Raw genomic sequence first — 110,930 nt, forward strand, 5'->3', positions numbered from 1 at the left:
GCGATGCGACCGCCAGCGCGATGTTCTGCTCGACCGTATGCTCGACGAATAGCTGCGGGAGCTGGAAGGACCGCGCGATGCCGAGCTTGACGATGGCGCGCGGGGACATGCCCGTGATGCGCCGGCCCTCATAGGCGATGTCCCCGGAATTCGGCCGCAGGTAGCCGGTGGACATGTTGATGAAGGTGGTCTTGCCCGCGCCGTTCGGCCCGATGATGGCGAGGAATTCCCCCTTCATCACGCCGAGGTTGATGCCATCCGCCGCCTTCACGCCGCCGAAGGCGAGGCGCAGGTCGGTGGCCTGGAGGAGGACCTCGCTCATCGTGCGGCCCCCTTGTCGAAGACGCGTTTGGCCATGCCCCACAGCCCGCCGGGGGCGAACAAGATGACCAGCAGCAGCACCGCGCCGAGGATCATCTGCCAGGCATCCGCGAAGGACGCCGCGGCATAGATGCGCACCAACTCATAGGCCGCCGCCCCCAGGAACGGCCCGAGCACGCCGCCCGCACCGCCGAGGATGGCGATGAAGACCAGTTCGCCCGAGGAGGTCCAGTAGGCGAGCAGCGGCGTGACGTGGCGCGAGGTCATGGCGATCAGTGCGCCGCCGATCCCGCCAACCATCGCCGAGAGCACATAGGCTGACAGCAGCACGCCGCGCGCCGGCACGCCCATGAATTCCAACCGCGTCTCCCGCGTCTTGATCCCCGCCAGCGCCTCGCCCATCGGGGAGGCGAGATACAGCCGTAGCAGCAGCGCGAGGATGAAGGCGAGGCCGAGTGCTATGCCGAAGATCGCCCATTCGTAGTTGACGCGGTCGAGCGCCTGGCCGGCCACCGGCATGATCTCGACGCGGATGCCATCGCTGCCCTTGGTGATGGCGTAGAGCTTTTCGAGCAGCGAGTAGAACACCATCGACATCGCGAGGTTCAGCATGCCGAAGAAGATCTGCCGGTAGCGCGTGACGAACAGCCCGATCAGCAGGCCGAGCACGCCGGCACCCACCGCGGCGCAGGCCAGCAGCAGCAGCGCATCGTTGAAGCGTGGCGCGAGGAAGGCGACGGTATAGGCGCCGAAGGCGATATACAGCGCATGGCCGAAGGAGACCTGCCCCGCGCGCAGCAGCAGCAGGATGCCGAGCACCGCGATGCCCTTGGCGAGCGCGATCGTCAGCACGAAGCGCAGCCAGGGAGCCATCACCGCAGCGGTGATCATCGCAGCCGCCAGCAGGAGCCCGAGGAAAGGTTCGATCTTCTTCATACGCGCCGCGTCTCGATCACGCCGAACAGCCCCTGCGGGCGGACCAGCAGCACCAGCACCATGATGATGTAGGGCACCACGACTTCCAGCTCCGGCTCGAAATACACGGCGATGGACCGGCCCAGGCCCATCATCAGGGAGGTCAGCGCCGCCCCTTCGATCTGCCCGAGCCCGGCGGTCGCCACCACGGCGAAGGACAGCACGATGGTCTGCGCGCCGATCCCCGGCACCAACGCGGCGGTCGGCGATGACAGCGCACCGCCCAGCGCCGCGAGCATCGAGCCGAAGGTGAAGGTCAGCAGGTAGATCTTCGACGCATCGATGCCCATCGCCGTCGCCGCTTCACGGTCGGTCGTCACCGCGACGATCACGCGCCCGGTCAGCGTCCGGCGCAGGAACCAGGCGAGCCCCACCAGCGTGACGATGGCAATGCCCGGCAGCAGGAACAGCTGGTAGTTGGTGAAGGGGATGAAGTCAGACCCGAAGGGCACGTCGATCGTGCCCAACAGCTTCATCGCCGTGTCGTGGTGGATCGGCTGCACGCCCCAGATCAGCTTCTGAACATCCTCGAGGATCATGAACAGCGCGAAGGTCACCAGCAGCTGGACCACTTCCTCCTGCGCATAGATGCGGCGCAGCAGGAAGCGTTCGATCAGCGGCCCGACGATCGCGCCGACCAGCGCGGCGGAGATGAACAGCGTCGGGATCGAAGCCCAGGCCGGCAGCCCGAGCCCGGCCACGAAGATGCCGATCGAGGCCGCCGAATACGCCCCGATCGCATAGAGCGAGCCATGCGCAACATTGACGATGCGCAGCACGCCGAAAACAAGGTTGAGCCCCACCGCGACGAGGAAGATCAACCCGGCGGAAGACAGCCCATCCAGCAAGGCCAGGCCGAGCAGAAGGCCATTATCCTGGAACCACTCGGCCATGGCGTGCCTCTCAGCCGATCGGCCGGCCGGAGGAGGCGATGAAGGCCGGCTGCAGCGTCTTCAGCCAGTCGGTCGACTTCTGCCCGACCGGGGCGGAGACCTCCGCACCGGGGAACTGGATCATCTCCTTCGGCACCGAGAAGGGGAACCGGTCATTGAAGGACGACATGCCGACGATCTGGTCCTCCAGCCCCTGGCCATCCTCGCGCAGCGTGATGGTCGAGGTCGGCGTCGGGAAGGTCAGGCCGCGGAAGGCATTGGCCATCTCCAGGTCCGACGGCCAGCCGCCATTCTTCGCCGCCACCGCCTTCTCGACACCCGCCTTCAGCGCCCAGACCGCCTGCGCCATGTGGTGGCACGGATAGATCGGGTATTCGTTGAAGCGGGTGCGGTAGGCGTTGACGAATTCGTTGAACAGCTGCGGGTTCGCCGGCGCCGGATGGTTGTTCCAATGGTCGCCGCGGGTGCCGATGACATGGCCTTCCGGCATGGTGCGGCCGAGGATCTGTAGCGACGCTTCCGCCACCGGCAGCACGAAGGTGGTGCGTTCATGCAGGCGGCGCTCGGTCGCCTGCCGGATGAAGGTCACCAGTTCGCCGCCCCAGGAGGTGGAGAGGATGACATCCGGACGCAGCGCCAGCAGGCGGGTGATCTCGGTCGAGAAATCGGTCGAGCCGAGGCGGGGGAACATCTCGGCCACCACGCGCACGCCGGGCTTCAGCGCGTCCATGCCGGCCTTCCACAGCTCCCACGAATCGCGGCCCCAGGCGTAGTCCTGGTTGATCACGGCCACGGTGCGGAAGTCGGGCTTCTTCTTCAGCAGATACAGCAGCGGGGCGAGCACCTCCGGCGTGCCATAGCCCTGGGTGCGGAAGGCGTAGTCCCAGCGGTTTTCCTCGAAGATGCGCTGGGTGCCGCAATCCCACAGCAGCATCACCTTCGACAATTCGCGCGACAGCGGCGTGCAGGCGAGGCAGGAGCCCGACGAGATCGACTGGAACAGGACGTGCACGCCTTCGGACTGCACGAGGCGGCGGATTTCGCCGACCAGGTGGTCGGTGCCCGGCGCTTCATCGACGAAGCTCGCGCGCAACGGCACGCCGGCGATCCCGCCGGCGGCGTTGATCTGGTCGACCAGCATCTCGCAGGCCTTGCGCGACGGCACGCCGAAGACGGATGCCGGACCGGAGAGGAATGTCGTGACGCCGATCTTGAATTCGGCAGGCTTGGCGACCGGCTGGGCGGACAGCGTCGCCGGCAGCAGCACGGTGCCGAAGCCGGCGGTCAGCGCCTCGCGACGCGTCAAGGATGCGGTCATCCGGGTTCCTCCCTCGGGGTTTCGGACCGGGGTTGGCCCCCGGGCTTGATGCGCGAGAATGGGCATGCGGCGCGCCGCCGCGCAAGCGGCCCCGGATGGGCCCCGCCAGGCGCGGTTCCGGCCAGGATGGCGGCGAACCGTGGCACCTGGCGGGCGCTTCACCGGCCCGGGTGATTCCACCGGGACGGGAACTGCTCTAGCGTCCGCGCCGCTGAATACCGTGGATGCTCTGATGACCTCGATCCTCTCGATCCAGTCCTGGGTCGCCTATGGCCATGTCGGCAATGCGAGCGCGATCTTCCCGCTGCAGCGCCTGGGCGCCGAGGTCTGGGGCATCCACACCGTCCAGTTCTCGAACCACACCGGCTATGGCGCCTGGCGCGGCCAGGTCTTCGGCGCCGAGCTGATCCAGGACTGCGTGACGGGCATCGAGGAGCGCGGCGCCCTGCCGCGCTGCGATGCGGTGCTGTCGGGCTACATGGGCTCGGCCGAGATCGGCGCGGCCATCCGTGACGCCGCGCGCCGGGTGAAGATGGCAAATCCGGCCGCACTCTGGTGCTGTGATCCGGTGATCGGCGATGTCGGCCGCGGCGTCTTTGTCCGACCCGGCATCCCCGAATTCCTGCGCGACGAGGCGCTGCCCGAAGCCGACATCATCACCCCCAACCAGTTCGAGCTGGAGTGGCTGACGGGGCGCGAGGTCACGACGCTGGATGACGCGAAGCAGGCGGTGACAGCCCTTCAGTCACGCGGGCCGCGCTGCGTGCTGGTGACGTCCCTGCGCCTGGCCGATACGCCGGAGGGCGAAATCGGCATGCTGGCCGGGGAGGGCGGCCGTTTCTGGCGGCTGTCCACGCCGATGCTGCCGCTGTCGGTGAATGGGGCAGGGGATGCGATCGCCGCGCTGTTCCTGTTCCACCGGCTCCGCAGCGGCAATGCCGAGACCGCGCTGGCCGCCGCTGCGTCTTCCATCTTCGGGCTGCTGCGTCGCACGGCCGAAGCCGGGTCGCGCGAGATCCTGACGGTCGCAGCGCAGGACGAATTCGTCAGCCCGTCACGCGTCTTCCCCACGGCCGCCTGCTGACGCGCAAGGCCTTGCCCGACGGCCAGGCCAGGACGACGCGGCGGATCGCGCCGTGCTACGGCACCTCGTAGTTCGCGGCGTAGAGTGACGGCCCGTAGTGGTCGCCCGTCTCACCTTCGCCTCGTGGGCGGAGATAGAAGGCCCGGTATTCCGGATCCATGTCGGTGCGCGCGATCATCGCATCGGCATTGCCGCGCATGCGCATTTCGTCGATGAGCTGCCGCAGCACGAAGGTTGCGTAGGCCTCGAAGCTGGGGCGGCGGCAGAGATACCCCTTGTCGTTCGTCACCAGAAAGAACGTCAGATCCGTGCCCGTCGTGAAGAGATACTTGAACATCGCCGGCAGGATCTGCGCGTAGTTGAGGTTCGTGAAATCATCGAAGCAGGCGACGCCGTCCGGTGCCAGGATCTCGTCGACCAGGGCCATCTCCGCCAACGTGTCCCGGTACGCGTGGCTGCTGTCGACATGGGCGAAGCGGACCGACCCGCGAAGCGGCGCGACGTCGACATAGGTCGTGAATTCGCTGGAGCCGGCCTGCACGAATTCGGGCCGGGCGTAGAATTTGGCGAGCACCTGTTCCGTCAGGTACTGGCCCACGTCGCAAAGGATGAAGCGTTCCCCATCACGTATATGGGCGCTGAGGATCGATGCCGACCGGCCCTTCCAGACCCCGAATTCCAGAACATGTCCGGTCAGGCCGCGTGCCGCCTGGTGTGTGAGGACGGCATCCATGACCTGCATGGAGAAGTCGGACATCATGCCGTCGATGCTCAGCGCATTGGCCTGGCGTTCGGCATAGCCGGCCGGCAAGGCCGCCGGCCGAATCGCCGGCAATGCGACGAAGCGGCTTTCTCTTGGCGCTTCGGGGCGCAGCGCGGCAACGATCTTCCCCGCTAGTCGTCGGACTGGAACGCCCAGCATCGTCGCCGCGACCTTCATGGTGGCGCCACCATGCATAGCCGGCGAGGCGCATGATTGCACTTGTCATCTATGCGCAGGCGGTCGCGGCGGGGTTCCTTGGGCGCGCGTCACACCTTGTTGCGCGTCACCAGCCGCCCCGGCTTCTCCCCCGTCGCCCCCTTGCCGGCGACGAAGGTCGGCACGCCATTCGCCCAGACTTCCTCGATACCCGCGCTCTCCTGCTTCGGATCCTCGAAGGTCGCGCGGTCGATCACCGTGTCCGCGTCGAACAGCACCAGGTCGGCATAGGCCCCGTCGCGGATCTCGCCGCGGTCGATCATGCCGAACAGCGATGCGGTGCGGCCCGTCATCTTGTGGATCGCCGTCTCCAGGCTGAACAGCCGCAACTGCCGCGCGTACAGACCCAGCACGCGGGGGAAGGTGCCCCACAGCCGCGGATGCGGATGCGCGTCATGCGGAATGCCATCCGACCCGATGACGGACGCGGGATGCGCCATGATCCGCCGCACATCCTCTTCATCCATCTGCCAGGTCACCTGGCCGGCGGGCAGCAGGCGCGCGGCCGCGAGCCGGATGTCGGTGTTCCAGCCCCGTGCGATGTCCCCCAGATACTTCCCCGCCATCTCCGGATGCGGGACCGACCAGGTGATCATCACCTTCACATCCTCCCGCAGCCGGTCCGGCATCAGCACGGTGGACCCGGCCGGGTAGGGATACATGTCGAAGAACACGTCCTGCGTCTGGTTGAACGCGTCGATCAACGCCAGCGTCTGGGGCGACCGCCCGTAATTCTCCGGCATCGAGCATTTGTGGTGGCTGATCCACACCGGCACGCCGACGCGCTTGCCGATCTTCGCCGTCTCCTCGATCGAGGCGCAGACGCGATCCGCCTCGTCGCGCATATGGGTGACGTAGATGCCGCCCATGGCGCGCAGCGGCTCGGCCACCGCGATCACCTCCTCGGTGCTCGCATGCATGTTCAGCGGGTAGTACAGGCCGGTGGAAAACCCCGACGCACCCTCGGCCAGCGAGTTCTTCACCCGCAGGCGCATCTGCTCGATCTCGGAATCCTTGGCGACGCGCATCACGTCGCCATCCATCGCCTCGACGCGCATGGTCTGGTGGCCGACCAGGGCGAAGGTGTTCACCTCGGAACCGCGCTTCTTCAGCTCATGCGCGTAGTCGCCGAAGCTGTCGAAGCGCCACCACCCTTCCTCGCCGATCAGGTCGAGCGGCGGCGGCGGCAGGCGCTTGAAGCGGGCAGGGGAGAGAGAGACGCCGCAATTGCCGACCACGACGGTGGTCACGCCCTGGCTGATCTTGCAGGTCATGCATTCCGGCCCGCACATCACCGCGCGGTCGTCATGGGTATGCGCGTCGATGAAGCCGGGGGCGAGGGCACGGCCATTGGCCAGCACCTCCCGATCGGCGGTCGCACCGCCGAGATCGCCCACGCCGACGATGCGGTCCCCCGTCACGCCGACATCGCCGCGCCGGCGCGGCGCGCCCGTGCCGTCGAAGATCGTCGCATCGCGGATGATGAGGTCGCAGCGCAGAGCCATGGTGCCAGTCCCGAGCAAGGTGAGCGCCCGGATCATGGCGCGGGCGGGCGGCGGGCGAAACCCCGGGCGGCGGCGGAAGCCGTTCAGCGCGGCGTGGTGCTGCTCTCGCCGTGTTCGAGCGGGCGCCTTCGCCCGGCCCGGACCTGACTCTACCCGCCCTCCGGCACTTCGCAGACGAAATCCTCGAACTTGCCGGCGGCGCTGCGTGGCAGTTCCGCCATCGCCTCGATCGTCACCCGGAAGCCGGCGCCGAACTTCCTGCGTGCCCAAGCGATGACGGCCGCCTCCTCCTCCGCTGTCGGCGGCCGGGCGACGGCCAGCGCGACATGCAGGTGGTCCAACGCCTTCTGCGCGATCCGGTACTGGCGCATCGGCGGTACTGCTTCCATCAGCCCCGCCAGGTCGCCGGAGGACAGTAACGGCCAGCGCCGCTCCCCGCCGGGCAGGCGCAGCATGTTCTGCCGTCGCCCCAGGATGCGCGTCAGCACCGGCAGCCCTCGCCCGCAGGGGCAAGGCGGCCCGACCTCCGCCGCATCGCCGATGTCGTAGCGGATCAGCGGCATGGCGAGATTGTGCAGCGGCGTGACCAGTACGCGCCCGGTCTCGCCCGGCACGCAGGCCTGGCCGTCCTCGCCGACCACCTCCACCCGCAGCCCTTCCGACTGCACGTGGTAATGCGGATGATCCGGGCATTGCAGCGCGAGGTAGCCCGCTTCCCGCGTGCTGTAGACATCGGCCACGGTGACGTTCCAGGCCGCTTCTATCGCTTGCCGTGCGTCCGGCCGCAGCGTTTCCGCGATGGTCATCGCCTGGCGCAGCCGGGGCAGGCGCAGCCCCGCGTCGCGTGATGCCGTGGCGAGCCGGGCGAGGATGCTCGGATGCGACAGGACGTAGTCCGGATCCTGCCGGACCAGCCATTCCAGCTGCTGCTCCACCGGCGTCGCCACGTTCAGGCTGGCGAGCCGCCCCGTCTCGAACACCCCCGCGCTGGAAAACCCCCAGCCCCGCTGCATGTCGCCCTGCGGATAGGCGGCCTTGCCCGCGCCGCTCTCGCGGATCACCGCGAGCGTCCCGGTCAGGTCGCGGCGATGCCAGAGATGGTCGCGAATCGTGAAGGCGCTCCAGACCAGTTCCCAGAGCTGGCTACGCACGCCGCGAATCGGCCGCCCGGTCGAGCCGGAGGTGAAGACCTCCCGATACTCGCCATGGCCCGGCGGCAACGCATCGGCGAGCATCGCCTCGCTGTCATCTGCCGCTTGGATCTCCTCCCGCCGCAGGACCGGCAGGCTGCGCCAGGCCGCTTCCCATGCCTTGGCATCGGCAGAGTCGGGCCAGCCACGCGGCAGGCGGTCACGGTAGAACGGCACCCGGTCGCGCGCGTGCGCCAGCAGCGCGGATAATTGGCGGCGCTGCGCCAGTTCCAGCCGTTCCGCCGGCCACCATTGCGATTGTTCGAGCTGGAACAGGATCGCGAGCAGTGCCGCGCCCGGCGCGTCTGGCAGCGCCGGCCAGACGACTCCCGGCGTGGCCGAGATGATGCCGAGCGGAGTGGTGCGGCGATCCATACGCTGTCATATCCGGATCTTGTGTCGTCGCCATGCCGATTGTGCCACGACTCTGCCACGACGCGATGACAAGCCAGCGTTGAACCAGAGCGACTGGCAGCCGGAGGGACCGATGCGACCTGTAACGATCAGCGCCATTCTGCTCGGCGTTGCCCATGTGACGCTGGCGGGCGGGGCGGAGGCCGCCATGCCGCGTGTCGCAGCGATGTCCGTGGCGGCCACTGACGGCGGCACCGGCACGACGCTGGTACGCGCCGGCGCCAGCCCCTTCCTGGCGGTGCCGGAGGCGCGCCCATCGGCGCTGCTGCCGGCCGGGGATGGTGGCGAAGGTGGCCGGGGTCGTGGCCGCCGCGGCGGCTATTATGGCCCACCGGGCCAATACTATGGCTGGGCACCGCCGCCGCCGGTCTACTATGCGCCACCGCCGCCCCGGTACTACCGGCCGCCACCGGTCTACTACGCGCCGCCGCCGCCGGTTTATTATGCGCCGCCGCCGCCGGTCTATTACGCGCCGCAGCCCGGGGTCAGCCTGAACTTCCGCTTCTGACCGGTCCGGCGGGATTGCGCCATCGGGCACGGTCCCGCGCTCTGCCGCGCCGGCGCGCAATGCCGTCGCGCTTGCGCAGGCGGGTGGCCCATGCAACGGGATGGATCGCAACCTCGAACCACAATCGGGAGCCGTCCAGACCATGACCATCGTGAACCGCCGCCAGATCCTGGCGGGGGGTGCCGTTGCCGGTGCCGCGACCCTGACCACCGGCCGTGCCTGGGCGCAGCCGCGCGACCAGGTGATCCGCATCGGCGTGCTGGCCGACTTCTCGGGTCCCTACCGGTCCACCTCCGGCCCCACCAGCCTCGCCGCCGCTCAGCAGGCGGTCGAGGACATGGGCATGGCCGGCCGGAACATCCGCGTCGAGGTCATCCAGGGCGACCACCAGAACCGGCCCGATGCCGCGCTCGCGCTCGCCCGCCGCTGGATCGACCAGGACGGCGTGGACATGATCTGCGAGGTGAACAACTCCGCCATCGCGCTCGCCGTCGCCAATCTGGTGAAGGAAAAAGACAAGGTCCAGCTGGCCTCTGGCGCGGCGTCCTCGGCGCTGACGGGGCCGCAATGCACGGCCAACACCATCCAATGGACCTACGACACCTGGATGTTCTCGAATGTGGTGGGTGGCGCCTCGGTACGCGCAGGCGGCGACACCTGGTACATGATCACCGCCGACTACGCCTTCGGCCATCAGCTGGAACGCGATGTCGGCGCCTTCGTGCAGAAGGCGGGTGGGCGCGTGCTGGGCTCGGCGCGCTATCCGTTCCCGGGCACGACCGATTTCTCGTCGTTCCTGCTGCAGGCGCAGGCGTCGCGCGCGAAGGTGGTCGGGTTGGCGATGGCGGCCGCCGACATGGTGAACTGCGTCAAGCAGGCGCATGAATTCGGCCTGACGCGGCGCGGCGCGCAACTCGCGGGCATGATCATGTTCGTGCAGGACATCAAGGCGATCGGCCTCGAGGCCGCCCAGGGCATGCTGCTATCCGAGGTCTATTACCACGACCTCAACGACCGCACGCGTGGCCTGGCGCAGCGCATCCTGCGCCGCACGCCGGACAACATGCCGGGGCAGGAACATGCCGGCACCTATTCCTGCGTCATCCACTACCTCAAGGCGGTGATGGAGGTCGGCGTGGCGCGTGCGAAGGCGTCCGGCCTCGAGGTCGTCAACGTCATGAAGCGCATGCCGACCGATGACGACGCCTTCGGCCCCGGCCGGGTGCGCGAGGATGGGCGCAAGATCCACCCGGCCTACCTGTTCCAGGTGAAGACGCCGGCGGAAAGCCGCGGCGAATGGGATTTCTACAATCTGAAGGCGACGGTGCCGGCCGAGGAAGCCTTCCGCCCGCTCAGCGAAGGCGGCTGCCCCCTGGTCCGCGGCTGATCTCCACGCGAGGCCGGCGCGAAGCCGGCCCCGCACCACGAGTCACCGGTTGCTGTCCAGTTTTAGTGGTTGATCTGCCTGAAGAACACCATATCTAGTGGTGAGCACTGCGAATCCCTGATAGGGTTTCGCAACACCGGGGCGGCGCGAGGGGGCGCCACCCCGACGGGGAAAGATCGCGATGGATGGAATGCAGGCCGGGGCCCTTCGGGCACCGAACGGGGTCGTGCGGCCACTGCCCGGCGGCGCTTTCGGCGAGGCGAAACTGACGCCACGCCCGCTCGATGCCGGCATGGGCGTCGCGGTCGCCCGCCGCACCGTGTTCCGTCCGGATGATTCGGAATGCTTTGGCCGCGTCGCCGATCGCGTGGCGGAAGGCAACATGTCGCTGCTCGGCCGTCCGCTTGGGGCGCGCGATGTCGCCGAGCGCGCCCGGCTGCGCAACGCCATCGCCACCGGCGCGCTGATCACCTCCGGCCGCCACCTGCAGCATGGCGATGCGCAGCAGGCGAGCCGCAACATGGAGGTCTTCACCAATTGCGCGACGGCCATCGCCTCCTTTGCCAAATTCTATCTGCTGCTGAACGGGTCGGGCGTCGGCCGCGCCTATGACGACGCGCTGGTCGCGGTGGACTGGGCGCGCGCGCCGGACCTGCTGCTGCACCTGTCGCCCGACCACGCGGATGTGCCGCACGACCGCGCGACGCTGCACCGCTTCGCCGTCGATTTCGGCCTGATCCCGTGGGGCACCAGCGAGGCCGCCTTCGATGCCGACGCCGTGCGCGCCTTCATCGCCACGGAATGGCTGGCCTCGCCCGCCGCCGCGCCGCAAGGGGCCATACACCACGCCGTCGCCGACAGCCGGGAAGGCTGGGCGAAGGCAATCGAACTGCTGGAAAGCCTCGCCTTCGAAGGTGCCGCTGACCGAACGCTGGTGCTGGATTTCTCCGCCATCCGCCCGCGCGGCGCGCCGATCGGCGGCATGCAGGGGCGCCCGGCCTCGGGCCCGCTGTCGCTGATGCGCGCCTTCATGGCGATCCGCCGCGACGTCATCGCCCCCGCGCGCGACGGCCGCCTGGCCGAGCCGTGGGAACAGGCGATGCTGGTCGACCACCACCTGTCGGTGGAAGTTCAGGTCGGCGGCGCCCGCCGTGCCGCGCGCATGGCGACGAAGAACTGGCGCGACCCCGGCATCATCCGCTTCATTCGCGCCAAGTCGGAAGGCGGGCTGTGGACCGCGAACAACTCGGTGATGGTCGATGCCGCCTTCTGGCGCGGCGTGCAGGCGGCGCGCGCCGGTTCCGCCCGCGCCGAGGATGTCCGCGCCCTGGCGGTCTTCGACGAGGTCACGCGCTGCGCCTTCGTCAATGGCGAGCCCGGCTTCATCAACGGCGACATGCTGGAGGACCATCGCACCGGCCGCGCGCGGGAGAAGCCTGTCTATCATGACGGCCGCGATGTCCGGTCCAAGCGGTATCAGGTGACCGATGCCTCGGCCCTGCTGGCCGACCTGTCGGCACGTGCCGCCGAGGCGCATTTCCCCTGCACCACCAATCCCTGCGGCGAGATCGTCCTGCACGTCACCGGCGGCTACTGCGTCATCGCCGATTTCGCGCCGCTGCTGGCCTGCCCGGTCGATCCGGCGAGCGTGTTGCCCGGCATCGTGCCCGATGCCATGGCCGCCGAATGGGATGCGCGGGTGGAGGATTCCGTCCGCCTCGGCGTGCGCTTCCTGATGCGCGCGAATTCCATGGACGCGCTCTATGCCGAGGAAGTCCGCCGCACCAACCGCATGGGCATCGGCCCGACCGGCCTGCACGAATGGGCCTGGGCGCGCTTCGGCCTCGGCTTCGACGATTTGCTGGACGAGGACCGATCCGCGCCGTTCTGGGAAGCACTGGCCCGCTTGTCCGACGCCGCGAAGGAGGAAGCCGACGCCTATGCCGACGAGCTCGGCCGCGTGCGCCCCTTCACCGTCACCACGGTGAAGCCGGCCGGCACCACCTCCAAGCTGTTCGGCCTCACCGAAGGCGCGCATCTGCCCGCGCGGCGCCAGTATCTCCGCTGGGTGCAGTTCAAGGGCACGCGCGACGAGGCCGGCCACTGGCATGCCGATGCCGACCCGCTGCTCGCGGACTACGAAGCGCGCGGCTATCCGGTGAAGGAACTGCGCTCCTTCCCCGGCATGAGCGTGGTCGGCTTCCCGACCCTGCCGCTGATCCAGCGCCTGGGCGCCGGCGACCGTCTGAAGACCGCGCCGGAAGCCAGCCCAGAAGACCAGTATCGTTGGCTGTCGCTGATGGAACGCCACTGGATCGGTGCCGAGCGCGGCAACCAGATCTCCTACACGCTCAAGGTCTATACCGATCGCCACGACCTCGACGCTTTCCGCGACATCCTTTTGACGCACCAGCCGCAGGTGCGCTGCTGCGCGGTGCTTCCCTCGGCTCCCGATGCGGCCCTCGGCTACGAATACCTGCCGGAGGAGGAGGTCACGGAAGCCGAGTTCCAGGCGATCGTCGCCGCCATCCGCGACCCGGCGCTGCATGAGGCGCTGGACATGGCGCATCTCGCCTGCGCCAGCGGCGCCTGCCCGATCTGACGCGCCGGGGGTCGGCCCCCACGGTTCAGTCGTCAAGCAGCTTCAGCGCGTCCTCAGGCCCCACCAGGATTTCGGCGAGCCTGGCGAGGTCGGCCGGGTTGGACCCCGGCGCCGCGCGCGTAGCCCCGAGAGCATCGGCGATCTGCCGCAGCGCCAAGTCATAGGCGGCGCCGCCGCCTAGCACGCGCCCCGCCCGTTCCAGGCGCTTCAGCGCCCGCGCCGTGCCTTCGAGGGCGGACATGGCGCCATCATCCGGCGGCGCCAAGGATGCCGCCATCGGTTCGAGGAGGCCTGCCCTGGCGCCATCGACGAAGGCGACACGGCAGGCTTCGCCGATATCGCGGCGCAACCCGGCGATACGCTGGCGTCTGTCCGGCCGGCGCCCGGCGGGGCAGGCGTCCAGATCGTCCATTGCCTCGGCGAATGCCTCGGCCAACCGGGCCGAACCTTGCGCATCATTCACCGTGATGTCCGGGCTGCAGCCATTGATCCATCGGTCGAGCACGCGGTCCGCCACCGGCGCGCCCATTCGCGCGGCCACCGCCGCCGCCACCACGCTGCCGGGCCTGGCGGCCTGCAGCAACAGGGTCGCGAGTATCGCCTCCGGCACCATCGGGTCCTCGGTAGCGGCGGCGACAAGCGCATCGCGCACCAGTTCGTCCGGCGGGCCATCGCGCGCCACCAGCAGCGCGGCCCAGAGCGGGTTGGCATGCCGCCAAACCCCACCGGCCACGATCATGGCGTGGCGGAAATCGGTCGCGGCGAGCCCGGCTGCCTCCCAGCCCGGCGGCTGCGCGAGTCCGGGCGCGATCGCGGCCGCGGCCTGCCACAGCCGGCGCCCCGCCGCATCGACGGTGCGCAGGTCGGCGAAATTGCGGCCTGCCAGCAGTGCCTCGATCGCCTGCGCCTCGGCTCCCATCGCCAGGCGCACCGCTTCGGCGATCGGCACCAGCGCGCTGCGCGGAAGGCCGCCATCCTGCCGGCGCCAGGACCGTGCCTCGGCGATGACGCCCTGCACGGGCAGGAACAGCAGGCGCGGCAGGGTGATGGGCCGGGGCGGCCGCAGCCGGCGCAGTCGCGGCCGCACCGCATCGAGCAGCCGGTCCGCCTCCTGCCGGTCGGTCATGCTGTCGAACAGCGCGACGATGCCTGCCAGCGCCTTGTCGGAGGCAGCGGCGACAGCGTGCACCAGTCGCCGCTGCTCGGCGGCGGGGGAGGTGATGTTCATGCGACCCTCGCCCGCAGCCTTTCGTTGCGCGCGACGATGTCGAGCATCCGCCCGCTGCGCCAATCCTCGTTGGCGCGCACCACGCGGCGCAATCGCGTGGGGCGTTCCCAATCCTCCTCGATGCCGAACCATTCCTCGACCTCGCGCGGCATGACGGGGGCCAGCATGGCCATTTCCCACAAGGCGCCGCCGCGCAGTCCCGGATCGGCGTCGCGCCACAATTCGCAGATCACCTGCCAGCCATCGAGCAGCCAGTCCGGCCGGGCGGCGCGCCTGCCGAGGTCGGTCGAATCCTCGCGCCACGCGCGCAGCAGCGTCGGCGTGTCCGACAGCAGCCCGTCCAGGTCCTTGAACGCCGCGCCGGCGCAGCCGAGCGTCAGCCGCGCTGCATCGACCACGAGCATGGCCGCATGCTGTTCCTTGGGATCGGCCGAATGCGCGATCCACAACTCGATCTCCTGCACCATGGCGATCAGGCGCTGGGCGAGCGCGCGCATGCGCGACGCGGCACCATCGCCGGGCACGCCGATGCCCGCGAAGGCGGCGGCGATCGATTCCAGCCAGGCGGCGATGATCTCGGCACTCACGCCCAGGCGCGGCGCGTAGCGCGCCACCGCGCGGCGAGCGCGGATCTCGATGTTCGCGGGCGTGTCGCGCTGCGGCGGTACCGCGGCCTCGTCGCGTGTCTCGCTGCGACGGATCAGGTCGAGCAGGAGCAGGAAGTTCGCCCGCATGCGCGCCGCCCCCTCCTCGCTGCGCGCCTGGGCGACGGCGGCCGCCGCGGCCCGCCCCGCCAGGCCCTCGGCGGCGACGGCTCGCGCCGTCTCCCGCACCAGGGAGGGTGCGACGGCGGTCTGGTCCGACAGGCGCTGCCACAGCCGCCGGTCGTGCAGGGTGGGGGAACAGACCTCGGGCAGCGCGCCCCATGGCACGATGTAGTAGCCGCGGCCGCCCGACGGGTTGGTGATCACCACCTCCAGCCCCGACCGCGTATCGGTGGGACGGATGCGCGCGCCGAGCAGGAAAGGGGTGGTGAAGGGAACCGTGACGCCGCGCGCCAGGAATGTCGCCGGCTGATAGGCGGCGGTCCCGAAACGCTCGAGGATGTCGGTGCTGATTTCGTGCATGGCGCGGCAGTCTGCCTGGACAGCCGTAAAAAAGCGGTATTCATGGACCTGGTCGTTGACGCTGACCGATGGGGGTTCGTCCGGCCGCGGCCGTTGGGCGCCGCCGTTCCCGGCGTTGGAGCATGATCGGTTCACATTCGTTCACCCATCACGCCCTAACCTATTGTTTGACGCGTGATTCAGACCTCCGGTGCATTCGCACCTGCGGCCTTCACGCTCTAACCCGGCACGCGGGCACCGCGGTTGGTGCGGGCCCGGTCGCGCCGCGCGCCGCCGGCCCCATGCGGGGTGACGGCAGTCGTGTCAGCAGTCTTCGAAGACCGGCCCCTGATTCGGGCCGCGTGGTTCAGCGCCAGGCGCTTGCCGCCCGCGACGGAACACCGGACCGGTGGCGTCAGCGCCCTTCGAAGACCGGCTTGCGCTTCTCGACGAAGGCCCGGGCCGCGTTGCGGAAATCCTCAGTATAGGCGAAGGATCCCTCCTCGATGCGGTCCTCGGCGCCGATCGGCAGGCCGCCCCGCAAACGCTGCATCGCCTTCTTGTGGAACCGCGCCGACAGCGGCGAGCCCTGGGCGATCCGCTGCGCGAGCGCCAGTGCCTCCGCATGCACGGCCCCATCCGCCACCAGTCGCGACAGCAGGCCCTTGTCCAGCGCCTCGCCGCCGGTGAAGACGCGCCCCTCGATCAGGATCTCGGCGGTCACGGCATAGCCGACCGACTGCATGATCGGGTCGATCTCCTCATAGGCGTAGAAGATGCCGAGGTTGCGCGCCGGGATGCCGATCCGTGTCGCCTCCGACCCCACCCTGAAATCGCACATGGTGGCGATGCCGCAGCCGCCACCCATGGTCCAGCCGGAACAGGCGGCGATGGTGGGGTGGATGCAGGTGCGGATGGCGTGGAAGGCGCCGTGCAATTCGCGTCCGTAGACCGCCTCGCGCTCCGGCGTGCCGCGTTCATGCGCGAAGGCGGCGATGTCCGCGCCGGCGCAGAAGGCGTCTTCCCCGGCGCCGCGGATGACGACCGCGCGCAGGGATTCGTCGGCGGACAGGGCGGACAGGGCCTCCCCCAGCGCGATCCACATGGGCAGGTCGAGGCAGTTGCGCTTTTCCGCCCGGTCGATGAGGACGGTGGCGATGACGCCGTCTCGGGACGTCTTGATCAGGTCGTGCGGCATGGCGGTGTTCTTGGAGTCCGTTTGAAAGCCCCGGCATCGCCGCGCATGCCCACGCCGCTCCATGCCGGATCGCGGGCCCGGTGGGCGCGCGCACCGGCGTCGGACGCGGGAAGGCACCGCACGGCGCATTCTCGCGCCATCTCTAGGCTCCGGCCTCCATCAGGTCCATCCGAGCCGAATGGCGTCGCTTGCGAATCCCGGTGGGCCTGGAGCCCGACGCCGGCGCACGGTCGCTTGCACCTGGTCCAGCGAGACAGGGCCCGCCACGATCCATCGCGTGCCGCGCGGCTGCACGGATCACCCGACCTGCGGGATCGGGCGCACCACTAGTCGTCCGCCAGGGCCTTGCGCAGCGCGGCTCGGGCATCGGCAAGCCCGCGCGGCGTGGGTGCGCCGATCACCGCCTGCAAGGCGTCATCCGAGGCCACGGCCAGCGCCGCGAAGGCCGCTGCGTCGGGCAGCGCAAGCTGTGTCAGCCGCTGGCGCAACAGGGTCCCGCTGATGCCGGTCCGCGTTCCAGCCGCGGCCTTCACCGCGCGGTCGATCAGCACCGGCAGGTCGGCGCCGGGGCCAAGCCTGACCGACACGGCACTTCCCGGTGCGACCGGCGTTCCCGCCGCTGGATCCTGAGCGAGCACTAAGCCTTCCTTCGCGGCTGCCCGATCCGTGATCGGAGCCAGCGCCAACCGCGCCGCGCCGAGCCGAGCCTCGGCCTCTGCCCTGGCCAGCCCGACGATATCGGGCACCACGACGCGCTCCGGCGCCGCCGTGGCCAGGGTGATGCCGACAGCGGCGCCGAGCGGAACCATGGTGCCGGCGGCCGGGTCCTGCGCGACGATCGTCCCGCGGGGTGCGGTCGTGGCGACGGCCTCGTCCTGCCGGCCCGGCAGCAGGCCGGCGGCCGCGAGCGCAGCCTCCGCCTCCATCGCGCTGAGGCCGGCAAGATCCGGCACCGCCGTCCGGCGCGGCAACGCCAGCAACAGGTCCACCCTGACCTCGGGCGCGGCCTCGACGCCAGGCTCGGGAGACTGGCCGATCACCGTGCCGGGCAGGGAGGCGCTTTCGGCCTCGGCGATGCTGCCGACGCCAAGGCCCGCCTGCCCGAGCCGCGACTCAGCCGATGCGCGCGACAGGCCAAGCAGGCTCGGCACCGGAAGCAGTTCGCCAACCCGGGTCGGCGCGGCCTCCGGCTGCGCGCGCAGGGTGAATCGGAGATCGGTGAGCGCGGCCGCCTCCGGGACTTCGCCCGGTGCCGGCAGGACGAAGCGGAGAGCGCCGTCATCGCCGATCGCCAGCAGCGCCTTCAGCCCGACCTGGAGGTCCACGATTCCGAAGGCGGCCGCATCGCCCGGCCGTGGTGCGAGTCCCGCCTGCAGGGCAATGGCGGCCTGGCGGAAGCCTTCGGCCAACGTGGCGGGGCTGGCCTGACGCGTCGTTTCCGACAGGCGGCGGACCTGCTCGGACAGCTTCACCCGTTCGCCGAGCAGGGCATCGATGGTCCTGCGGAGCGCCGCCGTGTCCTCGGAAGCCGTGCCGGCCTGCATGGCATCGACGCGCTTGCCGATGGCCGCAAGATCCTTCCGCAGATCCGCGAGTCCGCTCGCGGTGCCGCCCGACCCTGACTGGAGCGCCTTGACGGCGGCCTCCAGCGCCTCAGCCCTGCGTGCCTGGTCGTCCAGGCGTCGCGAAATGTCGTCCCCGGACATGCGCCGGCATCCTCCCCTCAATCCGTCGCGCGGATCACTCCCCGGTCCGGCCCGGTGGCGGGATGGAGACGATCCGCGCCTTCAGCAGGCTGGTCCCGGAGGCCTCCATGCCAAGCGTCGATTGCAGCCGCGCATTGTGCGGCGCCGCCAGGAGTTGCAGCCGGGACAGCAGGACCTTGCCGTTCTGCACGGTATTCTCGCGAGTCAGGCTGAGCGACATCCGCAGTTCGAGCGTCACCTCCGGCATATGGTACCAGGTTGCCTGCAGGCCGGTCGCGGCGAGCGCCGGGTCGTTGTCGATCAGCGTCTGCGCGGCGAGGCTGCCGGCATCCAGGGCCCGCTGCGCCTCGGCCACGCCTTCCCCGACCCGGGCCAGCACATCGGCCAGGGGACGGACCAGGACCTCCTCGATCTCCTTCGGCATGGCACGCCGCCTACGGGTTCGGCGCGGCCGGTTCCTGGACCGTGATCTTGGGCAGCACCCGTTCGGGCGGCGGCACCGGGCGCAGCGTCGTGCGCAGCAGGGAGGAGCCTTCCTCCTTGAAGTTGAACTTGCTGGAGTAGGAGGCGTTCATCGTGCTGCTGAGCGCCACGGTCGAGGTGTTCTCCACCCCGGCCTTGGCCGATCCTGCGAGGAAGGAAACCAGCCCGCCGGTCGCGAAGGAGGCATTGAACTTGGTCGTGTTGGTAAAGGAGGTCGTGGTGCCGAAGCTGAACTTCGTGGTGCGTTCGACCGCCATGGTGATCGCCATCTTCACCTCGATGATCGTCTCGCTGAAGGCATAGAAGGTCGGGTTGATGCCGAACACCAGCAGCGGCATCTCCTTGTCGTTGAACAACACCTCGGTGTTGGTCACCTGGCCGTCCGCGTTGACCGTCTCCTTGATGGCGATGGCGACGGTCCCTTCGGGGATATTCGTCGTCGCCAGCGCCTGGGCGGTGCGGATGGAATTCAGGTCGAGCGCCATCTGCGCCTGCGCGATGGCCGAGGCCAGCTTCTCGACCATCTCGGGAAACGGGACGTTCAAGAGCTCCTGGCCGACGCTGACGGGAATGTTCGCCATGATGTCCTCCCTTTTCGCTGTTGACCCGGCCTGGCACGGCGGCCTCGCGGCAACCGCTCCAGCCCATCGTCGTCACGCACGTCTGCGCCCGCTCGCGTGGCTTCCCCGAATGGGCGGCCTTATCCCGTCACCTCCCGGACATGACCGTCCGGCCCGGCACGCAGGCGCCGTATGGGTGGGGGTGTGAAGGTCACGCTGCCCGCATGCGCGACGCCGGGAATGGCGGCGAGGCGGCTGCAGGACTCCTCGGGACCGAACAGGATGAAGGCACGCGGCAACACGACGACCGGACGGGCGCCCAGGGCGGCCGCTTGGTCCAGGATTCGCCGCCGGGATGGCTCCGGCAGGTTGTCCCTCAGCGTCAGCATCAGGTGTCGTTCCACCATGACCGCCGTTCGCCACAAGATTGCGCTGGCGACATTATCCCCGCGGGCAAAGAATCCATAGCGAATTGCGCAACCCCAGCGAGCATTCACGAGCACGACATGCCTGCCCGGCGTGAAGCCGGTCGGGCGCGCCACCTTGGGTTGTCGTTCGCGACGCAAGACAGGCGAGACCGCTCCCTTGGAAGTGGCACCGCGATCGCTTTCCGTCACCGACCTGACAATCACACCCTGGTCGCCGTGCCGGGACGGCATGAAGGGCCGCGAATGAAGCGGCTCGCCGCTACCGCCACACCCCCGGCCGCACCGAGACCGCCATCAGCAGCCCGTAGGACACCAGCCCGCCGGCCACCGCCGCGAAGGCCCCCGGCAACCCGGCGGTGGTGAAGGCCGCGAGCAGCCACCCCCCACCGACCGCCACACCCATCCGCGATACCGACGCGGCGAACGGCCCGCGCATCCGCCCCGCACCCTGCGAGGCGAAATACAGCGCCATCCCCAGACCGAATGGACCGAAGGATGGGCCGACCCAGCGCAGATACAGCACGATCGCCTCCTGCACCGCGGGGTCGGAGGCGAAGAAACGCGCCAGCGGATGCGGAAAGAGAGCCGCGGTCAGCCCGATCACCCCGGCTGCCGCCCCGGCGATCAGCCCGCCACGCCAGGCCGTCATCCGCGCCGCCGTCCAATCCCCCGCGCCGACCCGTCGCCCGACCAGCGAGGTCAGCGCCACCCCGATGCCGAATCCGAGCGGGATGATCAGGAATTCCAGCCGCACCCCGACGCCATAGGCCGCGATCGCCGCCGTGCCGTGGCGGGCGACCAGCGCGGTCATCAGCACCACGGTCAGGTTGGCGATGGTCGCCATCACCGTCGCAACCACGCCGACCGACAGGATGCGGTGGAACAGGTCCCGCCGCAGCGGTGCCTTGAAGCGCGGCCGGAAGCCGGCGCCGCCGCGCGCGATCATTACCAACATTCCGACCGTCGCCAGCCCATAGACGATGAGGTAGGCGACCGCCGCCCCCGGCAGCCCCCAGCCCAGCACCAGCATCAGGAAGCCCGACAGCGGCGCCTCGATCACCCAGACGACGGTCATGATGATGGCCGGCAGGCGCATCCGTCCCGCGCCGCGCAAGGCGGCCCCCAGAATGTTCGCCAGCCAGATCAGCCCGGCGCCGCCGAACAGGATGGAGGAATAGGCGAGCGCATGATCCAGTGCCGGCCCGGTCCCGCCGACCCAGCGATACAGCATCGGCCCGAAGCTCAGCGCGAGCCCGGTGGTCAGCAACCCCATCGCCAGCGCGATCACCGCCGCATGGGTGATCAGCGAAGCCGCTTCGTCCATCCGTCCTGCGCCGATCGCACGCGCCAGCGCCGAGGCGACGCCGCCGCCCATCGCCCCGCCCGAGGTCATGTTCATCAGCATCAGCAGCGGCAGCACCAGCGCATAGCCGGCGAGCGCATCGGTGCCGAGCCGGCCGATCAGCGCGGCCTCGGTGGTCTGCGCGGCCGCCTGGACGAAGGTGACCAGGATGGTGGGGGCGGAGAGGCGGACGATCTCCGCGAGGGGGGCGGGGGACGGGGTCATGCGGGTGGCGCCTCGGAGAGGGGCTTTGCCCCTCTCCGGATCTCACCCCACCAAAGGCCGGTGGGCCTTTGGAGACCGTCACCTGGCGCTGGCCAAGCCTGGCGTCGCGCGTGGCAGTGGGCGCGCGGCCCCGGAATTCTGCCTGGCGCCGGGCGCGACGGCACGTCCACGCCTCGGGGTGACCGCCTGGCGCGGTGGCCGGAATCGAGCCTCACGCGCAGCCCGTCCTGACCATGACGCCATCGCCTGATGCACGGCACCAATTCAAGGTTCCCAAAGGCCTCAAGCCTTTGGTGGGGTGAGGTCCGGAGAAGGGCAAGGCCCTTCTCCGGTTCCGCCCACCGGGCCATGCCGCACCACGCTCATGCGACCCTGTGCAGCAGCGGCTCGCCGGCACCAAGGCGGCGGATATTGTCCGCAGCGATGGCGAAGGACCGGTCGAAGGTTCCCGTCGTCAGCCAGCCGACATGCGGCGTGACCACCACATTGGGCAGGGCGAACAGCGGGTCGGACGGGTCCGCCGGCTCATGCGCGAAAACGTCGAGCCCGGCGGCGCCGAGATGGCCCGAGCGCAACGCCTCGGCCAGCGCCACCTGGTCCACCAGGCCGCCGCGCGCGGTGTTCACCAGCACCGCGCCCTTCTTCATGCGCGCGATCGCGCCTGCGTCGATCAGCCCGCGTGTCTCGGGCGTCTCGGGAATGTGCAGGGAGACGATGTCGGCGTCCGAGAGCAGGCCGGCGAGGGTGCGGTAGGATCCCTCGGCGTCCGGCTTCGGCGTGCGCGCGGTATAGATCAGCCGGCAGCCCATGGCGGCGAGCACCGGGGCGAGTAGCGCGGGGATTGCCCCGTAGCCGATCAGGCCGACGGTGCGCCCGCCCAGTTCGAACAGGCTGTCCTGCAGCGCCGGCGGTTGCGCCCAGCCTCGGCCGGCGCGGGTCTCGGCGTCGAAATGCGCCACGCGGCGCAGCGCACCGAGCATGAGCAGCAGGGTCAACTCGGCCACTGCCCGCGCATTCGTCCCGGGCAGGTTGCACACCGCGATGCCCCGCGCGCGCGCGGCATCGACGTCGATGGTGTTCACGCCGACGCCGATCTTCTGGATCAGGCGGAGTTTCGGCGCGGCGGCGATATGCGCGGCGGTGAGCGGCCTCAGCACATGCCAGATGGCCTCGGTCGTCGGCAGCGCGGCGGCGAAACCCGCCTCATCCGCATCCGCGCAGATCGACAGGTCGAGCCCGGGCAGGGCGCGCAGGCGCGCGGCCAGGCCAGGGCCAGCGGCGTAGTGGAGGAGGACCTTCACCTGGAGGAACGGGAGGGCGCACCGAACAGGGCTTCCGCCCCTCCGGACCTCCCGCACCCATGGCCAACGGATCCTTGGACCGAGGTCTGCCGGCGCCGGGCGCGCAGGGCGTGACGATGGCCTGATACCGGGCCTGCACCCAGCGCGGGTGACGTGACGGCGTGCCGTGCCCCGGGCAACGGTTGCCAAAGCCCCCCTGGCCTTTGACGCTGTGGTGCGAAGGGGCAGGGCCCCGCCGTTCCGACGCCAGCCATCATCCCCGCGATCGCCCCAGCACCGCCCCGCCGGCGAAGCGCGCGCGGGCGCCGAGCCCTTCCTCGATCCGCAGCGCCTCGTTCCATTTGGCCATGCGTTCGGAGCGCGCGAAGGACCCGACCTTCAACTGGCCGACACCCCAGCCCAGGGCGAGATGGACGATGGTGACATCCTCGGTCTCGCCCGACCGGGCGGAGACGATGCCGGCATAACCGACCTCCTTGGCCGCGTCCCAGGCGGCCTTGGTCTCGGTCAGCGTGCCGCGCTGGTTGGGCTTGATCAGCACGGTGTTGGCTGCGCCATGGCGGGCGGCTTCACGCACCCGTGCGGCATCGGTCACCAGGAAGTCGTCGCCGACGACCTGGATGCGGGAACCGACCTCCTTGGTAAAGGCGGCGAAGCCTTCAGCGTCGTCCTCGGCGAGAGGGTCTTCGATGGAGGCGATCGGATAGGCGTCGATCCAGCCGAGCAGCATGCGGATCATGCCGTCGGTATCGAGTTCGCGCCCTTCGAGGCCGAGGCGATAGCGCCCGCCCTTGCCGAAATCGGTGGCCGCGATATCGAGCGCGATAGCGACCTGAGATCCTGGCTTGAAGCCGGCGCGCTCGATGGCGGCGACCAGGGTTTCGAGCGCCTGCTCGTTCGCGGTGAAGGCAGGCCACCAGCCGCCCTCATCGGCAACACCCTGCAGCAGGCCGCGATCCTTCATGATGCCACCAGCGGCGCGATAGACCTCGGCGGTCCAGTCGAGCGCCTCGGCGAAGGACGTCGCGGCGGGGCAGATCACCAGGAAGTCCTGGATGTCGACGCGGCGCCCGGCATGCGCACCGCCGCCCAGGATCTGGATCTGCGGCAGCGGCAGCAGCGTCGCGTCGTCGCCGCCGAGGTGCTTCCACAGCAGCCTGCCATTGGCATGTGCGGCGGCATGCGCGGCGGCCATCGACACCGCCAGCGTCGCATTCGCGCCGAGCCGCGACTTGTTCGGCGTACCGTCCAGCGCGATCAGCGCCGCATCCAGCGCGGCCTGGTCGGCGGCATCCATGCCGGCGACGCGCGGCGCGATCTCCCCGTTCACCGAGGCGACCGCACCCTTCACGTCATAGCCACCGAAGGCGGTCCCGCCATCGCGGCGATCGACCGCTTCACCGCTGCCGGTGCTGGCCCCGGCCGGGGCGATGGCGATGCCGCGTGCACCGCCGGCAAGCCGGACCTCGGCCTCCACCGTCGGACGGCCGCGGCTGTCCCACACGCGGCGGCCGCGCACGGATGCGATTGTCGTGGAACTCATGCGCCGATGTCTTCCCCCCAGGCGAGCCGCACCGTCCGCAGGCGGTCGGGCGGGCAGACCAGCAGCGCACGCGCCACGCGGCGCACGCGGTCCTTGTCCTTCTCCCTGGTCAGGTACTCGACCGGGCTCTTGCCGTCCACGCGGGCGAGGAACAGGCCGGGCAGCAGGGAGGCCGCGCGGGCTTCCAGCGTCGCCGGCGCTTCCCACGCCACGCCGGCGAGATAGGCCGTCGCCAATACTTCGAAGCAATGCAGGAAGCCGGCCGCCGCGGATGGCGTCCACAGGCATTTCAGCAGCAGGTGGTTCAGGCAGAAGGCGAGGTCGAAGGCCGGATCGCCCCACCAGGCGCATTCCGCATCCAGAAAGATCGGCCCTCCCGGCCCGACCAGGATGTTCTTCGGGCTGACATCGCCATGCACCAGGGTGAGCCTGGTCGCGGCGGTGCGCGCCGCCAGCCCGGCCAGCACAGGTTCAAGGTCGGGATGCGCCCGCGCCGTGGCGATCAGATAGGGATCGAGCCGGATGGCGTGGAACAGCGAGTCGGTCGGGAATTCCGCCGACAGTTCGGGCCGTTCGGCCGCGAAGGCGTGGATGCGCGCGATGCGGCGGCCGACCTCGGCGGCGAAGGAAGGGTCGGCGTCGCCCGCGTGCAGCCTGGCCTTCCAGACAGGGTGCTGTTCGGGCGGCAGCCATTCCATGACCAGTGTGCCGGACGCTTCGTCCTGGCCGAACAGGGCAGGGGCCGACCCTGGCACGGCCTGCGTCGCGCGGGCGAGCCAGCGGGCCTCATAGCGGTTGCGGATGACCGGGGCGCGCCAATCCGCCGCCACTTTCAGCTTCGCCAGCGCGCGTTTGACGCAGACCTGCCGTCCATCCGGCAGCACCACATGCCAGATATCGGAGGAGACGCCGCCCGCGAGCGGCGCACCTATCGCCACCGCGGCCGAGGCAAGCAGCCCCATCGCACGCAGTCCGGCCGTGATCTCGTCAGGAATGCGCTCCATGCCGGCTGATGCTAGCGCAGCCGGGCATGAAGGCGATACCGCCCACGGCGATGGCGCGCGGTCGCATTGTTGTGCGGCGTGGCATGGCCGCTGCTAGCCTGCCGTCACAGGGAGTATCGGCCATTCACCGCCCGCACAGGAGGTCGCATGTCTGTCAGCCGTCGTTCCGTTCTCGCACTCACAGCCGCTGGGTTCGCCGCGCCGCGTCTCGCCCTCGCGCAGGGCAGCAACGTCATGCGCTTCATTCCGCAGATCGATCTTGCCTTCCTCGATCCGCACTTCACCACCGCCTACGTGACGCGCGGCCACGGGCACATGGTGTTCGACACGCTGTATGGGTCGGATGCCAACTTCAATCCGCATCCGCAGATGGTCGCCGGCCACACCATCGAGAATGACGGCAAGCTGTGGAACCTGACGCTGCGGCCGGGCCTGAAATGGCATGATGGGGAGCCCGTGCTGGCGAAGGATTGCGTCGCCTCGATCCGCCGCTGGGCCCGGCGCGATGCGCTGGGCGGCGCGCTGATGGAACGCACCGACGAACTGAGCGCGCCGGACGACCGCACCATCCGCTTCGTGCTCAAGCGGCCGTTTCCGCTGCTGCCGGCGGCGCTGGGCAAGGTCACCTCGCCGATGCCGGCGATGATGCCCGAGCGGCTGGCCAACACCGATCCGTTCACGCAGATCACCGAGATGATCGGCTCCGGCCCGTTCCGCTTCGTCGCCAGCGAGCGCCTCGCCGGGTCGCGCAACGTCTATGCGAAATTCGACGGCTATGTCCCGCGCGAGGACGGGCCGATGGAATGGAACGCCGGCCCCAAGCGGGTGTTCTTCGACCGCGTCGAATGGACCACCATCCCCGACGCCGCAACGAAGGTCGCTGCCCTGTCGCAGGGCGAACAGGATTGGTGGGAGAACCCGACCCACGACCTGCTGCCGCTGCTGCGCCGCAACCGCCAGATCAAGATCGAGATCACCAACCCGACCGGGTCGGTCGACATGATGCGGCCGAACCATGTTCAGCCGCCCTTCAACAATCCGGCGATCCGGCGCGCCATGCTGCATGCCTTCAGCCAGACCGACTTCATGCAGTCGATCGTCGGCGACGACGCGGCGATGTTCCATGTCCCGCACGGCGTCTTCTGCCCCAACACGCCGATGGCGAGCGAGGCCGGGCTCGAACCGCTCAAGGGCACCCGCGACCTCGCCAAGGTGCGGGAGATGCTGAAGCAGGCGGGCTATGCCAATGAGAAGGTCGCGATCCTCGCCGCCGTGGACTACGCCCAGTTCAAGGCGATCGGCGAGGTGATGGCCGACGTCATGGGCCGCATCGGCATGAATGTGGACTATGTCGCGACCGACTGGGGCACCATGCTGTCAAGGCGCAACAACCGCGGCCCGGTCGAACAGGGCGGCTGGTCCTGCTTCAACACCGGCTGGGAAGGCGTGGACCACATGGATCCGTCCAACCACTACGCCATCCGCGGCAATGGCAACGACCGCGCGGGCTGGCCCGGCTGGGCCGTCAGCCAGAAGCTCGAGGACCTGCGCGAGGCCTGGTTCGAGGCGCCGACGCTCGCCGCGCAGCAGGAGATCTGCCGGCAGATCCAGGTGCAATGCATGGAGGACGTGCCTTCCATCCCACTCGGTCAGTACCTGCAGCCGGTCGCCTACCGGAGCAATGTGACGGGCGTCCAGAAGGGCTTCCCGACCTTCTGGAATGTGCGGAAAAGCTGATACCTAACGGATGGCTCGCACTGGACCTTGTCGCGGTCGCGGGACGGGCAGGCCAGGAAGGTTGGAGGGGCCTTGCCCCTCCAAGCCACCCCACCAGGGGCCTGCGGGCCCCTGGACCGCGGGCTTTTGGGGTTGGGCAGGCCGGCGTGCCGCCGATGGGCGGGCGCGTCATGCGCGGCGGCATCATGGTTTGCCGCTGTTGGACGTCACGATCGTGTCGGCATGAGGACGCACCGCCTCGCCCGCTGCGAGGTATCGGTTCCCAAAGGCCTTAAGCCTTTGGTGGAGAGAGGTTCGAAGAGGAGCAAGGCCCCTTTCCGCGTTACGCCCGCCGGTCGTGCCCCGCGCGGCCGTGGCGCCGCCATCCCCTGCCCAGCCGGCAGGATCATGCTAGGCTTGTCCGGTGATCGCAGCGGGGCGCCGGCGGACAAGGCATGAGCAAGGACGAGTTGGACATTCCCGAACATCTTCGACCCGACCCTTCGGAATGGTCCTTCGACATCGATGACGCGATGGCGCGCATCGTGACGCTGCGCAGCCATGTGCCGGCCGATGCCTTCACCTCCCGGGCCCTGGGCACCGAGCGGGAGGGCAGCGGCGTCGTCATCCGCGACGGGCTGGTGCTGACCATCGGCTACCTGGTGACCGAGGCCGAGGCGATCTGGATCACCACAGCCGATGGCCGCGTGGTGCCCGGCCACACCCTGGCGATCGACCAGGAGACCGGCTTCGGCTTGGTGCAGGCGCTGGGAAAGCTGGGCGTCGCACCCATCGAACTCGGTGACAGTGAGGCCCTGCGCATCGGCGCGCCGGTGTTTCTCGCGGCCGGTGGCGGGCGCGCCCATGCGGTCAGCGGCAAGCTGGTCGCGCGCCAGCCCTTCGCCGGCTACTGGGAATACCTGGTCGAGGACGCGCTGTTCACCGCGCCCGCGCATCCGAGTTGGGGCGGGGCCGGGCTGATCGGGCCGGACGGCAAGCTGATGGGCATCGGGTCGCTGGTATTGCAGCAGGGCGAGGAAGGGCGGCGGCTCGACCTCAACATGGTGGTGCCGGTGCACCGCCTGTCGCCGGTGCTGAACGACCTCGTCACGCTGGGGCGGGTGAACCGCCCGGCACGGCCCTGGCTCGGGCTGTATGCCACCGAGGATGACGAGGGGGTGGCGATCGCCTCGCTCGCCCCCGGGGGACCGGCCGAGAATTGCGGCGTGCGGACCGGTGACCGGGTGCTGTCCGTCGATGGCGCCGTGGTCACCGACCTTGCCGAGATGTGGCGCGCCGTCTGGGCCTGTGGCCAGGCCGGGGCGACGGTGAAGCTGAAGCTCGGCCGGCAGCGCGGGTCGCGGGAGGTGGCCGTGGTCTCGGCCGACCGGACGTCCTTCCTCAAGCATCCCCGGATGCATTAGATGGCCGGCGTGCTGGTCGTCCCGCCCGGACAGGGAGAGCAGCACTGGCAGCCGCAGCCGGCCAATGGCTGGGTGGAATTGCTGACCTCCCCGCGTTTCACCGGCGCGCCGGCGGGCTTCTCGGCGGGGCTTCAGGAACTGCCGCCGCTCGGCAAGATTCGCGAGCACGCCCATCCCGCGCAGACCGAGATCTTCTGGATCGTCGAGGGCCAGGCGTTGGCCCGGTTGGACGGCGTGGTGCGGCGCATCACCGCGGGCACCTTCATGGTTGCCCCGCCGCATGCGCGGCACGGCTTCATCAATGATGGCGGCGGGCCATACCGGATGCTGTGGATGCTGGTCCCGGCGGGGCTCGAGGATTTCTTCGTCGCCATCGGCAAGCCGAAACAGCCGGGCGCGCCCGATCCCACGCCCTATCCCCGCCCGGCCGATACCGGGACGATCGAACTGTCCACCGTGTTCGAGACGCTCGACCCACCGCCCGCGCCGCCCTGGGACACCGCGCCGATCACCGACCCGGCGGTGCTGGAGGCAATCCGCCGCGAGGCCATCTGACGCCCGTCTTCGGCGGGCTTGCGCGGGATACCGCTTCCGCACGAAACTCCGCCCACATCAAGGCGGGCATCGACCCGCCGCTTCGCGGAGGGAACGACATGAACCGTGGCATCACGCGCCGCACGGCACTCGCGGCCGGCGCCGGCCTGTTGGCGGCACCGCCAATCGTGCGGGAGGCCAATGCCCAATCCGCCTTCGACTGGAAGCGATTCTCCGGCGAGCGCATCGAAGTCAGCCTGACCTCCAATCCGCGCAGCCAGATCCTGATCCAGAACCAGCGCGAATTCGAGGACATGACCGGCATCCGGGTCGGCGCGGAGCAGATCCCCGAGCAGCAGCACCGGCAGAAATTCGCCATCGAATTCGCCTCGGGTCGGCCGTCGTTCGACGTGGTCGGCATCAGCCTGCACGTGAACAAGCGCCAGGTCGGCAAGGCGCGCTGGTGCACCGACATCCGCGCGCTGATGGCCGACCCGACGATCACCTCCCCGGATTTCGACTTCGCGGATTTCGGCGCGGGTGCCGTCGCCTATTCCACCCAGGCGGACGGGCGGATGGATACGCTGCCCGAATTCACCGACTACTTCATCCTGTACTACAACAAGGAATTGCTGGCCGCGAAGAACATCGCCCCGCCGGCCACCTTCGATGAGATGTATGAAAGCGCGCGGCGCCTGAACGACACGTCGCGCCAGATCTACGGCAATGTCGGACGCGGCCTGCGCAACGCCAATGTCGTGCTGTATTCCTCCTTCCTGCTGGGCACGCAGCAGCGCGACTTCATCGACGGCCAGCGGCGGCTGATCAGCGACACGCCGGATGCGATCTGGGCCGGCGAATTCTACAAGAAGCTGCTGCGGGACTGCTCGCCGCCCGGCGTATCCGGCTTCAACTGGAACGAGAGCCAGACGACGTTCATGCAGGGCCGTGCCGCGTTCTGGCTGGATGGCGTGGGATTCGCCGCGCCGCTCGAGGACCGAACCCGGTCGCGCGTGGCGGGCAAGGTCGGCTATGCCGTGGTGCCGCGGGGGCCGGCGCATCACCACTGCGCGATGTTCGGCACCGCCTTCGGCATCGCCGAGCAGTCCCGCAAGAAGGGCGCCGCCTGGATGTACCTGCAATGGGCGACGAACAAGACCAACCAGCTGCGCTTCCTGACCTCGGGTGCCGGTTCGCCGGCACGCACCTCGCCCTATCAGAACGAGGAGGCGATCTCGCGCAGCCCCTTCTCGCGTGAGTTCTTCACCACGCTGGTCGAGAGCGCGCGCATCAGCCGCCCCGGCCTGCCGGAAATCGTGCCGGTGACCGAGTTCCGCGACACCATCGGTGCGGCGCTGACGAGCACGATCGGCGGTGCCGATGTCGCGACCGAACTCAAGCGCGCGACGGACGCCTTCCGCCCCATCCTCGAACAGTCCGAACGCGAGAGCTGAGCCGATGGCAGGCAGCACGACCACGCTGGACGGCGCGGCGGCGGGGGCCACACCCCGTCGCCGGAACAATTATGCCCGCCGCTACTGGTGGTTTGTGGTGCCCTGCGGCGTGGTGGTGCTCGGCACCATCCTGTTTCCCTGGTTCTTCACGCTGTACATGTCGCTGCATGACTACAAGCTGGGTGGCGGGCAGGAATTCATCGGCTTCGCCAACTACGCGAAGCTGGTCTCCGACGATCGCTTCCTGCTGTCGATCATCCGCACGTTGTATTTCACCGCACTCGCAGTACTGATCCCGATGGTGCTGGGGCTGCTCGCGGCCCTGGCCTTCGCCCGCAAATTCCCGCTGCGCGGGCTGGCGCGGACGGTGTTCATCCTGCCGATGATGGCAACGCCCGTCGCCGTTGCGCTGGTATGGACCATGATGTTCCACCCGCAGCTCGGCGTACTGAACTGGCTACTGCAACAGGTCGGGCTGCCGCCGTCATTGTGGGTGTACTCGCCCGACACGGTGATCCCGACGCTGGTGATGGTCGAGGTGTGGCACTGGACGCCGCTGGTGATGCTGATCCTGCTGGGTGGGCTCGCCTCGCTGCCGATCGACCCCTATGAGGCTGCGAAGATCGATGGCGCGACGCCCTTCCAGTCCTTCTGGCACATCACGCTGCCCTTGCTTGCGCCCTTCCTGGTGGTGGCGCTGATCATCCGTACCATCGATGCGCTGAAGGCCTTCGACACCATCTACGTCATCACCCAGGGCGGGCCCGGCACGGCCAGCGAGACGATCAACATCTTCCTGTATCTGCAGGCCTTCGCCTACTACAACCTGGGTTATGCCTCGGCGGTGGTGGTGGTGTTCTTCGCCATCATCATCATGCTGGCGATGGTGCTGCTGTGGACCCGCGCGCGGGTGAAGGCATGATGATGCGGAAGGTCAAGCGCATCGCCGGGAATATCGGCTTCGGCTTCGGCGTGCTGATGCTGGTCGCTCCCGCCATCAGCGTGTTCCTGTGGATGCTGTCGCTGTCGCTCAAGACCGAGCTGGACAACACGGACTACCCGCCGATCTTCATCCCCAACCCGCCGGTGCTCACCAATTTCATCGCGGTGTTCGAGCGCAACGACTTCGTGAAGTATGCGATCAACTCGGTGATCGTGTCCTTCACCGCCACCGGACTCGCCATCCTGTTCGGGGTGCCGGCGGGCTACGGCATTGCCAAGATGAAGGCGACCAAGGCGGCGGTGGTGATCCTGATCGCCCGCATCACGCCGGGCCTGTCCTACCTGATCCCGCTGTTCCTGCTGTTCCAGTGGATCGGGCTGACGGGGACGCTCGCACCCATCATCATCACGCACCTGGTCATCACCGTGCCCATCGTGGTGTGGATCATGATGGGGTTCTTCGAAGGCCTGCCGGCTGAACTGGAGGAAGCCGCGCTGGTCGATGGCGCGACGATCTGGCAGGCCTTCCGCCATGTGGCGATGCCGCTCGCCAAGCCGGGCATCACGGTGGCGACCATCCTCGCCTTCATCTTTTCCTGGAACAATTTCATCTTCGCCATGGTCCTGGCGGGGCGCGAGAGCCGGACGTTGCCTGTCGCGGTCAACAATATGCTGACCTTCGAGCAGATCTCCTGGGGTCCGTTGTCGGCCGCTGCGCTTCTGGTCACCGCGCCGGTGCTGGCGCTGACGCTGCTGGCGCAGAAGCAGATCGTTGCCGGGCTGACGGCGGGGGGCGTGAAGGGCGGCTGACATCGGCCTGCCTGCGCTATGCCGGTGGCATGGTGACCCGCGCGGCATGGGATCGGGTTTGCAACGGCGGTCAACCTGCCTATCTTCGAATGCAGAAGGAGACCTCCCATGTCCCTGCGACGCATGCCCACCGCCGTTCGCTTCATGGTCCTGCACGGCCTGATCGGGTTCGGCCTGTCGGCGTTGTTCGTTGCCGCGGTGCTGTGGGCCGATCCGGGCGGGGTCGGGCAATTGATCCTGAAGCAGGGTGGCATCCCGGTGATCGCGATGCTGTGGTTCTTCAGTGGCCTGACCTTCGGGTCGGTGCAGATCGGCACCGCGGTGATGCTGCAGGACGGACGGGACGATGCGCCGCGCGGCGGGCGACGCCAGCGCCTGCAGGCGGTCCCGGTGCCGGTGCGCGTGCCAGCCCGGGCGCGGCGCTGATCGGGCGTCCCGCTGCCGGCGATTCCGGCGGCGACGCCAGTCTTGTAGCCTGCCGGATCGGCACGTTTGGGCCCCATTCAGGCAACGCGCCCCGGCCTTTTATCTGAGTGCGCATCGTCACCCGTCCGAGGCAGTCCGCTCGGGGGGCATGTGCTGCTGGGATCGGCATGCGCCGCCTCCTCGATGCCGAGTACCGAGGAGAAGCGGTTGAAGAATCCTGTCAGCGTGATGCGCAGCGTCAGTTCGACGATCTGCGCCTCGGAGAAATGCCTCCGCAGGGCGCGGAACAGGCGTTCAGGCACGCGGTGGCTGTCCTGCCAGGCGGCGACTGAAAACGCCACGACGTCGCGGTCGCATTCCGTCAGCGCTGAATGGTCGAGGCCCTGCGGCAGCCCGGCGACCACATCGGGCGGAATCCCTTCCACGGTCAGGAAAGGTTGGTGGTGGGCGATGCAGTAGTCGCATGCGTTCAGCTTCGAGACGACCACGATGGCCAGTTCCAGGGCCCGGCGCGGCAGTGTCCCCGCCGTGCGCAGTTCCATCAGCATCGGCATCAGGTGCCGCAGTGCCGCCGGCACATGGGCGAAGACCTCGAGCTGCCCCTCGAAGGGGCCATAGGTGCTGACGTAGCGGTCCCAGATGCCGGCGAGGTCCGGCGGCAGCTCCTCGGCACGGCGGGGCTTCACGCGGGGCATGGGCGGGTTCCTGGCGGCTGTCCCGATGCTGCTGCGCGGCCGCCCTGCCTGTCCAGCGCTGGACGGATCGGCGGGGTCGGGCGAGAATCCCCGCCGGATCAGCCTGTGAGGACAAACCCATGCGGAACTCGGAAGAAATCTGGCGCCTTGTCGATGCCAAGGCACCCGATGCCATCGGCCTCGCCGACCGCGTCTGGGGCATGCCGGAGCTGTGCTACGCCGAGGTGAAGTCCTGCGCCGAGCACACCGCGTTGCTGGAACAGCACGGCTTCCGCGTGACGCGCGACGTCGCGGGCATCCCGACCGCCGTGATGGGCGAAGCGGGCGAGGGCGGTCCTGTCATCGCCATCCTCGGCGAATACGATGCGCTGCCGGGTCTTTCCAACGAGGCCGGCGTCGCCGAACACAAGCCGCTGCCGGGTGATGGCTCGGGCCATGGCTGCGGCCACAACCTGCTTGGCGCGGCATCCCTGCTCGCTGCTTCCGCCGTGAAGGACTGGTTGGCGGCGAACGGCGTGAAGGCACGCGTGCGCTACTACGGCTGTCCGGCCGAAGAAGGTGGTGCGGCCAAGGGCTTCATGGTCCGCTCCGGCGCCTTCGACGACGTGGACATGGCGATCTGCTGGCACCCGGCGGCTTTCACCGGAGTGAACGAGGCGGTCTCGCTGGCCAATACCCGCATCGACTTCACCTTCACCGGGCGGTCGTCCCACGCCGCCGCGGCGCCGGAACTTGGGCGCTCGGCGCTCGATGCCGTCGAGTTGATGAATGTCGGCGTCAACTACATGCGTGAGCACATGCCGTCTGACGCGCGTATCCACTACGCCTATCTCGATGCCGGCGGCATCGCGCCGAATGTCGTCCAGGGCACGGCGACGGTGCGCTATCTGATCCGCGCGAAGGACCTGGTGGGCCTGAACCAGCTGGTCGCGCGCGTGCGCAAGATCGGCGACGGCGCGGCTCTGATGACCGAGACATCCGTGAAGACCAAGGTGGTCAGTGCGGTGTCGAACCTGCTGGCGAATACCCCGCTGGAGCAGGCGATGTTCGCGACCATGCAGCGCCTCGGCCCGCCGGAATTCGACGAGGCTGACCGCGCCTATGCGCGGGAGATCCAGAAGACGCTGTCCGACGAGGACATCGCCGTCGCCTTCCGCCGCCACGGGTTGAAGGTGGAGCGCGACAAGCCGCTGTGCGACCAGATCGTGCCGCTCGATGCGAAGGGCGGCGGCGGCGTCGGCTCGACCGATGTGGGCGATGTCTCCTGGGCGGTACCCACGGTGCAGGCGCGCGGGGCGACCTACGCGATCGGCACGCCGGGGCATTCATGGCAGCTGACCGCGCAGGGCAAGTCCGGCATCGCGCATAAGGGCCTGGTGCATGTGGCCAAGATCATGGCCGGCACCGCGGTCGATGCGATCCAGAACCCGGAGATCATCGCGGCGGCCAAAGCGGATCACAAGGCGCGCACCGATGTGCACCCTTATGTCTGCCCGCTGCCGGCGGATGTGAATCCGCCGATCCGCATGTCGGCGGACTGATCAGGATCGGCACCCGATGCGGGTGCCGGACAACGCAACGGGGGATGCCGGATCATGGCGACGGAGAAGGTTGCGCTCGTCACGGCGGGCGGCAGCGGCATGGGTGCGGCGGCGGCACGCCGGCTGGCGGCGGATGGGTTCGCGGTCGCGATCCTGTCCTCCTCCGGCAAGGGGGAGGCACTGGCCACTGAACTTGGCGGCATTGGCGTGACCGGGTCGAACCAGTCGAATGACGATCTCAAGCGCCTCGTGGACCAGGCGATGGCGCGCTGGGGTCGGATCGACGTGTTGGTGAACAGCGCGGGGCACGGGCCGCGCGGGCCGATCCTCGACCTGACGGATGAGGATTGGCATCGCGGGCTCGACGTCTATTTCATGAATGTGGTGCGGCCGACGCGCCTCGTCGCACCCATCATGGTCGCGAAGAAGGGCGGGGCGATCATCAACATCTCGACCTTCGCGGCCTTCGAACCCGATCCGGCGTTTCCGACGTCAGGCGTGTTCCGCGCGGGGCTCGCGGCCTATGCGAAGCTGTTCGCCGACAAATACGCGGCGGACAATGTGCGCATGAACAACGTGCTGCCGGGCTTCATCGACAGCCTGCCGGTGCGCGCCGAACGGCTGCCATCCATCCCGATGGGGCGCTATGGCCGGGTCGAGGAGATCGCCGCGACCGTCGCCTTCCTGGCTTCGGATGGCGGCGGCTACATCACCGGGCAGAATCTGCGCGTGGATGGCGGCATCACGCGGTCGGTCTGATCCGCGCCACCTGCCGGGACTGCGCCGCGCGGCGCAGTCCCGAAGGCATCGTCAGACGTTCGCACCCTCGATCACGTCGCCAAAGCGTTCCCAATGCTCGCCGCTCCACTTCTGCAACTGCATGTGGCGGATGGGGTGGAAATTGGTCGGGCTGGTGTTGACCTTGATGCCCGGCAGCAGCAGCGGCAGCTCGACGTTCCGCAGGTTGGCCACCTGCTGCATGATGTTCTCGCGGGAGAACTCACCCTCGCACTGCCGCAACACCTGGGTCATGATGAAGCTTGCATTGTAGGCGGTGCCATAGCCGCTGTCGGCCATATCTCCCTCGGGCAGGTACTTGCGCATCCAGTCGCGCCAGCCGCGCATCCCCGGATCGTCGTTCCAGGTCGCGTCGGTGATGTCCTTCTGATAGGCGGAGGTGATGATGCCGATACCGCGTTCCGGCCCGGCCGGGCGCATCACCGCCGCGATCGAGATCGAGACATTCGACATGAAATGCATCGGTTGCCAGCCGATGTCGTGCACCTTGCGGATGGTCTGGGCGGCGAATTTCGGCGTGGCCGCCGTGATCATCACCTCGGCCCCGCTGCCGCGCAGCGAAACCACCTGGGAATCGACGGTCGGATCCGTCACTTCATAGGATGCCGTCGTGACGACGCTGTCGAAGCGGCTGCCCAGCACGTCCTTCACGCCGGTGACGTAGTCCTTGCCGAAATCGTCGTTCTGGTACAGCAGCGCGACCTTGGCGTTCGGCTTCTGCTCCAGCATGTACTTGGCGTAGATCTGCGCCTCGGTGCGGTAGCTCGGCTGCAGGCCGATGGTCCAGGGCGTGTCCTGGTAGTTGCCCCATTTGTCCGCACCGGTCGCCAGGAACAGGTGTGGCACGCGGCGCTGGTTCGTGTAGCGCACGATCGCCGAATTCGACGGCGTGCCGAGCGTGTGGAACAGCAGGGCGACGCGGTCCTGCTCGACCAGGCGGCGCGTCTGCTCGACGGCGCGGGGCGGGCTGTAGCCATCGTCGTAGCTGATGAAGTTGATCTGCCGCCCGGCGACGCCGCCCTGGTCGTTGATCATCTTGAAATAGGCGGCATCGCCCCGCCCGATCACGCCATAGGCCGAGGCCGGGCCGCTATAGGGCATGAAGTTGCCGATCTTGATCTCGGTCGCGGTGACGCCGACCGTGACGGCGTGGCCGAGCCTCGGCGCCGCCAGCATGGCCGCCGAGGCGGCGAGGATTGAACGTCGTTGCAGCATGTCGCAGTCCCTCCCTTGGTCGTTCAGCCTTGCGGGCGCTGGCGCAGCAGCGCGGCGACCCGACGGGGGAAGCCGGCGAAGCCCTGCGGCAGCAGATAGAGGAAGAAGATCAGGATGACGCCGTAGATGACCCCCGGCGCGGCGCGCGAGACGGATTCCGCGAGGTTCGGCACGAACACCACGAACAGCCCGCCGAAGATCGGTCCGATGATGGAGCCCACGCCGCCCACCACCATGCCGACGAACAGGTTGATGGAGAGTTCGACGCTGAAGCTGTCGGGCGCGACGAATTCCACCGCGATGGCGCTGAGCGCGCCGGCCAGGCCGGTGATGCCGGCACTCAGCGCGAAGGTGCGCGTCTTGATGCGTGCGATGTCCATGCCCATCGCCTGGGCCGCGGTCGGGTGGTCGCGGATGGATCGCATGGCGCGCCCGATCCGGCTGTGCAGCAGGTTCGCGGCCATGATGAACAGCAGCGCGGCGATGACCAGCACGAAAAGGTACAGGTATTGGTCGTTGTCGAGCCCGGTGAAGCTCGGCGCATCCGGCTTGACCAGGAAGGCGCCCTGCACGCCGCCCGTCCATTCCTCCACACCCTTGTATTTCAGGATCTGCGGTACCGCGACGGCGAGCGAGAAGGTGGTGAGCGCGAGATACAGGCCGCCGAGCCGCAGGGCCGGGAAGCCGACGCCGAAGCCGATCGCACCGCAGACCAGGGCGGCGATCGGCAGCGTTGCCCAATAGGGCACGTCGAAATGCGTCATCAGGATCGCGGTGGTATAGGCACCGACCGCATAGAAGGCGCCGTGGCCGAGCGAGATCTGCCCGTTGAACCCGGTCACGATGTTCAGCCCAAGGATGGCGATGGCATAGGTCGCCGCGAGGGTCAGCTGGAACAGCTGGTAGCTGCTGGCGAAGGCGAGCGGGGCAGCGGCCACCACCGCGAAGGCAGCCAGGATCAGGGCGGCGCGTAGTGGCCGAACGCCGTGCGCCGCAGGCTCCGCCGCGGTGGCAAGGGCGTTGCCGATCGGCTGCTGGCTCGTGCTCATCGTTCAGACCCTGCTCTGCACGACGCGCCCGAACAGGCCGGATGGCCTGACCAGCAGCACGCAGATGATGATGACCAGCGCCAGGGTGAGCTTCAGCTCCGTCCCGACCAGATAAGCGCCGCCGAGATTCTCGATCACGCCGACCGCGAAGCCGCCGATCACCGCGCCGCCGGGATTGTCGATTCCGCCCAGCAGCGCGCCGGCGAAGGCATAGAGCAGGATGCCGAGCATCATGTTGGGTTCGAGGAAGACGACGGGTGCGATCATCATGCCCGCAATGGCCCCGATCGCGGCCGCCAAGCCCCAGCCCAGCGCCAGCATCCAGCCCACGCGGATGCCGACCAGCTTGCTTGATGTCGCGTTGAACGCCGCCGCGCGCATGCCCAGGCCAAGCTTGGTGTAGCGGAAGAACAGGTAGACCAGCGCGAGGACCGCGAGCGTCACGGCGGTCGATCCCAGCTCATGCCCCGAGACCAGCCCGCCCAGCAACGGCGTGCCGGTTTCGAAGGGCGAGGGGAAGGCCTTGATCGTGTATTCGAAGATCCAGCCCATCGCGTTGCGGAATACCAGCAGCAGGCCGATGAAAACGCCGACATTGGCCAGCACCGACGCGTTGTGCATCGGCCGCAGCATGATGCGTTCGATGAAGACGCCGATGCCGAAGGAGATCACCAGCGTCGCGACGAAGGCGCCCCAATACGGCAGCCCCGCCTGGATCAGCGTCAGCGCGATGTAGGTCGAGAAGGTCGCCATCTCGCCCTGCGCGAAGTTCAGGTGATGCGTCGACTGGTAGATCATCACCAGGGCCAGCGCGACGGACGCGTAGATGCCGCCCGTGGCGATGCCGGCGATCAGCTGATGGGCGAGTCCCTGCATGGTCTTCCCTTCAGTAGCCGAGGTAGGAGCGGCGGATCTGTTCGTCCTCGCGGATCTCCTGCGCCGGGCCGGAGACGACGATGCGCCCGGTCTCCAGCAGATAGGCGCGATCGGCGACATCCAGCGCGAGCCGGGCATTCTGTTCGACCACCAGGATGCCGACGCCCTGCGTCTCGCGGACCTGGCGCATGATCCCGAAGATCTCCTGCACGATCAGCGGCGCGAGACCGAAGGACGGCTCGTCCAGCAGCAGCAGGCGCGGGCGCAGCAGCAGCGCGCGGGCGATGGCGAGCATCTGCTGCTCGCCCCCCGACAGCGTGCCCGCCTGCTGCTTCCAGCGCTGCCGCAGGCGTGGGAAATAGCCGAACATCCGCTCGAAATCGGCGGCGACCTCGGGGTCCTTCCGGACATAGGCGCCGAGGCGGAAATTCTCCTCGACCGTCAGTTCCATGAAAGTGCCGCGGCCATCGGGCACATGGGCCACGCCGCGCCGGGCGATGTCTTCCGTCGCGCGGCCATCGATGCGTTCGCCGGCGAGATGCACCTCGCCTTCGGTGCGGACCATGGCGCAGACCGCGCGCAGCGTCGTCGTCTTGCCGGCGCCATTGGCCCCCAGCAGGGCGGTGACACCGCCCGGGTCGACCGTCAGGTCGATGCCGTGCAGCACGCGGGTCTGGCCATAGGCTGCATGCAGGCCGCGCAGCTCAAGCAGCGCGCTCATGCGGGGCCTCCCCCAGATAGGCGGCGATGACGCCGGGATCATTGCGCACGTCATGCGGCGTGCCGTCGGCGATCTTCCGGCCGAAATCCAGCGCCACGACCTTGTCTGAGACGTTCATCACGAGGTTCATGTGATGCTCGACCAGCAGGATGGAGAGGCTGAACTCCTCCCGCACGCGGCGCAGCAGGCCGGCGAGGTCGTCGACCTCTCCATGGTTCAGCCCGCCGGCCGGTTCGTCCAGCAGCAGAAGCCGCGGTTGGCCGATCAGCGCGCGGGCCATCTCGACCCGCTTCTGCGTGCCGAAGGGCAGGGAGGCAACCGGGACCTCCGCGACGGATTCGAGATCGAGCATCGCCATCAGCCGGCGGGCTTCGGCGTCCAGCACGGCGGCCTCCCGCCCGACCCAGGGCAGGTGCATCCCGCAGGCGAGGAAGCCGGCACGGCCGAGGTGATGCGCGCCAGCCAGCACGTTGTCGCGGACGGACAGCGTGCGGAACAGCGCGAGGTTCTGGAAGGTACGCCCGATGCCCAGGCCGATCATGCGGTGGCGAGGCTGACCGGTGACCACGGCGCCGCGAAAGCGGATCTCGCCTTGATTCGGCTGGTAGATGCCGCTGATGCAGTTGAACAGCGTGGTCTTGCCCGCGCCGTTGGGGCCGATCAGCCCGCAGATCTGCTGGTCATCCACATCGAAGGACACGCCGCCGACGGCAGTGACGCCGCCGAACCGGACCACGATGTCGCGGACTTCGAGGAGCGCAGCGCCGCTCACCCGACAACCCCATCGGCTGGGGTTGCCGCGATGCGATGGCGCGCGTGCACGCCGGGCTTGGCGAGACGACGCATGGTACCTCCCTGGCTGCCATCCTCTCCTGGTGGGGGACGGCTTTGCCTAGGGGGACATATGACCGGGCGAGGGGTGCGCGGCGCAAGCCCTATCGCGCCGCACGGCGCCTCAGGTCTTGCCGGCGTAGGATTTCGCCATGCCCTCGCCGGGATCGGCCTGCGGTCCATAGGGCATGATCGGGTAGCGCAGCCCGGCCTTCGACAGCCCGAGCAGCCCTTCGACCGCGATGGCGAGGTCGGCCGGCGGCAGCGCCATCAGCATCTCGTCATCCGCGACCCCGCCATAGCGCCGTTCGGCGTAGCAGGGGATGGAGAGCGACGGCGCGCGGTCACGCAGCGCCTTGCCCCAGGAATCGGCGCAGGCGCTCTCCCCGGTCACGGAGAAATCGAAGCGCTTATAGGTCTTCCACTGCAGCCCGTTGATGAACAGGATCATCTGCGCGGGGTTCGCGTAGAACAGGCAGATGTCCGGCGGGTCGAGCCGAGCGGAGCGCAGCGGCGAGACCACCAGCCCCGAATAGCGCGGCGGGACGCGCGGCATCTGCGCCTGGTGCAGCGCGGCTGCCTCCCGATTCTCGAACCACACGCCCTCGAACTTGCGGCCCGACAGGTACAGCTCGGAGGGTTCGTTCAGCCCGATCACACCGCCGCAATTGGAGAAGCCGGGCACATTCGCCGTGGTGATGCCCATGGTGAACCCGGCGATGCGTGCCTGGGTCACCAGCTGGCAGGTGGAGAAGGTCTTGCCTTCGGTCGGGCGGCGCAGGCCCGGCACCTTGGCCATCTCCTCGGCATCGGCGAACAGCTTCATGCCGATGGGGAAGGTGCGCAGGCGCAGCAGCTCGGTCAGCTGGCGCGACAATTCGGCAACGTGTTTCGCATCGAGCGCGGGCGCCTCGGCGACATCATTCATGATCGGTTCCTCCTGTCCGGCAATCATGCGCCGATGCGCATCGGGCATCCAGACAGCTTGAAGCCGCCGGTCCGCGCGAACCGACGGCTTCGGACCTCACCGGCACGGGGGATCAGGCGGCCGGCGCGGCCTCCCGGGCCGCCGCCATGGCCGCGAAGGGGCATCCCTGGCCGCGACGCTGACGGCGCACTTCGGTGGCGTAGTGGCCGGGCTTGTGCTCCTCGGCGCTGGCCGGGATGACGACGCTGTCGCGATAGGCATCCCACTCGGTGTCGCCCCATTGTGTGAAGGCGTCGGTGGTGGTGGAGGCGTTCATCACCGCCTCGGCATAGGCGAATTGCGGGACCGGCTGGACCTGCAGGATCGGGCGGAGCTGGTTGATCTCGACGACCGTATCGGTGCGGGTCATGCGGATGTTGGTGAACAGCGGGCCGAACCACTTGTCGAATTCGACAACGCCTTCGAATTGCTCATAGGCGGCGGGGCGCGGCAGGTTGGCGGGTGCGCGCGACAGCAGCGACCAACCCGGAGCGCAACGCACGAACAGCCCGGTCCACATCTGGACCACGCCAGGTTCTGGCAGGCCGGTCAGGAAGGGAGGGGAGAAGCCGCGGATATCCTCCGGCACCTCCTCATCGAAGCGGGCTCGGAAATGCGGGTACTGCACGGCGCCGAGGCCGAGCGGCATCCATTCATGCTCGAGTTCCTCGCAGGTCCAGAGGACCTCGTGGCCATCCCACAGCAGGGAAAAGTCCAGCGGTGCAGTGATGTGCCAGCCAAAGCCGGAGGCGGTGGTGACCGCGTCGCAATAGCGGAAGGCGCGCGTCGGCAGGCCGCCGAGTGCCGAGCGGTCGGCGCGCTCGGGCGCCGGGATCCCGGGGATCAGCCGATGGAAGGCGACGATAGGGGTGCGGTCCTGGGACATGGGGCTGGTCCTTGGCTGCGCGCGTGGGTGAACAGGGGCGGGGGCTCCCATGGTGAGAGCCCCCAGCTCCGGGAATCAGGCGCGGCGCATGCCGGCGCCGATGCGGACGGTGCCCTTGTCGGCGACGGAAGCCTTCGGGGTACGCATGCCGGCGCCGATGCGGACGGTGCCCTTGTCGGCGACGGAGGCCTTCGGGGTACGCATGCCGGCGCCGATGCGGACGGTGCCCTTGTCGGCGACGGAAGCCTTCGGGGTACGCATGCCGGCGCCGATGCGGACGGTGCCCTGGTCGGCGACGGAGGCCTTCGGGGTACGCATGCCGGCGCCGATGCGGACGGTGCCGGTGTCGGCGACGGAAGCCTTCGGGGTGCGCATGCCGGCGCCGATGCGCACGGTGCCGGTGTCGGCGACGGAAGCCTTCGGGGTGCGCATGCCGGCGCCGATGCGCACGGTGCCTTTGTCGGCAACGGAGGCCTTCGGGGTGCGCATGCCGGCGCCGATGCGGACCTTGCCGGCGTCGAGGATCGTCGAGGTGGTCGCCATGATGAGTTCTCCAAGTTCGTTTGAGCCCGCCCAGCCGGGCTAGACCTCATCAACTTGGCGTTGATTTACTTCGATAACAAGTAAACATTCCTACTTGTCAGGTTTTTTATTCCAGGTAGAATTAGATGATAGGAAAGTGATCAGGCTTCGATCTGACTTTGTGGTTCAAAGGCCTTGACCATGACTCAAACCAACGGGAGTTTCATGCGGGTCTAACGCAGTTCACGCGTAATTCACGGTAGCGAATGCAACCAGAAGATGATTGATCTGATGCCTTATTTGCCGATCTGGATAGATTCCCGAATCGTCGGCATGCCGTCATGCGCACTGCTTCGTCATTTCCGCGCCGAGCCAGGCGAGTAAGATGCTGATCGCGGCGGTTGGTGAAACCCCAGCGGCACGTTAAGAGAGCGTGATCATGTCCGAACTAGCAGTCGATTCCGGCAAGGACAGCAGACCTGCCAACGCGCCCGATATGCCGGACGTACTCATGGCTGCGCCGCCAGCCATCAGGGTGCGGATCACCATGCTGGGGCGGATGGATGTGCGCGCCGTCACAGGCGAACCTCTCCTGCCGCGATCGCGCAAGACGCGAGCTGTGCTGGCTGTCCTGGCCCTCGAAGCGCCCAATCTCGTCTCCCGCCAGCGGCTGGCCGAACTCCTTTGGAGCAAGCGAGGCGAGGAACAGGCCCGGGGCTCCCTCCGCCAGGCCCTGCACGAATTGCAGGACGCCCTCGGTATCGATGGCCGAGGCCTGATCGTCGCGACGCGAGAGACGGTGGCGCTCAATGATCAGGCCATCTGGACCGATGCACGCGCGCTGCCCGCCTTGGCGCGCCATCGGGTCGAGGCCCTGAACCTGCTGCAAGCCGAGCTGCTGTCCGACCTCGACGACCTGGACGTCGCCTTCGACGCCTGGCTGTCAGAACAGCGCCGCCGCTTTCGCGACATCGCGCTGGAAGCGGCCAACTCCCGGCTCACCAGTGCCACCACGGCCGAGGCGCGCGCTCAGGAAGCGCGCCGCGTGCTCGCCATCGATCCGGCGCAGGAGCCGGTCTGGCGCATCATGATCAGGGCCGAGGCAGAGCGCGGCGACCGCGGCGCCGCCTTCGCCGCCTGGGAGGAATGCCGGCACATCTTTGCCGAGCGATTCCGCAGCGCCCCCTCCCCGGAAACCGCCGCGCTGGCCGAGTCGCTCCGTGGGGAGATTGCCGTCCCGCTGCCGCGGTCGGAACGCCGCAGCACGCTGCTCGGTGCGCGGCTTGGCGTCCTGCCCTTCAGGACGTTGGGCGAAGGGGGCGATGCCGAGGTTTCGCTCGGGCTTGCGGAGGAAATCACCTCGGCGCTGGCACGGTTCCGCTGGCTCACCCTCGTCGACTCGGCCTCGGTCGCGGCCGTTGAACGGCAGCAAAGCCCGGATGGCGCGCTCGACCTCGACTTCACCCTCTCGGGCACGGTGCAGCGCGCGGAGGGTCGCGTGCGGGTGTCCCTGCGTCTGACCGACCATCGTCCGCCCGAGAAGGTGGTGTGGTCGGAGCGGTTTGAACGCGACGCCGGAAACCTGCTCAAATTGCAGGATGAGATCGCCGCGCAGGTCGTCGCGCAGATCGATCCCGCGATCCTGCTGATCGAGGCGGATCGCACCGCGTCTCGCCAAACGCTGATGACGACCGCCCATGACCTGCTGCTGCGCGCCATCCCGGCGATCTACCGGGGGCTCGATCGGCAATCCTACGAACACGCGGGCGCGCTCCTGGCCGAGGCGACCAGGCTCGAGCCGGACTACGGCCCGGCATTTGCCTGGCATGCCTATTGGCACCTCCTGCTGGTCGGCCAGGGCTGGGCACCGGCGGGCGAGGATGTGCTGGCGCGGGCCGAGGAACTCGCCTCTCGCGCCGTCACGCTCGACAAGTCGGACGCGCAGGCGCTGACGATCCTGGGCCATGTGCGCGCCTTCCTGCACCATCGCGTGGACGAGGCGGTCGAACTTCACAAGCGCGCCCTGGAACTGAACCCCAACCTGACCATGGCCTGGGTCTTCTCCTCCCTCGCGCTGTCCTATCAAGGCCATCACGAGGAGGCGCTGCGCCGGTGGGAAAGGTACAGCAAGCTCGCGCCGCATCACCCGCACGCCTTCTTCTTCGATTCAGCGCGGCTGGTGCCGCTGCTGATGCTGAAGCGGCATGAGGAGGTCGATAAGGCCGCCCGGCAGGTGACATCGATGCATGCCGACTTCACCTTCCCCTACAAGGCCTGGGTCTCCGCACTCGGCCACCTCGGCCGCCGCGAGGAAGCGGCCGTGATCCGGGACCGCTTGGTGGCCATGGAACCCGATTTCAACCTGGCCAAGGCGCGGGAACGGATCCCGCTGGCCAGGGCCGAGGACCTCGCCCACTACCTGGCCGGGTTGCGCAAGGCCGGTCTGCCCTGACGGGGCTCAGGCCGGTCGTACGCTGTCGCCCGGCCGGATGGTGCCGCCCTTCACGATGATGCAGTTCAGGCCGCTGCGATGGATCAGCGGCTTGAACACCTTCTTGCCCAGCAGGTCCTCGAGATACTGGCATGGCACGTTCAGCCGCGCGCCATGAAGCACCACATCCCCCACGCGGAAGTCCCGACCGACCAGGTGGTTCAGCGGCACGCCGCCGGTCGTCAGGTTGCGCCGGGTTTCGTGCGGCGGCAGGTCGATGCCATGGTCGCGCGCCAGCGCATCGAGCGCCTCGATCTCGATCAGCGTCACCTGGCGGTCGGGATGCGGCTTGTGGCTGTAGGTGCCCTTCGCGGTCGCATAGCGGTCGCCCTCGATGCCCACGCCTTCGACCAGCCGCGCCGCATCGCGTTCCTCCATGGGTGCGGAGGCCGCGGGCGCGACGTGGATGGCCAGCAGCACGCCGGTGAAATCGTAGCCGGTCATTTCAGCAACTCCGCTGCGGCGCGGGTCAGCGCGCCATCGACGTTCCATAGCGATTCAAGCATCCGGAAATGGTCGGCGCCGGGGATCGGGATCAGCGGGCCTGGCGCCTGCGCCTCGGCGCGGATACGGTGGAACACGCGCGATTGCCGGCGCAGTTCCGGCAGTTCCGCCCCGCCATAGGCGATGGCGATCGGCTTGCCCACGACCGGGCGGCGGATCGGCGAGAGGTTGGCGACTTCCGCCTCGGTCAGCCGCAGCTTCTCGTCCAGATAGGTGTCGCGGATCGGGCCGAGTTCATAGACACCCGACATCGCCAGCGCCGCCGTCACCGACGGATGTTCCGCCGCCAGAGCCGCGAGATGCCCGCCCGCGGACCAGCCCGAGACGACCACCGGCCCGGCAATGCCGTGCGCCGGCCCGTTCGCGGCAAGCCAGTCGAGCGCCCGGCTGATCTGCCAGGTGATGCCGGTCAGCGAGGCGTCCGGGGCCAGGGTGTAGCCCGGCAGCGCCGCCGACCAGCCCATCGCCAGCGCGCCCTGTGCCAGGATCGCGAAATCCTCGCGCCGGTTGCGCTGCCAGTAGCCGCCATGGATGAACACCAGGCAGGGCGCCGCCGGATCGGCGCCAGGGAACAAGTCCCAGCGCTCGCGCTCCGCCTCGCCATAGGGCAGGTCGAGATGCCCGGCATGCGCCGCGCGGAATGCGCCCGACAGCGCATTGCGTGCGGCGACCTGTTGTGCGCTGTCGGCCACCATGTCGGTGTTGTTGTAGGCGTCGTCGCGTTCCTTCTGCGACCAGTAGCGCCAGCCCTCGGCGAAGGCGTAGGGCGTGCTCACGGCGTGATCACGCGCACCGGCGCGCCGGCATTGAAGGCCAGGATCGCCTCGACCGTGCCCTTGTAGTAGGCGCTGTAGTTCTGCTGGGTGACGTAGCCCAGATGCGGCGTCAGCATGGTGTTCGGCGCCGACAGGATCGGGTGGCCCGGCGGCAACGGCTCGATGTCGAAGACGTCGATGCCCGCGCCGGCGATGGTGCCGGCCTTCAGTGCGGCGATCAGCGCATCCTGGTCGATCAGCGGCCCGCGCGAGGTGTTCACGATGTAGGCGGTCGGCTTCATCTGCGCGAGGTCGCCCGCGCCAATGATGCCGCGCGACCGGTCCGACAGGATCAGGTGCAGCGTGACCACATCGGCGGTCGCCAGCAGCGTCGCCTTGTCCACCCGCGTCACGCCGACCTCGGCCGCGCGTTCCTCGGTCAGGTTGGTGCTCCAGGCGATGACCTTCATCCCCAGCGCCAGGCCCACCTTCGCCGCGCGGGCACCAAGCTTGCCGAGGCCGATGACGCCGAGCGTGCGCCCTTCCGTGCCCCAGCCGACCGAGGTCTGCCACTGGCCCGCGCGCAAGGCGGCCTGCTGCGCCGGCAGGTCGCGCATCAGGTTCAGGATCAATCCCCAGGTGATGTCAGTGGTCGGGTCGCCGGAGGAGGCCGTGCCGCAAAAGACGATGCCCTTGTCGGCGCAGGCCGCCGCGTCGATCGACCGGTTGCGCGCCGCGGTGGTGATCAGCAGGCGCAGGTTCGGCAGGCGCTCGATCAGCGCGCGCGGGAAGGGGGTGCGCTCGCGCATCGCCAGGATGGCGTCGAAGGGAGCCAGGCGCTGCACCAGCGCGTCGCGGTCCGTGATGGTGTCGCGGAACACCGTGACCTCGACCCCAGGCAGATCCGACCATGGCCCCATGGCCATCGCCACGCCCTGGTAGTCGTCGAGGATGGCGAGCCGCGTCAGCGGCGCTTGGGTCTGGCTCATCGGGCGTCTCCTGTTCCTGGCGCCTAGATCGCCCGGTCGTCATCCCCGCGCAAGGCGCGCAGCGCGTTGAGGATGACCGCGACGTCGATCGCCTCCTGCAGCAAGGCGCCTTCGACCGGGGTCAGATGGCCGAGGGCGGCCGCGACCATCCCCGCGGACGACAGCCCGATGCCGGCGATCACGCTCTGCCGCGCGATATGCAAGGTGCGGCGCGCGATGCGGATCGCCTGCGCCAGTCGGTCGAGCCGGTCGACCAGCACCACCGCATCCGCGGCCTCGCTGCTGGCGGCCGCACCGCGCGCGCCCATGGCGATGCCGATGGCGGCGGCGGCCAGCGCCGGCGCGTCGTTCACGCCGTCGCCGATCATCATGACCGGGCCGGCCTGGCCTTCGGCACGCACCACCGCAACCTTGCCCTCGGGCGTGCAGCCGGCCACGACGGAATCGAGGCCGAGCGCCCGCCCGACCGCCTGCGCCGGCGCCTCGGCATCGCCCGACAGCAGCACGACCCGCCCGATGCCGGCGCGGCGCATGCCGGCGAGCATGGCCGGCGCGTCGGGGCGGATTGGGTCCTCGAAAACCAGCACGCCACCCGGTGCGCCATCGACGCCGATGAACACCAGCGCCGCGCCGGGCGGCTGGTCGGGCGGCGCGGCGGGGGTCGGGCCACCGATGGTCGTGGCGACGTAGGTGGCGCTGCCGATCGCCACCTGCCGGTCATCGACCAGCCCGGCGATGCCTTCGCCCGGTGCTTCCTGCACCGCGATCGGCGTGGAGAGCGTGAGGCCGCGCGTGGTTGCCGCCTCTACCAGGGCCTGCGCCAGCACATGGCCCGAGGCCTGGTCGAGCGAGGCGGCGAGCCGCAGCAGTTCCTCCTCCGCGACCCCGTTTTCCGGCAGGATGGCCGCGAGGCGCGCGCGCCCGATGGTCAGCGTGCCGGTCTTGTCGAGCAGCAGCACGCGCGCGCGCGCCATGGCTTCGAGCGCGCCGCCGCTTTTCACCAGCACGCCCGCGCCGGCGGCCCGCGACAAGCCGGCGATGATGGCAACCGGCACGGCGAGGATCAGCGGGCAGGGGGTGGCGACCACCAGCACCGCCAGGCCGCGCACCGCATCGCCGGTCGCGATCCAGGCGCCGCCGGCCAGCAGCACGGTGAAGGCGAGGAACCAGACCGACCAGCGATCGGCCAGTCGCGCCATGGGCGCCTTGCTCGCCTGCGCCGCCTCGACCAGCCGGACGATGCCGGCATAGGTGCTTTCGGCGGCGCGGCGGGTAGCGAGCAGGTCGAAGGCCTCCCCGGCATTGACGCTGCCAGACATGGCTGCCTCACCCTGCGCGATGCGCTGCGGCAGGGGTTCCCCGGTCAGCGCCGAGGTGTCGAGCACGGCGGCGACGGCATCGATGCTGCCATCGACCGGCACCACTGCGCCGCGCGCGATCAACAGCCGGTCGCCCGGCGCGATGGCATCGAGCGGCACCTCCTCCAGCCCCTTGGCGCCGTGGCGCATGGCGCTGCGCGGCACGCGCGACAGCAGCGCCGTCATCTCGGCCCGTGCGCGCTGGCGGGCACGGAATTCGAGGAACTCGCCGCCGGCATACATCAGCGCGACGACGGCGGCGGCCAGGGATTCCCCCAGCAGCAGCGCACCGCCCATCGACAGGGCGGCGATCAGGTCGAGGCCGAATTCGCCGCGCCTGAAGCCGTGCCACAGGTCGCGCAGCAGCGCGGCGAGCACCGGCAAGGTGCCGATGGTGAACAGCCATTCGGCGGCCCCGCGGCCGAGCAGCACCGGCAGCAGCCCCGCCACCAGCCCGGCCGCGGCGATGCCGAGCAGCAGGATGCGGCGGGCGGCCTCGTCAGGCATCAGGCCGGGTCTGGCCGGGTGATGTCCGCCAGTGCGCGGCGCAGCAGGTCGGGCAGCGGCGTGGTCTGCTTCTGCGTCGCGCGGTCCACATAGACATGCACGAAATGGCCTTCCGCACTCGCCGCATTCTCATCATTGCGGAAGATGGCGATCTCGTATCGCACAGAGGTGTTCCCCGCGCGGCCGCAGCGCAACGCCGCGGTGATGGTGTCGGGGAAGGCGATCGGCGCGAAATAGCGGCACTGGGTTTCCACCACCAGCCCGATCACCGGCGCGGTCGGGATGTGCAGGAACCCGCAATCGATCAGGAAGCGCGCCACAACCGTGTCGAACCAGGAGTAATAGGTGACGTTGTTGACGTGCCCATAGACGTCGTTGTCCATCCAGCGCGTCGGTATCGGCAGGAAGAAGCGGTAGTCGGCGCGGGTGCCGCGATCGGTCGCCATCTCAGCCTCGCAGCGCGTGGGTGACGATGTCCTCGTCCACGCAGGCCTCGAAGGTGGGTGCGCCCTTCAGTATGCCGGCGGTGGTCATCGCGCGGCGCAGCTGCTCGAAGGCTTCGCGCGGGAAGTGCGGCGTCGGCGACCACAGGTGCAGCGCCTGGTAGCGCGCGAGTGCCGTGGCCAGCGCGTCGCGCGGGACGTCGCGGAACATTGGCGCGATGGTCGCCGCGATCTCCTCCGGCGGGGCCTCGGCGATCCAGGCGAGTGCGTGAGCCATGGCGCGGATCATCGCCTCGAATTCGATACGGCGCTCGGCGATGCGCGCTTCGGTGGCGTAGAAGGCGGTGTAGGCGGAAGGCCCGCGATCGGCGGCGCGATGCCAGACGGCGGCACCCTTCGCCTCGGCCAGCGCGGCGTGCGGTTCGAAGGCCTGGGCCACGTCGAGGTCACCGGACAGCACCGCGGCGACGTTGTCCGCCATGCTGCGCCCGGTTGTCCGGTTCAGCGCGTCGGGGTCGATGCCCGCCTGGCGCAGATCGTCCTGCAGGCACCACCACGGCGTCGGCACCTCGCTGACGGAACCGAACCGCAACGATGGCAGGTCGGCCAGCGTGAAGCCGGGGTTGGGCCCGCGGCCGACCAGCAGGAAGGGGTCCTTCATCACCACCGCGCAGAAGGAGCGCAGCGGGCAGGACGGGTCGCGGTCGCGCAGCATCATCGGGCGCATCGGGCCCGACCAGGCGATATCGGCCGCGCCTGAGAGCAGGTTCTCCGCTGCCTTGGTCGGGTCCCCGGCGGTGGCGCGGACCACCTCCAGGCCCTGCGCGGCAAACATCCCGCGCGCCTCGGCGACGTAGAATGGCGCGTAGAAGACGGCCCGGAAGGGTTCATTGAGGGTGATGGGGTGCATCGGATGGCTCCGCGAGATGCCATGCATCCTGCGAGATGCATGGTCGGCTCGCCAGCCCCGCCGATTCGCCCCTGGCGAGTCGCGCCTGCCGATTCGCCCCTGGCGTCGGTTGCGAACTTCGCGCCATAACCTCTTGCCCGGACAGGGGAGCCACAAGGCGCCCTTCGCCGGGACAACCCCACACGCTATATCTGGTGTCTGCCGTCGCCTTCGGACACAATCCGTATGGTTTCGGTCATCAGATGAACCTTCTCGGGAGCCTCATGTCCGCCGCGCCTCGGCCCGAAACGTCGCCCCGACTGGAACCGTTCCGCCTGCGCGGGGCGAACTTCAACCTGCTCGTCCTCCGGCTGCTCGATCCGCGGCCGGAAGCGGTGGTGCCGGCAATCGGCGACCAGTTCCGCCGCGCCCCCGGCTTCCTGCGTTTCGCGCCGGTGGTGCTTGGCCTCGATGACATCGCGCTGCCGGCGCATGAGGTGGATTTCGCGGGGCTGATCGCCGGATTGCGCGAATTGACCATCGTGCCGATCGGCACCACCGGCGGATCGCCGGAACTGCGCAACGCGGCGATGTCGCTCGGCCTGCCGCCCGTGCGTTCCATCGGCGGGCGTGAGGACGAGGCACCGCTCGCCGCCGCGCCGCCGCCGCCGGTCGTAGCGGCCGAGCCTGTGGCGCCACCGCCGCCGCCGCCCGGCACGGCGCGCCCGACCGTGATCCACGACCAGCCCGTGCGGGCCGGCCAACGGGTCTATGCGGCGGGCGGCGACCTTGTCGTCACCTCCACCGTGAATGCGGGGGGCGAGGTGATCGCCGACGGCAACATCCATGTCTATGGCGCGCTGCGCGGCCGGGCGATCGCGGGTGGCGGCAACAATGCGGAGGCACGGGTCTTCGCACAGAATTTTGACCCCGAGCTGATCTCCATCGCGGGCTACTACGCGGTGCGCGACGGGCTGACGGGGGCACCGATCGGCAAGGCGGTGCAGGTACGGCTGACGGGCGAGCGCATGCGCTTCGACCCGATCGGCTGAAGTTGATGATGCCGGCGACGGCCCGCTCCATGCGTCCCGGGACGAATGGGGCAGCGGGCCGGGGGGCGCCGGCAGGGAATTGAACGAGGAGGCAGGGGACATGGCACAGGTCGTCGTCGTCACATCGGGCAAGGGGGGCGTGGGCAAGACCACATCCTCGGCAGCCTTCGCCACCGGCCTCGCGCAGCGGGGCAAGAAGACCGTCGTCATCGATTTCGACGTCGGCCTGCGCAACCTCGACCTGATCATGGGTGTCGAGCGGCGCGTGGTGTTCGACATCGTGAACGTCATCAGCGGTGAGGCGCGGCTGAACCAAGCGCTGATCCGCGACAAGCGCGTCGATACGCTGTCGATCCTGCCGGCCAGCCAGACGCGGGACAAGGATGCGCTGACCAAGGACGGCGTGCAGAAGATCATCGAGGAGCTGGCGAAGGATTTCGACTACATCCTGTGCGACAGCCCCGCCGGCATCGAGAAGGGCGCGCTGCTTGCGCTGTACTTCGCCGACCAGGCGATCGTCGTCACCAACCCGGAAGTCTCGTCGGTGCGCGACAGCGACCGCATCCTCGGCGTGCTGCAGTCGCGGTCCAAGCGCGCGGAGGAGAAGCGCGAGCCGGTGAAGGAACACCTGCTGGTCACCCGCTTCGACCCGAACCGCGTCGAGCGCGGCGAGATGCTGAAGCTCGAGGACATCCAGGAGATCCTGTCCATCCCGCTGCTCGGCGTGATCCCGGAAAGCGAGAGCGTGCTGAAGGCATCGAACACCGGAACGCCGGTGATCATGGATGCCGAGAGCATGGCCGGGCAGGCCTATACCGATGCCGTCGCCCGCTTCCTCGGTGAGGAGAAGCCGCACCGCTTCATCGAGGCGGAGAAGAAGGGCATCTTCAAGCGCCTGTTCGGTGGGAGGGCCGCGTGATGAGCTGGCTCGATTACTTCCGCGGCCGCCGGCAGGAACAGCCGGCCAGTGCCTCCGCCGCCAAGGAACGCCTGCAGATCGTGCTGGCGCATGAACGGATCGGCCGCACGCGGGAAGACTTCCTGCCGAAGCTGCAGATGGAACTCGTCGCGGTGGTCGCGCGCTACGTCGCGATCGATCCGGGCAAGGTGAACGTCAATCTCGACCGCGGCGGCGACATGTCCACGCTGGCGATCGAGATCGAACTGCCCGCACCCGCGGCGATGCGCATGGCGGCGAACGCCCGGTAACGGGCCGCGGGCGGCCGCGCTCAGGCGAGCGCGGCGTCCGTGACATCCTCGGCGACCAGCCCCGCGAAGCCTGGCGCGTGGGTGATCGCCCGGGCGGACAGCATCGCCGCCTCCAGCCGGGCCAGCGCCTCGGGCGGGAAGCGCGGCGTGGTGGTCCAGACGCCAAGGTCGCGATAGCGCGCCACCGCCTTTGCCGCGGCGGACTGGTCGAGCCCGTCGAAGAAGGGTGCGATGGCCGCGAGAATATCCGCCGGCAAAGCCTTGGCGAACCAGGCGAGCGTGACGGCCAGCCCCCGCACCATCGCCTCGAAGGCCGGGCGCTTCGCCGCGATCACATCCGTGCGGCCATAGAAGGCGGTGTAGGAGGTCGGGCCGCGGCTGGCCTGCGCGTACCAGGCATGGCCGGTTCCGGCGATTTCCATGGCGCTGGCGATGGGTTCGAAGACCTGCGCGACATCGAGCGTGCCGGCGGCAACCGCTGCCGCGTTCTCCGCCATGCTGCGATCCGTCACGCGCGCCAGGCTGCCGGGGTCGAGCCCGGCGCGGCGGATGTCGTCCTGCAGCGTCCACCACGGCGTCGGCACCTCGCTGACGGTGCCGAGCGTCAGCGTCGCGAGGTCGGCCAGCCGGAAGTCCGGGCGGGCCTGCCGCCCGACCAGGAAGAACGGGTCCCCCATCACCACCGCGCCAAACAGCCGCAGCGGGCATCCGTGGTCCTTGTCATGGGCGAGCAGCAGCCGCATCGGCCCGCCCCAGGCAAGGTCGGCCGTGCCGTCCAGCACGCTATCCTTGGCGAGTGACGGGGCAGCACCCGGCAGCAGCCGCACCTCGACACCCTGTGCCGCGTAATCCCCGCGCGCCAGCGCCGCGTAGAAGGGCGCGTAGAACAATGCGCGGAACGGTTCCTGCAACGTGATCTGGAAGGTCATGAGGCGCCCTGGCTCGTCCGATGGGAAGCGTCGCGCAAGCCCGCCGGGCCGACAATCGGCTACAGCTTCGATTCGATCGGTAGCCAGCGCAGCATGCGGGCCAGGATGCGCATCCGCAGCGTAGTGTCCGGCTCGTGGCGCGTCGTCACCGGACGGCCGCCATCCTCCGTGGTCCAGGACAGGCGTCCCCCCGGTCCGGTGCACACGCGCCAACTGCAGGCCGGCGCGGTCAGCCGTCCATGCTCGGCGCGCAGCTGCTCGGCGACGCGGGCGTCTTCGATGAAGGTGCCCATTTCGGTGTTCAGCGCGATGGATCGCGGGTCGAGGTTGAACGACCCCACGAAGGCCAGCCGCCCGTCGATGACGAAGGCCTTGGTGTGCAGGCTCGCGCCGCGCGACCCGAAGACGCTGCGGCCTTCATCGCCGCTCGGCTTCAGTTCATGCAGTTCGACACCGGCCGCCAGCAGCCTTTCGCGATAGCGCGCATAGCCGCCATGAACCGCGACGACATCCGTCGCGGCAAGGGAATTGGTCACGACGGACACGCGCACGCCGCGCCGTGCCATCGCCTCGATCCGCGCCGTGCCGTCCACACCGGGCACGAAATAGGGCGAGATGATCAGCGCCTCACGTTCGGCGCCGTGCAGCGCGTCGTGGATCGCCGCGGCGAGGCAGTCGGCCACCGGCACCGCACCGGTCGCCTTGCCGGGCGGGTCTGCCACCACACGCACTGCCGCGGCCGGCAGCGCCAGCAGGTCGCCCCCCGCTGCCCCGCTCAGCAGCCGCGCGAGGAGCGGGGTGGCCGCCACCCGTTCGAAGAAGGGCCGCGCCGCCGGGGCGGCCCAGGCCGCATCGAGCTGCCGGGCGAGCTTCCGCAGGGCGCGGCGGCGATAGGCGGCGCGACTGATCCGGCGCAGCGGCCGGGCCAGCCGGTGCGACCAGTAGCTCTCGAAGATGCGCTGCATCGCCTGTACGGGCGGGCCGCGCAGGATGAGGTCGAGGTCGCGGAAGTTGAAATGCCCCGAGGCGTCGAAATATTCGTCGCCGATGTTGCGCCCACCGGCGATCGCGCAGGTGCCATCGACGATCCAGGCCTTGTTGTGCATCCGGTGATCGAGATGCCAGCCGCCGAACAGCATCTCCAGCACCAGCCCCGGTGGGCCGAAGCTGCGCCAGGCGGTGGCGTTGAACAGCCGGACCTGGATGCGCGGATGCGATTCCATCGCCGCGAGGACGCGCTCACGGCCGATCGCATACATGTCGTCGAGCAGTAGTCGCACGGCCACGCCACGATCGGCGGCATGGATGACTTCCCGCGCCAGCAGCCGGCCTGTCAGGTCGCCGTGCCAGGCATAGTATTGCAGGTCGGCCGAGGTGGTGGCGGCGCGCAGCGCGGCGACGCGGGCGGCGAAGGCGGTCAGCCCGTCCGGGACCAGTGCCACGCCGGCCTCCGGCGTGCGGACCTCGGCTGCCTTGCTGGGCTGGAGCGCGGCGGACACCGCCCCGGGTCCTGCTCAGGCCGCCGCGGCCATCGCCGCGGGCCGCGCCGCGGCAAGGTCGAGCCGCGCCGTCAGCGGCAGATGGTCCGAGGCGATGCGCGCCAGCGGCGAGTGATGCGCGGCGAGCCCGCTCAGCAGCCCCTGCGGCCGGCACAGGATGCGGTCCAGGCTCAGGATCGGCAGGCGGCTGGGGAAGGTGGGGGGGCCGACATCCACCGGGCCGAAGTCGCGCTCCAGCGCGCGCAGGGCGGATCGCGGCCCCGGCCGCCATTCATTGAGGTCGCCCAGCAGCAGGGTGGGCGTGTCGTCCGCCTCGGCCAGGCGTTCGAGCAGGTGGGCGATCTGCTGGGCACGATGGCGGCGCAGCAGGCCCAGATGCGCGGTGACGACCCGCAGCCTGCCCCCCGGCAGTTCCAGTTCGACGAGCACCGCACCACGCGGCTCCCCGCCCGGCAGGCGTAGGCGGTAGGCCTCGACCATGCGGGCGTCGCGCACCAGCAGCGCATTGCCATGCCAGCCATGGCCGCCGGCCGCCATCGCCAGCGGCACCAGCCGCAACCCGGTGTCGCGTTCCAGCGCGGCCGCGTCAAGCAGGCCTTCGCGCCGGCCGAAGCGACGATCGGCTTCCTGGAGGGCCAGCACATCGGCGTCCAGTTCGCGGATTACGGCGGCGATCCGGTCGGGATCGAACCGGTTATCCGTGCCCACGCATTTATGGACGTTGTAGGTGGCGATGCGCAGCGCACCAGGCGGCGCGGGTGCCGACTGGGGCTGGGGTTGCGGCATGCGCAGCAGGCGCCGGAGCAGGAGGTCCGGCATGGCCTGGGCACGACGCGCTTTGAATTGCCGACGCGACATTCGACTCGTCCAGGGTTGGCGCCGGCCTCATGCCCGGCGTTAATGGGTTTACATGGGCGCGCGACGTTGCGCGATCCAGCATTGTAACACCCTGACACGAAAGGGGTTGCCCAGTGGCTTACGAAGGCATCCGGGCGCATCGCCCATTGATCATGGGCCGGCGCGGGGCGGTGGCGACCAACCATCCTGTGGCCACGGCCGCGGGGATGGACGTGCTGCGGGCCGGCGGGTCGGCGGCGGATGCCGCGGTGGCGGTGTCGCTGACGCTGGGCGTGGTCGAACCGCATATGTCGGGACTCGGTGGCGACGGCTTCTATCACCACTGGTCGGCCAGGACCGGCCGCGCCGAGACCTTCGCGGGCACAGGCCAGGCACCCGCGGCGGCGACGGTTGCGCGGTATCGCGCCGAGGGCGGCATCCCGATGGACGGGCCGCTGTCGATCCAGACGCCGGGCAAGGTGGCGGGCCTGGCCGCGCTGCATGCCGCCCATGGTGCCAAGACCTGGGGCGCGCTGTTCGGTCCGGCGGTTGAGGCGGCGCGCGACGGCTTCGCCGCGACCCACGCGCTGCGCCATTTCTGCGGCGAGAACCGCAAGCGCATCGGCGCCGACCCGACCAGTGCCGCGATCTTCCTGCCCGGCGGCGCGCCTCTGGCCGTCGGTGCGCTGGTGACGCAGCCGGCGCTGGCCGCGACGTTGCAGCGGTTGGCTGCGGAAGGTCCGGAGGATTTCTATCGCGGCGCATTGGCGCGCGATATCGCCGCCGACATGGCGACGATCGGCGCGCTGGTGGCGCAGGGCGACCTTGCAGCGGTGGCGCCGCTGTTCGCGCCACCCGTCGGCATCGCCTGGCGCGGCTTCGAGGTGCGGCAGACGCCGGCACCGTCAATGGGCTTCGCCATGCTCCAGATGCTGCGCATCGTCGAGCAGGCCGATCTCGAAGGCATGGGCTGGGGCAGTGCGGCGCTGCTGCACCTGATGATCGAGGCAAAGAAGCGCGCCTTCCTCGACCGCGAGGCCGAGGCCGGGCGCGAGGCCCCCGACTTCGCCGCGCTGCTGTCCGATGAGCGCACCGCGTCGCATGTCGCTGCAATCGGTGCCCGCGCGGCCTCGCTGCCGGTGCGCGCGATGGCGGAGGCCGACACCACCTATTTCTGCGTCGTCGATGCCGAGGACAACGCCGTTTCCGCTATCCAGTCGATCAACGGTGCCTTCGGGTCCGGAGTGACGGGGCCGCGTACCGGCATCCTGCTGAACAACCGCATGACCTACTGGCATCTCGATGGTGGCCACGCGAATGAACTCGCGCCCGGCCGCCGGGTGCGCCACACCATGAACGCGCCGATGGTGATGAAGGACGGCAAGCCCTGGATGGTGTTCGGCACGCCGGGCGCGGACAACCAGGTCCAGGTGAACTTCCAGGTGATGGTGTCCTGCGCCGTCTTCGGCATGGATCCGCAGCAGGCGCTGGAAGCGCCACGCTGGACGTCCTCCCAGCCCGGGCAGGAATCCAACTACCCGCATGGCGGCAACGAAGTACTGACGATCGAGCGCGGCTTCGGCGAGGCTGCGATCGCCGGGCTGCGCGAACGTGGCCACGAGGTGAAGGTGGTCGGCGACCTGGAAGGCGCGTGCAGCGTCGAGGCGATCCGCATGCTGGACAATGGCGTGCGCATGGCCGGGTCCGATCCGCGGCGCGACGGCTGGGCGGCGGCGTATTGAGGCGGGGCTTGCGGCGGCGTGCGAGGCCCGCCTAGGCTCGCGGCGGGATGCTTCGCTTCTTTCTCCGCCGCTCCGCGGTCGCGGTGGCCGTCGCGTTGACGGTCCTCACGCTGGCTTTCCTGCTGACGCGGGTGTCGGGCGACCTTGCCATATCCATCGCCGGCCCGAACGCGACCGCCGCGGATGTCGAGGCGATCCGGCAAGCCTATGGGCTGAACCGTCCGCTCTACGTCCAGTATTTCGACTGGCTCGGCCGTGCCGTGCAGGGCGATTTCGGCGAGAGCTACTTCTTCCGCGACCGCGTCTCCAACCTGATCGCATCGCGCATGCCAGTGACGCTCACGCTCGGCTTCGTCGGGCTCGCGGTCGCACTCGTGGTGTCGCTGCCGCTCGGCATCCTCGCCGCGGTGCGCGAAGGATCCTGGGTCGATCGCGCGGTCGGGCTGGTGGCGATGATCGGCCAGGCGATGCCATCCTTCTGGCTCGGCCTTGTGCTGATGATCGTCTTCGGGCTGCAACTCGCCTGGCTGCCGATCTCCGGCAATGATGAATGGCAGGGCTACATCATGCCCGGCGTGGTGCTGGCCTTCTCGGCCATCCCGTCGCTGACGCGCCTGACGCGGTCGGGCATGATCGAGGCGCTGGCCTCGGACTATATCCGCACGGCGCGGGCCAAGGGCCTCACGCGGCTGTCCATCCTGGTCAAGCACGGCTTTCGCAACGCGGCGATCCCGGTGGTCTCGATCGCCGCCGTGCAACTGGGCTTCATGCTGGGTGGTTCGGTGGTCATCGAGACGGTCTTCGCCCTGCACGGCGTCGGCTTCCTGGCCTGGGAAAGCATCAGCAAGAACGACTTCCCCGTGGTGCAGGCCGTCGTGCTGGTGCTGGCGGTGATCTATATCGGCCTGACCTTGCTGGCGGACCTGTTGAACGCGGTGCTCGACCCGCGGCTGCGCACCGCATGAGCGCCGCGGTGATGCCGATGGGCCGCGGGGCGAAGCTGCTGCGCAATCCTGGCTTCGTGATCGGCGCGGGGATCGTCGCCTTCGCCGCCATCGTGGCGCTGCTGGCGCCCTGGATCGTGCCCTACGATCCCTTCGTGATCGATCTCGACCGGCGGCTGGTGCCGCCATCCTTCATGGAAGGCGGCGATCCGAGGAACTTCCTCGGCACCGACCAGCTCGGGCGGGATTATTTCTCGCGGCTGATCTACGGCACGCGCATCTCGATGGTGATCGGGGTGCTGACCGTCATCACCTCGGGGCTGATCGGTATCACCATGGGGGTGCTGGGCGGCTTCTATGGCGGCCGGGTGGACGACGCGGTGGTCTTCGCCATCACCACGCGGCTGTCGATCCCGGCGGTTCTGGTCGCGCTGGCTGTCGCCGCGCTGCGCGGATCCTCGTTCCTGCTGGTGGTGCTCGTGCTCGGCCTGCTGTTGTGGGACCGCTTCGCGGTGGTCGCACGGTCCACCACCATGCAGATCCGCAACCTGGACTACGTCTCGGCCGCCTGGTGCGCCGGCGCATCCCAATGGTGGGTGCTGACGCGCGAAGTGCTGCCCAACATCGCCACCCACCTGGCCGTGGTCGCGACGCTGGAGATGGCACTGGCCATCTTGCTGGAGGCGGCGCTGTCCTTCCTTGGCCTGGGCGTGCCGCCGCCGCTGCCGTCATGGGGGCTGATGATCAGCGAGGCCAAGGAATACATGTTCTTCAGCCCCTGGGTGATCATGATCCCCGGTGCGGCGTTGTTCGTGCTGGTGCTGGGGGTGAATTTCCTCGGCGATGCGCTGCGCGACATGATGGGCACGGATCTGTCGCGATGACGGCGCTGCTGGAAGTGCGCGACCTGCGCGTGACGATCGGCAGCACGGCCGCGGTGCGTGGCGCGACCATCATGGTGAACAAGGGCGAGACGCATTGCCTGGTAGGTGAATCCGGCTGTGGCAAGTCGATCAGCGCGCTGTCGGTGATGGGCCTGCTGCCGCGCGGTTCCCGACGCGAGACGACGGCGCTGCGCTTCGCCGGCGAGGAGATCGGCACCTACGGCGAGAAGCAGATGGAACGCCTGCGCGGCGACCGCATGGCGATGATCTTCCAGGAGCCGATGACCAGCCTGAACCCCGCCTATACCGTGGGTTCGCAGATGACCGAGGTGCTGCGCCGCCATCGCGGCACGCCGCGCGCCCAGGCGGTGGATCGCGCGGCGGAGCTTCTGGCGCTGGTCGGCATCACCGCGCCCGGCCTGCGCCTTGGGCAGTTTCCCCATCAATTGTCCGGTGGGCTCCGCCAGCGCGTGATGATCGCCATGGCGCTGATGTGCGACCCCGAGTTGCTGATCGCCGACGAACCAACCACGGCGTTGGACGTCACGGTGCAGGCGCAGATCCTTCGGCTGCTGGCGACGCTGCAGAAGGATCTCGGCCTCGGCATCCTGCTGATCACCCACGACCTTGGCGTGGTCGCGCGCGTCGCCGACCGCGTCTCGGTGATGTATGCCGGCGAGGTGGTGGAGAGCGCGCCTACTGCCGCGCTGTTCGCCGCACCCGAACACCCCTACACGCGCGGCCTGCTGACCTGCGTGCCCGTGCCGGGAAAGGTGAAGCGCGGCGACCCGCTGGGTTCCATCCCGGGCGTGGTGCCGCGCGTCACGCCGGGGTTCACCGGATGCGGCTTCCGGGACCGCTGTTCCCAGGCGCATCCCGCCTGCGCCGGCACCATCCCACGCCAATCCGTGTCGGACGGCCATGACCTGCTCTGCACCCTGTCGCCCGGCTGGGTCGGCCAGGCGGCGGCATGAGCGGCGCCCCCGCCATCGAGGTGCGCGGCCTGCGGCGCGAATTCCGGGTTCGCCAGGGGCTTTTCGCGCCACCGAAGCAGGTCATCGCGGTGGATGACGTGTCCTTCGCCGTGCCCGCCGGCAGCGTACTCGGCGTGGTGGGTGAAAGCGGCTGCGGCAAGTCCACACTGGCGCGGCTGATCCTGGGGCTGCTGGAACCGACCGCCGGCGACGTGCTGGTGGATGGCCAGCGCCTGTCGGGGATGGACCGCCGCGCGCGGGCGCGGCTGATCCAGCCGGTGTTCCAGGACCCCTTCGCCTCGCTGAACCCGAAGCGGCGGGTGCGCGACATCGTCGCCATGCCGCTCATCGCGCAGGGGTCGATCAGCGGGGCCGAGATGGACCGCCGTGTTGCCGAGGCTCTTGACCGCGTCGGCCTGTCGCGCGACCAGGGCCTGCGGTTCCCGGCGCAATTGTCGGGCGGCCAGCGGCAGCGCGTGGCGATCGCGCGCGCATTGGTGCTGCGCCCGCGCATCGTGGTGTGCGACGAACCGACCAGCGCGCTCGACGTGTCAGTGCAGGCGCAGATCCTCAACCTGCTGGCGGAACTGCGGCGCGACCTTGGGCTGACCTATCTGTTCATCAGCCACAACCTGGCGGTGGTCGAACACATCGCGAGCGAGGTGGCGGTGATGTATCTCGGGCGCATCGTCGAGCGCACGGAATCCGAGGGCCTGTTCGCCGCTCCGCGGCATCCGTATACGCGCGCGCTGCTGGCCTCGGTGTTGACGCCGGAGCCGGGGCTTGGCGTGCCGGATGTAGGGTTGGGGGACATCATGCCGGACCCGGCGAACATCCCGCCGGGCTGCCGCTTTCATCCGCGCTGCCCGGTCGCGCTGCCGCGTTGCGCGGTGGACGCGCCGAAGACGCTGGCGGATGCGACGGGGATCGTGGAGTGCCATCTGGTCGAAAGCGCGGCGTGAGGCCTGGAGGGGTCTTGCCCCTCCAGGCCACCCCACCAAAGTCCGGTGGACCTATGGAAACCATCACCTGGCGCCGGGCTTCAAGGGCGGGTTGACGATCACGGGCGCGATCATTGGCCGTCCATCCTCATGGATCGCGGTCCAGGGGCCCGTTGGCCCCTGGCAGGGAGGTTCGGAGGGGCGGCGCCCCTCCGCCTTTCACTCACTTCCACTTCGCCAGGTAGAACCGCGGCAGCTCATCCGCGAAGGTCGGGAATTCGAGCTGCTTCTGGAAGCCGAAGGTGCTGACATAGGTGTGCAGCGGGCACCAATAGGCCTGTTCCGTCGCGCGCTTGATCGCGGCGTCATAGGCGGTCTTGCGCGCTTCCTCATCGGCCGTGCTGCCGCCTTCTTCGACGAGCCGGATCATCTCCGGGTCGCGGGCGTAGTCGTCCGCGCCGCCGCTGAAGTAGTTGGGCAGGATCGCCGAGACGTCGTTGATCGAATACGATCCCCAGGACGCCATCTGCATGGCCAGTTCCCCGCGCTGCGACCGCTGGATCTGCGCCGCCACCTGCATCAGGTTCAGGTTCGCGCGGATGCCCACGGCGCGCAGGTAGTTCTGCACGGCTTCCGACCATTGGCGCGGCTGGACGTAGCTGGTCAGCTCGATGTCGAAGCCGTTGGCATACCCCGCCTCGGCGAGCAGCGCGCGCGCCTTGGCCGGATCGTAGGCGTAGGTGGTCGCGACATCGCCGTTGCAGCCGAATTGCGACGGGAAGCAGGGGGCCGGTGGCACCCGTGACCCGCCGCCGACCAGTCGCTCGGCGATCGCCGTGCGGTCGATGGCGTGCCAAACCGCCTGGCGCGCCTTCAGCTTCGTCATCGGGTTGTCCGCCCCGCTGCGGCCCGCCGCATCGAGGCTGAGGAAGCCGACCCGCATCGATTCCTGCCGCGTCGCCTGCAGGTAGGGCAGGCGGTTCACATTCGCCACCTGGTCCGGATTCATGTTCCAGATCCAGTCCACGCGCTGGCCGAGCAGTTCCGTCAGTTCCGTCGCCGCATCGCCGATGTAGCGCGCGACCAGCTTCTGGATCGCCGGCCGCCCCTTCGGGCCGCCTTCGTAATAGTCGTTGAAGCGTTCGAACTCGACACCGGTCGCGACATCGACCTTGGTGAAGCGATACGGCCCGGTACCGATCGGCATGCGAGAGAAGCCTTCCGCGCCGAGCCTTTCGCGCGTTGCCTTCGGCCAGATCGGCGTGACCAGTGCCAGGTATTCCAGCGCCGCCGGCGTCGGCCGCTTCATGGTCAGGCGGACGGTGTTCGCGCCGGTCTTCTCCGCGCCTTCGATCCAGGCGTAGTTGGACGGTGTCGCGACGCGCGTGGCCGGATCGGCCACGGTGTTGATGGTGTAGACCACGTCATCGGCGCCGAAGGCGCTGCCGTCATGGAACTTCACGCCCTGGCGCAGCGTGAAGTCGAGCGTCCTGGGATCGACCCAGCGCCATTCGGTGGCCAGCGCGGGGACGATCCGGAAGGTCGCGGGGTCGCGATGCACCAGCCCGTCCATCGCCTGGTGGGCGATGATCAGCCCGGTGCGCTGGCTGTTGAAATACGGATCGACGTTCGGCACCGCGTCGCGGAACGCGATGCGCAGCGTGTTGGCGCTGCGTTGCGCTTCCGCCGGCCTGGCGCCGATCCATGGCAGCGCGAGGCCGCCCGCCGCTGCCGCGATGCCTTGACCCAACCCGCGTCGACCGATGGACATGATGCTGATCTCCCGTGTTGTGGAAGGGAGCCTAGGGAATGGAGGCCCCGTGCGGCAAGCCCGGCCGCCGGGTGGCGCTGGCATTGCCGCGGTCGGCATCGCTTGCATTGCCGCCCTCGCCAACGCCAAATCGCCGGCAAGGGAGTGAGGATCGATGCGCACACAGGTCGGGATCATCGGCGCCGGGCCGGCGGGGCTGCTGCTGGCGCAGATGCTGCACCAGCGCGGCATCGACAGCGTGGTGATCGAAGCGCGATCCCGGGCTCATGTCGAAAGCCGCATCCGCGCCGGGCTGCTCGAACAGGGTTCGGTCCGGACGATGACCGAGGCCGGCGTGGCGGACCGCCTGCATCGCGAAGGCCTGGTGCATCGCGGTCTTGAACTGCGCTTCGGCGGGCAGGGGCATCGTGTCGACCTGGCGGACCTGACCGGCGGCAAGGTGGTGACCATCTACGGCCAGCAGGAAGCGGTGAAGGACATGATCGCGCTGCGCCTGGCGGCCGGCCTGCCGCTGCATTTCGAGGTGGCGGACGTCGCCATCCACGACATGGCGACGGCGCGTCCGCGCATCACCTGGACGCAGGACGGCGTCGCGCAATCGCTCGATTGCGAGGTGATCGCCGGTTGCGACGGTTTCCACGGCATCTGCCGCCCCGCCATCCCCGCGGCCGACCTGCGCATCTTCGACCGCATCTATCCCTTCGCCTGGCTCGGCATCCTCGCACAGTCGCGGCCGATGTCGGAGGAACTGATCTACGCCCGGCACACTCATGGCTTCGCGCTGGCGACGATGCGCAGCACCAGCATCAGCCGCCTGTACCTGCAATGCGCGCCCGACGAGGACCTGTCGCTGTGGTCCGATGACCGCATCTGGTCGGAACTGCGCGCGCGGCTTGGCGGCGCGCTGGAGGAAGGCCCGATCCTGCAGAAGGGCGTCACCGCCATGCGGTCCTTCGTGGCAGAGCCGATGCGCCATGGCCGGCTGTTCCTGGCCGGCGACGCCGCGCATATCGTCCCGCCGACCGGGGCGAAGGGGATGAACCTCGCGATTGCGGATGTGCGCGTGCTGGTGCGCGCGCTGGAACACTTCTTCGCCGGGCGGGGGGAGGCGCTGATGGATCGCTACTCCGCCACCTGCCTCGACCGGGTGTGGAAGGTGCAGCGCTTCTCCTGGTGGATGACGCAGCTGCTGCATCGCTACGACGACCACGATGACTTCGAGGAACGCGTGCGCCTCGCCGAACTGGACTACCTCGCCGGGTCGACGGCGGCGCTGACGACGCTCGCCGAGAACTATGTCGGCCTGCCCTACGCCGATTGAGCCAACACCGCCTCGACCACCTGCTGCACCTCCAGCGCCTCGCGCAGCGTCGCCAGGTGGTGCTTCTCCCCCCGTGTCATGGCGGCGACCCCGTCGAGCTGCCGCTTCAGCACCATCGGACGCATGCGTTCGTTCGGCACGGCATCGGCTGGCGCCGACCACATGCCGTCGGCACCGCGACGTTCGGCGAAGGACCAGTCGCGCAGCCGGATCGCGCCGGCCGAGCCCTCAAGCACCCAGGCATTGTGGTCATCCGCCAGCGTGATGCCGACGCCGCCTGACAGGGATACCGGCACGCCACCGGCGGTCAGCCGCGCGGCGATCGCCGTCTCCGACCGGCCAGCCGCGGCGAAGGTCGCCCGCGCCGCTTCCAGCGACAGCGCGCCAAGCTGGCGGCGCGTGAGGAACAGGAAATGCGACACCACCTCCCGCGTGAAGCCGCCCTGCTGCGGCTTGTCGAGCCAGGTATGCGCGTCGCGCTGCCAGGATCGCGGCCAGGCGGCGAAGCCGGTGGTGATGGACAGCTCGCGCGGCGCGCCCACGGCACCTTCCGCACGCCAGGCGGCGAGCTGCGCGACGGCCGGCGAGGACACCATCGGGAAGTTCACCGCGCCACGCGCGCCGGCGGCCTCGGCTGCTTCGACGAAGGCACGCGCCTCATCGGCGTCGACCGCCAGCGGCTTTTCCAGGAACACCGCCTTGCCGGCGGCGAAGGCGGCCTTGGCATGCACCAGGTGGAAGGCCGGCGGGGCGGCGATGTAGAGGCAGTCGCAGGCCGCGATCACCGCTTCGGGGGACGCGAGCATCGCCACGCCAGGCAAGGCGGCGGCCAGCCGCGTCGCGGCTTCGGGCGAAGGATCCCACACGCCGACGAGCCGCACCTGGTCGTGCTCGGCCGCGAAGCGCGCGAGGCGTTCCCCCATGATGCCGAAGCCGATGATGCCGAGGCCGATCCGTTCCGCCATGTGCCGTTCCTCCCGCGCTGAGCCGCCCATATCGCCGGTTGCGCGACCGCGGTCTATCCTCCGGCGTGAATACGAAGGAGGAACGCATGACCGAGACACCGGTGCTGCTGACACGCGAAGGCGCTGTTGCGCGGCTGACGTTGAACCGCCCCGAACGCCGCAATGCGATGAACAACGCGATGGGCGATGCGCTGGATGCCGCGCTGGATGCGCTGGCGGCGGACACCACGACGCGCGTCGTCATCCTGTCCGGCGCCGGCGGGCATTTCTGCGCCGGGCTCGACCTGACTGAGGTCGCCGGCAGCGGTGCGACCGATGCCGAGCGCCTGGCCGCGCAGCAGGCGCGAAACCGGCGCACCGGGCAGCGCTTCGTGCGGCTGTCCGAATTGCCGCAGGTGGTCATCGCGGCGATCCAAGGGTCGGCGCATGCCGGCGGCCTCGGCTGGGTGTGCTCGGCGGATTTCGCCATCGCCACCGCCGATGCGCGGTTCTGCGCGCCCGAGGTCCGGCGCGGATTGGTGCCGGCGCAGATCCTGCCCTGGCTGGTGCGCCGCATGGGCCGGTCCGCCGCGATGCGCATGACGCTGCGCGCGGACGTGATCGACGCGGCGGAAGCAGGCCGTCTTGGACTGGTGCACCAGCTGGTGTCCGATGCGGCCGCGCTCGATGCCGCTGTCGCCGCCATCGTCGCCGATCTGCGCCAGGGCGCGCCGATGGCGCTCGCCGAGACCAAGGCGCTGATCGCCGCCTTGGGCCCGCTTTCGCCGGATGGTTATGCCGAGGCCGGCGCGCAGGCCTTCGCCAAATGCGCCGCCGGGCCCGAGGCGAAGGAAGGCATCGCCGCCTTCAAGGAAAAGCGTGCCGCACGCTGGACGGCCTGATCAGCGCCGCAGCGCAGCGCCCACCAGCGCCGCGACGATGGCGAGTTGCCCGGCCACCAGCAGCATCGGCAGCACCCAGCCGCCGGACCAAGTGACCAGCAGCGAGAACGCCGAAGGGCCGGCGACGTAGCCGAGGAACACGAACAGCGTGCTGCCGGAGGTGACGTCACCGACGCGATCCGGCGGCGACACCCGTGCCACCTCGGCCAACGAGATGCCGTTCCACGACGCGCCGACGAAGCCCGCCAGCCCGCATAGCAGCATCAGCGCGGCCAAAGGTGCCCCCGCCGGCAGCAGCGCCAGCGCGACGACCGAGCCCGAAGCGACGAAGGCCTGCACCACCAGGTTGCGCGTCGCATTCCCCGTGCGGTCGGCGATCCAGCCGAGCAGCACGCGCGCCACAACGCCCGCCACCTGCATCACCGCGAAGGTGCTGCCGGCCTGCACCAGGCCCATGCCGCGCGTCTCGACCAGCCAGGTCACGGTGAAGGAGAACAGGCAGCCCTGGCACAGCGCGAAGGAGACTGACAGCGCCACCAGTTTCGGCAGCAGCGGGTCGATGCGCAGCGCCGCGATGGGTGCTGCGATGCTGTGCGGGGAAAGCACGTCGCGCAGCCCGATCCGGCGCGTCGGATCGCGTTCGGCATCCAGCATCCCGCGCAGCGGCTGGATCACGGCCGCCGCCGCGATCGCCGTCACCACCGCGACCAGCAGCGCCATCGGCCAGCCGGCGGAAGCCGCGATCGGCGCCGAGATCAGACCGGCCATCGCTCCGCCCAGCGGCGCCCCCGCCTGCTTGACCGAGAAGATCAGCGTGCGGTGTTCCTTCGGCGCCGTCGCCGCCAGGATGCGGCTGCCAGCGGGCGGGGAGGGGCCATAGCCGATCCCCAGCAGCAGCGACGCCAGCGCCAGCGCGGGTACCGTCCCGAACCCCGCCGTCAGCATCGCCGCCGCGCAGATCGCCGCCCCCGCCTGCAGCGTCCGCACCGGCCCCAGCCTTGCGAGGAACGGCCCGCCGAGCAGCAGGAACAGCACCGTTCCGAAGGCCACGAGGGAGGAGAAATTGCCGACGCGTTCCGGCGCCAGCCCCGCACTTGCCGTAATCAGTGGGGCGACCACGGGCAGGGACTGCGTCATGAAGGAAGCGACCGACTGCATCAGCAGCGTCGCACCGAGAGCCGCGATCCATGGTGGCATGTGCGCCAGCCTATGCGCAGTGCGCGCGCCCGTTAAGCCCGGGCGATGGCTTGTCTTCGCGCCCGCAGGGCCCGACCATCGCGGGGCACGACACATAGGGAAACGACCATGGCCGCAGGCGCCACGCCCATCGGGTTCATCGGACTTGGCATGATGGGGCTGCCCATGGCGCGCAGCCTGGTCGCGCGCGGCTTCCGCGTGCTCGCCTGCGACACTGCCGACGCCGCGCGCGCCGCACTGGCTGAAGGTGCCGCGGATGGCGCCGTCGCCTTCGCCGACAGCCCCGCCGCCGTCGCCGCCGGCGCCGATGCCGTGGTGCTGATGCTGCCCAACAGCCGCATCGTCGCCACGGTCATGGAAGGGCAGGGCGGGCTGCTCGCTGCCCTGCGGCCGGACATGCTGGTGATCGACATGTCCTCCTCGGAACCCGCCGAGACGCGTCGCCTGGCCGCCCTGGTGGAAGCGCGGGGCGCGGCGATGGTCGATGCGCCGGTGTCGGGGTCCGTCGCCAAGGCGAAGACCGGCACGCTCGCCATCATGGTCGGCGGTGGCGATGCGCCCTTCGCCCAGGCGCTACCCGTGCTGAAGGGCATGGGGGAAGCGATCATCCGCACCGGCGCCGTCGGCAGTGCGCATGCCATGAAGGCGCTGAACAATTTCGTCTATGCCGCGGGGCTGCTCGCCACCGCCGAGGCGCTGCGCATGGGCGAGGCCTCGGGCCTCGACCTCGGCATACTCACCGATGTGATGAATGCGTCGTCCGGCCGCAACATCGCCACCGAGACCAAGGCGCGGCAGGAGATCATCCCGGGCCGCTATGCCGGCGGCTTCCAGCTGGGGCTGATGCGTAAGGATCTCGACACCGCCGGCAGCATCGCCGAGGAGACCGGCATCGCTGCACCCTCGCTTGCCCTGTGCCGCGCGCTGTGGAAGGAGGCGGTCGAACACCTCGGCCCCGGGGTCGACAATACCGAGATCCATCGGTTCCTCGGCATCTGGGCGCCTCGGTGACGGTGAGGACAATGACCATGATGAACCGACGCACCCTTCTGGCGGGCAGCGGCGCGACGCTGCTCGCCGCTCCTGCCCTGGCGCAACCAGCCTGGCCCGACCGGCCGATCCGCCTCGTCGTCGCCTTCCCCGCCGGCTCGGTGACCGACACGCTGATGCGTCACCTCGCGGAGCCGCTGACGCGCGAACTCGGCCAGCCGGTGATCGTGGACAACCGCCCCGGTGGCAACGGCGTGGTGGGCACCGAAAGCGCGGCGCGGTCCGCCCCCGACGGCCATACCTGGTGCGTGCTGTCGGTGACCAATGGCGCGCTCAACACCTATACGGTGCGGCGCCTCGCCTATGACCCGTTGCGCGACTTCGCGCCGATCGGCTTCGTCGCCGAGACCGCCTATCTGCTGGTGGTGCCGGCGTCCTCCCCGGCGCGCGACCTGCGCGGGCTGATCGACCATGCCAAGGCCTCCCGCACGCCGCTGACCTTCAGCCATGGCAATTCCTCCGCGCTGATTGCCTCGGCGACGCTGGCACGGCTGGCGGGGGTGGAGATGACCGGCGTGCCCTATCGCGGCGGGCCGGAGGCGCTGACGGATGTGATCGCCGGGCGCATCGACAGCACCTTCACCGATTTCGCCGCCGGCATGCCGCAGGTGCGCGAGGGCAAGGTGCGGGCACTGGCGGTGACCTCGCCCCGGCCCTTCTCCCTGGCGCCGGAGATCCCGACCGTCGCCTCCGTGCTGCCGGACTTCGCCTTCGATGTCTGGTTCGGCATGGCGGTGCCGGCGGCCACACCCACGCCGATCATCGCGCGCGCCAATGCCGCGCTGAACAAGGTGCTGGGCGATGCGGAACTGCGCGAGCGGCTCGCGCGGCTGGGCTATGCGCCGCGCGGCAGCGACCCGGAGGCTTTCCGCGACTTCCTGCGCAACCAGATCACCGTGCTGTCCCAGCGCGCGCGTGAAGCGGGGCTGGAACAGCAGTAGTCACGCGCCTACCCCCCCGGCGCGTCGCACAGATAGCGCCGGAGGTGGTAGGGCTGCGCCGCCAAGGCGGGGCAGAAGGCGGAGACGACCGGCTCCAGCCTCTCGTACAGGTCCTTGAAGGCGACGTTCAGCGCCTCCAGCCGCTCGCGCGCGGCCTCGGCTTCCAGCGCCAGCTTCGCGAGGTCGATCGTGAGCAGCCGCCTGTCCCGCACCACGAAGCGACCGCCGATCATCACGTGGCGCACGCCGGTGCCGTCCTCGACATGCACCATCTGGTTCACCGACCAATGGTGCGGGATCCAGTTGATGGCGCCGAGGTCGAGGAAGACGATATCCGCCTTCATCCCCGGCGCGATGGCGCCGATGTCCTTGAAGCCGAGCGCCTTGGCCGAGCCCACCGTCGCGGCGTGATAGACTTCCTCGACGCTCGCCCAGGCGGCGGGGTCGGGCGTCTGCACCTTCGAGAGCAGGGAGGCGGCGCGCATCGCCTCATACATGTTCTGGTTGTCCGACGAACTCGATCCATCGGTGCCGATGCCGATGGTGACACCCAGGTCGAGCGCGCGGCGCAGCCGGAACATCCCGTTGCCGAGCTTCATGTTGCTGCCCGGATTGTGCGCCACCGCGCCGCCCGCATCGCGCAGCCGCTTCAGGTCGTCATCGTCCAGCCAGATGCCGTGCGCGGCGGTGAAATCCGCGCCCACCAGGCCGAGCGCATCCATATGCGCTAGCAGCGTCTTGCCGTAGCGCCGCATTCCGACGACGGCCTGGACCTTGCTCTCGCCGACATGGCTGTGCAGGCCGACGCCGAAGTCGCGTGCGAGGTCACGGCAGCCGCACAGTAAGGCGTCCGAGCAATGGTGCGGTATGGTGGGTGCGACCGCCGCGCGGATGTCCTTCGCCCCCCAGCGCCAGCCGGCCAGCGCGCCGCGCATCCCTTCCAGCGTGCGTTCGAAGGCGGGCAGGCGCATGGCGTCCACCCGCGTCCGGAGGTCCTCCGGCAGCGCGTCGCGCAGGCCGGGGATCGCCTCCCACACCGTGCGGTCGGCGACCATGGGCGCGATGACGGCGCGCATGCCGATGCCGGCATAGGCTTCCGCGACGGCATCAAGCCCCTCGGCGGTGGGCAGCGGGAATTCGGCGTAGAGATCGTAGGCGGCGGTGCAGCCCTTCAGTACCAGTTCCGCCGCGTTGATCTGCGCGGACAGCTTCTTGTCCTGCAAGGCGCGCCCGCCGCCGATCCAGGGGGAGGCGGCGAGCAACAATTCCAACGTCCAGCGGTCGCCGGTGCCGCGCGCCAGGGCGCCGTGGCCATGAGTATGGGCGTTGATCAGCCCCGGATGCAGCAGGCAGCCCGTGGCATCGGCGACGCGGGCGCCGGGCGGTGCCTCGACCCCGGGGGCGACGGCGCGGATCACGCCGTCCTCGACCAGGATGTCGGCCGGCTCGGCGCGGCGCTGGCTGGGAACGACCAGGCGCCCGCCGCGGATGACGATGAAGCCTGGTTCGATCTCGGCCATGCGCGGCTCCTATGGTTAGGCGTTCGCACCTTGCAGCGCGGCGATGACGGCATCCGTCACCTGCACCGTCGCCGCCGTGCCGCCGAGGTCGGGCGTCAGCACGTCGCCGCGCGCCGTCACGGCTTCCACCGCGCGCATCAGGCGCTGCGCGGCGGCGGGTTCGCCCAGGTGCTCCAGCATCATCGACGCCGTCCAGAAGGACCCGAGTGGATTGGCGATGCCCTTGCCAGTGATGTCGAAGGCCGAGCCATGGATCGGTTCGAACATCGACGGCCGGCGCCGCTGCGGGTCGATGTTGCCGGTGGCGCCGATGCCGAGCGAGCCCGCCAGCGCCGAAGCGAGATCCGACAGGATATCGGCATGCAGGTTGGTCGCAACCACCGTGTCCACGCTGCCCGGCTTCATCACCATGCGTGCGGTCATCGCATCGACCAGCATCTTGTCGACCGTCAGCGCCGGGTATTGCGCGGTGACCTCGGCGCAGACCTCGTCCCACATCACCATGCCATGGCGCTGCGCATTGGACTTGGTCACCACCGTCAGCAGCTTGCGCGGGCGCGCCATCGCGACCTCGCAGGCATGGCGGCAGATGCGCGCCACGCCTTCGCGCGTGAAGACGGCAACATCCATGGCGATTTCGATCGGCAGGCCGCGATGGGCGCGACCGCCGACGCCGGCATATTCACCTTCCGAGTTCTCGCGCACGATCACCCAGTCGATCTGCTTTCCGAGATCCTCGCGCAGCGGCCCCACCACGCCGGGCAGCAGCTTCGTCGGGCGGACATTCGCGTATTGGTCGAAGCCCTGGCAGATCGCCAGGCGCAACTCCCACAGCGTGATGTGGTCGGGGATGTCCGGCGCGCCGACCGCACCGAAGAAGATGGCGTCGAAGCCTTCCAGCGCCTTCAGCCCATCATCCGGCATCATCTTGCCGGTGCGGCGATACATCGCGCTGCCCCAGTCGAAGCTCTCGAAAGCGACCGAGAAGCCGCCCTGTGCCGCCGCGACGGCTTCCAGCACGCGGCAACCCGCGGCGATGACTTCGGGTCCGATGCCGTCACCCCCGATGGCGGCGATCCTGTGCTGGCGCATGATGCTTCCTCCTGTGCTGCCGCTTCCCTGCCGGGGCGTCGCGTGGCGCGCAAGCCCTTTAGCGACGGAACCGCAGATCCATCGCGCGGGCGCGCCAGCCGGCCTCGATCGCGTCCAGGTCCACCAGCCCGGCCGGGTTCGAACGCGACGGACGGGTGTGCTGGCCGGGTTCCGCCTGCACGCGCCACAGCGCCAGCAGGCGGGACAGTTCGACCAGCGGTTCGCCATGGTCGTCCACGCGCAGGTTGATGTCGGGGAAGTCCTCGGTGGTGGTGACAACCAGCGCGGCCGATTGCTTGCCGCGCCGGTCACCGCCGGCCGCCTGCCCGGCATGGAGCGCGGCCATCAGCCGTTCTGGCAGCGCCAGGTCCGTGCGGGTGGCGAAGACCTTCGCCGTCGCCGGCACCACATCGCCATTGGCCAGCATGTTGCCGGCAACCGAGAAACCGTCTCCGGCCACGCTGCCGCACCATTCCACGCAATTCGCCCCGGTATGCGCCGCGACGCGCCCGAACCGGTCCACCACATGGATCTGTCGCAGCCCGCGCCCTTCGTCGCCCGCCAGCGCGGAGTCCAGCGCCAGTTGGGGCGACAGCCCGCGCGCCAGCGCATCCAGCACGACCGGGCCGAGGTAGCGATTGCTCATCGACTGGGTCGAGACCGCGCCGACACCGCTGCGCAGGAACGGGCAGGCGGCGCCGACCGCGAGGTTGCAGGTGGTCACCGCGACGGCGAAGGTGCCAGTCGCGGCATCATGGGCAACAATGGACCAGGTCATGGTGCGGGGTTCCTGTGGTGCGTGCCCAGCATGCCCCGCCGCGCGGCGGTTGACAGCAGCGGGCGGCGCTGCCGATGTGGTCGCAAAGACATTCGGGAGGATCAGAACCATGACATTCGCCATCCACCGCCGGGCCCTTGGTGCCATGGCCTTGGCTGCCGGCCTTCCGGCCACGCTGCGCGCGCAGGGCGCCTGGCCCGACCGCCCGGTGCGGCTGGTCGTGCCCTTCGGCGCCGGCGGCGCGGTGGACACGCTGTCGCGCTCGGTCGCCAACGCCTTCCCGCAGAACGCCAATGGCCAGCCCATGGTGGTCGAGAACCGGTCCGGGGCAGGCGGCACCATCGCCGGCGGCGTCGTCGCCACCAGCCGGCCGGACGGCACCACGCTGATGATGGCCGATCTCGGGGCCAACGCGATCGGCAAGATGCTGCAGCCGGGCCTGGTCTATGACCCGATGACGGCCTTCACGCCGATCATCCACCTGGTGAACCTGCCGCTGGTCATCGTCGTGCGCCCGGGCCTGCAGGCGACGACCCTGCCGGAACTGATCGAACTCGCGCGGCGCCGCAACGGGGAGATGACCTATGCCTCCCCCGGTGTCGGCCATGCCAGCCACCTGAGCGCGGAGTTGCTGGCGCGCCGTGCCGGCATCCGCTGGACCGCCGTGCATTACCGCAGCGGCGCCGACGTGATGCGCAGCACCATCGCCGGAGAGACCGATTTCACCTTCCCCTCGGTCTCCACCTCGCTGCCATTCATCCGAGAGAACAATGTGCGGGCGATCGCCGTCAGCACGGCCAATGCGGTGCCGGCGCTGCCCGGCATCCCGCCGGTGGGCGCGACCTATGACGGCTTCGCGTCGGCCACCTGGCACGGCGTGATGGGGCCGGCCGGCATGCCGGCGGACATCGTCCTCGCCGCCAACCGCATCCTGCGCACCATCATCACCACGCCATCGGTGAAGGAAGCCGCCGAGCGCGTGCAGGCCGCCGAGGTGGTCGCCGGCACGCCGGAGGAGTTCGCCACCTTCATCCGTGCCGAGGCCGCGAAGTGGGAGCCGGTGATCCGCGAGGGCAACATCCGGGCGGAGTGATGGGAGCGGCGCTGACCAATCCGCAGGAGGCTGGCGGGAAGAAACGGTAGTGGCTTCGGCCCCGCCGGACTACGCGTTCCTCCGGCGCCAGGGCGGTGCGGACATGGCGGTGGATCCGCGGGAACACCCCCCAGAAGATGCCGGGGGCGAGGATGCGCGCCCCCGGCATCGCGCGATCCTGCACCGCGCGCGCCGCCGCCGACCAGAACGGGTTCTGGTGCGGGAAGGTCACCGATCAGCAGCCGAGGCGATCGGCCAGGTCCTCGAAGGACGACGCCACCGCCTCCCAATCCTGTTCGGCATGGGTGTCGGTGGTTTGGTTCGGGCCGTGCTCGGTCGCGCGCAGCACGAAGGCGGTCTTCAGCCCGGCACGGCGCGCCGCCGCCAGGTCACCGTTATGGGCCGCGACCAGCGCGACTTCACCGGGTGCGAGGCCGAGGATCTCGGCCGTGCGGGTATAGGATTCCGGCTGCGGCTTGTAGGCCTGCGCGGCCTCCGCGCCGAGGATCGCATCCCACGGAATGCCGGCGCGCTTCGCCATGTTCGCCAGCAGCAGGATGTTGCCGTTCGACAGAGGGGCGAGGAAGTGCTTCGGGCGCATCCGCAGCAGCCCCGGAATGGCGTCCGGCCAGGGATCGAGCCGATGCCAGGCGCGGTTCAGCCAATCCAGTTCCGCTGCCGTGATGCCCGCCGGGTCGATCCCATGATCCGCCAGCACGCCATCGAGGTTCTCACGATGCAGCACGTCTAGCCGGGTGAAGGGGCGGGCGCCGGAGCGCACCGCCTCCATCGCCGGCTGGTAGCGCCGCCGCCAGGCATCGGCGAAGGCGTGGGCGTCGATGTCGCCGCGGCCATGGCGCGCGAGGAATGTCTTCGCATCGCGTGCGATGCCATTGCGCCAGTCCACGACGGTCCCGAAGGTATCGAAGACCAGCGCCTTCACGCCCGGAAGCGCGCTCATTCCGCGGCCTTCGCGGGCTCGGGCTGGGCCCAGCGCTGCTCGAAATCCCACACCTCGGGGAAGCCCATGAGTTCCGTCATGCGCTTGAAGCCGTAAGATTCGCCGATGGCGATGCTGTCGCCATGCTGCTTCAGATGGCCGTAGACACGTTCCATCGCGGCGGCCATCGCCAGGAAGCCAACCGCCGGATAGATCGCGATGGCGTAGCCGATCTCCTGCAGCGTCTTCGCCGGCAGCAGCGGCGTGCGGCCACCCTCGACCATGTTGGCGAGCAGCGGCTTGCTGATCGCCTTGCCGATGGCGCGCATCTCCGCTTCGCTCTCGGGGCTTTCGATGAAGACGACATCGGCGCCGGCATCGCCGAACATCAACCCGCGGCGGATCGCTTCCTCCAGCCCCAGCGTCGTGCGCGCATCGGTGCGGGCGACAATCAGGAAGTCAGGACTGGTGCGCGCCTCGGCCGCGACCTTGATCTTCAGTACCATCTCCTCGGCGGGGATGACGCGGCGGCCCGGTGTGTGGCCGCACTTCTTCGGCATCTCCTGGTCCTCGAGCTGGATGCCCGAGATGCCGGCGGCCTCATACCCCATGACCGTGTGGCGGACGTTGAGCAGCCCGCCATAGCCGGTATCGGCATCGGCGATCATCGGCGTCTTCACGCCGCGCGCCATCTGCCCCATGCGGGAGACCATATCGGCATAGGTGGCGATGCCCGCATCCGGCACGCCCAGATGCGAGGCCACCGTGCCGAAGCCGGTGCCGTAGAGGCAGTCGAACCCCATGCCATCGGCGACCTTGGCCGAGATCATGTCGAAGATGCCGGGGGCGACGATGAACTTCTTCTGCTCGAACGTTCGGCGGAGGGCGGGATTGGCCATCGGTTTGGTTCCTATTGCTGCGGACGGATGTGGCCGGCCTGCGCGGCGGCGGCCCAGATGCGGTCATCGCGCTGCATCGCTTCGAGCAGCGCGGGGGCGGGACGGAAATCGCGTTCGACGCCCAGGGCGACGAGGCGTTGTTGGAATTGCGGATCGTCGAAGACGCGCTGCACGGTGCCGGCGATCGTCGCGGCCAGCGCGGGGTCCATGCGCGGTGGGGCCAGCATTGCCACCCAACCCGACAGGTCGAATTCCGCGATGCCCTGTTCCTGCACGGTGGGCGCATCGGGGAAATACGGCGTGCGCGTCGCGGTGGACACCGCCAGGACCCGCACTCGGCCGGTGCCGATATGCGGCATCGCGCTGACCGTGCTGGTCCAGCCGGTGGGCAGGTGCCCCGCAACGATGTCGTTCATCAGCTGACCGCCAGAGCGATAGGCGACATCGGGCATCTCCACCCCCGCGCGGCGGGCGAGTTCCTGCCCGACGAAGGAGGACAGCGCCTCGGTGCTGCCGGTGCCGACGCGGCCCGGATTGGCCTTCGCGTGGTCGATCATGGCACGCAGGCTGTCGAAGGGCTGGTTGGTGCCGGAGACGAGCACCATGGTGTTGCGCGTCAGCATCGCGATCGGCGTGAAGTCGCGGATCGCATCATAGGGCATCGACGGCAGGTGGTAGCGGTTCATCACATGGGTCGAGACCACCACCAGCAGCGTGTGGCCATCCGGCTCGGCGCGGGCCACGGCTTCGGACCCCACGACGCCGGCGCCACCCGCGCGGTTCTCCACCACGAAGGGCTGCGGCAGGATGGGGCGCAGTGCCTCCCCCAGCGCACGGGCCAGGATGTCGGTGCCGCCGGATGCGGCATAGGGGACGATCACGCGCACGGGGCGGGACGGCCAGGCACTTTGCGCGGCAACGACCCTTGGCATGGCCAGGGCGGCAGCGGCGAACAGCACGGGGCGGCGGCGAAGCGTCATGACGATGTTCTCCCTGGGCCGGGACATTCCACCGCCACGACCCCCCTGTAAACCGGTGCCGCGGTGCGCGACCATGATGCCTGACACGGCAGGGGGGATCACCATGTCCGACGCCGAGGCGCAGGTTGCGATCGAAGCCTTCCTGGCAGCGATCGACGCGGGTGATGCCGCGGCCATCGACGCGATGGTATTGCCTGGCGCGACCTTCGATTGCGAGTTCCAAGGCGCGCAGGTGCCACTGGACCGCGAATCATGGCTGGCCATCGTGCGGGGCCGCGCCTCGGGCGGCCTGCGCAATGCGCTGCTGATGACCCTGCGGCCCGACGGCGCGGGCTTCAAGGTGGATACGCGCTACCCCGACGTCACGCTGACCGATCGTGTGCTGTTGCGTCCGGGCCCGGAGGGCTGGCGCGTTGCCGGCGTCCTCACCACCGGCTGACTGGCGCCGGCCCGTGTTCCGGGCCAGCATCGCGCGAAATCGGGAGGACCCCCATGCCAGCCAGCGACATCGCCGCGATCGAGGCCGTTCTGCAGACCTATTTCGACGGCCTGCACGAAGGCGACGCGGACAAGCTCGCCGCCGCCTTCCACCCCTGCGCGCACCTTTATTCCGACAAGGACGGCGTTGTGCAGGACCTGCCGCGCGAGCAGTGGTTCGACTGGGTGCGCAACCGCCCGAGCCCCAAGGCGAAGGGCCTCGCGCGGGAGGACCAGGTCCTCATGCTCGACCAGTCCGGGCCGGAGACGGCGATGGCCAAGGTCGCCTGCCAGATCCCGCCGCGCTTCTTCACCGACTACCTGGTGTTCCTGAAGACGGCGGAAGGTTGGAAGATCGTCAGCAAGGTGTTCCGCACGGATGTGCGCGACTAGATCAGGTCGCGTCTGACTGGCTTCAGCCAGGCGCTGGACGATGCTCGCATGGACGGAGCATTGGAGCGGCTTGGCTGGGTGCAGTCGAGGGCGAGGCGGCCTAGACGGCGCAGGCCACCGCGATGGCGCTGGTGTCGTAGTATTCGCGGAACTCCGCCACCTGGCCGTCGCGCAGGCGCAGCACATCGACCTTGTCGAGTTCCTGCTCCATGCCGCTGCGATGGAAGCGGGCACGCACCGTCGCGGTGACGGCGGCCCAGTCACCATCGACGATGATTTGCCCGATCCGATAGTCGAGGATGCGACACTCCGCGGCCAGCGCCGCGAAATAGGCCTGAACGCCCTCCCGCCCGATGCGTTCGCCGGACCAGGGCGCACTGGCGGTGTCCTCGCCCGACACCCAGCGTACATCCTCGGCCATCGCCCCGATCACGGAGGCCATGTCGCCGGCGAGGTAGGCGGCGTAAAGCGCGTCCACGCGGGCGCGATTGCGCGCAGTGAGATCCTCGGCCATGGCACGATCCTCCGTCGTTCTGATGCCGGAAGATCGGCTGCCAGGGCCGGATGGATCAAGCGCAATCGTTCAATCGACCCTGGCGCCGGAGGCCCGGACGATCGGCACCCATTTCTCGATCTCGGCGGCGATGAAGGCGCGCGTCGCGTCCGGCGTCATGCCATCGGGGATGGTGTTGCCCAAGGCGATCAGCCGGTCGCGGACATCCGGCTGCTTCAGCACCTCGGCGATCTGCTCATAGAGGAACTGGCGGATCACCATCGGAGTGCCGAGCGTGGTCGACCACGGCGTCCAGGTGGTCGCCTGGAAGCCGGGTAGGCCCGCTTCGGCCGAGGTCGGCACGTCCGGGATCATCGGTGACCGTTCGGGCGTGGCGATCACCAGCCCGCGCACCTGGCCGGTGCGGATCGGCTCGGTCACGAAGGAGATGGTGTCCGCCTGGAACGCGACGCGCCCGGCCAGCAGGTCCTGGAACGCGGCGGCGGATCCGCGATACGGCACGTGCTGCGCCTGCACCCCCATCAGGTGCAGCATCAACGCCGCGGCGATGTGACCCGTCGTCCCATTGCCGGAGGAGCCGAAGTCGAAACGCCCGGGATTCTCCGCCAGGCGAGACCGGAACTCCGCCAGCGTCCGCACCGGAAAGTCGTTGTTCACGACAAGCACGATGGCCGAATGGCTGGAGATGGTGACGTGATCCACCCCGGTCAGCGGATGTACCCGCAGCCGGTCGCCATACAGCCCGACATTCAGCGTGTGCGACCCCAGCGCGCCGACCAGCAGCGTGTAGCCGTCGGGTGGTGTCTGCGCGACGGTCTCGAAGGCGACGGTGCCGCCGCCGGACGGACGGTTCTCCACCACGAATTGCTGGCCGAGCCGCTGCGACAGCGCGGTCGCCACCAGCCGCGCATTGATGTCGGCATTGCCGCCCGGCGCGAGGGCGACGACGACGCGCACCGGCCGGTTCGGATACTCGGTGCCCGGCGCGCGCGGCTGCGCGAGGGCCGGCAGCGCGGCCAGCGCCATGGCGGCGCCGATCAGCGTCCTTCGGATCATGTTCGTCTCCCTGTTATGCGATGCTGTGTTCGAGGACGCCGACTCGCTCGACCTCCATCCGCAGCCGGTCACCCGGCTTCAGATAGCGTGGCGGATCGCAGAAATGCCCGACGCCGGCCGGCGTGCCGGTGGCGATCACGTCGCCCGGTTCCAGCGTCATGTAGCGTGACAGGAAGGCGATCAGCGTGGCCACGGGGAAGATCAGGTCCCGCGTGTTGCCATGCTGCACTTCCTCATCATTCAGCCAACAGCGCAGGTCGAGCGCCCAGGGCTCACCGACCTCATCGGCGGTGGCGATGCACGGCCCCATCGGGCAGAAGCCGTCCATGCCCTTGGCGAAGGATGTCATGGCGAGCGGCACGTCGAACTGGAATTCGCGCGCACTGATGTCGTCGAGCACGGTGTAGCCGGCGACATGATCCAGCGCGACGCCCTCGCTGACGTTGCGCGCGCGGCGGCCGATGACGACGGCGAGTTCCACCTCCCAATCCGGCTTCCTCACCGCCGGCGGGATTCGGACCGCCGCACCAGGCCCGACGACCGACGAGCTCGGCTTCATGAAGATGCGCGGCAGCTCCAGCTTCGGCCCGCTGACCTCCTTCGCATGATCGCCATAGTTGCGCCCGACACCCAGGATCTTCCCCGGCTTCAAGGGCGCCAGCAGGCGCATGGACGCGACCGGCACGCGCAGCACCGCATTCTCCGCCCGCGCGGAGAAGGCCAGCGCGCGGCCGGCGGCGACCATCGCGGCTTCATCGGCGATCAGCGCGACCATGTCGTCTGGGATGACGGCCGCGGCGGTGTCGGCCTCGCCACCCGCGCGCATGGCGGCGGACAGCGCCGGGCGCAATGCGACGACGTCATCGCCGACCAGCCCGCCCAGCGCAGGGCCCTCGATGGTGACAAGCCTCATGCCGCGAGCGCCGCGTAGTCGAGGTCGGCCATCACCTGCACGCGCAGGATGAAGCGGGGCTCATCCGGCCCGTAATCGGCGACCGCATTGTGCAGCGTGCCGATATTGTCCCACATCAGCACGTCGCCTTCGTCCCATTCGTGCTCGTAGAAGAACTTCTCCTGCGCCTGGTGGCGGAACAGATAGTCGAGCAGCGCGTCGCTTTCCGCGCGATCCATGCCCTCGACAAACATCGCGTAGCCGGAATTGCAGTAGAGGACCTTCCGCCCGGTGATCGGATGCAGCCGGACCATCGGCTGCGAGACCGGCGGCTTTTTCGCGCGCTGTTCCGGCGTCAGCGGCCCGCGGATCGAACCCGGGCGGATGCGCATCATGTCCCAGAACTTGGCGAAGTCATGGATCGCGGTGCGGCCCTCGATGCGGCTCCTCACCTCGGCCGGTAAATCGTCATAGGCCGCATGCATGTTGCGGAACTGCGTGCAGCCGATCGCCCGCCCGTCGCGCCGCGGCACGCGCTTGGCGTGCAGCACATTGGCCAGCGCGATCTCCTTCGAATAGGACATGTCCGTGTGCCAGCCCTGGCCGGCATCGGACAGGCCGATCGGCTTACCCGCGGCGTCCTTCATGTTGGACAGATGCATCACCTCGGGGTGCCCGTCGGCATGGAACAGGTTGGCGACGTTGACTTCCAGCGTGCCAAAGCGGCTGCCGAAGGCCGACAGCGCCGCCGCATCCAGCTCCTGTCCCGGGAAGCACAGCACGCCGTATTGCCCGAGGGCGCGCAACACCGTCCTGAAATCCTCGGCTGACAGGGTCCGCGAAAGGTCGATCCCCTCCACGCGCGCCCCCAGCCCGGCATTGTTCGGGGTGATCCGCATCGGAACGTTCCTCGTCTTGATTGGACGGAAGGGTGCGATGGGCCGGTGCCCCCCGTCAACGCGGGGCCGTCTTTCGCGCCGCGGCGTGACGGGGCAGCATGGCGTCCATGGAAGACTCATCGGACAAGCCGCGGATCGTCGTGATCGGCGGCGGCATCGTCGGCCTCTGCGTGGCCTGGCACCTGGCGAAGCGCGGGCTGCGGCCCATCGTGCTGGATGCGCGAAAGGCGCATGCGGCGTCATCGGGCAATGCGGGGGCGATCAGCCATGGCTCGGTCGCACCGCTCGCCATGCCCGGCGTGCTGCGCCAGGTGCCGAAGATGATGATGGACCCCGCGGGCGCGCTGCACATTCCGCTGCGCTACTGGCTGCGCGCGGCACCCTGGCTGCTGCGCTTCGTCGCCTCGGCCCGGACCTCGCAGGTCGAGGCGGCGGCCAATGCGCTCGGCGCTCTGTTCTTCGGCACGCTCGAACGTCACAAGGAAATCCTGCTCGCCGAGGGTGCGACCGACCTGATCCGCGAGGCCGGGCAGATGTACCTGTATCGCGACGATGCGCAGATGGCGAAGGATGCCGCCTCGCTGGACCTGCGCCGCCGCCACGGGCTGCGGATGGAGATGCTGGACCGCGCCGCGCTCGCCGCGCTCGAACCCGCGATCGCGCCGGCCTATACCCGCGCCATCCTGCTGCCGGACCACGGGTCCTGCGTGAATCCCGCGCGGCTGACGGAGGTCGTCGCCGCCGGCGTGCGCCGCCTGGGTGGCGAGATCCGCGAGGTGGAGGTGCGCGCCATCCGCCTCGATGGCCGCCGCGCCGCGGGGGTGGTGACGGATGAAGGTCTGATCCCCGCCGACCAGGTCGTGCTCGCCGCCGGAGCCTGGTCGGCGCGCCTGCTCGCACCGCTCGGCATCAAGGTGCCGCTGGAGACCCAGCGCGGCTACCACATGATGCTGCCGGATTCCGGCGTGACGGTGGGGCGAGTGCTGTCGCCGGCTGACCGCAAGGTCTTCATCTCACCAATGGAGGACGGCCTGCGCGTCGCCGGCTCGGTCGAGATCGCCGGCCTCGACGCCCCGCCGAATGAGGCCCGCGCGCAACTGCTGCTGAACGACCTGCGCGCTGTCTTCCCCGACGTGCAGACCTATGGCGCGACGACCTGGATGGGCCATCGCCCCTGCCTGCCGGACAGCGTGCCCGTGCTGGGGCCGCTCAAGACCTGGGACGGCATCTGGTGCGCCTTTGGCCACGGCCATCTCGGCCTGACCGGATCGGCGCCGACCGGGGCGCTGATTGGCGCGGCGATCGCTGGCGAGAAGCCGAATTTCGACTTCGCGCCGTTCGCCGCCGAGCGGTTCTGACCTACAGCGCGAAAGCGACCGCGCCGGTGAATCGCAGCACCGGCGGATCGGCATCGTCGGTGACCGGATAATAGGCGGGGATGCCCGTGGTTTCCTGCGCTCCGTTCATCGGGTCGAGGATCGTCCATTGATCGGCCCGCGCATCGGCATAGCCGACCACGACGAAATGACCGACGACCGTCGCATCCACCTCCCACTCCGCGAAGGCAAGGGCCGGCTTGCCGGCGTGCACGCGGCGATGGAGCGCGGCGCGTAGATCGCCCGTCGTGGAGAAGGTCTCCAACGCGTTCGGCACCGCCATGCTGCGGAGCACGGCCGACAGGTTGCCGATCTCGGCGCCGCTCGAGGGATTCCACGGTTTGGGATAGGCCTTGGACAGCGCGATCACCCCGCCTTCATCGGCGATCGGGTCCGCGCCGTGCACATTCGCCCACATGATCAGGCAGCAGGCCGGCCCGCAGGTGACCTGCGTCTTCTGCCGGTACATCCGGTAGGTGCGGCTGTGCGTGTCCGTGAAGCTGGTCATGGCGGTCATGTGCGCTGCCTTTCAGGGCGGGTAGCCCGCATGGGGCATGACCATGCAGCGAAACGCGCCGTGGCGCTGTGAAGCAGATCGCATCGCACGGGCGGCCGCTGGTCAGGGTGCGATCGCGCTTTCCCGCTCGCAGTTCACGACAAGGCCGCAATCCGGTGGCGGGGTTCGCACTTCACCCGCGCGGCAATTGCCAGGCCACCAGCACCGCGATGGCGGCCGGCACCGCGAAGTTCACCAGCAGGATCGGCAGTTCCTGCATCACCGTGTAGCCGGCGCGTGTGACGCCCACCCACATGTTCACGATGGCGACCAGCAGCCAGGTAGCCACGAAGGCCTGCGCGCCGGTCGCCGAGCCTGCCAACCCATGGCCCCACAGCCAGCCGAACAGCAGGAACACGCTGAGCAGCAACACTCCGCCCAGCATCACAAGCACCATATGCATCGTCGGCCATCTCCGTCGTTTCGCTCGCAACGATACAGGGTGATGGTCACGCTGCCAGATGCAGAATGGCCTCGAGGTCGGCAGGCCCGGTGATCGGCCTTGGGTTGGTCGCGATCGGCGCATCCCCGGTCCAGCGCGCGGCCAGGCCGTGTATCTCCGCGGCCGTGATGCCCTGCTGCGACAGCCGCGTCGGCAGCCCCAGGCCGCGCACGAAGGCCTCGATCGCCGGCCCGGCTTCCTCCCCGCCGAAGATGTGCGCGAGTTCACGCTGCCGCGCTTCGTTCACCGGCGCGTTCCAGCGCATCACCGCATGCAGCATCAGGCAGGATGTGATGCCATGCGGAACGCCACGCGCGGCCCCCAGGATGTAGCCGAGCCCATGGCTGGCCCCCACCGGCACGCCGGCCCAGCCCCCCATCACCGACAGCCAGGCCGCCTGCTGGCAGGCGCCCCGCGCGGCGAGGTCATCCGGATGCCGCTTCACTCGCGGCAGGTTGTCCGCCAGCATCACCATCGCTTCGCGCGACACCGCATCGGAGAAGGGCAGGGGCCGCGTGGAGCACCAGCGTTCCGCCGCATGATCGAGCGCACGGATGCCGGAGGACAGGTATAGCTCCGCCGGTGTCTCCATCGTCGCGGCCGGGTCCAGCACCACCGCGCGCGGCACCATCCACGGATCGAGCGCACGATACTTCCGCCCCGCCGCGATATCCGTGTAGCCCGCATTCGGCGCGAATTCCGCGGCCGAGAGCGTGGTCGGCACCGCGACGATGCGTGGCGTAGGCGCGGCCCCATCCCAGAATGCCGGTGCCGCCCCACGCGATGCCGCCGCGCCGATCAGCGACCCGGCATCGGCGATGCCGCGCCACACCGCAAGGCACGCCACCTTCGACCCGTCGATCACCGACCCGCCGCCGAGGGCGACGACCAGATCGGCTTCCTGCTCGCGCAGCAGCGTCGCCAGGGCCAGCACGTCCTCGACCGGGCTGTGCGCGCGCATGGCGGAGAAGAAGCCGGCAAGCCGCCCGCCGATCGCCGCCTTGGCCGCGGCGACCAGCGCGCCGCCGGCCAGCGAGCGCGTGGTGACAAGCACGACGCGTGCGGCGTCGGCAATCTCGCGCGGCAGCGCCTCGGCCAACGCGGTGTCGTGATAGACGCGGCCCTGGGCTGGCCATTGATGCAGATGCGCGGCCATCGCTTCCTCCCGATCCCCGAGGGGGAGAATGCGGCGATGGTCGCCGCCGGACAATCTATTGCGCCGCGGCCAGCGACGCCGTGCGCGGCGGCACCAGATGCCGCAGCTTTGGCGCCACCTCGGATTGCAGCAGGCCGAGCGAGGTCTTCCACGCCTCCGGGTTCTCGACATAGTCGAAGCCGAAGACGAGAAGCTGCCCGAAGCCACCGACCTCGTTGTAGATGCGCTCGATCTTCTCGGCGACCGTCTTCGGGCCGCCGACGATCCAGTTGTGGTGCGCGCAGTATTCCACGGTGACGTCGGAATCCGGCACCGACGGGTCGTGCTTCAGGTAGTCCTTGAAGCCGAACTGCGCGAGCAGTTGCAGGAAGTATTCCCCCATCATCCGGCCCATATGCGATCCGACGGACAGCCGCCAGGCTTCCTCGTCGGTCTCGGCGACGAAGATCTCGCGCACCAGGCGCCAGTCGCCGCGCCAGGGCGTGCGGCCGGACTTCTTCGCGCCGATCTCTACGCTGTCCCAGTGGGAGGCGACATAGGCCGGGTTGAGGTTGAGCGAGAGCGGCAGGAAGCCCTTCTCGCCGGCGAGTTTCAGCGTGTCGGAATTCTTTGACAATCCAGCCACGCCGATCGGCGGATGCGGCGCCTGGAACGGTTTGATGTGCGGCTTCAGGAAGCCGAACATCGTATCCGGCTTGTCGACCTTCCAATACTTGCCGTCATGGTGCCAGGGCCCGTCCTCGGACCACATGCGCAGGATGATGTCGAGCGCCTCGCGCGTCATGTCGCGGTTCTGCCCTGACATGCCATCGACGTTGAACATCGCCCAGTCGGACGGTAGGCCCGATGCGGCAATGCCGAAATTGAGCCGACCTTCCGAGAGATGGTCGAGCATCGCAACACGGTTCGCGAGTTCCGCCGGATGGTGATAGGGCAGCAGGAAGCCGCCCGGGCCGATGCGCAGCCGCTTGGTCTGCATCAGCGCCTGCGCCACCAGCAGGTCGGGGGCGGGATGCGGTTCCCAGGGCGCGGTGTGGTGCTCGCCGATCCAGGCCTCGGTGTAGCCCATCTCGTCCAGCCAGCGCAGGACCTGCAGGTCCCAGTCGTGGCCGGCCTTCAGGCCGCGCTCAGGCGGATGGGACGGCATGGCGAAATAGCCGAATTCCATCGTTTGCTTCCTCCGCTCCGGTTGCTCCGGGTTGCACGGGATGATCGGACTGCTCGCCATGGGGTGCAACGGAAAAGCGAAAAAGTGTTGGGCACCACCCGTCGACGGTGCAGGCACCTGCCGCTACCGTAGCTTGGCGCATCAGAACGCCATGTCGGGTTCAAGACAGTGGAGGAAATGAATCATGCCATCAGGACATCGTCGCGACGTGCTTGCCGGCGCGGCCATTCTGGCCGGCGTCACCCTTATCGCTGGAGAAGCGGCAGCGCAGGAGCAGGCCGCGGTGGCCGGCGCCGTGGAGGCGCTGACCAAGGCCATGCTGGATGTGGATCGCGACAAGCTGCTCGCGGTCACCGCCGAGCAATTGAGTTACGGCCATTCGGCCGGGCGGATCGAGAACCGCCAGCAATTCGTGGACAACATCATGTCCCGTTCCAGCATGTTCCGGCGGATCGAATTGAGCGAGCAGACGATAGGTCTGGCCGGCAACAGCGCGATCGTCCGCCACCTGTTTGTCGGCGAGACGGTGAATCCCCAGGGGCAGGTCAGCCCGGTGCGGATCGGGGTCCTGCAGGTCTGGCAGAAGCCGGGCAGCAACTGGCTGCTGCTGGCACGCCAGGCCTATCGGCTGTGACGGCGTGGGACGGGCGCGCGCGGCGCCCGTCCCACCGGCTCAGCGCATCGGCCAGGCGTACATCAGCCCGCCATCGGTCCACAGCCGGTTCAGCCCGCGCTCCAGCCCGATCGGAGTGTCGGGGCCGATCGTGCGGTTGAACAGCTCGCCATAGTTCCCGATCGCGCGGATCGCGTTGTAGGCCCAATTGGTATCGAGCTTCAGCGCATTGCCCAGCAGCGGATCCACGCCCAGCAGGCGGCGGATTTCCGGATTGGTGCTGGTGCGGCGCAGCTCCTCGGCATTCTGGCTGGTCACGCCGAGTTCCTCGGCATTGATCAGCGCGGAGATCGTCCAGCGGATCACGTCGAACCATTCCTGGTCGTCGCGCCGCACGACGGGGCCGTAGGGCTCCTTCGAGAAGCGCTGCGGCAGGATCACGAAGTCATCAGGCCGGGTGAACTGGCTGCGCAGGGCAGCGAGCTGCGTCGCATCCGTGCCGATCGCGTCGCAGCGACCCGCCTGGAGCGACACCGCATTGTCCTGCATCCGTTCCTGCAGCACCGGGGTGAAGCGGAGGTTGTTGGTGCGGAACCAGTCGGTCGTCACCAGCTCGTTGGTCGTGCCCGGGGACAGGCAGATCGTCATGCCGTCCATTTCCTTCGGGTCGCGGATATTCGCGTCCCGCCGCACCATGAAGCCATGGCCGTCATACAGGTTGGCGATGGTCAGCCGCAGGCCAAGCGTGGTGTCGCGCGACATGGACAGCGTGGTCTGGCGGATCAGCACGTCGATCTCGCCCGATTGCAGCGCGGTGAAGCGCTGCACCGCGGTCAGCGGCACGAAGCGGACCTTGTTGGGGTCGCCCAGCACGGCTGCCGCGACGGCGCGGCACAGATCGGCATCCATGCCGCGCCAGACGCCCTGGCTGTCAGGCAGGGAGAAGCCGGCGACGCCGACATTGACGCCGCAGGCGAGCACGCCACGGCTCTTCACGCCGTCGAGCGTGGCGCCGGCCATGGCCGGCCCGCCGAATGCCATTCCCAATCCGGCGGCGACTGCCGCCATCCAGCCCGTGATTTTCATGTTCGTTCCTTTTCGTGCCGCGTGACTGCGTCGAAAGTCATGACTGCACCAAAGCGGGCCAGCGCGAGCCCAGGCTATCCGCGCTTGGTCTTGTCCGCCTCGTTGCGCGCCTTGATCCGCGCGCGTGCTTCCTCCCACTCCGCATCGCCCCATGCAAGATAGTCCTGGAAGCCGCCACCCCCCGTCAGCCATCCGCCGCCATCGAGCGCGATGGTCTCCCCATTGATCCAGATCGGACTCAACAGGAAGGCGGCGAGGTCGCCGATATCCTGCGGCGTGCCGATGCGCCGCATCGGGTTCGCCTTCGCCAACCGCTCCTCCGGATTGTTCTCCCCCGGACGCAGCCGCGCGAACATCCCCTCTGTCGGGATGGTCCCGGGCGCGATCGCATTCAGCCGGATGCCGTGCCGCCCCCATTCCACGGCGATCGACTTGGTCATCGCATCGATCCCCGCCTTGGACATGGCGGACGGCACAACGAAGGGCGCGCCGGTGCGCACCCAGGTCACGATGATCGACACCACCGCGCCGCCGGTGCCGTCCTTGATCCAGCGTTTTCCCAACGCCTGCGTCACCTGGAAGGTGCCGTGGAAGACGATGTCGGCGATGGCGTGGAAGGCGCGGGAGGACAGATCCTCCGTCCGGCTGATGAAGTTGCCGGCGGCGTTGTTGATCAGATGCGTCGCCGGCCGGCCTTCCGCCCACATCGCGGCGATGGCGGCCTCGATCGCCTCGGGGTCCTTGATGTCCACGGCGCGGGCGGCCGCCCTGCCGGGATACCGCGCGTTCATGGCGTCGGCGGTGGCCTGCACCACCTCGCCGCGCCGTCCCCAGACTTCAACGGATGCACCCAGCGCCAGCAGGCGTTCCGCCATCATCCGCCCCAGGCCGGTGCCGCCGCCGGTCACCAGCACGCGGGCGCCGGCGAACAGATCCTCGCGGAACATCGCACCTACTCCGCGGCGAGGAAGCGGGTGAAGTCCGGCTTGCGCTTCTCCTGGAAGGCGGCGACGGCCTCGGCGGCCTCGGGCCCGCGCAGCAGGGCGCTGAACTGCGCGAATTCCTCGGTCATATGAGCGGACAGGCGGGCTTCCTCGGCCTGGCGCAGCAGGCGCTTGGTCGTCGCCAAGGCCGCCGGCGGCTTGGCGGCGAGCTTGCGCGCGATGCCCTCGGCGAAGGGGAACAACTCGGTCAGTTGCACCACGGCATTGGCGATGCCGGCGCGCACCGCCGTCTCCGGGGTGAAGGCCTCGGCCAGCATCAGCAATTCATTGGCCAGCAACTGCCCGCCGCGCTGCGGCACGACCAGCGACGATCCGCCTTCCGGGCACAGGCCCAGATCGACGAAAGGCATTCGGAATACCGCGGTGTCGGCCGCATAGACGAAGTCGCAATGCAGCAGCAGCGTCGTGCCGATGCCGATCGCATAACCCGCCACGGCTGCCACGACCGGCTTCGGGCAGGCGCGCAGGGCGGCGAGGAATTCCCGCGCCGGGGAGGGCACATCCGCCTGCTGGTCGCCGCGTGCCTTGAAGTCGGCGACGTCGTTGCCGGAAGTGAAGCACGCCGCCCCGCCGGTGATGAACACCGCGCGCACCGCCGGCGAGGTCGCCGCCTCGCGCAGCGCCTCGCCCATCGCGGCATACATGGCGCGCGTCAGGGCGTTCTTCTTGTCGGGGCGGTCGATGCGGATGGTGCGCAGCCCATCGGCATCGGTGACGACGATCTCGGTCATGGTGTCCTCCCTCTGGTCTTCACGCCATGATCGGCGGAACGGCCTCCGCGATCCAGCGTGCAATCGCGGTGGCGCGTTCATCCTGGTGCGGCTGGGTGGTGATGGCGATGCCAAGGGGCATCCCCTCCACCGACATGCGCGGCACCGTCACCACCGGGCAGCCAAGGCCGGAACTGGCCGTGTTCATGATGGGGTTGCCGGTGGTGTGCAGGATGCGGTTGGTCGATCCGCCGGTATCGCCCGGCAGCGGCGCCGGCCCACAGGCCGGCAGGCCGATGAAGGCATCGACCTCGCCGGCGAGCGCGGCCTGGGCGCGGCGCATCTCTTCGCGCTGCAGCAGTCGCATGCGGTATTGCGGCAGCGTCACCGAACAGCCGAGCTCGAAGCGCGCCTTGAGGCTGTCCGACAGCGCATCCGGGTTCTTCGCCATCATGTTGGCGACCGACCAGGCGCTTTCATAGGCGCAGACATCCGTCGCCAGCCCCATCGCGCCCATCACGCGCTGCTCCAGCGCCTCCAGCAGAGGATGGTCGGCGCGGCGGATGATCGCCACACCCTGCGCGCGCAGCGCGTCCAGCGCCTTGTCGAAGGCCGCCAGCGCGCCCGCTTCCGCGAGCGGCCAGCCCTCCGTCTCCAGCACGGCGAGACGGCGCGGCTTGAATGCAGGCGGTGGCGCCTCCCCGGTGAAATACAGCCCCGGCGCGCCGGGGTCGCCGCCGACGCGCTTGGCGATCTCGACTGCGACGGACCACATGTCCTCGGCGCAGCCGGCATGGATGCCGACCGTCGATTGGCTGAAGCCCTGCCGTTCCCCGCGATTGAGCGCGCCCTGCGTCGGCTTCAGCGCCCAGTTGGCGTTGAAGGAGGCCGGGCGGATCACGCTGCCCAGCACCTGTGTGCCGATCGCGACAGGCAGCATCCGCGCGCTGATCACCGCGCCTGATCCGGACGACGACCCGCCCGGCGTGCGTCGCAGGTCGAAGGGATGGCGCGTCGGCCCCGGATGCGACATGCCCAATTCGGTGGTGACGGTCTTGCCGACGATCACCGCGCCCGCCGCGCGCAGCGCCTGCACCAGCGCGGAATCACGCCCCGGCCGGTTTCCCTTGTAGAAGGCGCTGCCCATCTCGGTGGGCATGTCGCGCGTCTCAAGCAGGTCCTTGATGCCGATGGGCATGCCGTCGATCGGGGAGAGCGGCACGCCGCCACGATGGCGCGCGGTGGACGCATCGGCGGCTTCGCGCGCGCCGTCCTCGTTCAGGTGCGCGAAGGCCATCACCTGCGGCTCCAGCGCCGCAATGGTCTCCAGGCAGCGTTCCAGATAGGCGCGCGGCGTATCGTCGCCGGTCAGGAAGCGCGGCACCGCGTCGTGGAAGGTCAGCGGGCGGAAGGTTTCCGGCGAATAGGATTGCGGGGCGGGCATGTCCATGCGGCATCTCCTCGGTTGCGGCGATGCTCGCCCGCATGCGGCGCGCCGGCAAGGCTGACAGCCGCGCGCGCTTCCGCGACAATGCCGGCAAGCATGAGGAGGAGAACGCTATGACACGGCAGGTGATGATGGTGACGGGCGGTTCGCGCGGCATCGGCGCAGCGACAGCGCTGCTCGCGGCCAAGCGCGGCTATGACCTGATGCTGACCTATCGCACCGCCATCGATCGCGCCGAGGCGACGGCGCGCGCCTGCGAGGCCGAAGGTGCGCGCGTCGTGCTGATGCAGGGCGATGCCGGGACGGAGAGCGACATCCTCGCCGCCTTCAACCGTGCCGATGAGGTGTTCGGCCGCATCGACGTGCTGGTGAACAATGCCGGCATCACCGGGCCCAAGCGCCTGCTCGCCGACACGACGCTGGAGGAATGGACCGCCGTCTTCGCGCCGAACGTCTTCGGTGTCGTGCTGCATTGCCGGGAGGCGGTGCGTCGCATGTCCACCAGGCGCGGTGGGAAGGGTGGCGTGATCGTCAATGTCTCCTCCCGCGCCTCGGAGATCGGCGGCGGTGGCGAATGGATCCACTACGCCGCCAGCAAGGGTGCGATCGATACGCTGACCATCGGCCTGTCGCGTGAGGTCGCCGCCGAGGGCATCCGCGTCAACGCCGTCAATCCCGGCCTGATCGAAACCGAGATCCATGCCGCATCAGGTCAGCCCGACCGGCTGGCGCGGCTGTCGCCCGGCGTGCCGCTCGGCCGCCCCGGCCAGGCCGACGAAGTGTGTGAAGCGATTCTTTTCCTCGCCTCCGACGCCGCGTCATATATCACCGGAGCATGCCTGCCGGTGGGCGGCGGGCGCTGAACAGTCGAGGTCCTGCCATGGCCGATGCTGAATTGCTGCAACCCAAGGCGACCACCAGGGAAGGCATCCGTGTCGAGACTGCGGCGATCTTCCTGCTGCGCCACATCATCGCCTGGTCGGTGAAGGAGCAGAAGGAATTCGGCGGCGTCATCTACCTCGACACCGCCTCGGGCCAGATCCGCGCCACCGGGCCGGTCAGTGCGGAAAGCTCGGCCAACACGGTCTATATCGGGCAGGACAAGATCAACCTCGGCCTGCCGCCGACGCTGAAGCCGCTCGCCTGGTACCACACCCATCCGCTCACCGAGATGAATGGCTGGCACTTCGAATGGGATAAGTTCGAAGGCGGCGACTACGCCATCTCAACCTCGCGGCAGATCCCTGGCTATGTCTGCACGATGGACGGCGCGATGTGGCGCTTCGACCCGTCGCCGTCGCCGGATGCGGACCCCGTGACCGGGCATATCGAGCCGGACGGTCCGGGCAGCTGGGGCAAGATCCTCAACGTGCCGAAGGCGTCGATCGATACGCGGCACGCCAAGGCGTATGTGCAGCCCGAGGGCGGGCTGCACTGGTAGGAACGGTCAGGCCGGCGTCAGCACGGGCTTGCGCGCCGCGCAGAATTCCTCGACCGCCGCGACGAAGCGGGCGCAATCCGCATCGGTGACCGGCAGCATCAGTGCGACCATGCCGCGCCGCGCCAGATAGACGCCGGCGCCAAGCATGTCGAAGAAGAACAGTTCGCGCTGCTGTTCCTCGACCGGCGTCGCCTTGTAGGGGGCGGTGATCGGGCCGGGCCGGAAATGCGGATTCAGCATGGATCCAACGCCGGTGAAGTGCATCGCCAGGCCATGCTTCGCGCAGGCGGCGTTGCAGGCGTCGCGCAGCGCCTCGCCACGGGCGAACAGCGCCTCGGCGGCGGCCTCGTCGAAGATCTCGCCCATCGCGACATTGCCGGCGGCCATCGACAGCACGTTGTTGTTGAAGGTGCCGGCATGCGGCATCGCGCCTGGCCGGTGGCCGTCGAACATGGCCATGACATCGGCGCGCCCGCCGAAGGCGCCGAAGGACATGCCGCCCGCCATGTACTTGCCGAAGGTGGTCATGTCCGGCGTTATGCCCAGCCGCGCCTGCAATCCGCCGAAGGCATGGCGGGACGTCATGACCTCGTCGAAGATCAGCAGCGCGCCGGTCTCCTTCGTCGTGTCGCGCAGTGCCTGGAGGAATTCGCGCGTCGCCGGAATGCAGCCGCCCGACCCCTGCATCGGCTCGACGATCACCGCCGCAAGCTTGTCGCCCGCCTCGCGGATCGCCGCCGCCGCGCCCGCCGCGTCGTTGTAGTCGGCGAAGCGCATCGGGATGGGCAGGTTCACCGGGGAGGTCGGCACGCCGACCGGGAAGGTGAAGACGCCGCCATGGTAGCCGCCGCGGAAGGCGAGGATCTCGGTGCGCCCGGTGAAGCCGCGCGCGCCGGCCAGAGCCATGATGTTGGCCTCCGTGCCGGAATTGGTGAAGCGCACCTGTTCGACCGAAGGGAAGCGCCGGCAGATGATCGCGGCCAGCTTGCCCTCGTTCTCGCCCACAGCGGCGAGGTTGATGCCCTTGGCCATCGCGGCGGCGACCGCGGCAATGATGCGCTGCTCGGAATGGCCGAACAGCCCGGCGGTGTATTCGCCGCAGAGGTCAAGATACTCGCGCCCATCCGCATCCCACAGCCGCGCGCCCTCGCCGCGCACCATGGCGGTGGGGAAGGGGGTGTAGAACAGCACGGTGCGGGTGTTCCCGCCGGGCATCACCTCGCGCGCCTTGGCATGGATCTCGGCGCTGCGCGGACGGGCGTTCGAATAGGCCTCGCGCGCCTCGATCAACGCGGCTTCCAGGTCGCTGTTGCGCGGGTCACGCGGGGCATCGAGCGGGCTCATGGCAATCTCCGGCAGGCGAGGGCCGGAAGGCTCGCCCCTGCCGGGTCGGCCGTCAACCGAGCATCAGGCCACCGGCTGCGCCAGCGGCTTCAGCCGTGACAACCACAGCCCGATGCCGAGAGCCGAGACCATGCAGGCCGCGATCATCGCGATCACGCCGTTCCAGCCCCAACCCGCCATCACCCAGCCGCCGACCGTCCCCAGCACGCCCGACCCGCCATAGCAGGCGAACAGGTACAGCGAGGCCGCCTGCGCCTTGGCCTGCAGCGCCCGCCGCCCGACCCAGGCATTGGCGATGGCATGCGCCCCGAAGAAACCGAGCGTCAGCAGCGCGAGCCCCAGCACCGCCCCTGTCACCGAATCCAGCAGCGACACGCCGAGCCCCGCCAGGATCACGACGATGTTCATCCAGAAGATGCGTGCGCGGCCCAGCCGGTCCGCCAGCGACCCGATGGTGGCCGAAGCGACGATGCCGACGAGATAGACCGAATAGACCATTCCCGCGACGCCCGGCGAAAGGCCGATCTCCGGCGAAACCAGCCGGTAGCCGATGTAGTTGTACATGGTCACGAAGCCGCCCATCAGCAGCACGCCTTCGAGGAACAGCATGCGCAACCCGGGCTCGCGCAGATGCGTGACGAACCCTTGGGCCAGGCTGCCGAGCCGCAGCGTGCGCGGCCGGAAGTGGCGCGACGGCCGCAGCGCCATCACGAAGACCACCGCCGTCGCCAGCCCCAGCAGGCCCATGCCGGCCATGGCGACATGCCAGGAGACGAATTCGGTCAGCACGCCGGCACCGACCCGACCGGCCATGCCGCCGAGCGCATTGCCGCTGATGTAAAGCCCCGTCGCCAGGCCGATCGAACGCGGATGCACTTCCTCCGCCAGATAGGCGATCGCTGCCGCCGGCAGACCGGCCAGCGCCAGGCCCTGCAGCGTGCGCAGCAGCAGGAACACCTCCCAGTTCGGCGCCAGCGCCGAGACGAAGGTCAGCCCCGCCGAGGCGAAGACCGATCCCACCATGAGCGGCTTGCGCCCGAAGCTCTCCGACAGCGCGCTCGCCACCAGCGTGCCGAAGGCCAGCGCGATCGACGGCAGCGAGATGGCGAGGCTGGCGGTTGCCGCGCTGATGCCGAAATCCCGCGAGAAGACCGGCAGCATCGGCTGTGCGCAGTACAGCAGGGTAAAGGTCGCCAGTCCCGCGCAGAACAGCGCGATGGCCGTGCGCAGGAAATCCGGTGAGCCGCTCTCGATATAGGGGGTCGTCCCGGCGGAGGGCGCGGGCAGGGTGATGGAACCGGCGACGGTACTGCTCATGGCACGACTGATCCTTAAATGGGCTGGACGCCGTTTCCCTGGGCAATTCTGGCGGACGCTTCGGCCGTCTGCCTTAAACTAGGTCAGGATTAGTGACCGAGTCATTCATGCTGCGGCGCAAAAATATTCGGCGCCACCGAATGATCGCGATACGCTGCCGCCATGGAACTCCGCCTTCTCCGCGCTTTTCTCGCCGTTGCCGAAACGTTGCATTTCGCGCGCGCGGCCGAATCCCTCGGCATCTCGCCGCCCTCCCTGACCGAGCAGGTGCAGGAGCTGGAACGCCGCCTCGGCGCGCGGCTGTTCGTGCGGTCCAAGCGATCCGTCGCGCTGAGTGACGCCGGCCGCCTGTTCCTCGAGGAACTGCGCCCGGCGCTGGCGCAACTCGACCGCGCCGAACAGGTCGCGCGCCTGGCCGGGCGCGGCGCCCGCGGCATCATCGAGATCGGCTTCGCCGGTTCCGCCGCGCTGTCGGGCGTGCTGGCCCAGGCCGTCGCCGCCTGGCGCCGCGAACATCCCGAGGTGGAACTCCATCTCCATGAAATGGAATCCGCCCCGCAGATCGACGCATTGGCCGAAGGCCGGCTCGACATCGCCTTCGTCCGCGCCCCGGTGGTCACGCCGCCCGGGATCGTCACCGCGCGCCTGCGCCGCGAACCGGTCTTCATCGCCCTGCCGCCCGACCATGCGCTGATCGCCGAGGAGAGCATCGCCGCCGCCTCGCTCACCGGCGAAGCCTTCATCATCCCCGACCAGGAAGCCGGGACCAGCTTCCACCACCACACCATGGCGGTCGCGCAGCGCGGCGGATTCGCGCCGCGCCTCGCCCATCGCGGGCGTGACCTGATCGCGGTCGCGACGCTGGTGGCACTCGGGCTCGGCGTCGCGGTGGTGCCGGAAAGCCTGTGCCGGACGCTTGCGTTGCCGGGTGTGACCTATCGCCCGCTGCGCGGCGCGCCGATCCTCGCCGACATCGTCGCTGCTTTCCGTCGCGGGGAAGCCGCGCCGGCGACGCGCGCACTTATCCGCCGCATCCGCCAGCAGGCGGGGGAGGAGGGATGACGCCGACGCCGAAGCGGGACTAGGCTCGCGCCATGGCAACCGTCTATGGCATGGCGCCGTCCGGCAATTGCTGGAAGGTGGCGCAGATCCTGCGTTTCACCGGGCAACCCTTCCGCTGGGTGGAAATCGACACCAATGGTGGCGAGACGCGCCGGCCCGAATTCCTCCGCCGCAACCCGTTTGGCAAGGTGCCGGTGCTGGAACTCGACGACGGCACGGTGCTGGTCGAATCCAATGCTATCCTGGCGCATGTCGCGGAAGGCACGCCCTGGCTGCCGCCACCCGGCCTGCCGCGCACGCGCGTGATGGAGTGGCTGTTCTTCGAGCAGTACAGCCACGAGCCCTACATCGCCGTGGCCCGCAACATCCGCGCCTATCTCGGCACGGCGGCGCAGAACGCCGATCGCCTGGCGCGTTGCGACGAAGCCGGCGCCAAGGCGCTGGACGCCATGGAACACCGCCTCGCCGCGCATGACTGGCTGACCGATGCGGGGCCGACCATCGCGGACCTCGCGCTGTTCGCCTACACCCATGTCGCGGATGAAGGCGGCTTCGACCTGTCGCGTTGGCCCGGCGTCGCGGCCTGGGTTGCGCGGGTCGCGGCGCTGCCGGGCATGGTCACCCTGCCGCGGCGGATCGCCGCATGACCGCGCGCAGCAGCGATGCCATCGTCATCGGCGGCGGCCTGGTGGGTGCCGCGATCGCCCATGGTCTGCGCGGGCAGGGGCTGGACACCGTGCTACTTGATGAAGGCGACATCGCCTTCCGTGCCAGCCGCGGCAATTTCGGCCTGGTCTGGGTGCAGTCGAAGGGCCTCGGCGCACCCTGGTACCAGCGCTGGACGCGCAATTCCGCCGCGCAATGGCCCGAACTGGCGCAGGACCTCACCGCGCGCACCGGGATCAACCTGTCCCTGCAGCAGCCCGGCGGCATCAGCCTCTGCCTGTCCGAGGAGGATTTCGAGGACCGCACCCGCCGCATGGAGCAGATGCGCGCCGAGGCCGGCAATTTCGGCTTCGACTACCGCATGATCCGCGCCGACGAATTGCGCGACATGCTGCCCGGCCTCGGCCCCTCCGTCGTCGGCGGCTGCTTCACGCCCTATGACGGCCATGTCAGCCCGCTCGCCCTGCTGCAATCGCTGCATCGCGTCTTCACCGAGGCCGGCGGCACCTATGTCCCGAACGCCAAGGTGACGACTGCCACCGCCGCGCCGAACGACTTCCGTGTCGAAACCGCCGCCGGCACCTTCGCCGCGCCGCGCATCGTGCTGGCAGCCGGCCTCGGCAACGCCGATCTCGCACCCTTGTTTGGCCTGAACGCGCCCGTTCGCCCGCAGAAGGGACAGGTGCTGGTCACCGAACGCGCGCAGACCATCCTGCCCTTGCCGATGACCAGCATCCGGCAGACCGGCGAGGGCAGCATCATGCTCGGCGAAAGCAACGAGGAAGCCGGCTTCGACCTCACCCAGCAGCCGCCGATCATGGCGAAGATTGCCGAGCGCGCGGTGCGCTGCTTCCCCTGGATCGCGGATCTGAACATCGTGCGCGCCTGGTCGGCGCTGCGCGTCATGGCCCCCGACGGCCTGCCGATCTACGACCAGTCCGACCGCTTCCCCGGTGCCTTCACCGCCAATTGTCATTCCGGCGTGACGCTTGCCGGCGCGCATGCGCGGGTGCTCGCGCCGATGATCGCGGCCGGCAGCCTGGATCCCGTCCTCGACCCCTTCTCAGCAAAGCGCTTCGATGTTCAGAACGCGGCCTGACGCCCGCCCCGCCACCGTCGAGGTGCTGGTGGAAGGCACCCCGGTCATGGTGCCAGAAGGTGCATCCGCCGCCGCCGCCGTGCTGATCGCCGGCCATGCCGCGATCCGCGAGACGGCGGTCACCGGCAGCAGGCGCGGCCCGCTCTGCCTGATGGGCGTGTGCTTCGATTGCCTCGCCGAGATCGACGGCATCGCCAACCGACAGGCCTGCATGGTCACGGTCGCACCCGGCATGCGCATCGCCCGCCAGCACGGCGCGCGGGCGGCACGGCCATGACGGCGCGCGTTTCAGCCCAGCGGGCGGAACCGCCTGCTCGCCAGGATCGCCAGCAGGATGAAGGCCAGCAGCAGCATCCCCTGCGCGGCGGCAAAGGGTGGCTCGCCCTGGGTCGGCGCCAGTTCATGCGCTGCGGGGATCTTCAGGAAGACCTGCACCACCGCCACGAAGGCATCCAGGTAGGTCGCCAGCACCACGCACAGCACGTAGGTGATGCGCCACTTGCCCGCATAGCCATGGATGTAGCGCGCGACGATCGCTGCACCCAGGGCCAGCAACGACACCACGCCGAAGATATGCGAGGGCAGCACCCGATCGACCGGGAACAGGAATCCCGTCACGGAAGTGATGATCGCCGTCGCCAGGAACAGCGCGGTCAGCGCCGGCATCGCCTGTCCACCGAGCATGCCGATCACCATCACCAACCCCGCGACCAGCGCGATGAGGCTGACGACGGTATGGAAACCGACCAGGGTCGTGACGTCGAAGATCATGGCGATGTGCGTTCCGGCAGCGTGACGGCAGCCTGCATGGCGACCACGCCGCGTGCAATGCACAACCGCGCATGACCGTCGACCTCGCCATCATCGGCGCCGGCCCCGCCGGCATGGCCGCCGCCATCGAGGCCTGTGCCCAGGGCCTGTCCGTGCTGGTCGCCGACGAGAATGCCGCCCCCGGCGGCCAGGTGTTCCGCGCCGCCGAGGCCGCGGTGCCCGATCCCGCCGTGGGGCCCGACCTGCTGCCGGGTCTGCCGCTGATCGCGGCCTTCCGGGCCAGCGGCGCCGACCACCGGCCAGGCACAACGCTGTGGCACCTCGACCCGGAGGAGGGCGTGCTCAGCCTGTCCGCCGCCGGGCAGGCGGAGACCGTCACCGCGCGGCGCGTCCTGCTCGCCACCGGCGCGCAGGAACGCCCGGTGCCGATCCCCGGCTGGACGCTGCCCGGCGTGATGGCCGCGGGTGCCGCGCAGATCCTGTTGAAATCCACCGGCGCCGTACCGTCCGGCCAGATCGTGCTGGCCGGGCAGGGGCCGCTGGTCTGGTTGCTGGCGGTGCAGCTCGCCCGCGCCGGCGCGCCGCCCTTGGTTCTGGAGACGCGGCGGACCAGCATCGCCGCGGCGCTGGCACGCGCGGGCGGTGGCCTGTGGGCTGGCCGCAAGCTGCTGGCCAAGGGTCTCGCGCTGATGGCCGAGGCCCGCCGCCACGGCATCCGCGTCGTGCATGGCGTGCGCGGCCTGCGCGCCGAAGGCACCGATCAGGTTGAACGCGTCGTCTGGGACGGTGGCTCGGCCCCCTGCGACACCCTGCTGCTGCATGAAGGCGTTATCCCGGCGACGCAGATTTCCCGCGCCATCGGGCTCGACCACGCCTGGGATGCGGCGGAAGGCTGCTGGCGACCGGTGGTGGATGCCTTCGGCGCCACCACGCTCGGCCGTGTCGCCGTGGCCGGCGATGGCGCGGGCATCGGCGGCTGGGAAGCGGCCGTCGCGGCCGGGCGCCTCGCGGGGCTCGATGCCGCCCGCCGCCTTGGTGCGCTCAGCGAGGACGCCTTCGGCGCCAAGGCCGCCGCCCCGCTCGCGGCGCGCGCGGCAGCGCTCGCCCTGCGCCCCTTCCTCGATGCGCTCTACGCCCCATCGCCGGATCTGCTGACCCCGCCCGACGCCACTATCGCCTGCCGCTGCGAGGAAGTGACTGCCGGCGCCGTGCGCGCCGCCGCGCGGCTCGGCGCGACCGGGCCGAACCAGCTCAAGGCCTATCTCCGCTGCGGCATGGGTCCCTGCCAGGGCCGGCTGTGCGCACCCACCGTCGCCGCCCTGATCGCCGAGGTGCGCGGCCTGTCGCCGGAGGCCGTGCCGCCGCTCCGCCCGCGCGCACCCTACAAGCCGCTCAGCGTCGGCATGCTCGCCGCCACTGCGGAATCGGTGCAACAGCGGCCGGAATAAATCGTTGCAACCGCATCGGTTTGTTGGCTTTCGCGCTGCGGGGCGCTACCCGTGGGCCATGCGCGCTCTCCTCGTCCTGCCGCTGCTTGCAGCGTCCGCCTTCGCCCTGCCTGCCACCCCGGCCCTGGCCGTGGGCGCCGAGAGCACGGTCCTGTCCACCGCGAACGCGTCCCAGGCCGCGATCGAGCGCCTGGCGCAGCGGCTTGCCCGGCTTGAGGAGGACGGCCTCGACCCGCGCCATTACGGCGTGCCGGCGGCCGACCTCGCCGCCGCCGACCCGGCCCGCTTCCGGGCGGAGACGCTGCGCGCGGCGCAGTTGGCGCTGTCCGACCTGCTGCTCGGCCGCGTCAACGGCTTGCGCGGCCGCGTTGACCTGCGGCGCGATCAGTCCTCGGTGAACCTCGCGGACTGGTCCGCCGAACTCGGCGCCGCGGCTGAGCCCGCCCAATTGGTCGATCGCGCCGCCGATCTTTCGCCCGACGCCCGGCCGATCAAGGCGGAACTCGCGCGCTACCGGGCGATTGTCGCCGCTGGTGGCTGGCCGCGCATCACCGGCGACGTGCAGCGCACGCTGGAACCCGGCACCACCGACGCCGCCCGCGTGCCGCAGCTGCGCGCCCGCTTGGCGGCGACCGACCCGGCGGTGACCGACCTGACCAGCCCGGTCTATGACGCCGCATTGCTGGACGCGGTGCGGCGCTACCAGGACTCCGAAGGGCTGGAGACCGATGGCCGCGTCGGCGCCATCACCTGGGGCATCCTGAACCAACCGGCCGATGCCAAGGTGGCGCAGCTGCGCGTGGCGCTCGACATGCGCCGCGCCCAGCCGGCCCGTTCGAATGAGCGCCGCATCGAGGTGAACATCCCGCATTTCCGCCTGCAGCTGCTCGAAGGCAGCCGCGTGGTGCAGGACATGGCGGTGATCGTCGGCCGGCGCGACCGGCAGACGCCGATGCTGAACGTCCGGCTGTCCGCCGTGCAGTTCAACCCGCAATGGGGCGCGCCTGACCGCAACGCGCGTGAGGACCTGCTGCCGCGCTTCCGTCGCGACCCCGCGGCCATGCAGGCCGCCGGCTACCGCCTGTACCAGCGCGTAGACGGAGAGGTGGTCCAGGTCGACGCCACCCAGGTCGATTTCAGCAACTACAACCGCAACTTCTTCCCCTACTTCGTCCGGCAGGATGCGGGGGACCGCAATGCGCTTGGCCGCATCAAGTTCGTGATGCCCAATGGCGACGACATCTACATGCATGATACGCCGGACCGGCACCTGTTTACCCGAGGCCAGCGCGCCTTCTCCTCGGGCTGCATCCGGCTCGAACGACCCATGGAGTTGCTTTCCGAGGCGCTGTCGGGCACAGCGGGCTGGGACCGGGCGCGGGCGGACCGCGTACTGGCCAGCCGTGCCACCACCAGCGTCGCCATCGCACGCTCGATCCCGGTGCGGCTGCACTACACCACTGTGATCGTGGATGGAGGCAGAGTGATCATGCGCCCTGACATCTATGGCCTCGACGCCGACTACGCCCGCGCGCTGGACCGCGCGACCAGCCAGCGCATCGCTTCCGCGGAAGGGGGGGCGACACGCGGGGCAGGGGGCCGCTGACCGTGGCGCGCCTGTTCCACCGTTTCGACTGCCCTTGCTGTGACCCTGTCGTCGCCAAGCGGCGTGAGGTGATCCGTGCCGGCTTCGGCGGCCTGGTCGCAGCCGCTGTCGCACCCTTCGCCGCGGCGGCGCAGACCGCCGGCGCGGGTGGGGCGCGCAGCATCCGCATTCGCCGCGTGCAGACCGGCGAGGCCTATGAGGGCATCTACTGGCGCGATGGCCGCTACCAGCGCGACGCGCTGCGCAGCCTGGACGTGCTGTTCCGTGATCCGTCCATGGACGAGACGACGCCCATGGACCCGCGCCTGTTCGACGTGCTGTTCACCGTCGCCGACCGGCTGAATTCCGACGAGTTCTACGAGGTCATCAGCGGCTACCGCGCACCCGAGACCAATGCGGCGCGCGCGCAGCAATCCCGCCGCGTGTCCCGCGTCTCGCTGCACATGTCCGGCATGGCGGCGGATGTGCGCCTGCCGGGGCGGCAATCCATGGGCATCGCCCGCACCGCGGCCGACATGCAGATCGGCGGCGTCGGGCTGTATCGGCGCGACGGCTTCGTGCATCTCGATTGCGGCCCCGCGCGGCGTTGGTGAACCGGCCGCCGGCCGCGAAGCGTCACGCGGCTGACGTCCTTGTGTCATCGGCAGGCAAGGCATGGCGGCGGATAACCCGCCGCCCAACGCGCCACGGATTCCTCCCCGCATGATCACCGATCCCGCCTTTGCCAGCCCCGGCCGCTTCTGGAAGGGCAATATCCACACCCATTCGACGCTGTCGGACGGCCAGCGCGCGCCCGAGGCGGTCTGCGCCACCTATCGCGAGGCGGGCTACGACTTCCTCGCCCTGACCGATCATTTCATGGCGAAGTACGGTTTCCCGATCGTCGATACGCGCCCGTTCCGCACAGCCGGCTTCACCACCATCCTCGGTGCCGAGCTGCACGCGCCGGCCACCGCGCTGGGCGAGCTCTGGCATATCCTCGCGGTCGGCCTGCCGCTCGACTTCGCGCCGCTGATGGATGGCGAGGACGGCCCGGCGCTCGCCGCCCGCGCGCTCGCCGCCGGGGCCTTCGTCGCCATCCCCCACCCCGCCTGGTACGGGCTCACGATGGAAGACGCCGCCGCCATCCCCGGCGCCCATGCGGTCGAGATCTACAACCACACATCGCAGTTGCGCACCGAACGGGGCGACAGCGTGCAATTTACCGACGCTCTGCTGGCCGGTGGCCGGCGCATCGGCCTGATCGCGGTGGATGACGCGCATTTCGCCTGCATGGACGCCTTCGGCGGCTGGCTCATGGTCAAGGCCGAGGCGAACGAGCCCGAGCCGCTGCTCGCGGCCTTGAAGGCCGGCGCCTTCTACGCGACGCAGGGCCCGACTATCCACGACATCGCCTGGGGCGAGGCCCACGTCGAGGTGACCTGCTCGCCGGCCGCCTCGGTGATGCTGCTCGGCCGCGGGTCGCGCGCCGTGCAGCATGTCGAACCGGGCATCACCCGCGCCAGCTTGCCCTTCGATGCGCATCGCCCCGGCGGCTACGCCCGCATCGTCGTCGCCGACGCGCAGGGCCGCCGCGCCTGGGCCAACCCCGTCCACTTCGATCGCTGAGGATCCCGCGCCATGACCGCCGATGTCCTCGCCTCCATCCGCGACATGCTCGAACACCGCGCCGATGGCCTGTACGGCCTGCACGACGTGACGCAGCGCGAACACGCCCTGCAATCCGCTTGGCTCGCCGAGCGCGACGGCCATCCCCCGGCGCTGATCTCCGCCGCGCTGATGCACGACATCGGCCATCTGGTGCACGACCTCGGCGACAACCCCGCCGAAGACGGCATCGACGATCGCCACGAGGAACTCGGCAACGCCTGGCTGGCGAAGCATTTCGGGCCAGAAGTCAGCGAGCCCGTTCGCCTGCACGTCGCCGCCAAGCGCTACCTCTGCGCCACCGAGACGGATTACTTCGGCAAGCTGTCACCTGACAGTGTTCTGAGCCTGTCGCTGCAGGGCGGGCCGATGTCGGCCGGGGAAGTCGCGGCCTTCGAGGCCCTGCCGCACTATGCCGAGGCGGTACAACTTCGGCGGTATGATGATGAGGCGAAGGTGAAGGATCTCACGACGCCGCCGGTGGGGCATTTCATGCGCTACGTCGGGGTGTGCCTGCGGGGGTGACGGAAGGCCGGAGGGGCAGTCCCCGATAGGCGCCAGATTAAGGCGGAAGGATGGAGGGGCTTTGCCCCTCCAAACCACCCCACCAAAGGCTTCAGGCCTTTGGAAACCAATACTTGGCGCCCGGCACAGCGGATGGAATCAGGCGCCGATTTCGTTTTCGTGCCCAAGGCAACCTTCGCGCTGGAGACGAACCATCGCCCATAGCACCAAGTCGAGGTTTCCAAAGGCCTGAAGCCTTTGGTGGGAGTGGTCCGGAGAGGGCGAAGCCCTCTCCGGGTTCCATCGCGTGGGACCCTATCCTGGCGCCAATAGGGCGGCGCCCGCCCGGTTCTCAGCGCCGCCAAGCCTGCGTCAGCCGCCCGACCACGGCCCCAGCCGCCAACTGAGCCAGCTTCGCCCCGGTCGTGATCCCGAGGATCACTACCGCCATCGCCGCTGCCGCGCTGGCCTGCCCGGCCTCGTCCATATGCACCACGGCGATGGAGGCTGGCTTGGTGTCCGGGCCATACAGGAAGATCACCGCGCTTACCGTCGTCATGGCGCTGACGAACAGATAGACCGCGATCTCCAGTATCGCCGGCAGGCAGATCGGCACCGTCACCCGCCGGAAGGTCACCCAGACCGGCACGCGCATCGACGCGCCCACGGCCTCGAATTCAGGATCCAACTGGCGGATCGCGGTGACCGCCGTCAGGTGCCCCACCGTGTAGAAATGCACCAGCGAGTTCAGCACCAGGATTGCCAGCGTCCCGTAGAGGAAGCCGAGCGGATTGGCCGGGTGGTTGAAGAACAGCACATAGGCGAGGCCCAGAACTAAACCCGGCACCGCCAGCGGGATGGATGCCGCGAAGCGCGCCATCCCCGGCAGCACCCCGGCCTGGTGCCCACGCTCCAGCACATAGGCGATGGTAAAGACGATGACGCTGCCGATCACCGCGACCAGCGCCGCCATCTGCACGGACAGCCATACCGTGTCCCAGCCCGACGCGTCGAACCGCGAGAAGTCGTAATTGTCGAGCGTCAGCGACAGGTTGTACGGCCAGAAGCGGATCAGCGATCCCCAGGCGGCGACCCCGACGATGCCGACCAGCACGGCTGCAACCACCAGGCACAGGACCAGCAGCGGCAGGTCGCGCGCCCGGCGCGGGGCGGGCCGCAGCGGTACCGCGCGGCCCGACAGCGTCGCCGCCCGCTGACGCGTCGCCCAGCGATCCAGCAGATAGGCGAGCACCGCGGGTGCCAGCAGCACGATGCCGACCACCGCGCCCATATTGAAGTTCTGCAGGCCCACCACCTGCTTGTAGACATCGGTGGCGAGCACCGGAAACTGACCGCCGATCACCTTAGGAATGCCGAAATCCGTCATCACCAGCGTGAAGACGACGACGAAGGCCGATACCAGCCCGTAGCGCGCGCCTGGCAGCGTCACGGTGCGGAAGATGCGCAGCCGCGATGCCTTCAGCGCGGCTGCGGCCTCATACAGCCGCGCATCCGCGGTGGACAGCGCGACCGCGAGGATGAGCGCGGCGGAGGGGAAGCAGTAGAACACCTGCGCGATGACAATGCCGATCGGCCCGTAGATGCTGTGCCCCAGAAGCACGCCGCGCAGCATGCCCTGGTTGCCGAACAGGTAGATCAGCGCCAGCGCCGGCAGCAGCGAAGGGGCCAGCAGCGGCAGCATCATCACCGCACGGAAGGCCGGCTTGGCAGGGATGGAGGACCGCGTCAGGGCATAGGCGAAGGTGAAGGCCAGCGGCACCACGATCGCCGCGGTCAGCGCCGCCGTCCACAGGCTGTTCCAGGCGGCGGCCAGCAGCGCCGGCGTGGTCGCATAGGCGCTGAAATTCGCCAAACCGGCGAAACCACCCTGCGGCGTCTCGAAGGCGCGCATCAGCAGCGTGGCGAGCGGCAGCACCAGGAATACCGCCAGGAACGCGACTGCGAGCCACAGCCCGCCCCGCATCACCACCTGGTCGAGCGAGACCCGCGACCGCGACAGCGCGACCTCAGACATCCTCGGGGAAGACCATCAGGTGTTCGGCCGGCAAGACGGCCGCGACCTCGGCGCCCGGCATCGCGGCCAGCGCCACCAGCGCATCCGGCGTCAACGAGGCGAGCAGCCGCAGCGGTCCCGCTTCGAGCGACAGCCGCACGACAGGCCCGTGGAATTCCATCCCCGTCACCGTCGCCTCCAGCGCGCCGGCCGGCGCGGCATCCGGACGATGCAGGCGGATATGCTCGGGCCGGATGAAGGCCGTGACGCGCGTGCCATACAGCAGCGATCGAGCAGCCTCGGCGGCAATCCGGACGCCGTTCGCGACGATCAGGCCGGGCGGCGTGTCCACCACGGCTTCGATCCGGCTGGAATGGCCGACGAAGCCGGCGACGAAGGGGCTGGCGGGGCGGTCGTAGATCTCGGCCGGCGTGCCGATCTGCTCGATCCGGCCACGGCTCATCACCACGATGCGGTCGGACACGCCCATCGCTTCCTCCTGATCATGGGTGACCATGATGGTGGTGACGCCGAGGCGCTGCTGCAGCGACCGGATCTCCTGCCGAAGATGCTGGCGCACGATGGCATCGAGTGCGGAGAGCGGCTCGTCGAGCAGCAGCAGCCCCGGCTCGTTCGCCAGCGCGCGCGCCAGAGCGACGCGCTGCTGCTGCCCGCCCGACAATTGCGCGGGATATTTCGCCGAGTGCTCGTCCAGGCCGATCAGCGACAGAAGCTCGTCCACGCGTTCCCGCACCCGCGCCTTCGGCCAGGCGCGGCCGCGCAGGCCATAGGCGATGTTCTGCGTCACCGTCAGGTTCGGAAACAGCGCGTAGGATTGGAACACGATGCCGAAATCGCGCTCCGCCGGCGGCAGATGCGTGATGTCGCGCCCGCCTTGCAGGATGCGTCCGGTGGTCGGCGGATCGAGCCCGGCAATGCCGCGCAGCAACGTCGTCTTGCCGCAACCGGAGGGTCCGAGGAAGGTGACGAATTCCCCCGCCTGCACCGCCAGGTTCACCCGGTGCAGCGCGACGAAGCCGCCGAACTGCTTGCCCACCTCATGCACTTCGAGATAGGGCGCGGCGAGGAGGGCGCGGGTGTCCGCGTCCTCCAGCATGGCGGTGTCCGGTGCGTTCACGTCAGTTCCGCGGCGCTGACTTGCCGTCGAAGCGCGTCGCCCAGTCGCGCAGCAGCCGGTCACGTTGCAGCGCGATGGCGCGGAAATCCGCATCCACAAGGCGCTGCGAGAATTCCGCCGGATATCCGCTCACCGAGGCATCGACGCCCGGCAGCGCGAGCAGGGCATAGAAGCGCCCATAGACCGTCATCGCCGCGCGGGAGACCGCGAAATCCGCCAGCCGCTTGGCCGCATCGAGGTTGCGCGTGCCACGCATGATCGCCGTCGCCTCCAGGTCGAAGCCGACGCCGTCGGTCGGCACGATGATCTCGATCGGCGCGCCCTGGTTGCGCAGCGTGACGGCGCGCATGTCGAGCGAGATGCCGACGCCGAATTCCCCGCGTGCCGCGTTGTTGCACGGTGCCGAGCCGGAATGCGTGTATTGCTGGATGTTGTCGTGCAGCCGGGTCATGAAGTCCCACGCACCCGCCTCGCCACGCCGGCCGATCCAGCCCGCCATGGTCAGGAAGCCGGTGCCGGAGGAATTCGGGTTCGGCATCACGATCTGCCCGCGGAAGGCGGGGTTCAGCAGGTCGTCCCAGGTGCTCGGCCGCGGCAGGTTGCGCTGCTGCGCGACTACGGTGTTGAAGCAGATCGCCGAGACGAAGGCGTCCATGCCCGTCCAGGTCATCGGGCTGCGGTCGGACCGCATGGACGGCCGCAGCGCATCCGCACCCACGGGCGTATAGGGTTCGAGCATGTCGAGCCCTTCCATCTGCAGCAGCGAGAAGACCGACAGGCCCCACACGACGTCAGCGCGCGGATTGGCGCGCTCGGCGATCAGGCGGGCGGTGATGACGCCGGTGGAATCGCGCACCCAGGCGATCTCGACATCGCGCAGCGCGGCTTCGGCGGCCTGCTTGAAGGGCTGGAGCTGCTCGTTCTCCAGCGCGGTATAGACGGTCAGCCTGGTGCGCTGCTGCGCCTCGGCGGCAGCGGGCAGCAGGCCGGCAAGGGCAAGGGCGAATAAGGCAAAGCGGCGCATGCGGCGTCTCCCGTCAGTCAGCGGTTGCCGTGCCTAGCGTGCTCCCCAAGTCGTCTGTGTGACACAAGGATTTCACTTTCGTGTCAACTCCATTCAACCAGCCCCGGCGTCTCGCCTGCCTGCAGTCGCGCCTGCACATGCGCCACCACGGCGGGAAGATCGGCGATCGAATCAACCACCAGATGTGCGCCGGCGCGCATGTGCTGTTCGGTCGCCTCGCGGCGCAGCGCGTCACGATCGGCCGGCGGTAGCGCGGCGAGGTCCTCCACGGACAGCCCCGCGATATTGCCCGACAGCGCGAGGCCCACCGCCCAGCATCCGGCGGCGCGCGCCTCGCCGATGCCGGGCGGCGTGTCGTCCAGCTTCACCACCGTGCTTGCCGGCCAGATCCCCATGGCTGCCATCGCGTGCCACATCTGCAGCGGCGCGGGACGACCGGCGGCGAGGTCTCCGGCGCAGACCATCACCTCCGGCGTGAAGCCCTGTGCGGCGGCCAACGGCGCCAGCCGTTCCATGATCGGCCGCGTATAGCCGGTGGTGGAACCGATGCGGATGCCGTTCGCGGCACACCAGTCCAGCGCATGCTTCGCACCGGGGATCAGCGCGCTATGCGCTTCCACCGCCGCGACGTTCAGCGGTTCGAACACGTCGAAGATGGCGTCGATCGCGGCATCGTCGAAGTCGCGCCCATGCTTGGCCCGCCAGGCGGTGGCAACCGCAGGGGCGGTGCCGACCAGGCGGATGTGATCGCGCTTGGCCATGCCCATCGGGCCGCGCGCATCGGCGATGGAAATGGCCACGCCGAAATGCGCGAAGGCCTCGACGAAGGCACCCATCGGGGCGCGGCTGCCATGGTCGAGCACGGTGCCCGCCCAGTCCAGGATGACGGCCTTGATGCTGCGGGTCATGGGTTCGCCTCGAAATCGGCCAGCACGTCTTCGGCGAGCCCGAAGGCGGTGGAGGCACCGGTGCCGGAGGTGACGGAAACCAGGCGCACGCCCGGCGCGGGCGCCTCGAAGAAGGCATCCTCTGGGCCGGAGGGATACAGTCCTGTCCAGCGTTCGACCACACGCGGCGCCGGCAGGTCCAGCACGCGCCGCGCCTCCCGGATGATCAGCGCATCGACATGGTCGGGTTGGAAGGGGTCGGGGGTCGGCCCGTAGTGATGGCTGTCACCCACCACTAGCGAACCATCCGCACCCTGGACGACGATCAGGTGGACGCCGTGCTCCAGTTCCTCGGCCTGTTCGGCCGCAAGCCGTCCACGCAGCGCGGGCAGGGACGGGCAGTCGGCATAGCCGCGATACCGATGCAGGCCGAGATCGCTCATCACCGCCGCCGGCAGCCGCCAGCCCGGATCGGCGAGGCGCAGCATGTGCAGCTTGCACAGCGTCACCTCCCGCCGCGCGAAGGCGTCGGGGAACAGTGTCGCGATATCAGCACCAGGGCAGACCACGATGCGCGGGGCGCGGAAGGTCCCGCGCGTCGTTTCCACCGCCCCGGCACCCACCGCGTGCACCGCCACCTGGCGGATGAAGCGGATGCCAAGCGCGCCCTCCATCCAGGCGGCGAGGCGCGGTATGGCGTCGCGGCTTTCCACCCGCAGTTCATGCGGGCTGTGCAGCGCGGCCAGCAGGTCGGGCGCGCGCAGCGGCGCCGGGATGTCGGCCCCGCACAGCACCCGGCAACATTGGCCCATCGGACCGGCGGCGAATTCCTCGATCACCGCGACGGCTTCCGGCCGGCGCACCGCCATCAGCAGGCCGCGATGATGCACCGCGATGCCCGCCAGCGGTGCGACTTCCGCCCAGACCTCCCGCGCGCGGCGCGCGCGCCGCCAAGTGTGCGGTGCGCCCTGTCCGGTGACAGTGACGAAGCCGAAATTGCGGATGCTGGCGCCATTGGCCTTGGCATCACGGTCCAGCACCGTGACGCGTTGCCCGGCCCGCGCCGCGTGCAGCGCATGGGCCAAGCCGACAATGCCGGCGCCGACGACAAGAAGATCCGAATCGTCCATGCCGCATGCCTAGCACGCCCCATGCCGGGCAGCCCGCATGGACGCACGACAACCGCCAGGGCGGATTTCGCTCGCCAGCGAACCCACCCTGCGTCCTTGTCTTGGTGTGCATCGTCACGCGCCTGATGATTCCCAGCCGGGCGCGAGCTGCTCTACCGCGCCGACAGCACTCCCGCGCAGGCGGCCGGCATCACCGGCCGCGGCCCGCTGCGGCGTGGCGGCGGCCGACGTGCTTCCTCGGTGAACCACCAGGCGAGTGTTGCGTCGCAGCCATCACCGGGCGGCGGCGGTGCGATGCCCCGGCATTCCGGCTGGTCGGAAGGGCAGGGCAGGCGGATATGCATGTGCGAATCATGGCCACGCCAGGGCCGCACCCGTCGCAGCCAGGCCTGCCCGGCATGACGGCGGCACAGCTCCTGCTTAATCGCCGGATTGACGAGCAGCCGGTCCAGCCCCGGCATTTCCGCCGCCAGCCGGATCAGTGCCGCATGCCGGTCCGTGAAGCGCGCCGGGTCCACCCCCGACCCGTCCGGCAGCACCAGGGAGACCTCCGGAATGGTTTCCCGCTGCGCCGCCGCCACGCGCGGCTTGGGGTTCAGGTCCAGCCAGATATCGGCGTCGATCCCGGCCTGGTGGCTGGCATGGCCGAAGGTCATCGGCCCGCCGCGCGGCTGCGACAGGTCGCCGATCCACAGGTCCGGGAACCCCTGCGCCTGCGCCCGCCCAGCGAATGCCTGCACCCAGCCGACCATCGCCGGATGCCCCCAATGCCGGTTGCGGGAGACGCGCACCGATTGCCACCCCGGCCCGTCATCCGGCAATTCCACCGCGCCGGCGATGCAGCCGAGCCCGGTGCTGCCGATGATGCGCACCGGCCCGGATGCGGGGGTCGCGACCGCCCCCCAGCTCTCCGCGCGCGAGATGTCCTGCGCCGCCGCGACGCCGTGTGCCAGCAGCGCCA

Annotated in this window: 108 protein-coding genes (2 of these 108 cut by a window edge); 42 read left to right on the forward strand and 66 right to left on the reverse strand. The window is 69.4% G+C overall.

From position 1 onward, the window contains the following. The 4 genes in view from AAFN86_RS02650 to AAFN86_RS02665 are tightly spaced (at most 10 nt apart) and all read right to left on the reverse strand, a layout consistent with a single transcriptional unit that may run on beyond the window. A protein-coding gene (locus AAFN86_RS02650) for an ABC transporter ATP-binding protein (RefSeq protein WP_347541656.1) crosses the window boundary here: on the reverse strand, positions 1-322 show its 5' portion. The gene continues 434 nt to the left of window position 1, outside the view; only the first 322 of its 756 coding nucleotides appear in the window; the start codon lies at positions 320-322; the stop codon falls past the left edge of the window. Next, the gene (locus AAFN86_RS02655) at positions 319-1,257 is read right to left on the reverse strand and encodes a branched-chain amino acid ABC transporter permease (protein WP_347541657.1); all 939 of its coding nucleotides are present in this window, start codon (positions 1,255-1,257) and stop codon (positions 319-321) included. Before AAFN86_RS02655 ends, AAFN86_RS02650 begins: the two co-directional genes overlap by 4 nt. Further along, positions 1,254-2,189, reverse strand: a complete 936-nt coding sequence (locus AAFN86_RS02660; RefSeq protein ID WP_347541658.1) for a branched-chain amino acid ABC transporter permease — start codon at positions 2,187-2,189, stop codon at positions 1,254-1,256. Before AAFN86_RS02660 ends, AAFN86_RS02655 begins: the two co-directional genes overlap by 4 nt. 10 nt (positions 2,190-2,199) lie before the next feature. Continuing rightward, positions 2,200-3,507, reverse strand: a complete 1,308-nt coding sequence (locus AAFN86_RS02665; protein WP_347541659.1) for an ABC transporter substrate-binding protein — start codon at positions 3,505-3,507, stop codon at positions 2,200-2,202. Positions 3,508-3,739: 232 nt separating this feature from the next. On the opposite strand from AAFN86_RS02665, the gene pdxY reads away from it, so the two are divergent. Then, the gene (gene pdxY, locus AAFN86_RS02670; protein WP_347541660.1) at positions 3,740-4,591 is read left to right on the forward strand and encodes a pyridoxal kinase PdxY; all 852 of its coding nucleotides are present in this window, start codon (positions 3,740-3,742) and stop codon (positions 4,589-4,591) included. Positions 4,592-4,646: 55 nt separating this feature from the next. On the opposite strand, the gene AAFN86_RS02675 is transcribed toward pdxY, so the two are convergent. The 3 genes from AAFN86_RS02675 to AAFN86_RS02685 form a co-directional block, all read right to left on the reverse strand. Further along, complete coding sequence (locus AAFN86_RS02675) at positions 4,647-5,531, reverse strand: class I SAM-dependent methyltransferase (RefSeq protein WP_347541661.1); 885 nt, start codon at positions 5,529-5,531, stop codon at positions 4,647-4,649. 89 nt (positions 5,532-5,620) lie between these two features. Beyond that, on the reverse strand, positions 5,621-7,075 hold the full coding sequence (locus AAFN86_RS02680; protein WP_347541662.1) for a D-aminoacylase: 1,455 nt from the start codon (positions 7,073-7,075) through the stop codon (positions 5,621-5,623). Positions 7,076-7,224: 149 nt separating this feature from the next. Next, positions 7,225-8,640, reverse strand: a complete 1,416-nt coding sequence (locus tag AAFN86_RS02685; protein ID WP_347541663.1) for a hypothetical protein — start codon at positions 8,638-8,640, stop codon at positions 7,225-7,227. Between the two features lie 112 nt (positions 8,641-8,752). Between AAFN86_RS02685 and AAFN86_RS02690 the strand changes: the two genes are divergently transcribed. The 3 genes from AAFN86_RS02690 (at position 8,753) to AAFN86_RS02700 (ending at position 13,176) form a co-directional block, all read left to right on the forward strand. Beyond that, positions 8,753-9,187: a hypothetical protein gene (locus AAFN86_RS02690; RefSeq protein WP_347541664.1), complete on the forward strand. Its 435-nt coding sequence runs from the start codon at positions 8,753-8,755 to the stop codon at positions 9,185-9,187. Between the two features lie 142 nt (positions 9,188-9,329). After that, positions 9,330-10,574, forward strand: coding sequence for an ABC transporter substrate-binding protein (locus tag AAFN86_RS02695; RefSeq protein ID WP_347541665.1), 1,245 nt, complete (start codon positions 9,330-9,332; stop codon positions 10,572-10,574). 181 nt (positions 10,575-10,755) lie between these two features. Then, complete coding sequence (locus AAFN86_RS02700) at positions 10,756-13,176, forward strand: recombinase (protein WP_347541666.1); 2,421 nt, start codon at positions 10,756-10,758, stop codon at positions 13,174-13,176. Positions 13,177-13,201: 25 nt separating this feature from the next. Here AAFN86_RS02700 and AAFN86_RS02705 read toward each other — a convergent pair whose 3' ends face one another. The 11 genes from AAFN86_RS02705 to AAFN86_RS02755 form a co-directional block, all read right to left on the reverse strand. Next, complete coding sequence (locus AAFN86_RS02705) at positions 13,202-14,404, reverse strand: hypothetical protein (RefSeq protein WP_347541667.1); 1,203 nt, start codon at positions 14,402-14,404, stop codon at positions 13,202-13,204. Further along, positions 14,401-15,531, reverse strand: a complete 1,131-nt coding sequence (locus AAFN86_RS02710) for a hypothetical protein (protein WP_347541668.1) — start codon at positions 15,529-15,531, stop codon at positions 14,401-14,403. The genes AAFN86_RS02705 and AAFN86_RS02710 overlap by 4 nt, the downstream gene beginning before the upstream one ends. A 394-nt stretch (positions 15,532-15,925) precedes the next feature. Further along, positions 15,926-16,708, reverse strand: coding sequence for an enoyl-CoA hydratase-related protein (locus AAFN86_RS02715; RefSeq protein WP_347541669.1), 783 nt, complete (start codon positions 16,706-16,708; stop codon positions 15,926-15,928). A gap of 326 nt (positions 16,709-17,034) precedes the next feature. Continuing rightward, on the reverse strand, positions 17,035-18,414 hold the full coding sequence (locus AAFN86_RS02720) for a PASTA domain-containing protein (protein ID WP_347541670.1): 1,380 nt from the start codon (positions 18,412-18,414) through the stop codon (positions 17,035-17,037). Positions 18,415-18,448: 34 nt separating this feature from the next. Further along, entirely contained in the window at positions 18,449-18,838 is a 390-nt protein-coding gene (locus AAFN86_RS02725) for a hypothetical protein (protein WP_347541671.1), read from the reverse strand. A gap of 10 nt (positions 18,839-18,848) precedes the next feature. Beyond that, complete coding sequence (locus AAFN86_RS02730; protein WP_347541672.1) at positions 18,849-19,478, reverse strand: hypothetical protein; 630 nt, start codon at positions 19,476-19,478, stop codon at positions 18,849-18,851. A 119-nt stretch (positions 19,479-19,597) separates the two neighbouring features. Beyond that, positions 19,598-19,999: a hypothetical protein gene (locus AAFN86_RS02735; protein WP_347541673.1), complete on the reverse strand. Its 402-nt coding sequence runs from the start codon at positions 19,997-19,999 to the stop codon at positions 19,598-19,600. A gap of 145 nt (positions 20,000-20,144) precedes the next feature. Beyond that, a complete protein-coding gene (locus AAFN86_RS02740) occupies positions 20,145-21,452 on the reverse strand; it encodes an MATE family efflux transporter (RefSeq protein ID WP_347541674.1) in 1,308 nt (435 codons plus the stop codon). 362 nt (positions 21,453-21,814) lie between these two features. After that, on the reverse strand, positions 21,815-22,753 hold the full coding sequence (locus AAFN86_RS02745) for a 2-hydroxyacid dehydrogenase (RefSeq protein WP_347541675.1): 939 nt from the start codon (positions 22,751-22,753) through the stop codon (positions 21,815-21,817). Positions 22,754-23,006: 253 nt separating this feature from the next. Beyond that, a complete protein-coding gene (gene eno, locus AAFN86_RS02750; RefSeq protein ID WP_347541676.1) occupies positions 23,007-24,296 on the reverse strand; it encodes a phosphopyruvate hydratase in 1,290 nt (429 codons plus the stop codon). Continuing rightward, positions 24,293-25,300 carry a phosphotransferase gene (locus AAFN86_RS02755; protein ID WP_347541677.1) on the reverse strand — a complete coding sequence of 336 codons (1,008 nt, stop codon included), beginning with the start codon at positions 25,298-25,300 and terminating at the stop codon, positions 24,293-24,295. Before AAFN86_RS02755 ends, eno begins: the two co-directional genes overlap by 4 nt. A 147-nt stretch (positions 25,301-25,447) precedes the next feature. Here AAFN86_RS02755 and AAFN86_RS02760 point away from each other — a divergent pair, with 147 nt between their 5' ends. The 7 genes from AAFN86_RS02760 (at position 25,448) to AAFN86_RS02790 (ending at position 32,606) form a co-directional block, all read left to right on the forward strand. After that, a complete protein-coding gene (locus tag AAFN86_RS02760) occupies positions 25,448-27,037 on the forward strand; it encodes an ABC transporter substrate-binding protein (RefSeq protein WP_347541678.1) in 1,590 nt (529 codons plus the stop codon). 434 nt (positions 27,038-27,471) lie between these two features. After that, positions 27,472-28,440, forward strand: coding sequence for a S1C family serine protease (locus AAFN86_RS02765; protein WP_347541679.1), 969 nt, complete (start codon positions 27,472-27,474; stop codon positions 28,438-28,440). Further along, positions 28,441-28,995, forward strand: a complete 555-nt coding sequence (locus tag AAFN86_RS02770) for a cupin domain-containing protein (protein WP_347541680.1) — start codon at positions 28,441-28,443, stop codon at positions 28,993-28,995. A gap of 98 nt (positions 28,996-29,093) precedes the next feature. Continuing rightward, positions 29,094-30,428 carry an extracellular solute-binding protein gene (locus AAFN86_RS02775; protein ID WP_347541681.1) on the forward strand — a complete coding sequence of 445 codons (1,335 nt, stop codon included), beginning with the start codon at positions 29,094-29,096 and terminating at the stop codon, positions 30,426-30,428. A 4-nt stretch (positions 30,429-30,432) separates the two neighbouring features. Beyond that, on the forward strand, positions 30,433-31,350 hold the full coding sequence (locus AAFN86_RS02780) for a sugar ABC transporter permease (RefSeq protein WP_347541682.1): 918 nt from the start codon (positions 30,433-30,435) through the stop codon (positions 31,348-31,350). Continuing rightward, the gene (locus AAFN86_RS02785; RefSeq protein ID WP_347541683.1) at positions 31,347-32,180 is read left to right on the forward strand and encodes a carbohydrate ABC transporter permease; all 834 of its coding nucleotides are present in this window, start codon (positions 31,347-31,349) and stop codon (positions 32,178-32,180) included. Before AAFN86_RS02780 ends, AAFN86_RS02785 begins: the two co-directional genes overlap by 4 nt. Positions 32,181-32,288: 108 nt before the next feature. Beyond that, a complete protein-coding gene (locus AAFN86_RS02790) occupies positions 32,289-32,606 on the forward strand; it encodes a hypothetical protein (protein ID WP_347541684.1) in 318 nt (105 codons plus the stop codon). Between the two features lie 77 nt (positions 32,607-32,683). Here AAFN86_RS02790 and AAFN86_RS02795 read toward each other — a convergent pair whose 3' ends face one another. Next, entirely contained in the window at positions 32,684-33,301 is a 618-nt protein-coding gene (locus AAFN86_RS02795) for a carboxymuconolactone decarboxylase family protein (protein WP_347541685.1), read from the reverse strand. A gap of 119 nt (positions 33,302-33,420) precedes the next feature. On the opposite strand from AAFN86_RS02795, the gene AAFN86_RS02800 reads away from it, so the two are divergent. Both AAFN86_RS02800 and AAFN86_RS02805 read left to right on the forward strand, forming a co-directional pair. Then, complete coding sequence (locus AAFN86_RS02800) at positions 33,421-34,842, forward strand: M20 family metallopeptidase (RefSeq protein WP_347541686.1); 1,422 nt, start codon at positions 33,421-33,423, stop codon at positions 34,840-34,842. A 54-nt stretch (positions 34,843-34,896) separates the two neighbouring features. Then, on the forward strand, positions 34,897-35,601 hold the full coding sequence (locus AAFN86_RS02805) for an SDR family oxidoreductase (RefSeq protein WP_347541687.1): 705 nt from the start codon (positions 34,897-34,899) through the stop codon (positions 35,599-35,601). A 51-nt stretch (positions 35,602-35,652) separates the two neighbouring features. Here the strand turns inward: AAFN86_RS02805 and AAFN86_RS02810 are convergent, their stop codons facing one another. The 8 genes from AAFN86_RS02810 to AAFN86_RS02845 all read right to left on the reverse strand — a co-directional run bounded on the left by AAFN86_RS02810 (position 35,653) and on the right by AAFN86_RS02845 (position 42,728). Next, positions 35,653-36,855: an ABC transporter substrate-binding protein gene (locus AAFN86_RS02810; protein ID WP_347541688.1), complete on the reverse strand. Its 1,203-nt coding sequence runs from the start codon at positions 36,853-36,855 to the stop codon at positions 35,653-35,655. Positions 36,856-36,878: 23 nt separating this feature from the next. Further along, positions 36,879-37,904, reverse strand: coding sequence for a branched-chain amino acid ABC transporter permease (locus AAFN86_RS02815; RefSeq protein WP_347541689.1), 1,026 nt, complete (start codon positions 37,902-37,904; stop codon positions 36,879-36,881). Positions 37,905-37,907: 3 nt separating this feature from the next. Continuing rightward, positions 37,908-38,780: a branched-chain amino acid ABC transporter permease gene (locus AAFN86_RS02820; protein WP_347541690.1), complete on the reverse strand. Its 873-nt coding sequence runs from the start codon at positions 38,778-38,780 to the stop codon at positions 37,908-37,910. A gap of 10 nt (positions 38,781-38,790) precedes the next feature. Further along, entirely contained in the window at positions 38,791-39,501 is a 711-nt protein-coding gene (locus AAFN86_RS02825) for an ABC transporter ATP-binding protein (protein ID WP_347541691.1), read from the reverse strand. After that, positions 39,485-40,273, reverse strand: coding sequence for an ABC transporter ATP-binding protein (locus tag AAFN86_RS02830; RefSeq protein WP_347541692.1), 789 nt, complete (start codon positions 40,271-40,273; stop codon positions 39,485-39,487). The genes AAFN86_RS02825 and AAFN86_RS02830 overlap by 17 nt, the downstream gene beginning before the upstream one ends. A 183-nt stretch (positions 40,274-40,456) precedes the next feature. Continuing rightward, a complete protein-coding gene (locus tag AAFN86_RS02835) occupies positions 40,457-41,260 on the reverse strand; it encodes a DUF169 domain-containing protein (RefSeq protein WP_347541693.1) in 804 nt (267 codons plus the stop codon). Positions 41,261-41,372: 112 nt separating this feature from the next. Further along, positions 41,373-42,185, reverse strand: coding sequence for a DUF6065 family protein (locus AAFN86_RS02840; RefSeq protein WP_347541694.1), 813 nt, complete (start codon positions 42,183-42,185; stop codon positions 41,373-41,375). A 75-nt stretch (positions 42,186-42,260) separates the two neighbouring features. Beyond that, a complete protein-coding gene (locus AAFN86_RS02845) occupies positions 42,261-42,728 on the reverse strand; it encodes a hypothetical protein (RefSeq protein ID WP_347541695.1) in 468 nt (155 codons plus the stop codon). A 418-nt stretch (positions 42,729-43,146) separates the two neighbouring features. Here AAFN86_RS02845 and AAFN86_RS02850 point away from each other — a divergent pair, with 418 nt between their 5' ends. Continuing rightward, the gene (locus tag AAFN86_RS02850) at positions 43,147-45,159 is read left to right on the forward strand and encodes a BTAD domain-containing putative transcriptional regulator (protein WP_347541696.1); all 2,013 of its coding nucleotides are present in this window, start codon (positions 43,147-43,149) and stop codon (positions 45,157-45,159) included. Between the two features lie 6 nt (positions 45,160-45,165). Here AAFN86_RS02850 and AAFN86_RS02855 read toward each other — a convergent pair whose 3' ends face one another. Genes AAFN86_RS02855 through AAFN86_RS02880 form a run of 6 tightly spaced genes read right to left on the reverse strand, consistent with a single transcriptional unit; the run spans position 45,166 to position 50,664 of the window. After that, positions 45,166-45,642 carry an MOSC domain-containing protein gene (locus tag AAFN86_RS02855; RefSeq protein ID WP_347541697.1) on the reverse strand — a complete coding sequence of 159 codons (477 nt, stop codon included), beginning with the start codon at positions 45,640-45,642 and terminating at the stop codon, positions 45,166-45,168. Further along, positions 45,639-46,478: an alpha/beta hydrolase gene (locus AAFN86_RS02860; RefSeq protein WP_347541698.1), complete on the reverse strand. Its 840-nt coding sequence runs from the start codon at positions 46,476-46,478 to the stop codon at positions 45,639-45,641. Before AAFN86_RS02860 ends, AAFN86_RS02855 begins: the two co-directional genes overlap by 4 nt. Next, positions 46,475-47,446 carry a D-2-hydroxyacid dehydrogenase family protein gene (locus tag AAFN86_RS02865; protein WP_347541699.1) on the reverse strand — a complete coding sequence of 324 codons (972 nt, stop codon included), beginning with the start codon at positions 47,444-47,446 and terminating at the stop codon, positions 46,475-46,477. Before AAFN86_RS02865 ends, AAFN86_RS02860 begins: the two co-directional genes overlap by 4 nt. A gap of 23 nt (positions 47,447-47,469) precedes the next feature. Then, complete coding sequence (locus AAFN86_RS02870; protein WP_347541700.1) at positions 47,470-49,311, reverse strand: heavy metal translocating P-type ATPase; 1,842 nt, start codon at positions 49,309-49,311, stop codon at positions 47,470-47,472. Then, positions 49,311-49,757: a thioesterase family protein gene (locus AAFN86_RS02875; RefSeq protein ID WP_347541701.1), complete on the reverse strand. Its 447-nt coding sequence runs from the start codon at positions 49,755-49,757 to the stop codon at positions 49,311-49,313. Before AAFN86_RS02875 ends, AAFN86_RS02870 begins: the two co-directional genes overlap by 1 nt. Before the next feature lies 1 nt (position 49,758). Then, on the reverse strand, positions 49,759-50,664 hold the full coding sequence (locus AAFN86_RS02880; protein ID WP_347541702.1) for an ABC transporter substrate-binding protein: 906 nt from the start codon (positions 50,662-50,664) through the stop codon (positions 49,759-49,761). 263 nt (positions 50,665-50,927) lie between these two features. Here AAFN86_RS02880 and minC point away from each other — a divergent pair, with 263 nt between their 5' ends. From minC to minE, 3 genes are all read left to right on the forward strand, one after another. Beyond that, on the forward strand, positions 50,928-51,695 hold the full coding sequence (minC, locus tag AAFN86_RS02885; protein WP_347541703.1) for a septum site-determining protein MinC: 768 nt from the start codon (positions 50,928-50,930) through the stop codon (positions 51,693-51,695). Between the two features lie 100 nt (positions 51,696-51,795). Continuing rightward, positions 51,796-52,614, forward strand: coding sequence for a septum site-determining protein MinD (gene minD / locus AAFN86_RS02890; protein WP_347541704.1), 819 nt, complete (start codon positions 51,796-51,798; stop codon positions 52,612-52,614). Further along, positions 52,614-52,904 (forward strand): cell division topological specificity factor MinE, encoded by a 291-nt coding sequence (gene minE, locus AAFN86_RS02895; protein WP_347541705.1) that lies wholly within the window; start codon positions 52,614-52,616, stop codon positions 52,902-52,904. The genes minD and minE overlap by 1 nt, the downstream gene beginning before the upstream one ends. A gap of 20 nt (positions 52,905-52,924) precedes the next feature. On the opposite strand, the gene AAFN86_RS02900 is transcribed toward minE, so the two are convergent. Genes AAFN86_RS02900 through AAFN86_RS02910 form a run of 3 tightly spaced genes read right to left on the reverse strand, consistent with a single transcriptional unit; the run spans position 52,925 to position 56,151 of the window. Next, positions 52,925-53,833, reverse strand: a complete 909-nt coding sequence (locus AAFN86_RS02900) for an ABC transporter substrate-binding protein (protein WP_347541706.1) — start codon at positions 53,831-53,833, stop codon at positions 52,925-52,927. Between the two features lie 59 nt (positions 53,834-53,892). After that, complete coding sequence (locus tag AAFN86_RS02905; RefSeq protein ID WP_347541707.1) at positions 53,893-55,332, reverse strand: phospholipase D family protein; 1,440 nt, start codon at positions 55,330-55,332, stop codon at positions 53,893-53,895. A 15-nt stretch (positions 55,333-55,347) separates the two neighbouring features. After that, positions 55,348-56,151: an endonuclease/exonuclease/phosphatase family protein gene (locus AAFN86_RS02910; protein WP_347541708.1), complete on the reverse strand. Its 804-nt coding sequence runs from the start codon at positions 56,149-56,151 to the stop codon at positions 55,348-55,350. Positions 56,152-56,303: 152 nt separating this feature from the next. Here AAFN86_RS02910 and AAFN86_RS02915 point away from each other — a divergent pair, with 152 nt between their 5' ends. The 5 genes from AAFN86_RS02915 to AAFN86_RS02935 are packed head-to-tail and all read left to right on the forward strand — an operon-like array spanning position 56,304 to position 61,675. Next, complete coding sequence (locus AAFN86_RS02915) at positions 56,304-57,911, forward strand: gamma-glutamyltransferase family protein (protein ID WP_347541709.1); 1,608 nt, start codon at positions 56,304-56,306, stop codon at positions 57,909-57,911. A 47-nt stretch (positions 57,912-57,958) separates the two neighbouring features. Then, a complete protein-coding gene (locus AAFN86_RS02920; protein WP_347541710.1) occupies positions 57,959-58,876 on the forward strand; it encodes an ABC transporter permease in 918 nt (305 codons plus the stop codon). Then, a complete protein-coding gene (locus AAFN86_RS02925; RefSeq protein ID WP_347541711.1) occupies positions 58,873-59,739 on the forward strand; it encodes an ABC transporter permease in 867 nt (288 codons plus the stop codon). The genes AAFN86_RS02920 and AAFN86_RS02925 overlap by 4 nt, the downstream gene beginning before the upstream one ends. After that, positions 59,736-60,713 carry an ABC transporter ATP-binding protein gene (locus AAFN86_RS02930; RefSeq protein ID WP_347541712.1) on the forward strand — a complete coding sequence of 326 codons (978 nt, stop codon included), beginning with the start codon at positions 59,736-59,738 and terminating at the stop codon, positions 60,711-60,713. Before AAFN86_RS02925 ends, AAFN86_RS02930 begins: the two co-directional genes overlap by 4 nt. Then, on the forward strand, positions 60,710-61,675 hold the full coding sequence (locus tag AAFN86_RS02935) for an oligopeptide/dipeptide ABC transporter ATP-binding protein (RefSeq protein WP_347541713.1): 966 nt from the start codon (positions 60,710-60,712) through the stop codon (positions 61,673-61,675). Before AAFN86_RS02930 ends, AAFN86_RS02935 begins: the two co-directional genes overlap by 4 nt. Positions 61,676-61,877: 202 nt before the next feature. On the opposite strand, the gene AAFN86_RS02940 is transcribed toward AAFN86_RS02935, so the two are convergent. Then, on the reverse strand, positions 61,878-63,425 hold the full coding sequence (locus tag AAFN86_RS02940) for an ABC transporter substrate-binding protein (protein WP_347541714.1): 1,548 nt from the start codon (positions 63,423-63,425) through the stop codon (positions 61,878-61,880). A gap of 154 nt (positions 63,426-63,579) precedes the next feature. Here AAFN86_RS02940 and pobA point away from each other — a divergent pair, with 154 nt between their 5' ends. Next, positions 63,580-64,746, forward strand: a complete 1,167-nt coding sequence (gene pobA, locus AAFN86_RS02945) for a 4-hydroxybenzoate 3-monooxygenase (protein ID WP_347541715.1) — start codon at positions 63,580-63,582, stop codon at positions 64,744-64,746. Here the strand turns inward: pobA and AAFN86_RS02950 are convergent. Further along, positions 64,734-65,711, reverse strand: a complete 978-nt coding sequence (locus tag AAFN86_RS02950; RefSeq protein WP_347541716.1) for a Gfo/Idh/MocA family oxidoreductase — start codon at positions 65,709-65,711, stop codon at positions 64,734-64,736. The two genes, pobA and AAFN86_RS02950, sit on opposite strands and share 13 nt — an antisense overlap. Before the next feature lie 86 nt (positions 65,712-65,797). Between AAFN86_RS02950 and AAFN86_RS02955 the strand changes: the two genes are divergently transcribed. Next, positions 65,798-66,592, forward strand: a complete 795-nt coding sequence (locus tag AAFN86_RS02955; RefSeq protein ID WP_347541717.1) for an enoyl-CoA hydratase-related protein — start codon at positions 65,798-65,800, stop codon at positions 66,590-66,592. On the opposite strand, the gene AAFN86_RS02960 is transcribed toward AAFN86_RS02955, so the two are convergent. After that, positions 66,593-67,789, reverse strand: coding sequence for an MFS transporter (locus AAFN86_RS02960; RefSeq protein ID WP_347541718.1), 1,197 nt, complete (start codon positions 67,787-67,789; stop codon positions 66,593-66,595). It lies immediately after the preceding gene. A 108-nt stretch (positions 67,790-67,897) separates the two neighbouring features. Between AAFN86_RS02960 and AAFN86_RS02965 the strand changes: the two genes are divergently transcribed. Further along, positions 67,898-68,800, forward strand: a complete 903-nt coding sequence (locus tag AAFN86_RS02965) for an NAD(P)-dependent oxidoreductase (protein WP_347541719.1) — start codon at positions 67,898-67,900, stop codon at positions 68,798-68,800. Positions 68,801-68,817: 17 nt separating this feature from the next. Further along, on the forward strand, positions 68,818-69,780 hold the full coding sequence (locus AAFN86_RS02970) for a tripartite tricarboxylate transporter substrate binding protein (RefSeq protein ID WP_347541720.1): 963 nt from the start codon (positions 68,818-68,820) through the stop codon (positions 69,778-69,780). 8 nt (positions 69,781-69,788) lie between these two features. On the opposite strand, the gene AAFN86_RS02975 is transcribed toward AAFN86_RS02970, so the two are convergent. Genes AAFN86_RS02975 through AAFN86_RS02985 form a run of 3 tightly spaced genes read right to left on the reverse strand, consistent with a single transcriptional unit; the run spans position 69,789 to position 73,170 of the window. Continuing rightward, complete coding sequence (locus AAFN86_RS02975; RefSeq protein ID WP_347541721.1) at positions 69,789-71,300, reverse strand: amidohydrolase family protein; 1,512 nt, start codon at positions 71,298-71,300, stop codon at positions 69,789-69,791. Positions 71,301-71,315: 15 nt separating this feature from the next. Further along, positions 71,316-72,392 (reverse strand): tartrate dehydrogenase, encoded by a 1,077-nt coding sequence (locus tag AAFN86_RS02980; protein WP_347541722.1) that lies wholly within the window; start codon positions 72,390-72,392, stop codon positions 71,316-71,318. Between the two features lie 58 nt (positions 72,393-72,450). Further along, complete coding sequence (locus AAFN86_RS02985) at positions 72,451-73,170, reverse strand: DUF1028 domain-containing protein (RefSeq protein ID WP_347541723.1); 720 nt, start codon at positions 73,168-73,170, stop codon at positions 72,451-72,453. 109 nt (positions 73,171-73,279) lie between these two features. Here AAFN86_RS02985 and AAFN86_RS02990 point away from each other — a divergent pair, with 109 nt between their 5' ends. After that, the gene (locus tag AAFN86_RS02990; protein WP_347541724.1) at positions 73,280-74,263 is read left to right on the forward strand and encodes a tripartite tricarboxylate transporter substrate-binding protein; all 984 of its coding nucleotides are present in this window, start codon (positions 73,280-73,282) and stop codon (positions 74,261-74,263) included. Positions 74,264-74,498: 235 nt separating this feature from the next. On the opposite strand, the gene AAFN86_RS02995 is transcribed toward AAFN86_RS02990, so the two are convergent. Genes AAFN86_RS02995 through AAFN86_RS03005 form a run of 3 tightly spaced genes read right to left on the reverse strand, consistent with a single transcriptional unit; the run spans position 74,499 to position 77,082 of the window. Further along, complete coding sequence (locus AAFN86_RS02995; RefSeq protein WP_347541725.1) at positions 74,499-75,224, reverse strand: haloacid dehalogenase type II; 726 nt, start codon at positions 75,222-75,224, stop codon at positions 74,499-74,501. Next, positions 75,221-76,102: an isocitrate lyase/PEP mutase family protein gene (locus AAFN86_RS03000; protein ID WP_347541726.1), complete on the reverse strand. Its 882-nt coding sequence runs from the start codon at positions 76,100-76,102 to the stop codon at positions 75,221-75,223. The genes AAFN86_RS02995 and AAFN86_RS03000 overlap by 4 nt, the downstream gene beginning before the upstream one ends. A gap of 11 nt (positions 76,103-76,113) precedes the next feature. Beyond that, positions 76,114-77,082 (reverse strand): tripartite tricarboxylate transporter substrate binding protein, encoded by a 969-nt coding sequence (locus tag AAFN86_RS03005; RefSeq protein WP_347541727.1) that lies wholly within the window; start codon positions 77,080-77,082, stop codon positions 76,114-76,116. Between AAFN86_RS03005 and AAFN86_RS03010 the strand changes: the two genes are divergently transcribed. Both AAFN86_RS03010 and AAFN86_RS03015 read left to right on the forward strand, forming a co-directional pair. Further along, positions 77,081-77,521 carry a hypothetical protein gene (locus AAFN86_RS03010; RefSeq protein ID WP_347541728.1) on the forward strand — a complete coding sequence of 147 codons (441 nt, stop codon included), beginning with the start codon at positions 77,081-77,083 and terminating at the stop codon, positions 77,519-77,521. The genes AAFN86_RS03005 and AAFN86_RS03010 overlap by 2 nt on opposite strands. Before the next feature lie 53 nt (positions 77,522-77,574). After that, entirely contained in the window at positions 77,575-77,952 is a 378-nt protein-coding gene (locus tag AAFN86_RS03015) for a nuclear transport factor 2 family protein (protein WP_347541729.1), read from the forward strand. Between the two features lie 100 nt (positions 77,953-78,052). Here AAFN86_RS03015 and AAFN86_RS03020 read toward each other — a convergent pair whose 3' ends face one another. From AAFN86_RS03020 to AAFN86_RS03035, 4 genes are all read right to left on the reverse strand, one after another. Then, on the reverse strand, positions 78,053-78,466 hold the full coding sequence (locus tag AAFN86_RS03020) for a nuclear transport factor 2 family protein (RefSeq protein ID WP_347541730.1): 414 nt from the start codon (positions 78,464-78,466) through the stop codon (positions 78,053-78,055). A 69-nt stretch (positions 78,467-78,535) separates the two neighbouring features. Beyond that, positions 78,536-79,522: a tripartite tricarboxylate transporter substrate binding protein gene (locus tag AAFN86_RS03025; protein WP_347541731.1), complete on the reverse strand. Its 987-nt coding sequence runs from the start codon at positions 79,520-79,522 to the stop codon at positions 78,536-78,538. A 13-nt stretch (positions 79,523-79,535) separates the two neighbouring features. Beyond that, positions 79,536-80,435 (reverse strand): fumarylacetoacetate hydrolase family protein, encoded by a 900-nt coding sequence (locus AAFN86_RS03030; RefSeq protein WP_347541732.1) that lies wholly within the window; start codon positions 80,433-80,435, stop codon positions 79,536-79,538. After that, complete coding sequence (locus tag AAFN86_RS03035) at positions 80,432-81,313, reverse strand: TauD/TfdA family dioxygenase (protein WP_347541733.1); 882 nt, start codon at positions 81,311-81,313, stop codon at positions 80,432-80,434. Before AAFN86_RS03035 ends, AAFN86_RS03030 begins: the two co-directional genes overlap by 4 nt. Before the next feature lie 107 nt (positions 81,314-81,420). On the opposite strand from AAFN86_RS03035, the gene AAFN86_RS03040 reads away from it, so the two are divergent. Then, positions 81,421-82,671, forward strand: a complete 1,251-nt coding sequence (locus tag AAFN86_RS03040) for an FAD-dependent oxidoreductase (RefSeq protein ID WP_347541734.1) — start codon at positions 81,421-81,423, stop codon at positions 82,669-82,671. A 1-nt stretch (position 82,672) separates the two neighbouring features. On the opposite strand, the gene AAFN86_RS03045 is transcribed toward AAFN86_RS03040, so the two are convergent. From AAFN86_RS03045 to AAFN86_RS03060, 4 genes are all read right to left on the reverse strand, one after another. Further along, positions 82,673-83,206 (reverse strand): hypothetical protein, encoded by a 534-nt coding sequence (locus tag AAFN86_RS03045; RefSeq protein ID WP_347541735.1) that lies wholly within the window; start codon positions 83,204-83,206, stop codon positions 82,673-82,675. Positions 83,207-83,378: 172 nt separating this feature from the next. After that, on the reverse strand, positions 83,379-83,648 hold the full coding sequence (locus AAFN86_RS03050) for a hypothetical protein (protein WP_347541736.1): 270 nt from the start codon (positions 83,646-83,648) through the stop codon (positions 83,379-83,381). Between the two features lie 46 nt (positions 83,649-83,694). After that, entirely contained in the window at positions 83,695-84,843 is a 1,149-nt protein-coding gene (locus AAFN86_RS03055) for an iron-containing alcohol dehydrogenase (RefSeq protein WP_347541737.1), read from the reverse strand. 55 nt (positions 84,844-84,898) lie between these two features. Next, a complete protein-coding gene (locus tag AAFN86_RS03060; protein ID WP_347541738.1) occupies positions 84,899-86,011 on the reverse strand; it encodes an LLM class flavin-dependent oxidoreductase in 1,113 nt (370 codons plus the stop codon). 208 nt (positions 86,012-86,219) lie between these two features. On the opposite strand from AAFN86_RS03060, the gene AAFN86_RS03065 reads away from it, so the two are divergent. After that, positions 86,220-86,645, forward strand: coding sequence for a nuclear transport factor 2 family protein (locus tag AAFN86_RS03065; RefSeq protein ID WP_347541739.1), 426 nt, complete (start codon positions 86,220-86,222; stop codon positions 86,643-86,645). A gap of 39 nt (positions 86,646-86,684) precedes the next feature. On the opposite strand, the gene AAFN86_RS03070 is transcribed toward AAFN86_RS03065, so the two are convergent. The 4 genes from AAFN86_RS03070 to AAFN86_RS03085 form a co-directional block, all read right to left on the reverse strand. Further along, positions 86,685-87,710 carry an amino acid ABC transporter substrate-binding protein gene (locus AAFN86_RS03070; protein WP_347541740.1) on the reverse strand — a complete coding sequence of 342 codons (1,026 nt, stop codon included), beginning with the start codon at positions 87,708-87,710 and terminating at the stop codon, positions 86,685-86,687. Between the two features lie 74 nt (positions 87,711-87,784). Continuing rightward, the gene (locus AAFN86_RS03075) at positions 87,785-88,657 is read right to left on the reverse strand and encodes an SDR family oxidoreductase (protein WP_347541741.1); all 873 of its coding nucleotides are present in this window, start codon (positions 88,655-88,657) and stop codon (positions 87,785-87,787) included. A 5-nt stretch (positions 88,658-88,662) separates the two neighbouring features. Beyond that, positions 88,663-89,445 carry an enoyl-CoA hydratase gene (locus AAFN86_RS03080; RefSeq protein ID WP_347541742.1) on the reverse strand — a complete coding sequence of 261 codons (783 nt, stop codon included), beginning with the start codon at positions 89,443-89,445 and terminating at the stop codon, positions 88,663-88,665. Between the two features lie 19 nt (positions 89,446-89,464). After that, the gene (locus AAFN86_RS03085; RefSeq protein ID WP_347541743.1) at positions 89,465-90,874 is read right to left on the reverse strand and encodes an amidase; all 1,410 of its coding nucleotides are present in this window, start codon (positions 90,872-90,874) and stop codon (positions 89,465-89,467) included. A gap of 23 nt (positions 90,875-90,897) precedes the next feature. On the opposite strand from AAFN86_RS03085, the gene AAFN86_RS03090 reads away from it, so the two are divergent. Further along, positions 90,898-91,734, forward strand: a complete 837-nt coding sequence (locus AAFN86_RS03090) for an SDR family oxidoreductase (protein ID WP_347541744.1) — start codon at positions 90,898-90,900, stop codon at positions 91,732-91,734. Positions 91,735-91,751: 17 nt separating this feature from the next. Beyond that, positions 91,752-92,312 carry a DUF4329 domain-containing protein gene (locus AAFN86_RS03095; RefSeq protein WP_347541745.1) on the forward strand — a complete coding sequence of 187 codons (561 nt, stop codon included), beginning with the start codon at positions 91,752-91,754 and terminating at the stop codon, positions 92,310-92,312. A 6-nt stretch (positions 92,313-92,318) separates the two neighbouring features. On the opposite strand, the gene AAFN86_RS03100 is transcribed toward AAFN86_RS03095, so the two are convergent. Together AAFN86_RS03100 and AAFN86_RS03105 are read right to left on the reverse strand one after the other, a co-directional pair. Continuing rightward, the gene (locus AAFN86_RS03100; protein ID WP_347541746.1) at positions 92,319-93,656 is read right to left on the reverse strand and encodes an aminotransferase class III-fold pyridoxal phosphate-dependent enzyme; all 1,338 of its coding nucleotides are present in this window, start codon (positions 93,654-93,656) and stop codon (positions 92,319-92,321) included. A 63-nt stretch (positions 93,657-93,719) separates the two neighbouring features. Next, positions 93,720-94,973 carry an MFS transporter gene (locus AAFN86_RS03105; protein WP_347541747.1) on the reverse strand — a complete coding sequence of 418 codons (1,254 nt, stop codon included), beginning with the start codon at positions 94,971-94,973 and terminating at the stop codon, positions 93,720-93,722. Between the two features lie 162 nt (positions 94,974-95,135). Here AAFN86_RS03105 and AAFN86_RS03110 point away from each other — a divergent pair, with 162 nt between their 5' ends. Genes AAFN86_RS03110 through AAFN86_RS03125 form a run of 4 tightly spaced genes read left to right on the forward strand, consistent with a single transcriptional unit; the run spans position 95,136 to position 98,077 of the window. Further along, positions 95,136-96,035, forward strand: a complete 900-nt coding sequence (locus AAFN86_RS03110; RefSeq protein ID WP_347541748.1) for a LysR substrate-binding domain-containing protein — start codon at positions 95,136-95,138, stop codon at positions 96,033-96,035. Positions 96,036-96,067: 32 nt separating this feature from the next. Beyond that, positions 96,068-96,682, forward strand: a complete 615-nt coding sequence (locus AAFN86_RS03115) for a glutathione S-transferase family protein (protein WP_347541749.1) — start codon at positions 96,068-96,070, stop codon at positions 96,680-96,682. After that, positions 96,679-97,800 carry an FAD-dependent oxidoreductase gene (locus AAFN86_RS03120; RefSeq protein WP_347541750.1) on the forward strand — a complete coding sequence of 374 codons (1,122 nt, stop codon included), beginning with the start codon at positions 96,679-96,681 and terminating at the stop codon, positions 97,798-97,800. Before AAFN86_RS03115 ends, AAFN86_RS03120 begins: the two co-directional genes overlap by 4 nt. Next, positions 97,781-98,077 (forward strand): (2Fe-2S)-binding protein, encoded by a 297-nt coding sequence (locus AAFN86_RS03125; RefSeq protein WP_347541751.1) that lies wholly within the window; start codon positions 97,781-97,783, stop codon positions 98,075-98,077. The genes AAFN86_RS03120 and AAFN86_RS03125 overlap by 20 nt, the downstream gene beginning before the upstream one ends. Before the next feature lie 11 nt (positions 98,078-98,088). On the opposite strand, the gene AAFN86_RS03130 is transcribed toward AAFN86_RS03125, so the two are convergent. Beyond that, complete coding sequence (locus AAFN86_RS03130) at positions 98,089-98,571, reverse strand: hypothetical protein (RefSeq protein ID WP_347541752.1); 483 nt, start codon at positions 98,569-98,571, stop codon at positions 98,089-98,091. Positions 98,572-98,642: 71 nt separating this feature from the next. Between AAFN86_RS03130 and AAFN86_RS03135 the strand changes: the two genes are divergently transcribed. The 5 genes from AAFN86_RS03135 (at position 98,643) to AAFN86_RS03155 (ending at position 103,797) form a co-directional block, all read left to right on the forward strand. Continuing rightward, the gene (locus AAFN86_RS03135; RefSeq protein WP_347541753.1) at positions 98,643-100,019 is read left to right on the forward strand and encodes an NAD(P)/FAD-dependent oxidoreductase; all 1,377 of its coding nucleotides are present in this window, start codon (positions 98,643-98,645) and stop codon (positions 100,017-100,019) included. A gap of 58 nt (positions 100,020-100,077) precedes the next feature. Continuing rightward, positions 100,078-101,625, forward strand: a complete 1,548-nt coding sequence (locus AAFN86_RS03140) for a L,D-transpeptidase family protein (RefSeq protein WP_347541754.1) — start codon at positions 100,078-100,080, stop codon at positions 101,623-101,625. Positions 101,626-101,627: 2 nt separating this feature from the next. Beyond that, positions 101,628-102,218, forward strand: coding sequence for a DUF882 domain-containing protein (locus AAFN86_RS03145; protein WP_347541755.1), 591 nt, complete (start codon positions 101,628-101,630; stop codon positions 102,216-102,218). Between the two features lie 109 nt (positions 102,219-102,327). Beyond that, the gene (locus AAFN86_RS03150) at positions 102,328-103,233 is read left to right on the forward strand and encodes a hypothetical protein (protein WP_347541756.1); all 906 of its coding nucleotides are present in this window, start codon (positions 102,328-102,330) and stop codon (positions 103,231-103,233) included. A 12-nt stretch (positions 103,234-103,245) separates the two neighbouring features. Beyond that, positions 103,246-103,797, forward strand: coding sequence for a metal-dependent phosphohydrolase (locus AAFN86_RS03155; protein ID WP_347541757.1), 552 nt, complete (start codon positions 103,246-103,248; stop codon positions 103,795-103,797). Positions 103,798-104,128: 331 nt separating this feature from the next. Here the strand turns inward: AAFN86_RS03155 and AAFN86_RS03160 are convergent, their stop codons facing one another. From AAFN86_RS03160 to mepA, 6 genes are all read right to left on the reverse strand, one after another. After that, complete coding sequence (locus AAFN86_RS03160; protein ID WP_347541758.1) at positions 104,129-105,811, reverse strand: putative 2-aminoethylphosphonate ABC transporter permease subunit; 1,683 nt, start codon at positions 105,809-105,811, stop codon at positions 104,129-104,131. Then, on the reverse strand, positions 105,804-106,928 hold the full coding sequence (locus AAFN86_RS03165; protein ID WP_347541759.1) for a putative 2-aminoethylphosphonate ABC transporter ATP-binding protein: 1,125 nt from the start codon (positions 106,926-106,928) through the stop codon (positions 105,804-105,806). The genes AAFN86_RS03160 and AAFN86_RS03165 overlap by 8 nt, the downstream gene beginning before the upstream one ends. Before the next feature lies 1 nt (position 106,929). Next, complete coding sequence (locus tag AAFN86_RS03170; RefSeq protein WP_347541760.1) at positions 106,930-107,952, reverse strand: putative 2-aminoethylphosphonate ABC transporter substrate-binding protein; 1,023 nt, start codon at positions 107,950-107,952, stop codon at positions 106,930-106,932. Between the two features lie 83 nt (positions 107,953-108,035). Then, positions 108,036-108,860, reverse strand: coding sequence for a phosphonoacetaldehyde hydrolase (gene phnX / locus AAFN86_RS03175; protein ID WP_347541761.1), 825 nt, complete (start codon positions 108,858-108,860; stop codon positions 108,036-108,038). Further along, the gene (locus AAFN86_RS03180) at positions 108,857-109,969 is read right to left on the reverse strand and encodes a TIGR03364 family FAD-dependent oxidoreductase (RefSeq protein ID WP_347541762.1); all 1,113 of its coding nucleotides are present in this window, start codon (positions 109,967-109,969) and stop codon (positions 108,857-108,859) included. Before AAFN86_RS03180 ends, phnX begins: the two co-directional genes overlap by 4 nt. 152 nt (positions 109,970-110,121) lie before the next feature. Beyond that, positions 110,122-110,930, reverse strand: partial view of a penicillin-insensitive murein endopeptidase gene (gene mepA, locus AAFN86_RS03185; RefSeq protein ID WP_347541763.1) — the 3' portion only. It continues 28 nt past the right edge of the window; 809 of the gene's 837 nt are visible here — the last part of the coding sequence; the start codon falls outside the window, past its right edge — the gene reads right to left on this strand; its stop codon occupies positions 110,122-110,124.

Source organism: Roseomonas sp. CAU 1739 (assembly GCF_039839775.1).
In the GTDB taxonomy this organism is placed as follows: domain Bacteria; phylum Pseudomonadota; class Alphaproteobacteria; order Acetobacterales; family Acetobacteraceae; genus Neoroseomonas.

Excerpts from the sequence above, each read along its gene's own strand:
- AAFN86_RS02680 (WP_347541662.1), bottom strand. The coding sequence starts at position 7,075 with ATGGCTCTGCGCTGCGACCTCATCATCCGCGATGCGACGATCTTCGAC.
- AAFN86_RS03060 (WP_347541738.1), bottom strand. The coding sequence starts at position 86,011 with ATGGAATTCGGCTATTTCGCCATGCCGTCCCATCCGCCTGAGCGCGGC.
- AAFN86_RS02900 (WP_347541706.1), bottom strand. The coding sequence starts at position 53,833 with ATGACCTTCCAGATCACGTTGCAGGAACCGTTCCGCGCATTGTTCTAC.
- AAFN86_RS02910 (WP_347541708.1), bottom strand. The coding sequence starts at position 56,151 with ATGCCGGACCTCCTGCTCCGGCGCCTGCTGCGCATGCCGCAACCCCAG.
- AAFN86_RS03155 (WP_347541757.1), top strand. The coding sequence starts at position 103,246 with ATGACCGCCGATGTCCTCGCCTCCATCCGCGACATGCTCGAACACCGC.
- minD (WP_347541704.1), top strand. The coding sequence starts at position 51,796 with ATGGCACAGGTCGTCGTCGTCACATCGGGCAAGGGGGGCGTGGGCAAG.
- AAFN86_RS03050 (WP_347541736.1), bottom strand. The coding sequence starts at position 83,648 with ATGCATATGGTGCTTGTGATGCTGGGCGGAGTGTTGCTGCTCAGCGTG.
- AAFN86_RS03025 (WP_347541731.1), bottom strand. The coding sequence starts at position 79,522 with ATGATCCGAAGGACGCTGATCGGCGCCGCCATGGCGCTGGCCGCGCTG.
- AAFN86_RS02755 (WP_347541677.1), bottom strand. The coding sequence starts at position 25,300 with ATGGAGCGCATTCCTGACGAGATCACGGCCGGACTGCGTGCGATGGGG.
- AAFN86_RS03080 (WP_347541742.1), bottom strand. The coding sequence starts at position 89,445 with ATGACCGAGATCGTCGTCACCGATGCCGATGGGCTGCGCACCATCCGC.
- AAFN86_RS02960 (WP_347541718.1), bottom strand. The coding sequence starts at position 67,789 with ATGCCACCATGGATCGCGGCTCTCGGTGCGACGCTGCTGATGCAGTCG.
- AAFN86_RS02865 (WP_347541699.1), bottom strand. The coding sequence starts at position 47,446 with ATGAGCCAGACCCAAGCGCCGCTGACGCGGCTCGCCATCCTCGACGAC.
- AAFN86_RS02875 (WP_347541701.1), bottom strand. The coding sequence starts at position 49,757 with ATGGCGACCGATCGCGGCACCCGCGCCGACTACCGCTTCTTCCTGCCG.
- AAFN86_RS03135 (WP_347541753.1), top strand. The coding sequence starts at position 98,643 with ATGACCGTCGACCTCGCCATCATCGGCGCCGGCCCCGCCGGCATGGCC.
- AAFN86_RS02710 (WP_347541668.1), bottom strand. The coding sequence starts at position 15,531 with ATGCACGAAATCAGCACCGACATCCTCGAGCGTTTCGGGACCGCCGCC.
- AAFN86_RS02820 (WP_347541690.1), bottom strand. The coding sequence starts at position 38,780 with ATGCAGGGACTCGCCCATCAGCTGATCGCCGGCATCGCCACGGGCGGC.
- AAFN86_RS02850 (WP_347541696.1), top strand. The coding sequence starts at position 43,147 with ATGTCCGAACTAGCAGTCGATTCCGGCAAGGACAGCAGACCTGCCAAC.
- AAFN86_RS02730 (WP_347541672.1), bottom strand. The coding sequence starts at position 19,478 with ATGGCGAACATTCCCGTCAGCGTCGGCCAGGAGCTCTTGAACGTCCCG.
- AAFN86_RS03055 (WP_347541737.1), bottom strand. The coding sequence starts at position 84,843 with ATGGCCGCGCATCTGCATCAATGGCCAGCCCAGGGCCGCGTCTATCAC.
- AAFN86_RS02810 (WP_347541688.1), bottom strand. The coding sequence starts at position 36,855 with ATGCTGCAACGACGTTCAATCCTCGCCGCCTCGGCGGCCATGCTGGCG.
- eno (WP_347541676.1), bottom strand. The coding sequence starts at position 24,296 with ATGAGTTCCACGACAATCGCATCCGTGCGCGGCCGCCGCGTGTGGGAC.
- AAFN86_RS03010 (WP_347541728.1), top strand. The coding sequence starts at position 77,081 with ATGACGATGTTCTCCCTGGGCCGGGACATTCCACCGCCACGACCCCCC.
- AAFN86_RS02925 (WP_347541711.1), top strand. The coding sequence starts at position 58,873 with ATGAGCGCCGCGGTGATGCCGATGGGCCGCGGGGCGAAGCTGCTGCGC.
- AAFN86_RS02995 (WP_347541725.1), bottom strand. The coding sequence starts at position 75,224 with ATGAGCGCGCTTCCGGGCGTGAAGGCGCTGGTCTTCGATACCTTCGGG.
- AAFN86_RS02720 (WP_347541670.1), bottom strand. The coding sequence starts at position 18,414 with ATGTCCGGGGACGACATTTCGCGACGCCTGGACGACCAGGCACGCAGG.
- AAFN86_RS03030 (WP_347541732.1), bottom strand. The coding sequence starts at position 80,435 with ATGAGGCTTGTCACCATCGAGGGCCCTGCGCTGGGCGGGCTGGTCGGC.
- AAFN86_RS03130 (WP_347541752.1), bottom strand. The coding sequence starts at position 98,571 with ATGATCTTCGACGTCACGACCCTGGTCGGTTTCCATACCGTCGTCAGC.
- AAFN86_RS03105 (WP_347541747.1), bottom strand. The coding sequence starts at position 94,973 with ATGAGCAGTACCGTCGCCGGTTCCATCACCCTGCCCGCGCCCTCCGCC.
- minE (WP_347541705.1), top strand. The coding sequence starts at position 52,614 with ATGAGCTGGCTCGATTACTTCCGCGGCCGCCGGCAGGAACAGCCGGCC.
- AAFN86_RS03110 (WP_347541748.1), top strand. The coding sequence starts at position 95,136 with ATGGAACTCCGCCTTCTCCGCGCTTTTCTCGCCGTTGCCGAAACGTTG.
- AAFN86_RS02805 (WP_347541687.1), top strand. The coding sequence starts at position 34,897 with ATGGCGACGGAGAAGGTTGCGCTCGTCACGGCGGGCGGCAGCGGCATG.
- AAFN86_RS02840 (WP_347541694.1), bottom strand. The coding sequence starts at position 42,185 with ATGTCCCAGGACCGCACCCCTATCGTCGCCTTCCATCGGCTGATCCCC.
- AAFN86_RS02690 (WP_347541664.1), top strand. The coding sequence starts at position 8,753 with ATGCGACCTGTAACGATCAGCGCCATTCTGCTCGGCGTTGCCCATGTG.
- AAFN86_RS03095 (WP_347541745.1), top strand. The coding sequence starts at position 91,752 with ATGGCCGATGCTGAATTGCTGCAACCCAAGGCGACCACCAGGGAAGGC.
- AAFN86_RS02855 (WP_347541697.1), bottom strand. The coding sequence starts at position 45,642 with ATGACCGGCTACGATTTCACCGGCGTGCTGCTGGCCATCCACGTCGCG.
- pobA (WP_347541715.1), top strand. The coding sequence starts at position 63,580 with ATGCGCACACAGGTCGGGATCATCGGCGCCGGGCCGGCGGGGCTGCTG.
- AAFN86_RS03075 (WP_347541741.1), bottom strand. The coding sequence starts at position 88,657 with ATGTTCCGCGAGGATCTGTTCGCCGGCGCCCGCGTGCTGGTGACCGGC.
- AAFN86_RS03045 (WP_347541735.1), bottom strand. The coding sequence starts at position 83,206 with ATGACCGCCATGACCAGCTTCACGGACACGCACAGCCGCACCTACCGG.
- AAFN86_RS03125 (WP_347541751.1), top strand. The coding sequence starts at position 97,781 with ATGTTCAGAACGCGGCCTGACGCCCGCCCCGCCACCGTCGAGGTGCTG.
- AAFN86_RS03040 (WP_347541734.1), top strand. The coding sequence starts at position 81,421 with ATGGAAGACTCATCGGACAAGCCGCGGATCGTCGTGATCGGCGGCGGC.
- AAFN86_RS02880 (WP_347541702.1), bottom strand. The coding sequence starts at position 50,664 with ATGCACCCCATCACCCTCAATGAACCCTTCCGGGCCGTCTTCTACGCG.
- AAFN86_RS03160 (WP_347541758.1), bottom strand. The coding sequence starts at position 105,811 with ATGTCTGAGGTCGCGCTGTCGCGGTCGCGGGTCTCGCTCGACCAGGTG.
- AAFN86_RS03150 (WP_347541756.1), top strand. The coding sequence starts at position 102,328 with ATGATCACCGATCCCGCCTTTGCCAGCCCCGGCCGCTTCTGGAAGGGC.
- AAFN86_RS02845 (WP_347541695.1), bottom strand. The coding sequence starts at position 42,728 with ATGGCGACCACCTCGACGATCCTCGACGCCGGCAAGGTCCGCATCGGC.
- AAFN86_RS02920 (WP_347541710.1), top strand. The coding sequence starts at position 57,959 with ATGCTTCGCTTCTTTCTCCGCCGCTCCGCGGTCGCGGTGGCCGTCGCG.
- AAFN86_RS02800 (WP_347541686.1), top strand. The coding sequence starts at position 33,421 with ATGCGGAACTCGGAAGAAATCTGGCGCCTTGTCGATGCCAAGGCACCC.
- AAFN86_RS03090 (WP_347541744.1), top strand. The coding sequence starts at position 90,898 with ATGCTCGCCCGCATGCGGCGCGCCGGCAAGGCTGACAGCCGCGCGCGC.
- AAFN86_RS03115 (WP_347541749.1), top strand. The coding sequence starts at position 96,068 with ATGGCAACCGTCTATGGCATGGCGCCGTCCGGCAATTGCTGGAAGGTG.
- AAFN86_RS02770 (WP_347541680.1), top strand. The coding sequence starts at position 28,441 with ATGGCCGGCGTGCTGGTCGTCCCGCCCGGACAGGGAGAGCAGCACTGG.
- AAFN86_RS03120 (WP_347541750.1), top strand. The coding sequence starts at position 96,679 with ATGACCGCGCGCAGCAGCGATGCCATCGTCATCGGCGGCGGCCTGGTG.
- AAFN86_RS02705 (WP_347541667.1), bottom strand. The coding sequence starts at position 14,404 with ATGAACATCACCTCCCCCGCCGCCGAGCAGCGGCGACTGGTGCACGCT.
- AAFN86_RS03180 (WP_347541762.1), bottom strand. The coding sequence starts at position 109,969 with ATGGACGATTCGGATCTTCTTGTCGTCGGCGCCGGCATTGTCGGCTTG.
- AAFN86_RS02665 (WP_347541659.1), bottom strand. The coding sequence starts at position 3,507 with ATGACCGCATCCTTGACGCGTCGCGAGGCGCTGACCGCCGGCTTCGGC.
- AAFN86_RS02765 (WP_347541679.1), top strand. The coding sequence starts at position 27,472 with ATGAGCAAGGACGAGTTGGACATTCCCGAACATCTTCGACCCGACCCT.
- AAFN86_RS03085 (WP_347541743.1), bottom strand. The coding sequence starts at position 90,874 with ATGGACATGCCCGCCCCGCAATCCTATTCGCCGGAAACCTTCCGCCCG.
- AAFN86_RS02950 (WP_347541716.1), bottom strand. The coding sequence starts at position 65,711 with ATGGCGGAACGGATCGGCCTCGGCATCATCGGCTTCGGCATCATGGGG.
- AAFN86_RS02980 (WP_347541722.1), bottom strand. The coding sequence starts at position 72,392 with ATGCGCCAGCACAGGATCGCCGCCATCGGGGGTGACGGCATCGGACCC.
- AAFN86_RS03100 (WP_347541746.1), bottom strand. The coding sequence starts at position 93,656 with ATGAGCCCGCTCGATGCCCCGCGTGACCCGCGCAACAGCGACCTGGAA.
- AAFN86_RS03020 (WP_347541730.1), bottom strand. The coding sequence starts at position 78,466 with ATGGCCGAGGATCTCACTGCGCGCAATCGCGCCCGCGTGGACGCGCTT.
- AAFN86_RS02725 (WP_347541671.1), bottom strand. The coding sequence starts at position 18,838 with ATGCCGAAGGAGATCGAGGAGGTCCTGGTCCGTCCCCTGGCCGATGTG.
- minC (WP_347541703.1), top strand. The coding sequence starts at position 50,928 with ATGTCCGCCGCGCCTCGGCCCGAAACGTCGCCCCGACTGGAACCGTTC.
- AAFN86_RS02825 (WP_347541691.1), bottom strand. The coding sequence starts at position 39,501 with ATGAGCGCGCTGCTTGAGCTGCGCGGCCTGCATGCAGCCTATGGCCAG.
- AAFN86_RS02935 (WP_347541713.1), top strand. The coding sequence starts at position 60,710 with ATGAGCGGCGCCCCCGCCATCGAGGTGCGCGGCCTGCGGCGCGAATTC.
- AAFN86_RS02775 (WP_347541681.1), top strand. The coding sequence starts at position 29,094 with ATGAACCGTGGCATCACGCGCCGCACGGCACTCGCGGCCGGCGCCGGC.
- AAFN86_RS02655 (WP_347541657.1), bottom strand. The coding sequence starts at position 1,257 with ATGAAGAAGATCGAACCTTTCCTCGGGCTCCTGCTGGCGGCTGCGATG.
- AAFN86_RS03035 (WP_347541733.1), bottom strand. The coding sequence starts at position 81,313 with ATGCGGATCACCCCGAACAATGCCGGGCTGGGGGCGCGCGTGGAGGGG.
- AAFN86_RS02835 (WP_347541693.1), bottom strand. The coding sequence starts at position 41,260 with ATGAATGATGTCGCCGAGGCGCCCGCGCTCGATGCGAAACACGTTGCC.
- AAFN86_RS02700 (WP_347541666.1), top strand. The coding sequence starts at position 10,756 with ATGGATGGAATGCAGGCCGGGGCCCTTCGGGCACCGAACGGGGTCGTG.
- AAFN86_RS02970 (WP_347541720.1), top strand. The coding sequence starts at position 68,818 with ATGATGAACCGACGCACCCTTCTGGCGGGCAGCGGCGCGACGCTGCTC.
- AAFN86_RS02965 (WP_347541719.1), top strand. The coding sequence starts at position 67,898 with ATGGCCGCAGGCGCCACGCCCATCGGGTTCATCGGACTTGGCATGATG.
- AAFN86_RS02715 (WP_347541669.1), bottom strand. The coding sequence starts at position 16,708 with ATGCCGCACGACCTGATCAAGACGTCCCGAGACGGCGTCATCGCCACC.
- AAFN86_RS02955 (WP_347541717.1), top strand. The coding sequence starts at position 65,798 with ATGACCGAGACACCGGTGCTGCTGACACGCGAAGGCGCTGTTGCGCGG.
- AAFN86_RS03000 (WP_347541726.1), bottom strand. The coding sequence starts at position 76,102 with ATGGCCAATCCCGCCCTCCGCCGAACGTTCGAGCAGAAGAAGTTCATC.
- AAFN86_RS03070 (WP_347541740.1), bottom strand. The coding sequence starts at position 87,710 with ATGAAAATCACGGGCTGGATGGCGGCAGTCGCCGCCGGATTGGGAATG.
- AAFN86_RS02685 (WP_347541663.1), bottom strand. The coding sequence starts at position 8,640 with ATGGATCGCCGCACCACTCCGCTCGGCATCATCTCGGCCACGCCGGGA.
- AAFN86_RS02870 (WP_347541700.1), bottom strand. The coding sequence starts at position 49,311 with ATGCCTGACGAGGCCGCCCGCCGCATCCTGCTGCTCGGCATCGCCGCG.
- AAFN86_RS02930 (WP_347541712.1), top strand. The coding sequence starts at position 59,736 with ATGACGGCGCTGCTGGAAGTGCGCGACCTGCGCGTGACGATCGGCAGC.
- AAFN86_RS02675 (WP_347541661.1), bottom strand. The coding sequence starts at position 5,531 with ATGAAGGTCGCGGCGACGATGCTGGGCGTTCCAGTCCGACGACTAGCG.
- AAFN86_RS02695 (WP_347541665.1), top strand. The coding sequence starts at position 9,330 with ATGACCATCGTGAACCGCCGCCAGATCCTGGCGGGGGGTGCCGTTGCC.
- AAFN86_RS02815 (WP_347541689.1), bottom strand. The coding sequence starts at position 37,904 with ATGAGCACGAGCCAGCAGCCGATCGGCAACGCCCTTGCCACCGCGGCG.
- AAFN86_RS02760 (WP_347541678.1), top strand. The coding sequence starts at position 25,448 with ATGTCTGTCAGCCGTCGTTCCGTTCTCGCACTCACAGCCGCTGGGTTC.
- AAFN86_RS02785 (WP_347541683.1), top strand. The coding sequence starts at position 31,347 with ATGATGATGCGGAAGGTCAAGCGCATCGCCGGGAATATCGGCTTCGGC.
- phnX (WP_347541761.1), bottom strand. The coding sequence starts at position 108,860 with ATGACCCGCAGCATCAAGGCCGTCATCCTGGACTGGGCGGGCACCGTG.
- AAFN86_RS02660 (WP_347541658.1), bottom strand. The coding sequence starts at position 2,189 with ATGGCCGAGTGGTTCCAGGATAATGGCCTTCTGCTCGGCCTGGCCTTG.
- AAFN86_RS02780 (WP_347541682.1), top strand. The coding sequence starts at position 30,433 with ATGGCAGGCAGCACGACCACGCTGGACGGCGCGGCGGCGGGGGCCACA.
- AAFN86_RS02985 (WP_347541723.1), bottom strand. The coding sequence starts at position 73,170 with ATGACCTGGTCCATTGTTGCCCATGATGCCGCGACTGGCACCTTCGCC.
- AAFN86_RS02790 (WP_347541684.1), top strand. The coding sequence starts at position 32,289 with ATGTCCCTGCGACGCATGCCCACCGCCGTTCGCTTCATGGTCCTGCAC.
- AAFN86_RS03015 (WP_347541729.1), top strand. The coding sequence starts at position 77,575 with ATGCCAGCCAGCGACATCGCCGCGATCGAGGCCGTTCTGCAGACCTAT.
- AAFN86_RS02940 (WP_347541714.1), bottom strand. The coding sequence starts at position 63,425 with ATGTCCATCGGTCGACGCGGGTTGGGTCAAGGCATCGCGGCAGCGGCG.
- AAFN86_RS03170 (WP_347541760.1), bottom strand. The coding sequence starts at position 107,952 with ATGCGCCGCTTTGCCTTATTCGCCCTTGCCCTTGCCGGCCTGCTGCCC.
- AAFN86_RS02740 (WP_347541674.1), bottom strand. The coding sequence starts at position 21,452 with ATGACCCCGTCCCCCGCCCCCCTCGCGGAGATCGTCCGCCTCTCCGCC.
- AAFN86_RS03140 (WP_347541754.1), top strand. The coding sequence starts at position 100,078 with ATGCGCGCTCTCCTCGTCCTGCCGCTGCTTGCAGCGTCCGCCTTCGCC.
- AAFN86_RS03005 (WP_347541727.1), bottom strand. The coding sequence starts at position 77,082 with ATGACGCTTCGCCGCCGCCCCGTGCTGTTCGCCGCTGCCGCCCTGGCC.
- AAFN86_RS02990 (WP_347541724.1), top strand. The coding sequence starts at position 73,280 with ATGACATTCGCCATCCACCGCCGGGCCCTTGGTGCCATGGCCTTGGCT.
- AAFN86_RS02795 (WP_347541685.1), bottom strand. The coding sequence starts at position 33,301 with ATGCCCCGCGTGAAGCCCCGCCGTGCCGAGGAGCTGCCGCCGGACCTC.
- AAFN86_RS02975 (WP_347541721.1), bottom strand. The coding sequence starts at position 71,300 with ATGGCCGAGATCGAACCAGGCTTCATCGTCATCCGCGGCGGGCGCCTG.
- pdxY (WP_347541660.1), top strand. The coding sequence starts at position 3,740 with ATGACCTCGATCCTCTCGATCCAGTCCTGGGTCGCCTATGGCCATGTC.